Genomic DNA, 114,242 nt, shown 5'->3' with positions numbered 1-114,242 from the left:
TGCCGGAATTCCTCAGCGAGAGCGGTCTGCTGTACAACTCGGCCTTCGGCCTGATCCTCATCAACGTGGCGTTCCAGCAGGGCTTCTGCGTCTTCGTGCTGAGCAACTACATGAAGTCGATCCCGGAGGAGATGTACGAGGCGGCGCTGGTCGACGGCGCCGGCCTGTGGACCCGGTTCTGGAAGCTCACCGTGCCGCTGTGCCGCCCCGCGCTGGCAGCCCTCGCCACCTTGCTGACCACCTGGATCTACAACGACTTCTTCTGGGCGATCACCCTGATGTCGTCGGGTGACAAACGACCGGTCACCTCCGCACTGGCCAACCTGCAGGGCCAGTTCGTCAGCGATCAGAACCTGATCGCGGCCGCGGCACTGATCGCGGCCGTGCCCACCCTGGTGGTCTACGTCCTGCTGCAGAAGCAGTTCATCGCGGGCCTGTCCCTGGGATCGAGCAAGGGCTGAGCGCAGCACCGCAAGTGCTCCCCGAAAGACGGCCGGTCACCCGGCCGTCGGTCCGTCAGCGGGCGTTCGGCGCCGCGTGGACGCGCTCGCCGCCGACATAGGTCAGTGCCACGGTGGTGTCACCGATGGCCTCCGGCGGGCCGTCGAAGGGATCACGGTCCAGGACCACCAGGTCGGCCAGCGCGCCGACGCGGATCGTGCCCGTGTCGTCCAGGTGGTTCACGTAGGCGGAACCCGCTGTGTACGCCGTCAGCGCGGTGCCCAGGTCGAGACGCTGCCCGGGCAGGAAGGCCGGGCGGTCCTCGCCGTGGCCGACGCGGTTGACCGCGACATGGATGCCCTGCATCGGGTCGGGGCTGCTCACCGGCCAGTCGCTGCCGGCCGCCAGCGTGGCACCGGCCCGCAGCAGGTCGCCGAACGGGTACTGCCAGGAGGCCAGTTCACCTCCCAGGAACGGGATGGTGAGCTCGTCCATCTGCGGTTCGTGGGTGGCCCAGAGCGGCTGCAGGTTGGCGACCGCGCCGAGGCGGGCGAAGCGCGGGACGTCGTCGGGGTGGACCACCTGCAGATGGGCGAGGTGGTGCCGGTTGTCGCGGCGGCCGTTGGCGGCGAGGGCCGCCTCGACGGCGTCCAGCGCCTCGCGCACGGCGCGGTCGCCCAACGCGTGGAAGTGGACCTGGAAGCCCAGGGCGTCCAGCTCCACGACATGGTCGCGCAGCGCCGCCGGGTCGACGAAGCTGAGGCCGCTGTTGGCGGTGGCGCAGCCGCAGGAGTCCAGATAGGGCGCCGTCATCGCGGCCGTGAAGTTCTCGGTGATGCCGTCCAGCATGATCTTCACCGAATCGGCCCTGAAGCGCCCGGCACGCAGCTGCTCGCGACGCTCGACCAGCTCGGCGATCTGCTCCGCGCCGCGTGAGCGGTCCCACCACAGGGCGCCGTTGACGCGGGCGGTGAGACGGCCGTCGGCGGCGGCGGTGAAGTAGGCGTCGGAGGGGTCGGGCTGACCGTTGAAGACGCCGAGGATGGCGTCCTGCCAACTGGTGATGCCGAGGCCGTGCAGCACCTGCTGGGCGCGGAGCAGTCCGGCGAGGCGGTCGGCCGCGGTGGTCTTCGGGACCAGGCGCGCGACGAGCCCGGTCGCCCCCTCCTGCAGCATGCCGCCGGGGGCGCCGTCGGCCTCGCGCTCGATCCGGCCGTCGGAGGGGTCGGCGCTGTCGGCGGTGAGCCCGGCGAGCTCCAGGGCGCGGGTGTTGGCCCACGCACCGTGATGGTCGCGGTTGAAGAGGAACACCGGCCGGTCGGCGACGACGGCGTCGATGAGGTGGCGGGTCGGCACCCCGCCCTCGAAACTCTCCAGGGACCAGCCGCTGCCGGTGATCCATTCTCGCTCCGGGTACGCCTCGGCGTAGGCCGCGATCCGGCGCTGGTACTCGGCAAGGCTGGTGGTGCCCGTCAGATCGCACTCGCCCAGCTCGACGCCCGCGTAGACCGCGTGGACGTGGGCGTCCTGGAAACCGGGGATCAGCAGCCGCCCGGCGAGGTCCACCACCTCGGTCTTCGGACCGACCAGTTCGCGCACTTCGTCGTGCCCGACGGCGACGATGCGCCCGCCGCGGACGGCCACGGTCGTGGCGCGGCTGCGGGCCGGATCCGTGGTGAGGGCGGGGCCGCCGGTGAAGACGAGGTCTGCGGCGTGGGTCATGGACTGCTCCATATGTCGTTTCGGTGGGGCGGAGGGCGTCAGGTCGTCGGGTGGGTGGTTCAGATGGTCGCGGAGGTTGGGACGGTGGTGGGCTCGGCGGAGAGCAGGTCCGCCGCGCCGGCATCGGTGGCCTGGCCGGCGGCGAAGTAGGGCGACTTGCGGCCCCACTTGGCCCAGCCGGCGACCAGCAGCCCGGAGAGGATCATCAGCACCGGCATCTGCAGCAGGAACCAGCCGTTGTCCGCCCGCAGTGCGAAGTGGTCGGCTGAGGTGGCGTACCCCCAGCACATGTACCCGGCGAGGGCGAACAGGACCAGTGCGCTGAGCACCGGCAGCACGACCGCCCGCACGCCCTCCCAGAGGGTGTTGCGCAGCAGCCCGCGGAAGCGCACGGCGGCGGCGACGGCGGTCAGACCGTAGGAGAGCGCGACGACGATGCCGATGGCACTGACCGAGGCGCTGATCAGCTCGCTGACCTTCGGGATGACCAGGGAGAGCGCCGCGACCACGGCGGCGATCGCACCGAGGAGCAGCGTTCCCGCCGCGGGCGTCCCGTACTTCGGGTGGATGCGGGTCCAGACCGGGCCGACGGTGCGGTCGCGGCCCATGGCGAACAGCCCGCGCACCGTGGGGATCACTCCGGCCTGCAGCGAGGCCACGGCGGAGAAGGTCAGCGCGACCAGGGGCAGTGCCGCGAGCGGCTGGTGGGCCAGCTGGTTGCCGAAGTAGGTCAGCCCCTGCGCACCGTTGTCGACGAGCTGGCCGGAGGAGAGGACCCGCTGGAAGGCCACCGCGCCGAGAAGGAACAGACCGAGCATGGTGAACACCGTGATCAGGCCGCTGCGGGAGGCGTCACGCGGGTCGCGCACCTCCTCGCTGACGCTGAAGGCGGCGTCGAAGCCCCAGTAGCAGAACACCGCCACCACCATGCCCTGGGCCAGCGCGGCGAGCGAGGGGATCGTGAAGGGGTTGAACCAGTCGAGGCTGAACGGCTGGGTGCCGGCGAAGAGGCCGTACCCGCAGAAGCCCAGCAGCACCAAGTACTCGAAGCCCAGGAGATAGCGCTGCAAGCGCGCGGCGACGTCGGCCCCGGTGACGGCGGCGAGCGTGGCGGCCACCAGCACCGTCATCCCGAGCAGCGTCGATTGCAGCGTGCTGTCGGGATTCAGGGTCAGTCCGGCCAGGCGGTGCAGTCCCGCCTGGCCGGCGAGCTGGATCAGGGCCGATCCGGTCACGGTCGTGGTGTAGGCGAGGAAGACGACGGTTCCGACGACGTTCACCCAGCCGGAGAGGAACCCCAGCCAGGGGCTGACCGAGCGGCCGACCCAGACGTAGCTGTTGCCGCAGTTGGGCTCGACCCGGTTGAGCCGGGAGTAGGCCGCGGCGATCCCCAGGATCGGCAGGAAGGCGAGCAGCATGATGATCGGCAGATGCAAGCCGACGATCCCGGTGAGCAGCCCCATCCCGAGGCCGATGCTGGTGGTCGCGGCGGTGGTGGACGCGGCGATGACCACGCCGTCCAGTACGCCGAGCGACCGTCTCATGTCTGTTGCCATCGGGCCACCGCTTCGCTCGGGACTGGGTTGGAGCGACATGCAATCCTGCGGGCTCTTAACACGTCAATGGTGTTGACATAAGCTCCGGCCATGACCGACCGGCAGATCCCCGGGACCGCGCGGCCGCGCCGCCGCCCCACGAAGCAGGGCACGGTGCTGTCCGAAGCACTGATCGTCGAGACCGCGCTGCGGCTGATCCGCCAGCACGGATCGGCCGCGCTGACCGTACGGCGGCTGGGCGCGGCACTGGGCGCGGACCCCAGCGCGCTCTACCGGTACTTCCGCAACACCGACGACCTGCTGCTCGCCGTCGCCGACGAGCTGATCGGCCAGGCCTTCGCCGGCTGGGCCCCGGTCGGCGACTGGCGCGCCGACCTGCGCGAACTGGGCCTGCGGATCCACTCCGCCTATCTCGAGCACCCGCAGGCCGCGATGCTGGCGGCCTACCGGGTCACCGGACGGCCGCACGAGGCCTTCGCCATCGAGTCGATCCTGGGCGTACTGCGCCGCGGCGGTTTCCCGGACCCCGAGGCGGTCCGGATGTACCACACCTTCGTCGACACAGGCCTGGCCTACGCGGCCCTGGACGCCGCCAGCGCCGCGCTCCCGCCGCAGGCCCGGGAGGCCGAGCGGCAGGTCTGGGAGCGGACCTACGCCTCCCTGCCGAGCACCACCCACCCCCACATCGCCGCCACCACGCGCCTGCTGCAGGCCGAAATGGGCCGCAGCGCCTACACCAAAACCCTGGACCTCGTCCTGGACGCGGCAGCGGCCCGCCTCGACACCCTGACGACCGGCAGGCCGTCACCGCCTCTCGCTAGCATGGAACGATGACCACATCTCATGTCCTGACCTGGGCGGTCAGCGAGAGCGACGGTTACGAGACAGCGTGGATCGAGGTCGACGACACCTCACTGCGGGCACGTGGCCGCGTGGTCGGCACAGTGCCCGAGCCCTACTGGATCACGTACGAACTCGACACCACGGAAGACTTCGTGACCCGCCGACTGCGGGCCACCTCCGAAATGGCGAGCAGGACCGTCGAGTTGGACCTGCGTCGCACCCAGGACGGACGATGGACGGTGAACGGTGAACCGGCGCCCGACCTGGGCAGCGCGCTCGACTGCGACCTCGGCCTGTCCCCGCTGACCAACACCATGCCGGTGCTGCGCCATGCCCTGCACCGCGTCCCGGGCGAGCAGGACTTCCTGATGGCCTGGATCCGCGTCCCGGACCTCACGGTCCAGCCCAACCGACAGACCTACACCCACCTCGGCGCGAACCGCGTGCGCTACGCCTCGGGCACGTACCGGGCGGATCTCACTCTGGACGCCGACGGTCTCGTCGTCACGTACCCGGGTTTGGCTCAGCGCAGGTGAGTGCCTCCTGCTCCGCCGACCGCCCTGGATCGCAGGAGATCGCCGATGCGTTCGGCCGGGGCCGTACCGGCCCCGGCCGAACGCATCGGTGCGAGCGCCCCGCACGGTGCGTCAGCGACGCATCAGCACAGGACGCGAAGCGCCCCGGGCTGAACCCTTGCCGTCATGGGGAGGATGTTATCGACCTCGCCGTCCGCGCCGTAGGGGATCTCGCGGTCCGCCACGATGCGGACTTCCTTGCCACGGAGGACCTCGATCTCGGGGCGGTTGATGTGCGCGCCGGTCTTCAGTTCGTTCATGATGGTGAAGAAGAGGCGCTTGGGCGCTTCGCGGATGATGACGACGTCCAGCAGCCCATCGTCGAGGCTCGCGTCCGGGGCGATGAGGCGGCCGAAGCCGTAGTAGGCGGAGTTGGCCGCCACGACCGTGTAGCCGCGTCGCTCGCGGGAGACGCCGTCCACGGTGATGCTGAAGTCGGCAGCCCACCAGGTGGCCACCGCGCGCAGGCCGCCCGCGTAGTAGGAGGCGGAACCCCGCAGGAGGCGTGAGGTGTTGGCGTGACGGTTGGCCAGCGCGTCGACGCCCGCGTAGACGCTGCCCAGGACGACGGTTCTGGTGTGGGCCGCCGACTCGACCGCGATCGTGTCGATGCGGCGCGGTGTGCCCTTCAGGAGCAGTTTGGCCAGCGCCGGGGGCTCGTTGGGAAGACCGAGGGCTCGTGCGAAGTCGTTTCCGCGGCCGGCGGGGACGATTCCGAGGACGGCGTCGGTGCCGCTGAGGGCGCCGCCGACGCAGCCCACTATTCCGTCGCCGCCGACGGCGAGGACGATGTGCCCCTGCTCGGCTGCCTTCAGCGCGATTTCCCGCGCGTGTTCCAAGCTGTGGCTGTACTGCGTGTCGAGCTGCGCTCCCGCTTGCCGGAGCAGGCGGGCCAGCGGGAGCAGGGCTGCTGTTCCGGTGGCGCCCCCGGCGGTGGGGTTGACGACCGCTGTGAACTGTCGCATGAGAGTGCCTCCGAAAGGCATGAGTGACCAGTCAGCGGATGGGAAGCAGGATGCCGGGGTTGAGGATGCCCGCGGGGTCGAGGGCCGCCTTGACGGCCTGCAGGACGTGCACCCCGAGCGGGCCGATCTCCTGGGTGTACCAGTCGCGATGATCGGTCCCCACGCCGTGGTGGTGAGTGATGGTGCCGCCGGCCGTGAGGATGGCGTCGTTGGCGGCGCGCTTGGCCGGTGCCCAGTGGGCGACCGGATCCTCGCCCTGGGCCGAGACCACGGTGAAGTAGAGGGACGCGCCGGTCTCGTAGACGTGGGAGATGTGGCACATGACGAGCGGCGGGGTTCCCGCCGCGGTCAGGGTGTCGTTGAGCGCCTTGCGCACGGCTTCGTAGAGGGCCGGGATGCGGGACCAGAAGGCCGCGGTCTCCAGGGTCTCGGCGAACGCACCCGCGTCGAGCAGCGAGTCGCGGAGGTAGGGCGCGGAGTAGCGGCCATGGGCCCACTTCTCGCCGGCCGCGTCCACGAGTTCGCCTCCGCAGGAGCGCAGGACGGCGGCTGCCTGGGCGCGCCTGTTCTCCGTGTCCTCGGCGGTGCCCTCGTACCCGGCGACGGCCATGACGCCGGCGGGCTGGGGGGCGGCCGGCTGTCCGCCGATGCTGTCCGGCTGAGCCAGTCCGACCAGCGTCTCCGTCTCGTCCGAGAGGCGCAGCACGGTGGGCAGCGGGCCGTCCTGGGCGAGTCGGCGCAGTGCGGTTGCGCCCGCCTCGAAGGTGGCGAATCTCCAGCCCTCGTACACCTTGACCACGGGGACCGGTCGGATGCGTACGGTCACCGAGGTGATGACGCCGAACGCGCCCTCGGAACCCAGGATCAGCTGGCGGAGGTCCGGGCCGGCGGCGGACCGGGGCGCACGGCCCACTTCCAGGGTGCCTTCAGGCGTGGCCACCGTCAGGCCCAGCACCATCTCGTCGAACCGGCCGTAGCCGGCCGACGCCTGCCCGCTGGAGCGGGCCGCGGCGAATCCACCGATGGTCGCCCACTCGTAGGACTGCGGGAAATGCCCCAGGGTGAAGCCGTGTGCGGCGAGCAGTGCCTCCGCCTGCGGTGCGCGGAGCCCGGACTGCAGGGTCGCGGTGCGGGAGACCTCGTCGACGGAGACCAGGCTGTCCAGGCGGCGCAGGTCCAGCGCGACGAAGGGGCCCGGTCCGGTGGGAGCAAGTCCACCGACCACCGATGTGCCGCCGCCGAAGGGGACCACCGCCACGCCGTGCTCGGCGCAGACCCGCAGAACGTCGAGGACGTCCTGGTGGGATCCCGGCAGCAGCACGGCATCCGGTAGGTCGTCGACCTCGCCGGCGCGGATCCGCAGGAGGTCGGGGGTGGACTTGCCACGGGTGTGCCGGATCCGGGTCTCCGCGTCGGTCCGCAGCTGGGCCGGGTCGCCGAGGCAGTCGGCGAGAGCCCGGCGGGCCTCGGCACCGAGGCCGGACTCCGGCACGACGATGTCGCCGAGCACGGTTGCCTCGGCGCTTCGGGGCTTGACGCCGAGCAGGTCTCGCAGCAGGCCGAGCGCTGAGTCGGGCAGCGGTGCCGCCTTGGCCGGGTCGCCCCAGCCACTCCACAACATGTCCACCATCAGTGCTTCCTTACCGATCGGATCCGCGGGCGCTGTGTTCCTCGGCCCCCGCTGGCATTACACTGTGACAGATGACGCCCATTCGTCACAAGCACTCGGACAGCAGCGCTGTACTCGACGCGGCACGCGACTGCGTTCTGGCCGTCGGCGTTCGCCGGACCACCCTGACCGACGTGGCCCGGCGTGCCGGGGTCTCGCGTATGACGCTGTACCGCAAGTGGCCGGACGTACGGACACTCGTGGGCGACCTGATGACCCGCGAGTGGGTCGCCGTCGCAACGGACGCCCTGCCCGGGCACGACCCCTCGGCTCCCACCCTCGTGCGGCTGGTCGACGGCCTGACGGCCGGCGTACGGGCGTTCCGCGCCCATCCGCTCTTCCACAAGATCATCGACGTCGATCCCGAACTGCTGCTCCCGTATGTGCTCGACCGCCGGGGGGCCAGTCAGGACGCACTGCTGGAGCTCCTCGTCGCGGCCCTGCGGGAAGGGCACGCCGACGGATCGGTCCGTGCGGACCACCCGGTCCGGCAGGCCCGTTCCCTGCTGCTCATCGCCCAGGCCTTCACGCTTTCGTTGCGCACGATGTCCGACGAGACCGACCCCGACCTGACCGCGGCAGCTTTCGACGATGAACTGCGGACGATCCTGGAGAGGACCCTCACGCCATGAGCTCCCACCCGCTGCCCCGTCCGGCCCGAGCCTCCTCCTCCCTGAACGCCGGGCGCCGGTCCCGGGAACTGGCCGAGGTCGCCGACGGCATGAAAGTCGACGTCCTGGTCGTCGGGCTCGGTGCGACCGGCGCCGGCGTCGCCCTCGACGCAGCGTCCCGCGGCCTGTCGGTGGCCGCGATCGACGCCCACGACCTCGCTTTCGGGACATCCCGGTGGAGCTCGAAGCTGATCCACGGCGGCCTGCGCTACCTCGCCTCCGGCCAGCTGGACGTGGCCTACGAAAGCGCGGTCGAGCGGGGGGTGCTGATGGAGCGCACCGCCCCGCACCTCGTCCATGCCCAGCCCTTCGTTCTGCCGCTGACACCGTTGGTCACACGGCAGCAGGCCGCACTGACCTGGGCCGGATTCAGAGCGGGTGACCTGCTCCGCGCATCGGCCGGCACCTCCCGCCGCGCCCTGCCCGCCCCCCGCCATCTGTCCGCGGTGGAGACCCGGCATCTCGCCCCCGCTCTGCGCCAGTCCGGGCTGCGGGGCGGACTCCTGTCCTGGGACGGCCAACTGAGCGACGACGCCCGGTTGGTGACCGCTCTCGCCCGCACCGCCGCGACCCGCGGCGCAAGGATCCTGACCCGTGTCCGTGCGCTGGAGCTCACCGGCGCCGGAGCCAGGGTGCGGGACGAACTGACCGGTGAGGAAACGCAGATACGGGCCCGCGCCGTGATCAACGCGGCAGGAGTATGGGCAGGCGGTCTCGTCGAGGAGGTACGACTGCGCCCGTCCCGCGGAACCCATCTCGTGCTGCGATCCCAGGACCTCGGCATGATGACCGCCGGGATGCACATCCCGATTCCCGGCGAGAGCAACCGCTTCGCCCTCGTGCTGCCGCAGGGCGACGGACGCGTCTACGTCGGACTGACCGACGAGCCCATCGAGGGACCGGTCCCGGATGTCCCGGACGTGCCCGAGACGGACGTCGGCTTCCTGCTCGACGTCCTGGGATCAGCTCTCGAGGTGTCCCTCGACCGTACGCATGTCGTGGGCGCGTTCGCCGGCCTGCGTCCGCTGCTCGACATCACCACCTCGGAGCCGGGCTCCCACGGACCGGATCGCACCGCCGACATCTCCCGCCGACACGCGGTGCTGACCTCGCCCCAGGGCGTCACGACGATCGTCGGCGGCAAGCTCACCACGTACCGGCGGATGGCCCAGGACGCGGTGGACGCCGCCGTCACCACCCGCCGCCTCGCCGCCGGACCGTGCCGCACCGCATCCATTCCGCTGGTCGGAGCGGCGCCGCCGCGAACCCTGACGACGCTCGACGCCCCCGCCCGCCTGATCGAGCGCTACGGAATCGAGGCACCGGCGGTCCACGCCCTGGGCGCCGCTGAACCCGAACTCCGCACCCCCGTCGCCCCCGGCCACACCGTCACAGCAGCCGAGTTGGTCTGGGCGGTGCTCCACGAAGGAGCACTGGACGCGTCCGACCTCCTGGATCGCCGTACTCGCACCGGCCTGGTTCCTGCCGACCGGGAGGCGGCCGTGGGCGCGGCGAACGAAGCACTCGCCAGGGGCAACGCGTCGGATCGGCTCTCCACCTGAGGGTCGGTCACCACGGGCCTGGGCGTGGACTCACGCGCAGGCGTCGTGGACGGGCGAGCACGCGGGGGATGCGTCCGGCCAATTCGTGGCGACTACTATGAGGTACCAGTCGATCACACAAGGTAATGGAGGCGGCGTGATGCTGGGTCTGGTTCCTGGAGCGAAAGCCGAGTCAGGGATGCGCAGCCTGGGGCTCGATGAGATCACCTCGCGGCCCACGGCTCTCAAGTGCATGGGCCGCAGCTACAGTGCCGCACGGTCCGACGGTGCGGTGGTCATCCAGGACGTCACCGACATCACGCGTCCGCTCCCTCTGGGTAGAGCCGAACCCCGCTCGGGAAATCTGTGGAGCGTCCGCACTCCCCGGGGCCTGTTGGCCGCCTGCACCGATGAGACCCTGCACGCGATCGCGGCGCTGAGGGAAGCCAACTGGCCGCCCCGTGACCCCTGTCCGCAAGGGGGTCGGGGGTCGGGAACCGTCTAGCGGAGGCTGTGTTCTGCAGCCTCAGCCCGTGCTGTCCGCGCGGTCCGCTCAGTGCGCGCGGTGTCAGTGCGGGCGGTGTCAGTGCGCGCAGAGTCAGTGCGCGCGGTGAAGGAAGGCGTCCACGAGCCGGTCGGTGAAGGCGCGGTCGATCGGTTCGCCGGCCACCAGGAAGCGGTAGTAGACGGGGCCCACGATTTGGTCCGTCTCGGCTGCGACGTCCAGGCCGGCGGGCAGGTCGCCGCGGTCCACGGCGCGGTCCAGGGGGAGGCGGTCGCGGCGGCGCTGTTCGTCCAGGTACCGGCCCTGGAGGTCGGCGGCGAAGACCGGGTCGAGTTGTGCCTGGGCCATCAGTGCCTTGAGGACGGCTCCGGAATCGGACCGGCTGAGGAAAGCGGCGAGCCAGCTCAGGTGGTCGCGCAGATCGCGGGCGACGTCGCCGTGGTCCGGCGGGGCGGGTTCCTCGGTCACGTCCTGGAGGAAAGCCTCCATGAGGATGTCGGTCTTGGTGTTCCACCAGCGGTAGATCGTCTGCTTGGCCACGCCGGCACGCGCCGCGATGCCTTCCACCGTGACGCCCGCGAACCCCTTCTCGGCGAGCAGGTCGTCGACCGCTTCCAGTACCGACTGCCGGGCCTTCGCGCTCCTCCCGTGACGGTTCCCGTGGTGGCCCCGGCCCGCGGTGCCGACGGAGCTGTCCGGTGCGGCGCCCTTTGCAACTCGGCCCGCCAGGTCATTGCCCGTCAGGTCACTGCCCGCCACGCCACTGCTCGTCACGACGGTGTCCTCCTCGGCGGTGCTCTCCTCGGCGGTTTCTGCCGAACCTGCTGTGCCGCCTGTGCTTTGCCCCAGGATAGACCTCGCCCTAGACGCAACGCAACGGTGCGTCTAGCCTAGAACCATGACGCACACCAGCACCCTTACCGACCCCCGTGTCGAGGCCGCCCTGCGCCGGATGTTCGCGGAGGCGGCGCAGGACGACGCGACCGTGGCCCGCATCATGGCCGGGCGGCACGGCGACCGCGGATGGCCGACACCGCAGGAGCACGCCGACGCCGTGGCCGAGGTCTACATGCCGATCTCCGCAGCGGGTGGCCAACTGCTCTACAACCTGGTCAGGGCGATCCGGCCGGCCACCGTCGTCGAGTTCGGCATGTCCTTCGGGATCTCCACGCTGTACTTGGCGGCCGCAGTCCGGGACAACGGCACCGGGCGCGTCGTCACCACGGAACTGAGCGAGGCCAAGATCGCGGCAGCTCGCCTCACCTTCTCCGGGACCGGCCTGGAGGACGTGGTGACCGTGCTGGAGGGCGACGCCCGCGACACCCTCGGCCGGCTCGGCGTCCCCGCCGACTTCGTCCTGCTCGACGGCTGGAAGGACCTCTGTCTTCCCGTACTGGGGCTACTGGAACCGCACTTGAAGCCCGGCACCCTCGTCGTGGCCGATGACGTCGACCTGCCCGCCCTGGGCCCGTACCTGGAGTACGTGCGCACGCCGGCGAACGGCTACCAGAGCGTGACCTTCCCCGTCGAGGACGGCATGGAGATCAGCTGCCGCCTCTGAACGGCGGTTGAGCGGACAACCACCGGGCCGATAGCCGCCGGCGGTACCCCGCTGTCATCATCACGTCCCACGGGACGGATCATGGTCCCGGCCAACGGAATCCGCCGAACCGGGCCCCGTACAGGCCGAACCCGGCCCCTGCACAGGCCGACCCGGGCCCCGTACAGGCCGACCCGCTCACCGGGTGATCGCGGCGCTCACCCGTTCCGCCGCGATCCCGCGGTGGGCCGATCCCGAGAGGAGGAGACCGAGGATGTGTGCCGCCTGCGGAATCTCCACCCACATATCCGAGCGGGAAGCGACCGCGCCCGACGCGGAGCTCGCCGTACCGTCGCTTGCAGCACCATCGGTCGCGGCACCACCACCCCCGGCGAACACGTCCCGCCGGTTCGCCGCCCTGCGCAACCGTGACTGCCGGCCCTACCTCCTCGGCTCGATGCTGGCGATGATGGCCGACAACATCGAACACGTCATCACGTACTGGGTGCTCTGGCAGACGTTCCACTCACCGGCGCTGACCGGCTTTCAGGTGATCAGCCACTGGGTGCCGTTCCTGCTGCTCTCGATGTGGTTCGGCTCGCTGGCCGACCGCTACGACTGCCGCCGCGTCATCCAGGTGGCCCAGGTGGTCTTCATGGGCGTCTCCGCCGCCTGGGGAATCCTGTTCCTCACCGGCACGCTGCACATGTGGGAGGCGTGCGTGCTGCTCGTCCTGCACGGCCTGGCCGGATCACTGTGGGGTCCGGGCGAGCAGTTGATGCTCCACGACTTCGTCGGCCCGTCGGAACTGCCCAGTGCGGTGCGCCTGAACGCGACGTTCCGCAGCCTGGGTGTGCTGTTCGGGCCGGTGATCGGGTCGGCGTTGCTGCTGGGGCTCGGCCCGACCGCCGGCATCTTCGCCAACATCGCCTTCTACCTGCCGCTCACGCTCTTCCTCTTCCGCACCAAGTTCACCGGCCACACCCGGGACCGGCACAGCCGCCCCCGGGTCGGAGCCCTCGAATCACTGCGTGTACTCCGGGAAGTCGGATCCAACCCCACCCTGGTCAGCATGATCATCCTGGCCGGCCTGGGCTCGTTCTTCGTCGGCTCGTCCATACAGTCCTCAATGCCGATCTTCGCCCACGACCTGGGGGCCGGCGGCGCGGGCACCGCCTACGGTGTCCTGCTCTTCGCCAACGGCGCCGGCGGCGTCATCGGCGGCATCGTGCTGGAAGCCACCGGCTGGGTCAGGCCCCGTGTGGCCGCCGCCGTCCTCAGCACCGTCCTCTACAGCGTGACCAGCATCCTCTTCGCGCTCACCACCAGCTACCCCCTCGCCCTGGCGCTCCTGTTGGTCGGCGGCGTCGCCAACCTCGCCTCGATGTCGATCGGCCAGACCGTCGTTCAACTGCTCGCACCGGCCGCCGACCGCGGCCGGGTCCTCGGCGTCTACGGCATGTCCGCGAACGGCCTGCGCGCCGGCAGCGGCTTCACCGTCGGCCTCCTGGGCGCCGTCATCGGCGTCCGCACGTCACTGGCGTACAGCGCCACCGCACTGTGCCTCGGCACAGCCGCCGCCGGACTCCACGCACTGCGCGCACCGCGCAGATCGGGTGGACGCGCTACCGCGCACGAGGACCACAGCGAGACCGCGCCACGTCCGTGACGTCTCTCGGTGTTTCATCCTTGATTCCACCGTTTTCGCCGCCAGACTGAGGCCATCGGACAGCCGAGCGCGACGACGACCAAGAGGTGCCCATGGCCCTGTTCACCTGGATTCGGGCCGCGTGGCGAAGGGGGTGGCTGCCCGGCGCGGTGGTTCTCCTGCTCCTGCTCATCGTCGCGGTGCTCCAGCTGGACAGTGCTCTCGGGAGGATCGAGGCGCCCGGCTATCCGGCGGCCACCTTGGGCTCGCAATTCCGGATCGACACCCTGTCCGGAGACGTACGCAACGACCGGCGGACGGCCTGGTGCGTGTGGACCCAGGACATCCCGAACGCGGAGGACGCCGCCACCGCCCGCGCAGCGAACGGCGATCCGGGTCCGTTCGACCGGGTGAGCGAGTGCGTGAAGGCCTTCGAGAACGCCTCGGCGCACGACCACATCAAGGCGGGTCCCTTCGGTGCCAAGGCCCGGCTGCTGATGCGGACGTATGTCGTCCTGGACCTTTGCCTGGTTGCTCTGTACACGTTCTTGTTCGTCCGGGTCATGTCGTATCTGCGGCGGATCCCGCCCTCTGTCGCCGATGCGAACGTCTCGACGGCCACCGCACTGGAAAGGGCCACCGCCCGTCCATGGCTGTGGGTGCTGGTGGCGCTACTGGTGGGATCGGAACTCGTCGAGGACGCCTGTCAGTTCGCGCTGTCCCTCAAGTCGTTGACCCCATACCGTATCGATCTCCTCAACGACATCGCGGGCTTCGCGGCGATCGTCAAGTGGGCGGCCGTCTTCCTGGCGGTGCTGCTCCTGGCGATGTTGACCGTCCACAGCAGGGTCTGCCGGGGCTGGTATCGCTGGAAGGACGTGGTCCCGGTCCGCCTCCAGTTGGCCGTCACGGCCGTCCTGCTGATCCTGTTGACCGGGGCGGGCACCGACCAGGTGCAGGACGCCCTGCTCGGCCTGCTGGATCACTGTGGCACCGCGGTGTGGACTCCGGTGGCCGTACTCGTCTTCTCGCTGCTGCTCTGGCGCAGCGTGCACCGCACTGTCCTGACCGATGACGAGGGCCGGCCGCCCGTGCGCCAGCTGACCATCCTGGTCCTTGCCTTCGCCCTGGCCTGTCTGGGCTTGCTCCTGGGGGCGAGTTGGCACAGGCTGTGGGCCCCGGCAGCCCTGCTCGGGTTGGTCTTCGTCCTGTCTCTGCTGGCGGGTGCGAGGCTGCGGCGGCCCAGCGGCGGTGAGCCCGGGCTCACCGCCGCGAGAGCGGACGCGGACGACCGGGCCGGGATCCCCGAAGGCGAACGGCGGGACGCACTGCGGCGAACGGCCCGCCGCGTTGCTGCACTACCGTTCGTCGTTCTCGGGGTGTTCGCCGTTCGGGCGGCCGTGGCCACCGCGGTGGTCGGCCCGCGCCGCTCTGCCGCGATCGCGCTGATCGTGGTCGGCGCGGGGAGCGTCGTGCTCGGCATCGCGATGCCGAGCATCCTGAACGGGTTCGAGGGCGGAAACCAAGGCTGGGCCCAACCGCCTGACGCGGGCAACGGCCGGTCAGGACTGTACTTCCTGCTCGCTGGAGGGTGCGCGGTCTTCGCGGTGGTGTGCCTCTCCACGCTGACCTGGGGACGGAGCGGGTTCCTGCCCTCCCATGTCGGACCCCTCGCGGTCGTGACACTCTTCCTGAGTCTCGCGCTGGTCGTGCTGAACGAAATGCAGCGCTGGGCGGAGCTGAACACGCCGGTGGCCGGGTTCCGGGCCCTCGGCCTGTCCCGCACTCCGGCCTTCACCCTCCTCCTCGCCTGGTTCGTGCTCGCCGCAGTCCTCGACACGACGGGCAACCACGATGTGCGGGTGAGAGAAAGCAGGGCCCCGCTGGCCCCCTCGCGGGAATTGGCCGGACAGTTCGAGAAGTGGCTGGCCGCCAACTGCGCGAACGCCCCGCAGGCAGGCCGTCTGCCGCTGGTGGTCGTTGCCGCGTCCGGCGGCGGCATCCGCGCCGCGTACTGGACGAGCGGGGTTCTGGACAAGCTGTTCCCGCCGACGCCGGTCGAGCCGCCCAAGGGCTCCGGGTGCGCCCGGACGGACGGCCGCGCGCCGGTGTTCGCGGTCAGCGGCATCTCCGGCGGAAGCCTCGGCGCGGTCTCCTGGCTGTCCCGCCCCCGGAAGGCCGACCCCCACAGTCACGAGCGGGTCTTCGGCACCGACCACCTCTCCGGGGCGCTGGCCTGGATGACGTTCGTGGACCTGCCGCGCTCGTTCATCGGATTCCCCGGCAAGGACCGGGCTGCCGTGATGGAGGAGTCCTGGGAGCGCAGCCAGGGGGAGCTGGCAGGCTCCTTCTACGCCACCTGGCAGCAGCCGGGGACCGCCTGGACCCCGCTCGCCCTCCTCAACGGCACGGCCGTCGAGAGCGGTTGCCGGGTCCTCACGGCCCCCGTCCAGCTGGGGGCCTTCGACCGGCCGATCGGTCCGACCTCCTGCACCCGGCGCCCTGAGGAAACCAGCTCCAGCGACCTGAGTCCCGGCGAGCGGAACGATGGCGGGCCCACCCTCATCGATGTCCGAGGTGGATTCCTCTGCGCCCCGCAGGAGATCAACCGCTCCACCGCGGCGATGCTGTCGGCACGCTTTCCGTACATCACTCCTTCCGGCCGGCTCACCGCCGGAAAATGTGGGACGGATGCCTCGATGTCGGTGGTCGACGGCGGCTACGTGGAGGGCACCGGCAGCCTGACGGCCATCGACCTCCATCAGGAGCTCAAGGAGCTGGTGGACTGCGGCAACGCGATGGTGTACCACCAGAGGAAGCCCGCTGCCTGCCCGTTGAGCGCACCGCCGGCCCACAAGGTCAGGCTGGTGTTCGTACAGATCGACAACGGCTACAACAGCGTGGCCGCAACGGCGGCGCCCGGACGCCCCCATGAGTTGTCGGTCCCTGTCCAGAGCCTGCGGCAGGCCGCCGCCACCAAGGACGCGAACGCCCGCCAGCGTGTCTACGAGGCCTTCGGCTGCCGCAACTACCTGCGCTTCGCGAATGTCCGGGGCCCCGGAGCCCAGGCTCCGCTCGGATGGGTGATGTCCTTGACCGCCCGTGCGGACCTCGACCGGCAGCTGAAGACCGTGGCGGATTCCGGAGGGGGTGCGCACACGCTGGCGGGACGCCTCCGGGCAGCGGATGCCCGCTGCCCGGAGGGTGATTGAGAGGCGGCTTCGACGATGTCGCAGGGTCGCAGTGCCGGGCCGCGCGGTGGGAGCCGGTCAGGCGGGGACCAAGGCGGACCAGCGGATCCGGGTGGCGCACAGGGAGACCAGTGCCGCTGAGACCGCGATGGCGCCCATGCCCCACGTCAGACTGCTGCCGCTCGCGATGAAGCCGATCACGGGCGGTCCGGCCAGCAGGCCGATCGTCCCCATCGCGGCGACCAGGGCCAACGCGTCCGGCCCCTGCCGGGCCGCGGCGACGTAGACGCACGGTGTGACGGCCGCGACGCCCAGGCCCACGCAGGCGAACCCCAGGAGCGCGGGGAGCACACCGCCGGCCAGCAGGGCGACCGCCAGGCCGGCGCCCGCAAGTGCGCTGCCGGCCACGACGATCCGTCCGTCGCCCCAGCGGGCGCGCCAGCCGTCGGCGAAGATCCGGGCGAGCACCATCATTCCGGAGACCACGGCGATCCCCAGCGGTGTCACCTTCGGTCCCGCCTCGGCGATGTCCTTCAGGTAGAGGGAGGACCAGTCGTTCATCGCACCTTCGGTCACGGTGCCGAACACCATGGCGAGGCCCATCCAGATGGTCACCCGGGTCGGCAGGACCAGCCGGCGCTTCGGCTGCTCCTCTTGCTCCGACGCGGAGTCCGCCGCCTGCTCCGCCGCCTTCTCCGGCGTGGCGTCCGGCTGCTGGTCCTGCGGCAGCAGCCCGGACTGCGTCAGGCCCACCGCGAGCAGCAACAGCAGGGCGGCCGCCGTGAAGTGCACCGCCAAGGACGAGGTGAACAGGTTCACGCCGACGGCGAGCAGCGCCGCGGAGAGCGAGCCCGCGCTGAACGTGGCATGGAACCTGGCCATCACGGTCCGCCCGTACTGGACTTCGAGCGCGGCTCCCTGCGCGTTCATCGCGACGTTGAGGAAGCCCACCGCCACGCCGTCGAGGCAGATGACCAGCAGGGTGACCGGGTAGTTCGGCGTCACGGCCAGGACCAGCAGGATCAGGCCCAGGGCGAGGGCGGACAGCAGCGACACCAGCCGGGAGCCCAGCCGCTTCATCGCCGGCGGAACCAGCGGGAACGAGATCACCGCCCCCGCACCACCTGCCATCAGCAGCAGGCCGACCTGCGCCGCGCTCAGGTCGAGGTCCGTCTTCAGCGCGGGCAGCCGTGAGACCCAGGTGGCGTACTGGAACCCGAGAAAGAGGAACAGCGCCGCGATGGCCAACTGCGCTCTGCGGAAGGGGTCGTGCATGCGAATCATGAGTGAATCAGCCTACTTCGTCCGACGATGGTGATCCGCGCGGCGGATCCGCTGGGTACTTCTGTCCCGGTCCTGGGCGCGCTCTACAGCGCTTTGGACATGTAGACGGCCTCCGTGCCGTAGCTCTCGGGGAGGCCGACCTCCGCGTGGGCGGCGTAGCCGAGGCGACGCCAGAGGACATGGCTGCGCTGGACGGCCACCATGGAGATCCGGTCGAATCCCTGCGACCGCGCCTCCTGCTCGATCTGGCGCACGAAGTGCGGTGACAGGCCCCTGGCGCGGAGCGCCTCGGTGATCACGAAGTCGTGCGCGTGCAGATTCGCCGACTTGTGGTCGGATGCTTCTGCCGACGTGAGGTCCGGGCACTGGCCCGGCGGGTAGGGGAGGGCCAGCAGATAGCCCCCGAACTGCCCGTCGTGCTCCAGTACGAAGCAGGTGGCGGGTGATACGCGGCCCCTGGACCGCAGCACCTCCCGTCCTTCGGACAGACCGCTCTCGGCGTAGGCGCGCGCTTCCAGCGCCACGACCTCGTCCCAGTCGGTGTCTGCCAGCCGGCGGAGGCGGATGGTGTCGTCGGCCACTCGTCAGGCCCTTCCGATGGATGGACCGTTGGATGGAGCGATGGCCCTGCTCGCCGCCACCAGTGGACGCCACGCGTCGATCAACAGCGCGAAGTGCTCCATGTCGATCTGGGCCCGGTCGAGCAGGTCCTGCCGCAGCGGCATCAGATGATCGGCGAACTCGGCGTACCTGCCGCCGAGTTGACGGTAGCGGCGGTCGATGACATCCAGCCGCCGGATGTTCTCCGCACGGTCCTCGCTGGTGGATCGCCGCACGAAGCCGGCGATCGTGTCGGCCCGCACATGGTGCTGCGGGTCGAGCAGTGCCGGACCGGCTTCCTCGAGGTCGAAGTAGACGGGATGGAGGTAGAGCATCGACAGCAGGAACTTCACGAACCGCATCTGGTAGGCGGTGAATCCGCTGCCGGTCCGCCGCTCCGCGGTGTAGAAGTTGACGATGTGGCGGTTGTGCACGACCGCGGGCAGCGGGGCGTGGCGGACGACGTGCAGCAGGAAGTAGTCACTGCCGATGGTGTCGGTCGCGGGCGGCAGCGGGACGCGCTCGTACAGCTCGCGGTCGAAGCCGATGTTGCACATGTCCAACCGCCAGATGTCCGGGACGTCCAGCACCGACCGGTCGACGCTGAACGGCTCGGTGCCGGCGCCGATGAACGACTCCTGGACCAGGCCCTGAACCTCCTCCGCCGGCCACTCGGGCGGCGCCCACAGGCTGACCACGTCGTGGTAGATCCCGGGGTCGGCCTCCTTGATCTCGCTGACGTCGACCGACAGTTCGCCCACGAACGAGCCACCGACCATCGATACCGGCTTCCGGCCGTGCACCGGGTCCAGAGTGTTCTCGGTGACGCCGTCGGCCGCGTCGGTTCCCGTTCTCCCGAGTGAGAGCAGCTCGTGGTGGACCGGGAAGACCGGCTTGCCGTCCAGGGACTGGTAGCCGCTGTCCGAGTCCCGGCGGTGGATCGACTCGCAGCCGAGTGCGGCGGCGAGCAGGAAGGCCCGGTTGGTGCAGGCTCCGTAGGAGACGGCGTCCGGCAGCATCAGGTCGAGCAGCAGCTCGGGTTCGGCATGACCGGAGCGCTCGATCACCTCCCGCAGGAAGTCACGCTGCCGCCCCTCGTCGAGGTGGTGCACGATCACGTTCGGCACCGCGGGGAGCTCGTCGACGGCCTTGGCGTGATCGGCGAACGTCGAGACCTCGGAGGAGTCGAGGATCAGCAGGTGGACCTCGACGCCGAACTCCCCGGCGGCGTAGGCGGCCTCCTCGCCGACGTCGGCGATGGCCGGGGTGCAGGCCCGGTTGGTGGGAAGGGTCAGGCAGATCCTGCGCAGAGCGGTACGACGACTCACTGTGCGGACTCCGCTCCGTGCCGGGCGGTTCCGTGACCTGAGGTTCCGTGCCCTGAGGTTTCGCGATCTGACGTTGCGTGCCCGGAGGTTCCGTGCCAGGAGGTGAGGCCCAGCAGCTTCTCTCCGAGTTCGTTGAGTTCGGCGGCCTTGTACCGGAGCGACTCGTGCGTGACGGCGTCGCCGACCAGGGTTCCGTTCCAGTCCGGAGTGCTGAGGGTCTCCCAGGAGCTGATCCGGGAGCGGCGTATCTGCTCGCTCTCCTCCAGGGCGGGCATCATCGAGACGTACTGGACCGCCCGGACGCCGCGTTCTGAGGTGTTGCGGGCGACGCCGTGCGCCAGGGCGCCGTTCCAGATCAGCAGGTCGCCGACGGACAACTCCGGTCGGACCACGGGGTATTCGTCCCGGTCGACGGCGGGCCGGATCGGATCGCGGCCGGCCGGCTGGCCGAGCTTCCACTCGTCGAACCGGCGGAACAGCTCGGGGTTGCACTGGAAGCCGCCGTGGTCCGGCTGGGTGTCGGTGAGCGCGATGATGCCCTGGACCCGCTGCGGTATGACACCGAGCGTGCTGTCGATGTCCCAGTGGAGTTCGATGTCGAAGCCCTCTTCGGTGGGTTCGATGAGCGCGCGGTCGCGGTTCTTGATGTTGGGCGGGTTGAGGTTGAGACGGTCGAGGGTGACCCAGAGCTCCTCGCAGTCCCACACGTCGGCGAAGGCGTCGTAGACGCGCTGGGTCTGCCGGCTGTCCCAGATCAGCTGGTGGTGGTACGCCTCGACGAAGCCGTAGACGTGCAGATGGCGGTCCAGCTCGTCACGGTAGGGCCGCTGCTCGTACCAGCTGTCCGGACGGTGCGGGTCGAGGCCCTGGAAGTCCCAGGCGAAGTCCAGCAGGCGGCCGGCGGACTCGGCGGGGATCGCCTCCTTGACCACGACATACCCGTAGGTCCGCCAGAAGGCGAAGTCCGCTTCGGAGAGCACGCGCAGGGGCTGCTCCTTACGGAGGTCCCTGAGCGGGGTCGGCGCCAGGTACGTCTCACCGTCCGCACTGAAATACGGGCGGCGGGAGGCGGCTCGGTGAAGATGCTGATCGGGGGCGGGCATGTATGAACTCCAGAAACCGGGTGGGTCAGGTGGGTGTAGGGCACGCGCACTCCGCGCCGGTGACGGCGAACAGTGCGAGCGTGCCCGCGGGGGATCAGGCCGGCGGACTCGCCTCGTCGTCCGTCACCGCGGACTCGCCTCGTCATCCCTCGCCGCGGGTCTTTCGGGCTCACCGGACGTCCAACCGCACGGCAGCGGATCGAAGCCGTTGAACCCCTGGGTCATGTAACTGGTCGCGTAGGCGCCGCTGGAGAGGATCCACACCGGATCTCCGGAGGCGACCGCCCTCGGCACCTGGACACGACTGTGTTCCTGGGCGTAGGCGTCGTCGCTGTCACAGCTGGGGCCCGCGACGACGGCCGGAACGTACTCCCCGTCCGGGTGGGACGGAAAGACCAGCCGGTACTGCAGCTCGTCCATCTCGTAGAGGCCGTTGAACTTCCCGCAGTTCAGGTAGAGCCAGTACTCGCGGCCGCCGTCGAGCTGCCGGCGCGACGTCAGGCGCAGGACGTGCGCCTTGATCGCGCCCTGGTCGGCGACCAGGTAGCGGCCCGGCTCCATGACGAAGTCCAGCTCGGAGCCCGAGATCTCCCGCAGCCGCTGCATGCCCTCCCGGATCACCACGAACATCTTGTCCAGCGGCGGGTCGAGCGGGTTGCCCCGCCGGTCCAGATAGCCGAGGGCGGGCAGGCCGCCGCCGAGGTTGACGTGGTCCAGCACGATGCCGCTCTGCCGCAGGCTCACCAGCAGGTCGCCGAGGTGATCGAAGGCTTCCCGCCAGGCGCCGGACGTCATCTGCTGCGAGCCGACGTGCACCGACAGGCCGGCCGGCGTCAGGCCGGCCGCCCGCGCGGCTTCCAGGACGAGCACCGCATCGTCGGCTGAGCAACCGAACTTCCGGCTGAGCCCCCAGAGCGCACCCTCCCCGGTGGTGGCCAGCCGGCAGAACACCCGGGCGCCGGGAGCGTGGGCTGCGATTGCGGCAACGTCCTCCAGGCTGTCCGTGGCGAAGTCCCTGACACCCAGGCGGTACGCCTCCGCGATGTTCCGGTCGGACTTGACGGTGTTGCCGTAGTGGATCCGACCCGGCGGCAGGCCGGTCCTGACCGCCTGGGCGATCTCGTTGGGGCTCGCGGCGTCGAAGCCGGCACCCTGGGCCACCAGATGGGCCAACACCTCGTCGACGGGGCACGCCTTCATGGCGAACCGGATGTCGACACCCGGCAGTTCCTCGGTCAGGGACCTGTACCGCTCGCCGATCCCGGCGAGGTCGTAGATGATCCGGTCCTCGGACGCGGTGGCGAGGGCGGCACGCAGAGCTGCGCTGATCGGGGCCGGTCCCGTGCTGCTCATCGCTGCACCCGGCCGATGCCCGTGGCTCCGGTGCTCGTGGCTCCGGCCGTCCGGGCCGGTGGTCCAGCCCCTCGGATTCCGCTCGCCGCCAGGACGCGACATGCTCTCGTTCCCTGCGGAGGCAGACACCTGCGCAAGGTCCCGGACCGCCGCCTGGACGGCTTTCTTGGGGCAAGTGCGCGCGATGCCCTGCGGGAGGGGTGGAGGTGGTATCGGTCGGACTCGGTCATGCGGTCCTTCCAGGCTCGGATCTTCGGTGGCGGGGCGGATCGAGGGCACAGCGAATCCAGGATTGGCTGCCGACAGGCAGCTCGCTGCGGGCGTGTTGGTTTCACTACCTTCATGGGCCCGCGGAGCTCATGGCGGTCGGAGGGCGGCGGACCGCACCCCTCGCGAGGATGAACACGCGCACGGACCCTGGGCACAACATTGGACTAGACCAGCTTGGGGAGTCAACCCTTTCCAGTCGACAACTCGCCTCCACGGACGCCAATCCGCATTTAACTCGCGGGCGCTGGCCGAGACTTGACGCTGCGTTATGTCTGCTGGTCAGTCGGTTAGCACGATGGGTGTCATCCAGGCGTTACCGCCCCACCCGATCCTGCTGCGGATCGGTCGCCGCTTCGGGCGGGGTCGGCCGTGGACGGGCCGATCGGGACCGGTTCTCGCCGCACGGCTGAGCTCCTCCGACGCCGGCGGCGCGGCCGGCCAGGCAAGTCCGGAGATATTTCACCATGTCGCTTTGGTGCACCCCGCGAACCCCTAATGTCCTCAATGGAGCGGGAAGTGGAAAATTCCGCGAGGGGGCTGAGTGGACACGACCTTACTGATCACGCTGGGCGCCGGTGGCGGATCGCTGCGCGGCCTGGTCGACGCGTACAGCCAGACGATCGCCTGGCAGACCGCGCGCCGCGAGCAGCGCAAGGCCTCTTCCGAACTCAGCCCCGATCCGGTCCTCGACCCGACGCCCGAGGTCGTGCCACGCCCCCTGCCCCGTTTCGCCGAGTACTTCGACCCGGTGCCCGATGCGGTCGCGATCGCCTGTCACATGGTGCTGGGCGCCGCCTGCGCCGCGATGTTCGGGCTGACGGGGCAGATCACCGGCGCCTACGCGGCGGTCGCGGTCGGGCTCTCCGCCCCCGCCCTGCTGACGCAGTTGGGCCAGGTGCAGAGCGTCAACGACGCGGTCGCCGGGCCGCAGCGGACGGCCCTTGAGCCGGATCGTCCACAGCTGGCCGGTGTCCCGGACGAGGGACCGCGGCAGGAGCGCACTCCTTGACGGCCGAGGGAAGCAGGGGAAGTACCGGCAAGCGCACGGCCGCCGCCGTGTTGGGCCGGAACCACCGGGGCGCCGCCACGGCAGGGCCCCGGCCGCACGGCGGCTACAGCGTCGTCCGTCGTTGCGTCGCCGCGATCCTGGGGATGTCGCTGCCCCTTGCGGAACCCGCACGGCAGCTTCCTGCGCCAGCCGCGGTCCGGGGCCGGGGCCGGGTCCGGGTCGGGCCGGAGGCCACGGGCCGCGACATCTTGCCCACCGTGGTCCTGGCCCCGGGTCCCGCGCACAGGCGTCCCGGTCGTCGGTCCGTCGTCGTGATGCTGGCAAGTGTCGCCACCGCGGCCTGCGTCGCGGTCGGCTTGTCCCTGTCGCCCATCGGCGACTCCGCCCCCCGGGACCCCGAGGACTCCTACCGGCTTCACCAGCAGCTGCCGGCATCGATCCAGGCCAGAGGCTTCATCGTGGTCGGAGTGGATCCCGCACAGCCTCCGTTCGCCTTCACCTCGCAGGGCAGGCTCGTCGGCTTCGACACCGATCTCGCCCAGCTCCTCGGCGCGCAGCTCAGAGTGTCGTTCCGGTTCCTGCAGGCCCCTTCTGCCCAGCTGATCTCCGGGGTCACCGAGGGGCGATACGACGTCGTCATGACGAAGGGCGCCACTGAAGAGCGTCGCAAGTCCGTCACCTTCGTCAATTACCTCAGCTTCGGGTCGTCGATCAGTGTGCCCAAGGACAACCCCCGGAACGTCAGGTCACTCTCTACAGCGTGCGGCAATATTGCCGTCATCGGCGGCAGCACCGGCGCGGAACTCCTCCGGAACAACCGCCCGTCCTGCGCCACGCTCATGCAGTTCGCCGACGCCTCGGCGGCCCTGGCGGCTGTGCACGAAGGCAGGGCGGACGCCGCGATCACCGACTTCCCGTCGGCCGCCCACGCCGCCAAGGGCCCCGGCAGCACGACCGAGATCGCCGGCGAGCAGCTCGCCGTCGGCCCTGCCGGCATGGCGGTCCGACTGAGAGATACCGAGCTCAGCAACACTCTGCTGGACGCCCTTGTCGTCGTCTACAACAACGGGAGCTACTCCAGATTGCTCGAGAAATGGGGCTTGGAGGACGCTTTCCTGACCCCCACGCTGTAAGCCGTGCCGGCTGAATCCAGGAGACCCACGGGACGGCTCTGTCCGCCGACCTGTCGACCCGTCGGCCAGTCCTTCGTCAGGTGGAGCGGCTGCCGGGGATCTTCCACCACAGGAGCCAGGCGCCGGTGCCGTAGAGCAGCAGGTTGATCACCATCTCGCTCGGGACCTCGCTCAAGCCGGTTTCTGTCTCGCCGTGGAACAGCGCCGGCACGACAACTTGCTTGACGGCGAAGTAAAGGGCCAGATCGAACAGGACGAAGACCAGCCAGGCCACTGCCGGGTGCCACCGGGGCCGGGGCACCGCGTTGATGAGCGAGAACGCGCCGGTGATCGCCAGAACCGTGGGCAGGAACTCCGACGGCACCGTGTCGAGATAGTTCCACGGCAGTACGGAGCCGATGGCCCACAACAGCGCCATGCAGCCGATGAAACGCAGCACCACCGCCCCGAAGGGGCTGACCGCCGAGCCTGCCCGGGCCCCGGTCGGTGCTCCGGCGGCGGCCGTCGGCTGGAAGTGGAGGCCAGGGCCGGCGGGCCGCAAGGACTGGGCCGGCGGCCGGCCGCCGACCGACGGTGCGTGGGACGGCTGCGGAGGGAGCCACGCCCCGGCGGGCGCAGGCGCCGCCGAAGACACGACCGCGGTCGGTGTCGGTGTCGGGATCGGAGCAAGCACGGCTGCTCCCGTTCGTGCCACCTCGTCGAGCGCGGAAAGCGCCTGCTCGGCCGTGGGACGGCGGGCCGGGTCCTTCGTCATCAGCGCGGCAAGCAGCGGCTGCAGCGCGCCCGCTCGCACCGGCGGGCGCGGTTCCTTGGTGACGACGGCTATGACGAGCGCACTGAAGGTGTCCCCGTGGAACGCCGGCGCGCCCTCGACGGCGCTGTAGAGCGTCGCGCCCAGCGACCACAGGTCACCTGCGGGGGCCGGCGGCTTGCCTTCCAGTTGCTCGGGGGACATGTAGGCCGGGGTGCCGATGACCGCGCCGGTGCGGGTGAGGGCTGTGGTCGCGTCGGCCATGTGCGCGATGCCGAAGTCGGTGATGATCACCCTGTCGCCCATCAACAGAACGTTGTCCGGCTTGAGGTCACGATGGATGATGCCCGCCGCGTGGGCCAGTTGGAGCGCCTTCAGCATCGCCGCGCCGATCTCGGCGACCCGCTGAACCGGCAGCGCGCCGTCCTGGGCGATCAGCGCCCCCAGCGACGTACCGGTGACGAGTTCCATGACGATGACGGGCGCGCCCTCGTGCTCGACCACGTCGTGCACGGTGATGATCCCGGGGTGGTTGAGCCTCGCCGCGGCGCGCGCCTCGCGCGCCACGCGCTGGAGGAAGTGGTCGCGCTCCCCACTGGTGAGGCCCTGCGGGAGCAGCACCTCCTTCACTGCCACGTCCCGCTCGAGAGCCTTGTCCCGCCCCCGCCACACCCGGCCCATACCGCCCTGACCGATCAGCTCGACAAGCTGGTACCGGCCCCCGATCAGCGCCCCGCTCACTGCTTCCACGGGAAGCCACCCTAGCGGGATCCCCCACCGGGCAAAGGTGCTTTCGATCACCGCTGACGATGCCCCGGGCCCGGTGCTCGATACGCCCGCAGCAGTTGCGACGCACGGCTGAATCTCTGGTCCGCCAACTCCCCGGTGTTCTGGGAGTACGTGGACGAGGGTGAGAAGCGGGACGATGCCGCGACCGAGGGGATCGGCCTGTAAGCGGCCGGAGAAGCCCGGGCGGGATATCCCGCTCGCCTTGCTGTTGGCCGTCTGAGCATGCGGTACGACACAGGCGACCGCAGCCCAGGGGGCTGGGTGCGGTCGCCTTTCGACGGTACGGCCCTCAGCCCAGGACCCGCCAGGGCTCCCTGCCGTCCTTGTCGGGACCAGATCGTGCCACCGCTGCACGGTCGAACTGCTCGTACGCCTCCTGCAGATACTCGGCCGACAGATGGGATCCACCTGCCAGAGACTCGAAGCTCTGACCGTGGGCGAGCGCCTTCTCGACCGCTTCGTGCAGGTTGATCTGGGCACGCCGGTTGGCCTCGGCCAGGTTCGCGATCAGGTCCACCCAGCGGCCGTCGCGCAGGCTGGCGGCCGCATGGTCGGTGATCATGCCAGCGGCCATGGCCAGGTCGGCATCCAGCAACTTCAGGTCCTCGGGAAGGGGCTTCTTCTTGCCGGAAGTCTTGGTGAGCCACCGCTCTTGGCGACCGGTCATCTCGGCTGTGTGGTCGAGTTGGCTGCGGCGTAGGTGCACCTCGGCCAAGCCGTCCGGGAGCGAAAGGACACGTCGGTCGTGCCGAAATGGTGGCTCCAGCCTGCCGCTGCCAGCCGTGTGCCCACATCGAGCGCGGCCAGCGTGCTGTTGCCGTAGTAGAGGTAGGCGTCGGGCCCCTCGGTGTAGGCGGCGGCGAGCGCGGTGGTGAACCCGGCGACGATCTCGGTCGGGGTGCTGTCCTGGTAGGTGACCAACCAGCGCGGCATCGCGAAGGGATCAGAGAACGCCGTGATCTTCCACAGGGCGTCATCATCGCCTTCGGGCAGGTAACTCAGGCGGACGGTTTGGTCCGGGGCGTTGACATACACGTTGCCCAGATCATCGTGATTCAGCTTCCAACCCAGGTCGAGCAGGGGCCGCAAGGCGGGACCACCAGTGAACGTCGATCCGGCGAGGTAGCGGGGGGTGACGTGGTACTCGCGCCACCGCTCAGAGTCCTGCTGATCGGACATGACATCTCCGTAAAGGACGTGGTCAGTGGCGGCGTGACGGTGCGGGCAGGGGCAGACTCGCGGCGGCGGCCGATGCTGCGAGTTCGGCCACACGGGGCCCTGGGGCGTTCGGGGTGCGAGCTAGGTGTGCAACTGCCGGAGCTTGGTTACACCGGGGCCTGAGTCTTCTGCTTGAGGCGTTCGTAGGGTGTCTGGCCGCCGAGGGCGCCGTGGGGGCGGTGGTAGTTGTAGTAGTCCTCCCGCTCTCGCAGCTTGTCGTTGAAGACGCCTGTGTCGTCGATGACGACGCCGTCGAGCATTCGGTAGAACTCCTCGGCGTCGATGCGGTGGGAGCGTTCGACCTTGCCGTTGAGGTGGGGTGATGCGGGTTTGATGTAGCTGTGGGCGATGCCTTTATCGAGGGCGTTCCAGTGGAAGGCGGACTGGAACTCTGCGCCGTTGTCGGTCTGGATGACCTCGACGCGGAACGGCAGGCGCTCGAGGACGTAGTCGAGGAACTGGACGGCGGTCTTCTGGTCGCACCGTGGGTAGATACGCAGGACCCGCAGCCGGGTGCAGTCATCGATGGCGGTGAACTGGTAGAACTTCGCCCGGCGCCGCCGTTTCGGAAGAGTCCCGGTTACCGGCGCTGTGGCCGGGGCCTGCTCAGGGAGGCCGAGCGGTTCGATGAACTTCACGTCGATCTGGACTCGGTTGCCGGGTAGCTGCTTCGCGTATCGGGTGTAGCGCTTGTCGTGCCGTTTGTAGCGTTGGGAGGCCGGCAGCCGGCTCATCCCGAGCTTCTTGAGGATGCGGTAGACGGCTGAGCAGGCGATATCGACGTCGTGGTAGCGCTTGAGGTACATCTTGATCTTCATCGGACCGAAGTGGTAATGCTGCCGCAAGTAGACGATCTTGTTGACGACGTCGGCCTCGGTGGCGTGAGGGCAGTGGTGCGGTTTGCTGGAGCGGTCGCGCAGGCCGTTGAGACCTTCGTCCTGGTAGCGGCGCTGCCACTTGTAGAAGCAGGAGCGGCTGATGCCGTAGTAGCGGCAGGTCAGCGCAACGTTTCCTGTGACTTCTTCGGCGTGTCGCAGGACCGCCAGGCGGTGCTGAGCTTGGCGGTCCTGCTGCTGTTGCGGTGAAGGGGGCATGGCAGATCTCCGTCAAGGTCGGAGACCCATGTGTAACCAACGTCCGGCAGTTTTATAGCTAGGGCGGATGACCGGCGCGGGTCGGGTGCCTCTTCGACGGGTTGGACATCGACGCACGGCAGGTGCCGTTCGGGGATCTCACCCCTGGTGCGTTCGACCGGGTCTGCGCTGGTGAGGGCCACTACGGCTGCCCGCACCAGGTGCAGGGGGGGTGGCGCTGGTGAAGCTGGCATGCCAGCTCTCAGGGTTTGCCTGGTCGAGGCCGCCGTACATCGCCCACTGGGCAGGTTCGGCTCCTTCGAGCTCGGCGTATGCGTCGAGGTGGTTCTTGCGCAGGACGAAGGCCGCGTGTTCGTCCGGGAGGTCTGGTACAGGTGCCGGGCGGCGTCTGTGGTCTCCCATCCACGGACGGCCAGCACGCGGGCGGGGCTGTTCGGGGACTGGTAGTGAGTGCCGCCGGACAGGAAGTCCCGATGACGACTGGGCAGTCCCTTGGCGAGGGCGGTAGCGAAGGCGGCAGTGATCTCGGCTGGGGTATTGCGGCTGAAGGTTGCTGACCAGAGCGGCATGCCGAACGGCTCGCGGTACTTCACGGCCTTCCACTCGCGATAACTGCCCTCCGGCAGGCGGGCGATCTGGGCGTGCTGGCGTGGGCTGGTGAACATTCGGCCGCTGTCGGTGGCTGCTGTGGCCCAACGGTGCGCGGACAAGGTCTCGTAGATCTGTGCGGTGTCCCCGCGACCGGCGAGGTAGACGGGGCAGACCCGCAGAACGGCGTCGGGCGCGAGATCGCCCAGAGCGGACGCGGCCGTGGCACCCAACTCGCCGAGAAGGGTGCTCGGGTCCAGACCATCATGAAGGTCCTCGGCCACAAGAGCCCCGGCATGTCGATGACCTACACGCACATCTCCGACCCCACCGTCCTGGCCGACTACCAGGCCGTGCTCCAGCCCGGCGCCACCATCGCCGGCCCCCTCGCCGACACCCTGCGTTCCGGGCAACTCGACCAGGACGCGCTGGACTGGCTCAAGACCAACTTTTACAAGACTGAACTCGAGCTTGGACGCTGCCTTCGCTTGCCCCAGGAGGGCCCTTGCGAGTGCGACCTCTACCTCAGCTGCGCGAAGTTCGTCACCACACCCCAGTATGCGACACGCCTGCGTGAACGCCTCTGCGTCGAGCGGCAACTGATCACGGACGCAACGGACCGCGGATGGGAGCGGGAGATTGATCGCCACCAGCGCGTCGCCGACCGCATCACCAGCCTCCTCGACGACCTCGGCGAACCACACGACTGACCAGTGCGACTGAGAAAAACACTGGTCGAGCGGCTTCGCCCAGGACAGGATGCGGCTATGCGTTACCCCAACGAGGACCCCGAGCTGCTCGCTCTTGTCCACCGCTACGTCAGGCCAAACCGGCGCTACCTCAAACTCGGCGGCCCTCTCACGCGCATGACCGAGCCTGAACGCACCAAGTTCACACGGGAGCTCGGCGAAGCCGCCGGCGATATCACGCCCCGCGAGCTGACCATCCTGCTTGAAGGCACGTGGCGCGAACGCAAAACCGCCGCCTGGCTCATCGCCGTCGCCCGCAGAACTGAGTTCCGCGAACGCCTCGGCGAAATGCTGCTCGCCAGCGAGGTCTGCTTCGCAGGCTCGGCCTACTGCGTCACCTTCGCCACGTTCGCGACTCCCGCCGACGCGGATCTGCTGGCTGCCTACCTCGATCGCTACCTGCGACGCCCCGACCTCTACTACGACCAGCCGACCGCCATGGGCGCGCTCCTCCACCTCGACGCCAAGCTCCGTGCCGACCAAGCAGCCCGGTTCCTGACCGCGGACGGCCTCTGGCATCAGTGGATCGACGGACCGCCCCGCAAGGAGCACCACGGCACGCCAGATAGCTATCGCGAGAACATCAGCCAGCTCTGCGTCTTCGCCGATGAGAGCGCCGAGCACCGCCTGGAAAGGAACCGATGACGTCGTCCTCAGAGGGATGACACCTGATCGAGGGAACCCACCGCCCCACAACTCAAGGTTGTGCCGTCGATGACACCGCTGGCGAGGTCGGCCAGGAGCTGGCGGAACTGGGGGCGAATGACGATCCAGTCGATCGTGCCGTCCTCCCGCACGACCTTGCGCTTCTTGAAGGCCGAGGTGTCGTTCTCCTTGTAGACCTTCGCGAATTTCCCCCAACGCAGATGGCCGCGTGTGTCGGCGGCGTCCTCGCTCTGGCGGTCGACGCCCGCCTCCAGGCCGAACCGGTCCGAGGAGATGCGAAGGTACGCGCCGGGGCGCTTGGGCACGTACGCGGACAACTGGTCGTACAGGTTGAGGGTGACGCTACCCTTGCAGGCCTGCGAGGGAATCTCGAAGTCGTCCCAGGGGAACAATGTGGATATAGCGGTTCGGCTCCGGGTGCTCGTGTCGTTCCGACACCGGGCACTTTCCGTCGAACACAGGGGCTTGGCCGCGCCGTGATCCAGGGTTGAGGTTCACGGCTGCGTTGTATGGATACTGGCTGGCATGCGCATCGACCTTGATCCTGCAGTCGTGGACCGGACCGCCTTCTACAAGCTCCTGACCTCGGTGGTTGTGCCTCGGCCGATCGCTTGGGTGTCGACCGTCAGCCCGGACGGCCTGACCGACAATCTCGCGCCGCACAGCTTCTTCACCGTGGCCTGTGTCAGTCCGCCGATCGTGCAGTTCACGTCGGTCGGGCGGAAGGACTCGTTGCGCAATATCGAGGGGACGGGGGAGTTCGTTGTGAACTTTGCGCCGGAGCATCTCTTCGAGCAGATCAATGCGACGGCGACGGACTTTCCGGCCGGGGTGAGTGAGTTCGATGCGGTGGGGATCGCTCGGGAGCCGAGTCTGCGGGTGAAGCCGCCGCGGGTGGCGGCGTCGCCGGTGGCGTTGGAGTGCGAGATGCACAGCATGCTGCGGATGGGGGACTCGACGGTGGTGTTCGGGCGGGTCGTGCATGCGGCGGTGTCCGAGGCGGTGCTGGTCGACGGTCATCCTGAGGTGCGGAAGCTGCAGCCGTTGTCGCGGTTGGGGAAGGACGAGTGGGGTGCGCTCGGGGAGATCCTGGAGATCTCCCGGATCCGGTTCGAGGACTGGCCAGGTGCCTGCGGCTGAGCGTGCGTCACATGGATCGCCCGTAGCCCGGTTGGGCTGACGCGGTTGCCTCCCATGGGTGACTGCTGTCGCAGATCCCACAGATGCGTGGTGGGATCAAACGACAGTCGGATTTCCTGATGATGGAGTCGCGTCGATGACGATCCGCACACGACACGGGGCACTGGCCATGGCCGCCGCTCTGCTCGGAACCGTTGCTGTCAGTGCCTGTGGCGGTGCTGCCGGGCCGCAGGCCGGGCCGGTATCGAAGGGGGATGTCGGGCAGGCGGGCTCGTCCGGTGCCGCGTCGCAGCTCAAGGGGTTCACGCTTGTCGCCTCCGGGGACGTCCTGCCCCATGCGGTGATCATCCGTCAGGCGCAGAAGGATGCCGGAGGACACGGCTACGACTTCCACAAGATGCTCGCGGGCGTGAAGCCGGTGGTCAGCACGGCAGATTTGGCGGTCTGTCATATGGAGACCGTGTACGGCGGGAAGGACGGTCCCTTCACCGGCTATCCGACGTTCAAGTCGCCGCCGCAGGTCGCCCAGGCGCTCAAGGACACCGGGTACGACTCCTGCTCCACGGCCTCCAACCACACGCTGGACGACGGTGCGGACGGGGTCCGGCACGCCGGATCGGCCCGTACCGCCGCCGAGGCCGGCAAGCCGGCGCTGCTGAAGGCGGGGAGTGCCACCGTCGCGCAGCTCGCCTATACCTACGACACCAACGGGTTCCCGCAGCCCGAGGGTCACCCGTGGGCGGTCAATCTCATCGATCCCGACCGGATCATCGCCGACGCGCGGGCCGCCCGGAAGGCCGGGGCGGACGTGGTGCTGGTGAGTCTGCACTGGGGAACCGAGTGGCAGGACGATCCGGACGAGATGCAGCTGACCGTCGCCAAGCAGCTCACCGCGGCGCGGACCGGCGGGCGCCCGGACATCGATCTGATCCTGGGCACCCATGCCCACATTCCGCAGGCGTACGAGAAGGTCAACGGCACCTGGGTCGTCTACGGGATGGGCGACCAGGTCGCCGGGGAGATGTTCAACTACGACGACAAGCAGGACCCGCGCGGCAACATGGGGTCCATCGCCCGGTTCACCTTCGCCCCGCCCGCGACGGCCGGACAGCGGTGGACCGTGCGCAAGGCAGAGTTCATTCCGCAACTGATGGACCTCGGAGCGCCGTACCGCGTCGTGACCCTCAATGACGTGCTGCGCCAGAACCCGCACCGCGCCGACTACCTCAGGGCTCGTGATCACATCCGCACCATGGTCCTGAGCCGTGGCGGTGCCGCCGCCGGGCTCACCATGGTCCCCTGACTGCGTCTCGGGAGTCTGGGGCCAGTAGCCAGTAGCCAATAGCCAGGGGATCAGGAGACGGCGATCCCGGCGGCGCGGGCCAGCAGGTGGGCGGTCCGCGTTCCGGCATCGACGGCGTGAGCGCCCGTACTGGGCAGGCAGCGCTGGTGTTCCACGCTGTACTCGGTCAGGACGATGCCGGCGTGGTCGGTCGCGAGCTCTTCGAGCGGCGCCGGCCAGCCGCGTTCCTCCAGCGCGTCGCGCAGCTCACGTGACTGCTCGATGTCCGTGATCGGATCGGTGGTGCCGTGCACCAGGTGGACCGGAATCGGCGGCACCGGGTCACCGGCCCGGGATGCGTCCTCGATCGGGACGGTGCCCGTGGTCGGCGCCGCGGAGCGGTACCCGCCGGCGATGCCCACGACGGCTCGCGGCCGCCAGCCGTCGAGCGCGGCGGGGTTGAGGGCGACGCCCAGTACGGCGTTGGCGCCCAGCGACCAGCCCGCCAGAACCATCCGCTCCGCGTCCCCGCCGAAGCGGGCCGCGTTCTCGCGCACGAACGCCACCGATTCGGCCAACTGCGTCCGGCCGCCGTCAGGAGCGTCGGGACGCCAGTCCGGTACGAAGGTGACGACTCCGAGCCGCGCGGCGCTCCGGGCGAGCGGCGCGAGCACGTCCCGTTCATCGGGGCCGCGACCGTGCCAGAGCAGCACCACGGGTGCAGCCGACGACGAGGGCGCGGGACAGTGGACATCCATGCGCCGGCCACTGGTCCCGTAGCCGAGCTCGGTCACCACATCAACGTCCGCCGTCACGGCGCTACCCCCGCATCGTCACATCACTGGCTACGAACCCCATGATCCGTTCCTGTCGGCCCACGGTACCTGGAACCGCCGTTACCCGACTCACGTCGAAGGGATACGCCGCCGGGGCGTGGTCATGGAGGAACCGTCATGCGCAGCCGTGCCGCTCTTGTCAGTTCAGCTCTGTTGTTAGGTGTGTCTCTCACGGTCGCGGGGTGTGGCGCCGAGGGGGTGCGGACGGCGTCGGACGCGCCCGCCGGCAAGGACGTGCTGGTGACCGAGGGCGCCGGGCGTCCGGACGGAGCGGGCGCGCGGAGGGCGGCCGAAGTGGCCAAGGCTTGGGCGGGATCGGCGGCGGAACGCGCGTGGCGCGAGGGATACCGACCGCTCGACCGGGCGGAGTGGCTTCCGCCGGACGCGTTCCGCAGCGGGGAGGACAAGGCCGCGTTCGCCAGCGGGCACCTCGACCTCGCCACGCAGCTCCCGGCGTCCGGGCCCGATGGCCCGGAGGGAACGGTGACGTGGCCGGACGGATCGTCGGCGAAGCGACCGTTGTTGTCGGCGCGTCAGGTATTCGACGGGATCGTGCGGAACAAGTCGGCGTGTCAGGGAGCGGATTGCAACGGGCGGCTGCGGGTGACCGGAGTCAAGGCGGCCACCCGAACGCTGGCGACGAGTCGCGGCCGGGCCACCCTCCCCGTCTGGGAGTTCACGATCGAGGGCTACGCTCAGCCGTTCGCCTATCCGGCCGTGGCCCCCGATCAGCCGCCGCGGTCGGACCGTCCAGCGCCTCGCATCGACGGTGTGAGCTCGGCGGGGGGCTGGAACGGACTCTCGTCCGACGGCCTCGTCCTCAACGTCGGGGTGTCGCACGGGTCGTGCGTGAAGGCCCTGCCCGGCCAGGTGTACGAGACGAAGGACGTCGTCGTCCTCATCGGCCGTGTCGGGCAGTTGCCCAAGGGCACGATGTGCAACGCGGATCTGCGAGTGACGCCCGTGCAGTTCCGCTTGTCGCGCCCACTGGGCACCCGGACCGTGCTCGACGCCGTGACCGGGGACCCCATGGTGCTGATGACGCCAGGGGCGGTGGCCCGGTAGTCGGCCTTGCGAACGGCCGGTGCCGCGGGGAGCACGGCTGAGCAAATAGGCAGAGGCTTCTCTGCAGATATCCCTTTGCAGAGAAGCCTCTGCAACCTATGATTGCGGCCATGGCCGATGAATCCGCACGTCCATCGCACCCGTCCGAGGCCGCGCCCGAGTCCGGGTCCCCTTCCGAATCCGCGTCCGATCCGGAGAAGACCGTCCGGCACATCGACGCCCGCAGCCTTCGCGGGCTCGCGCATCCGCTGCGCATGCGGATGCTCGAACTGCTGAACCTCGACGGGCCCGCCACGTCGACCGGGCTCGCCGAACGGCTGGGTGAGAACACCGGCACCGTCAGCTGGCATCTGCGTCAGCTCGCCGAGCACGGTTTCATCGAGGAGGTGGTGGGGCGGGGCACCAAGCGCGAGCGCTGGTGGCAGGCGGTCAAGGAGCGGCGCACGCTCGACACCACGCAGTTCCGCTACGACCCCGACACCCGGGGCGCGCTCTCCGTCTACATGCACGAACTGATCCAGCAGACGTTCTCCCGGGTCGCCGACTACCTCGCCGACGACTGGGAGGGCCCATGGCAGGGCATCGGCACGCTCGTCGACCGGTCCGATCTGCGGCTGACGCCTGCTCAGCTGTCCGTGCTCAACGCGGAGTTGATGTCCGTCATCGACCGGCACACCCCGGCTCCCGACGCGGAGCGCGGCGAGGACGCGCTGCCCGTCATCGTTCAGCTCCAGTCGTTCCCCCGCAAGGAGCGTGGCGGCGCATGAACCAGGGCACGGACAACGGTCTGCGCGAAAACAGGCGCTCCGACGAAGACACGCGCCCGGACGACGAGCTTCATTCGGACGGCACCACGCGCTCCGACGACGGCATACGCGGTGGGCTGCTGCGCCGGCACCGCGACTTCCGGCTGCTGTGGTGCGGTGAGACGGCCGGCAAGTTCGGCGCGTCCGTCACCGGAGTGACGATGCCACTCGTCGCCGTCACCACGCTGCACGCAACCACCTTCCAGGTCGGCGTGCTGACAGCCGCCACCTGGCTTCCATGGCTGATCATCGGCCTTCCCGTCGGCGTCTGGGTGGACCGGATGCGGCGCCGCCCGATCATGCTCATAGCGGCGGCGGTCTCCCTGCTCCTCTACCTCAGCATCCCGGTCGCCGCATGGTCCGGTGCGCTGAGCATCGGGCTGCTGCTCGCCGTCGCCCTGCTGACGGGTACGGCCGTGGTCTTCTTCCAGACCGCCTACACGGCCTACCTTCCCAGCATCCTGGCGCCGGCCGACCAACCCGAAGGCAACGCCAAGCTGCACGGGAGTGCGTCGGCCGCGCAGATCGCGGGTCTCGGATCCGGCGGTCTGATCGCCCAGTTGGCGGGCGCGGTCAACGGGATGTTCGCCAACGCCGCGACGTTTCTCGTCTCGCTGCTCTGCCTGTCGGGCATCCGGCACCGCGAACCGCGCCCCGTCAGGACCGAACGTCCGCCCAGGGCGCTGCTCAAGGAGGTCGGGGAGGGGCTTCGGCTGGCCACCCGCGATCCCTGGATCCGCAGCCTGACGCTCTTCGGAGCGACCTCCAACCTCGCGCTGATGGGCTTCCAGTCGATCCTGGTGGTCTTCCTGGTGCGGGAGGTCGGCGTGGGCTCCGGTACGGTCGGCGCGCTGATCGCGGCCGCCGGCAGCGGTGGGGTCGCCGGTGCGTTCGCCGCCCGCCGGGTCGCCGCCCGTGTCGGTACGGCGCGCGCCACGCTGCTGTTCGAGCTGGGGTTCGCGGTGTTCGCGCTGCTCATCCCGCTCACCGTCGGCGGTGCGGGGGTGCTGCTCTACGTGGCGGGCGGCTTCTGCGTCTCCGCCGGGGTGGTGGCGGGCAATGTCATCAAAGCGGGCTTCCAGCAGAGCTATTGCCCGCCGGAGCTGCTCGGCCGACTCACCGCTAGCACGTCGTTCATCAACTTCGGTACGATCCCGCTGGGGGCGCTGCTCGGCGGCACGCTGGGTACCGTACTCGGCCTCCGTGCCGCCATGTGGATCACGACGGCAGGGGTCCCGCTCGCCGGTCTGATCCTGGTCTTCTCGCCGGTGCGCAGTACCCGCGACCTGCCGACTTCACCGCTGTCCGGCACCCGATCCGCCGCGCTCCCGCACTGATCCGCCCCGTGGTTCGTCAGGCGTCGGCACGGCTGTCGTAGGACTCGCGCGCCGCGTCGACCGCCTCGATGTGCTGCTCGGCCCAGTCCTTCACCGCGCGCATCACGGGCAGCAGAGTCTCACCGAGTGGTGTCAGTTCGTAGTCGACGCGGATCGGCACGGTCGGCGTGACGGTCCGGCTGACGAGACCGTCGCGTTCGAGGGCGCGCAGCGTCTGGGTGAGCATCTTCTGGCTGACGCCCGCGACACGGCGCGCGAGATCGCCGTACCGCATCGGGCCGTCGGCGAGTGCGCTGAGCAGCAGGCTGACCCACTTGTCGCTGATGCGGTCGAGCAGCCGCCGCGCCGGGCAGGTGGCGAGGTAGGCGTCGTACTCCTGCCGGGCCTCGGCCCGGACCTCGGCGGCGGTTCGTGTCGGCATGGTGCGTCCCTCAGGGTGCGTTGGGCACTCACAAGTGCGTACTTCCTGAAGGAGAGTAGCTCTCTCTAGGTTGGTGATAGAGGCCCTGCGCGGGCCGTTTCCTCGTCATTGATCTACGGAGGTTCGCCGTGCGCGCACTGATCGCCCGATTTACCGACGGCTCCGACGGCTCCGATGGTTCCGGCGGTTCCGGTGGCTCTCACGGGACGCTTGAGGTCGTCGACGCGCCGGTGCCAAAGGTCGGCGCCGGGCAGCTGCGGATCGCGGTCGAGGCCGCCGCCGTCAATCCCGTCGATCTCCTCGTGTCGGCCGGGGCGCCGGTCGCCGCCGGGCTCGTCGGTGCCCGGCCGACCTTCGGCCTCGGCTGGGACGTTGCCGGGACGGTCGACGCCGTGGGCCCCGGCGTGACGGCGTTCGCGCCCGGCGACCGGGTCATCGGACTCCAGGACCGGCTGGACGTCCGCACCGGCGCCCAGGCGGAGTTCGTCGTCCTCGACGCGGACGCCGTCGCCTCCGCTCCCGCCGGGATTCCGCCCGAGGCCGCGGCGACCCTGCCGCTCAACGCACTGACCGCGGATCTGGCGCTCGACGTGCTCGGCGCGCTCGGTCTGACATCCGGCGGAACACTGCTGGTCACCGGGGCGGCCGGGGCCCTGGGCGGGTACGCCGTCGAGTTGGCGGCACTCCGGGGGCTGCGGGTCGTCGCGGTCGCGGGTGCGGCGGACGAATTCTCGGTCCGGGCGCTGGGGGCCGCGTACTTCGCCGAACGGGGACCAGAACTGGCCGACCGGGTCAGGGAGTTGGTACCGGGCGGGGCCGACGCCGCACTGGACGCGGCGATGCTGCGGGCCGATGCCCTGGACGCGGTGCGTGGCGGCGGCGCGTTCGCCTCCGTCAACGCGGGCGCCGCGCCGGTGCCTCTGCGCGGAATCAATGTCCGCGACGTATGGGTGCGGGCGGACGGCGCGCGGCTCGCCGAACTGGCCCGGCTCGCGGAGACGGGCGCGCTCACCCCGCGCGTCGCGGGGGTGCTGCCGCTGGAGCGCGCGGCCGAGGCGCACGCGCGGATGTCGGAGGGCGGAGTACGGGGCCGGTGGGTGCTGGTGCCGTAGGGCGCGCGGCGACGTCCGCTCTCCACCCTTTCGTGTTCCGCCCTCCCGTCAGTACTTCAGGACCGCCCACACCAGCGCGCCGGCGACGGCCGCGGCGTAGCAGCCCGCTGCCGTGACGACCGCCCGGTACCGGGCGGTCGGACTCCAGGAAGTCAGCGACAACAGCCAGGCCAGCGCCGGGAGAACCAGGATGGCGTGCAGGCTGACGCCGTGCAGCGGCTTGACGGACGCGGTGCTGCGGTAGCCGGCTGCCTGGTGGCCGGTGCGGGTCAGGACGACGCCGCGCGCGATCATCGCCGCGCCCGACAGGAGTCCGATGAGCAGGATGGCGAAACCGGTGCGCAGCGCGAGCGGCATACCGGTCGGCCCCTCGGGGCGTCGGGTGAACGAGACGACCGCGAACGCGGAGAGGATGACGACGAGCAGCGCGCCGCCGACGGCGAGGGACATGGACACCGAGGTGTTGAAAGGTGACTTCATGTTGAAGTGCGACGGCACGCCGCGCCACGCCTGGAGCGTGATGCCGCCGACCTCCAGTACGCAGTCGGCCGCGAACAGGGTGAGCAGCACGGCGCGGGTGCGTGCGGCCATCCGCAGATACGACGTCACGCAGGTGATCGCGATCAGCGTCAGACCGAAGGAGAGCCCGAAGGTGAAGGGCTTCCGCCAGGAGACCGGCCCCTCCCACGGACCCCCGTCGACGGCGAACACCCCCAGGTGCACCAGCCCGGAGACGATGAGAACGGCGCCGGTCACGTAACAGAGCCGTTCGCTCCTCCTCGCCACCCGCCACCCTTCTCCCCGCCGCATCGCGGGCGGCGCTCCGGTCGCTCCCGGCGGGTTCGTGCGCGTCGCAGGGTCGGGCTGGGGCACTGCCGCTCGAGCGTGCATGGGACAACTCCTGGCGGAACGTGGGAGGGGGCCGGGTGGGCCGGAGGCCGGGTGAGCTGGGAGACAGGGCGAGCCGGGAGACAGGGCGCGATGTCAGAAGCGGACCGTGGACTCCGTGCGGCGGCTCATCCGCAGTACGGAGACGGCGCCGGCTATGACGATGCCCAGCAGAGCGGCGAGCTGCACCACCGTCGAGGCGATGAGGAGGCCGTTGCCCGACCCGAGGTGATCGCCCGTGTTCGGCGTCGTGAACGATCCGATGCCGATGAACAGGCCGACGGCCGTCGCGATCGCGGCGGTCCAGAGGCGCGGACGCCAGGCCAGCAGCCCGGCCGCGACCACCGGAATGACGGCGCCGGGCGGCACGACCGGGTAGTCCGCGCCCGCTGCTATCTGTACGGGAATCGACGCCGCCATCAGGACCAGCAGGGCGAGGGTGATCTTGACGGGTCCGCGATGGGTTTCCATACCCCAAGAATCCCGAGCGGCCGTCCGGGTGTCGTCGTCCGGCCGAAGGCACCCGATCTACGCCCGGGGGAGTAGTGGGGGCGGACCAGGACAGGGTGGACCCAAGACAGGGTGCACCAAGACAGACCGGATCAAGGCAGGGTGGACCGTGGCCTTTCCATGGGTCCGACGGTCCGACGGTTCAGATGGATGGGCTGGGCGGATGGACGGGAAATGGATGGCCGGGAGCGCTGGTTACGCGGCGTTCGCGCGTTCGGCGCGGCGCGCCGTCAGATAGGCGTCCCGGAGGCGGGCGAGTTCCGTGAGTTCGGCGGGTGTCCAGGATCGGTCGCCGTGCGCCTGGACATAGGCGCGCAGTCGATCATTCGCATGGGTCGAGAGTGTGCCGCGCATGCGATAAGACTATGGGTCCTCAGCGGCGATCGGAATCCAGCTGCCAGGAACGGCATATGCGACCTCGGAACGGCGCGGCATTCCGGGCCCGGCCGGAACCCTCGTACGCTGACAAGGTGATCGAGGCAATGGTGTTCGATATCGGCGAGACTCTCATCAGTGATACCCGGTACTGGGAGTCATGGGCCGACTGGCTCGGAATTCCGCGGCATACGATGTCCGCCCTGGTCGGCGCCGTTGTGTCCCAAGGCCGCGACAACGCGGACGCGTTGCGGCTCATTCGTCCCGGGCTCGATCTCCCGGCCGCCCACGCTGCCCGCCGGACCGCTGGCCGCGGCGAGTTCCTCGACGAATCCGATCTCTACCCGGATGTGCGTCCGGCGCTGGGCGGGTTGCGGAAGCTCGGCATCCGGGTGCTGGTCGCGGGTAACCAATCGGCGTGCGCCGGTGAGCTGTTGCGCGGTCTGGACCTGCCTGCCGACGTGATCGCGACGTCCGAGGAGTGGGGTGTCGCCAAGCCCAGCCCGGAATTCTTCGCCCGGGTCGTCGAGTTGGCGCAGGCCGAGCCGCACGAGATCGTCTATGTCGGGGACCATCCGGCCAACGACGTCTTCCCGGCGAAGCACGCCGGACTGCGGGTCGCGCATCTGCGGCGCGGGCCGTGGGGACATCTGTGGGCGGACGATCCGGAGACGGTCCGGGTGGCCGACTGGCGCATCGGTTCCCTGACCGATCTGAGTTCGATCGTCTCGACCTGGAACGTCTCTGCCTAGAACCTGCAACCGACCCCTGGCCCAACATTCCAGTTAACACCACGGCGGCTGCGAGGGAACGATATTCGCCGGAGGGCGGGAAATCGATGCCGTCGATCTGGGATTGTGCAGCGGGACCTTCTGGGCAGGATCTGTGGGTGGCGCGTTAATTCGTGGAGTGGTGATCGCCGGATCCGGTGCACCGTTCGAATTTCTGTCGCGCACAAGTACGTATGTTCGGCTCGTAGTTCGTAGGAGCGAGATGGCAGCAGCGCAGTGGAATCGGCTGATGGACCACGTCATGGCGGTCCCGGAGCGGACCTACGAAGGTTGGAACAGTCGCGACGGCTGGGACAACCACACCGAATTCGGGGTGGAGTTCGGCGAGGACGGGTACTCCTGGTGCGTCATGTGGGAATGGGACATGTACCACGACATGGGGCTCGACGCGATCGTGCCCAAGGTCGACAACGTCTCGGCCTTCACCGCCTGGGCGCAGCAGCGCGGCCAGTGGAGCGAGTATCCGAGCATCGGTGCCTGGGTGAACCTCGGCAACGGCGCCCACACCGAGATCGTGACGGGCTTCGACGCCGTCAACATCCGCACCAAGGGCGGTAACTCGATCAAGGAGGGTGCCGCCGACAACGGGCAGGGCAACGGTGTCTGGTCGCACACCACCGCCCGCCGTTCGTCCCGCGTCGTCGGGTACTTCGCCCCGCGTTTCCCGGACGGCGTGTGCCCGCCCACCGCCGACCCCAGCGATCACCGCGGCGGCAAGGCCGTCGCCTCGTACCACTGGACACCACCGTCGACACCGGGAGCGCCCGCGTTTCCCGGGCGGCAGTACTTCGTACTGGGGGCGAGCAGCGACTACGCCCTGCAGCTGCAGACGTGGCTGCAGCGCGGCGACTGGGGGCCGCCGTACAAGGTCGGCCCCAGCCGCACCATGTCCCAGCTGGACCTGATCAAGGTCAAGGCGCTGCAGCAGCACTACCTCTCCGTCCTGGGCCCGGCCGACGGGCTCACCGGTCCCAGGACGTGGCAGTACGCGTACGAGGTCGCCTACGGCCTCCGGGCGAAGTGATCCGAGCGTTCTCGGTGGAGGCGGCTGTGCGGGACGAGGTCGGATAATGTGCGAGGTGAGAGTGCCGGACCCAGTCGTTCAGCGATGCGGAGACGCAGCCACCGTGCCGGCGGCCGCGGTCGGCACCGCCGCTGCGTACCAGGAGACCGAGCACGTTGTCTGAGAACCGCGAACGTACACAGGCCGAGCCGGAGCCCGGTTCGGGGCCGGAGGCCGGCCCCGGTGGCGGGCCGGCCGCTCTGCGCGCCGACTGCGGGAGCTGCTTCGCGCTGTGCTGCGTCGTGCCGGCGTTCTCCGCCTCCGTCGACTTCGCGATCAACAAGAACGCCGGCCAGGCCTGCCCCAACCTGCAGCAGGACTTCCGCTGCGGCATGCACACCCGCCTCAGGGACAAGGGCTTCCGGGGCTGCACCGTCTACGACTGCTTCGGCGCCGGGCAGAAGGTCTCGCAGGTCACCTTCGGTGGCCAGGACTGGCGGCAGGCACCGCGCACGGCGAAGCAGATGTTCCAGGTCTTCCCCGTCATGCGGGATCTGCATGAGCTGCTCTGGTACCTGACCGAGGCGCTGACGCTGCGGCCGGCCCGCTCGCTGCACGCGGAGCTCGGGGCCGCGCTGGAGGAGACCGAACGCCTCACCCGGTACAACCCCGAGCTCCTCGTGGAGCTGGACGTTCCGGCCCACCGCAGCGACGTGAACGCCCTGCTGCTGCGGGCCAGCGAACTCGTGCGTGCCGAGGTCCGGGGCAAGAAGAAGGACCGCAGAGGAGCCGACCTCATCGGCGCCCGGCTCAAGGGCGCCGACCTGAGGGGCGCCAACCTGCGCGGGGCGTATCTCATCGGGGCCGACCTCTCGGGCGCCGATCTGCGGACGGCCGACGTGATCGGCGCCGACTTCCGGGACGCGGACCTGCGCGGCGCCGACCTCACCGGGGCCATCTTCCTCATCCAGTCCCAACTGGACGCGGCGCGCGGGGACGCCGGAACGAAGCTGCCGCCCGCGCTCAGCCACCCGGAACGCTGGTAGGCCCCACGCCGCACTGCCTGCCTCGGACGAGGCTCAGGCCCGTCCTATCCGGTCACGTCGAGAGCGGTGCCGTAGAGCCGGTCGACCTTGAGCCGGATGACGAGCCGCTGCTCCGCTACGAGCTGTGCGAGGAACGGCCCCTCGTCCGCCGGACGGGCCGAGGCCGGCAGCATGGCGAGCAGCTCGCGCCCGACGGCATCGCCCGCCTCGGTCGTGATCTCCGAGACCTCGGCCTCGCCCTCCGCGACGGCGAACGACCAGTGGTCCTCGCTGGAGACGTGCAGCGCGGCCCGTGAATCGTTCCTGAGCTGGCGCACCTTGACGCGGTCGGCGGTGGTCGAGAAGCGGACGATCTGGGACTCGGGATCCCAGTGGTAGAGCATGGTCGTCAGATGCGGGTGCCCGCTGCGCTTGTTGGTGGCCAGGACCCCGAACTGATGCGTGGCGAGCAGCGCGGAGAGCGCGTCGTCCGCCAGGACCCGGGGGCCCGGGCCGCTCTTCTCGTCGGTCATGTGGACTCCCCAACTTCCGGCGTACGGAGGCTCGTGATCGGAGAAGGTCCTGCGGTCCTCGTGGTCCAGACCTCCCATGGCCAGCTCAACGAGCGGCACCCGTCAAGGATGTGCCGGATCTGCGGGGCCCGTCAAAGGGGCCGGCGCCGGGTGCGCCTTCCGTCCTATTTCTCCTCTCCGTCCTGTCCGCCGAGGACGGAGGTGGGATCGCCGGTGTACCAGAGGTTGTCGATGTGGGGTGTGTTGACGCCCGCGGGCTGTCCCATCGCGTAGGCCCCGCAGACAGAAGCCGCCCACACCGGCTGGCGGTGTGGGCGGCGGGACGGTCGTCGGGTGCGGGGCGGCCGGTGGACGGCGGCCCGGCAGGAGGGTCAGTCGCTACGCGGCTTTCCGGTAATGGGCGCGCTGCGCTGCCAGGAACGCGGACCGCAGGCGTTCGAGCTCGGCGAGCTCGGCCGGGGTCCAGGCACGGGAACCGTGCGCGTGAAGGTAGGCGCGGAGGGCGTCGTTCGCCTCGGCCACAGGTGTTGCATGCATACCGATCAGGTTACGGTGCGCCGGTGGCCGCTCCGACCAATCCAGCAGGAATTGCGTGTGCGAATGGTCACGCTGCGGAAGGTCGCCCGGTCGGAGCGGCGCCCCGCGGCCGGTGGCCCGGGCCGGGGCCCGTGCGGCGCGGACCTCACGGATCCGGTTACTCGAACGCGGCGGCCTTGACGTCCAGCACACCGGCTCCCACCAGTGCGAAGAGCACGACGCCGAGCACGACGCGGTAGATCACGAAGGGCATGAAGCTCTTGGTGGAGATGTACCGCATGAACCAGGCGATGACGGCGTATCCGACGCCGAACGCGATGACGGTGGCGAGGATCGTCGGTCCCCAGGAGAGATGTGAGTCACCACCGACGTCCTTGAGCTCGAAGACCCCGGACGCCAGGACCGCGGGGATGGCGAGCAGGAAGGAGTACCGGGCCGCGGCCTCGCGGGTGTAGCCGAGGAAGAGGCCGCCGCTGATGGTGGCGCCGGAGCGGGAGACGCCCGGGATCAGGGCCATCGCCTGGCAGAGGCCGTAGACCAGGCCGTCGCGGGTGGTGAGGTCGCGCAGCGTCTTGCGGGGCGGTGCGGCGCGGTGCCGACCGCCCTGGTCGGCGGGGCCGCCGCGGGCGGCGAGGCGGTCGGTGACGCCGAGGACCAGGCCCATGACGATCAGGTCGTCGGGCGGTGGAGAGCGGTGCCGGGACGTCGGTCCGCGTGGGACACGTTCGCCGGTGCCGGAACGTCGGTCCGTGCTGAAGCGTCAGCCGGTGCCGGAACAGCTGGAACGGCTGGGACGGCAGCCTGTGCTGGACATCGGCCGGTGCAGGAAGGTCAGGCGGCCGACCTGGAGCTCTGGGTACGGCGGGCCCGGACGGCGACCAGGACGGCACCCAGGCCGGTCACCGCGATGAACCCCATGGCCAGCAGGAAGGCCGGTGAGGTCGGTGACGACGCGCGGCTGCCCGCTATGACGTAGGCGGCCGTGTTGGGGATACTGCCGATCGCGGTGGCGAGCAGGAACGGGCCCAGGCGCATGTGCGAGACGGCCGCCGAGTAGTTGGCGGCGGCGAAGGGCACACCGGGGAAGAGTCGGATCGCGAGCATGCTGCGGAAGCCGTGCCGGCTCAACTGCCGGTCCACCGAGGTGATCAGGCGCCCGCGCAGCAGGGGTCTGAGCGCGTCGCGGCCGAGCACCCGGCCCAGACAGAAGGACAGCCCGGCGCCCAGTACGGTGCCGGCCAGTGAGGAGAGCAGCCCGGCCTGCGTCCCGAACAGCGCGCCGGCCGCGACGTTGAGCAGCGGGCGGGGCACGAAGGCGAACGCGCACACCCCGTACGCGGCCGCGAAGAGCACCACCGCGCCGCCGCCCGACAGCTGGGGCCAGCCGTCCATGACCAGGTGCTGCGGCTGCCAGACCAGCACGGCCGTGGCCGCACCCGTCAGCAGCGCGACCAGCAGGGCCAGCCGCGCCCACGGCGAGAGCAGCGCACGGGTGCACCGTACGGCGGGGCCGTCGGACGTCGGGAGGCGGTCGAGCATCCAGGGAGCCTAACCGAGACCGGTGAACGTGCGGAGCGAGCGGGGGTCCCCGCAGGGTTCCCGCACGGTCCCGCACCGTCCCCGCAGGGTTCCCGCACCGTCCCCGCAGGCGGAAAACCGTTCGACGCCGGGCCGCCGGGTGACGGATCATCAACGCCATGAACCGGTATGCCTTCGCAGATACGTCCGCAGTCGCGGACGCGCTGGAGGCTGCCCTCGCTTCATTCCTCGACGGCGCCCGAAGCTGACCCTCCCCGGACATTCCGGCGGACCCCGCAGGGGGAGGGTCGGTCCGGCCCAGGGGGTCCCCGCGTTCCCGTGCGCGATCACCACGTCATCCGGTCACCAGGCCAGGCCGCCCGGCCGAGCCACCCGACCATGCCGTCGTGCCGCCGCGCGCAGAATTCCGAGGAAGAAGCGAACCAACCATGTCCAAGACGGCATACGTGCGCACCAAGCCGCACCTCAACATCGGCACGATGGGCCACGTCGACCACGGCAAGACGACGCTGACGGCCGCGATCACCAAGGTGCTCGCCGACCGGGGGACCGGCACCTTCGTACCGTTCGACCGGATCGACCGGGCGCCGGAGGAGGCCGCCCGCGGGATCACGATCACCATCTCGCACGTCGAGTACGAGACCGCCACCCGGCACTACGCGCACGTCGACATGCCCGGGCACGCCGACTACGTGAAGAACATGATCACCGGTGCGGCGCAGCTCGACGGGGCGATCCTGGTCGTCTCGGCGCTCGACGGCGTCATGCCGCAGACCGCCGAGCACGTACTGCTCGCCCGGCAGGTGGGGGTCGAGCACATCGTCGTGGCCCTCAACAAGGCCGACGCCGGTGACCCCGAGCTGACCGACCTGGTCGAGCTGGAGGTGCGCGACCTGCTCAGCGCGCACGGATATCCGGGGGAGTCGGCCGCGGTGGTGCGGGTGTCGGGGCTGCGGGCGCTGGAGGGCGACCCGCGGTGGACGGCGGCGGTCGGTGAGTTGCTGGACGCCGTCGACACCCAGGTGCCGATGCCGGTGCGCTACACCGACGCGCCGTTCCTGCTCTCGGTGGAGAACGTGCTGACCATCACCGGTCGGGGCACGGTCGTCACGGGCGCCGTCGAGCGGGGGACCGTGCGGGTCGGCGACCGCGTCGAGGTGCTCGGCGCGGACACGGCCTCGGTCGTGACCGGTCTGGAGACCTTCGGCAAGCCGATGGAGTCCGCGCAGGCGGGCGACAACGTGGCGCTGCTGCTGCGCGGGGTGCAGCGGGACGTCGTGCGGCGTGGCCACATCGTGGCGGCGCCGGGCAGCGTGACGCAGAGCACGCGCTTCACCGCGCGGGTGTACGTGGTGCCGGCCGCCGAGGGTGGGCGCCGTACCCCGGTCTCTACCGGCTACCGGCCGCAGTTCTACATCCGCACCGCGGACGTGGTCGGCGACGTGGACCTCGGTGTTGCCGGGATGGCGCTGCCGGGCGACACCGCCGAGATGACGGTGGAGCTGGGCAGGCCCGTACCGCTCGAGGTCGGGCTCGGCTTCGCGATCCGCGAGGGCGGCCGGACGGTCGGCGCGGGGACCGTTACCGCCATCGACGGCTAACCGGTAACGGTCGCCGGAGCCGTCCCGATCCGTGTCCCCCGCACCATCCGGTGCGGGGGACACGGCCCGTCGTCTGTTCGTCGCGTGACGCACACGGCACACTGCTCCTCACACCTGTTCCCGGGAGCGCATCGGCCGCGGCCCGTGGCGAGAGGATCCTGGGCATGAAGGGCACAGCGCTCGTACTGGGCAGCGGCGGACTGACCGGCGTCGGGTGGGAGATCGGCATGATCGCCGGTCTCGCGGCGGCCGGGGTGGATCTCGGCACGGCCGATCTGGTGGTCGGCACCTCCGCCGGATCCATCGTCGGGGCGCAGCTCACCTCCGGCCGGCTCGGGGTCGAGGAGCTGTACGAGCGCCAACTCGTCGATCCGCGGGGGGAGACCGTCGCCCGGATAAGCCGCCGGCTCATCTCCCGGTACGTCTGGGCCGCGGCGCGCTCGCACGACGTCCAGGGCTACCTCCTGCGCATGGGCCACATCGCGCGTACCGCCCGCACCGCCCCCGAGTCGGAGCGGCGGGCCGCCATCGCCGGGCGGCTGGTCTCGCACGACTGGCCGGAACAGCGGCTGCTGGTCACCGCGGTCGACGCGGAGAACGGCGAGTTCACCGTCTTCGACAGTGCCGCGGGCATCGGGGTCGTCGACGCGGTGAGCGCGAGCTGCGCCGTGCCCGGCGTCTGGCCGCCGATCACCGCGGGAGGGCGGCGCTGGATCGACGGCGGCGTGCGGTCCAGCGCCAACGCCGATCTCGCGGCGGGCTACGAGCGGGTGGTGGTCCTCGCGCCGGTGGCCCGTGGCGGCGGCCCCGTCCCGGCGCCCCGGACGCAGACCGCCGAGCTGACGGCGGCCGGCGCCCAGGTGGTGCTGATCACCCCGGACCAGGCGTCGCGGACCGCGTTCGGACGCAACGTGCTCGATCCGGCGCGGCGGGCCGGCGCCGCGCGGGCCGGCCGCGCCCAGAGCGCCGCGCACGCCGAGCAGGTCCGCGCCGTGTGGTGCGGCTGACCTGTCCGGCTTGGGACAATGACGCGGTGGATCCAGAACCGATACCGGTGACCCGTGCCGTGGACTTCGGCACCGCCAAGCTGCTGCCCGATGTGGACCGGGCGCGGGCCTGGCTGCTCACCGTGGACGGCGCGCCCCAGTCGTACGTGGACCTCGACGACCCGGTGTACCTGGAGTTCGAGTACGTGCGTCGGCTCGCCCACGCCGTGGACGCGGTCTTCGACGAGGGCCGGCCGCTGGACGTGGTGCATCTCGGCGGGGGTGCGCTGACCCTGCCGCGCCGGCTGTCCGTGACCCGTCCCGGATCGCGGCAGGACGTGGTGGAGGCCGACCGGGGACTCGTGGCGCTGGTGTCGGAACATCTGCCGCTGGACGATCCGGCGGTCGTCGTGCACACCGACGACGCGCGCGGCTGGCTCGAGCGGGCGGCGCCGGACAGCGCCGATGTCCTGGTGGCGGACGTGTTCGGCGGCTCGCGGGTGCCGGCGCATCTGACGTCGGTGGAGTTCCTGCGGTCGGCCGCGTCCGTGGTGCGTGCGGAGGGCGGCCTGTATCTGGCCAACCTCGCCGACGCCGCGCCGTTCGCGTTCCTCGGTTCGCAGATCGCCACCGTGCGCGAGGTCTTCGAGCACTTCTGCGTGATCGCGGAGCCGGGGATGCTGCGCGGCCGGCGCTTCGGCAACGCGGTGCTGCTCGGTTCGCACGGCCCGCTCTCGCTGGACCGGCTCGCCCGGCTGGCGGCGGCCGACGCGTTTCCCGCCCGGGTGGTCGACGGGAAGGCCCTGGCCCGGCTCGCGGCCGGGGCGTCCCCGGTCTACGACGCCACGGCGGTGCCGTCGCCAGAGCCGCCGGACGGCGCCTTCACCGTCGGCTGAGCCGGTTCGGCGGGCTGTTCCGGCGCAGTCCCGGTGACGGCTGCGGGCTCGCGGCGGGTCAGCCGGCGGACCTCGGGCAGGAGGAGCACCGCGGCGGTGAGCAGCACGATGAGACCGGAACACCCCCACAGGGCGGCGGAGCGGCCGACCGCGTTCATGACGGGTCCGGCGAGCGCCGTGGCGACCGGGATCATCGCGACCGAGCCGAACCAGTCGTACGAGGAGACCCGCGACAGTTTGTCGCCGGGGATCTCCTGGTGCAGGGCGAGCATCCAGCCGACGGCGAAGACCTCGATCGCGACGCCGGTCACGAACATCAGCGCCGCCAGCCCGGCGGCGGGCACCACCAGGGCCAGGGCGGCGGGCGGCAGTGCCATCGGGAAGACGGCGAGCGTGCCGGCCAGCAGCATGCGGCGCGGCTTCCAGCGCATCATCAGCACACCGCCGCTCACCGTGCCCGCGCCGAACGCCGCCAGTGCCAGGCCCCAGGGGCCTGCGCCGCCCAGCCGTTCGTTCGAGACGAGCGGCCCGTAGACCGCCTCGGAGGCGGTGAAGACGGCGTTGACGACGGAGAACTGCAGGACGATGCCCCACAGCCAGCGCCGTGAGGCGAACTCCCGCCAGCCGTCGCGCAGATCGCGCAGCATGCCCCCGCCGGCCTCGGCGCGCAGGTTCGCGGTGCCGGTGAGGAACGAGCGCAGCGCCGCCGCGACCGCGAAGGCCGCCGCGTCGACGGCGAGGACCCAGCCGGGGCCGATGGCGGCGACCAGGGCGCCGCCGAGCGCCGCGCCGCCGATGTTCGCGCCGTTCATGCCCACCCGGAAGACCGAGAACGCCTTGTTGGCGTGGGCCGGGTCGACGGTCGCCAGCAGCATGCCCTCGGAGGCGGGGGCGAAGAACGCGTGCGCGGTGCCGCCGACCGCGGTGAGCGCGGCCATCTGCCACAGCTGCGCGTGCCCCGAGATGATCAGGGTGGCGAAGACCGCCTGGGAGGCGGAGTTGAGCACGTTGGCCGCGACCATCACCTGGTTGCGGGGCAGCCGGTCGGCCAGCGCTCCGCCGATGAGCAGGAAGACCACCAGCGGGAGGGTGCGTGCGGCGGCCACGAGGCCGACGTCGGTGGCGCTGCCGCCGGACTCGATGACCGCGAAGGCGGCCGCTATCAGGGCCCCGGAGTTGCCGAGGCTGGTGATGATCGACGCCGCGGTGAGCAGCCGGAAGTCGCGCCCGGCCCAGGAGGGCAGTCGGGGCGGGCGGCCGGGGGACCGGAGCGCGGCGTCGGGAGTCACCCGGCGACTATCGCGGCCCGTCCGCCGCGGTGCCACCGGATTTCGGCGGTGGGCCCGCCCGGCCCACCGCCGTCGGCGGTCACTTCTTCTTCAGCTCGCGGATGCTGCCCATGATGGTGGTGATGGTCGCGTCCGGCAGGCCGTCGGTGACGCCCGCGCCCCGGTCGGCGTACAGCACCCACACGGTCAGGGCCTTGGTGGAGTCCACCCAGGCGACCGTGTAGACGACACCGTCGGACGTGCACTTGTTCTTCTTGGGCACGTTCTTCGCGGTGGCGGAGGAGGAGAAGCCCGTGATGCCGTGCGAGTTGCTGAACGGCTTGGCGGCCGTCTTGGCGACGGTGACCTTGCCATCCTCCTGGTATCCCCAGTACGCCCACGACTCGGCCTGGACCTCGGCGGCCTCCTGGACGCTCTTGGCGCCGTTGGCGCCCTTGGTCCCGACCGCGGCGCGCTCGTCCTTGTCGCACCAATTCTCTTTGTAGAAGGCGGGCGCGCCCATGGTGACGGCGGGCTTGCCCTTGTCCTCGAAGCCGATGAGGGTGCCCTCGCTGGCCAGCGTCCAGTTCGCCGGCACGTCGAAGGCGACGTTGCGTTCGGTGCGCCGGACGACCTGCCAGCCCGGGACCACGGGCTTGATCTCGACGGCGTTCGGATCGCCGCGCGAGTCGTCGCCGGTCCCGCCGGTGCCCGCCGCCGTGGTGTTCGAGGGGGTCGGGGTCGGCGTGGCGCTCTGCGAGACGCTCGGGCTCTTGCCCGGGTCGGCGGCGGTGTCCTTCTTGTCGTCCCCCGACAGGTAGACGCCGCCGATGACCACGGCCGCGATCACCGCCACGGCGGCGATGATCGACACGGCGATCGTCATGTTCTTGCGGTTGCCGGGCTGTGGGCCGCCGGGGCCGGGGCTGCCGGGCATGGTGGGCGGTCCCCACTGCGGCGGCGGGCCGGGCGGCTGTCCGGGCTGCTGGTACTGCCCCTGCGGCGGCTGTTGCTGCGGCGGCTGCTGCGGGTAGCCGTAGCCGGGTGTCTGGTACGGGGACGGCGTCTGGTAGGGCGACGGCGCCTGGTACGGCGGTTGCTGATTCGGGTCCTGCGGGTACTGCCCCTGTGGGTTCTGCTGTGGGTACTGCTGTCCCCCGGGCTGCTGCTCTCCTGGCCACATGGCCAGAAACACTAGGGGGTGAGGGCTTCCGGTTCCACGCCGCCCCTCGTTACTGGTCAGTAATTTCTGCTGACAGGCCCACGGATGCCCTGGGCAGGGTTGCTACTCGCTGGTAACATCCAGGCATGTCCGAGACCCTGCCTTCGACCGGCGAACTGCTTGCGGCCACTGTGCCCATGGTCCGCACCCTGAACCTGCAGTTCGGGGAGACCAGCGCGGAGCGTGCCGTCGTCACGCTGCCCGACCAGCCCGACTTCCACAACCACGTCGGCGGCCCGCACGCCGGCGCCATGTTCACCCTGGCCGAGTCCGCCAGTGGCGCGATCGTCCTGAGCGCCTTCGGCGACCAGCTCTCCCGCGCCGTGCCGCTCGCGGTCCGCGCGGAGATCGCGTACGCGAAGCTCGCGATGGGCCCGGTCACGGCCACCGCCGAGCTCGGCCGCCCCGTCGCGGACGTCGTCGCCGAACTCGACGCGGGCGAGCGCCCGGAGTTCCCCGTCCGCGTCACGATCCGCCGTGAGGACGGCGCGGTCACCGGCGAGATGAGCATCATCTGGACGCTGCGCCTCAACCGCTGATCCACCCGGGCGGCCATGTCCGCCGCACGTTTCCCAGGGCGCGGCCGGTCCATCCGGTCGCGCCCTGAGTGCGTCATCCGGGCCGCCGGCGGACCTCGGGTGGGTCTTGTCACCTCCCTCCACTCTCGCTTATCGAACAAAGATTCGATCTGTGGTTTATGGTGAAGAGGCAGGTCCGAGGGTCGGACCGGGGGCAGGGGGCACATGAGCGGCAGGAGGCGTGTATGTCGTTTACGCACCTCCACACCGCGAGCGGTTTCTCCCTCCGCTACGGGGCCAGCCACCCCGGGGCCCTCGCCGAGCGCGCCGCGTGGCACGCGATGGACGCCCTCGCACTGACCGACCGGGACACTGTCGCGGGCCTCGTACGGTTCGCGGCGGCATGCACCGCGGGCGGTGTGCGCCCGGTCTTCGGCGTGGACCTCGCGGTCGAATCCGCCCCTCCCCTTTCCGTCCCCGGCTCGGCTCCCGGGACGGCCCCGGCCCGGCGGCGCACCCCGGTGCGCGGTGGCGCGTACATCGACGAGTCGGCGCCCCGGATCGTCCTGCTGGCGCGGAACGCGGCCGGCTGGGCCGCGCTGTGCCGGCTGGTCAGCGCCGCGCATGCGGGCGGCGACCGCCCGCTGCTGCGCTGGGCGGACCTTGAACGGCAGTCGGCCGACGGTCTGACGGTGCTGCTGGGACCGGCCTCCGAGCCGGTAAGGGCACTGTCCGCGGGCCACCCGGACATCGCGGAGCGACTGCTCGCCCCGTGGCGCGAGCGGTTCGGCGAGGACCTGCGGCTCGAGGCCGTGGACCACGGGATCCCCGGCGCGGGACCCGGATCCCTGCGGCTCGCCGCCCACACGGTGGGGCTGGCCGACCGGCTGGGCATCCCCGCCGTCGTCACCAACGCGGTCCGCTACGCGGATCCCGCGCAGCACCGGGTGGCCGATGTACTGGACGCGGCCCGGCTGCTGCGGCCGATCGACCGCCGCCGGCTGGACTCGGGACAGCGCTGGCTGAAGAGCCCGCAGGACATGGCGCGGGTCGCGGAACGGATCGCCGGGGCCGCCGGGCGCGGGCGCGGTGGCGCCGCCCGGCTGCTGGCGGTGACGCGGGAGACGGCGGACGCGTGCCGGATCGACCCGAAGGGCGATCTGGGCATGGGCAGGCCGCACTTCCCGGAACCCGAGCTGGCCGGGGCGACCGCGGCGACGGCCGGCCGGGTGCTGCGCGAGCGCGCCGAGGCCGGCCTGGCCCAGCGTGGCCTGGAGCACGCGCCGGACGCCCGGCGCCGGCTGGACGCGGAACTGACGATCATCGGCACACTCGGTTTCGAGACGTATTTCCTGACCGCCGCCGCCGTGGTCTCCGACGCCCGGGACCTGGGGATCAGGGTCGCGGCCCGGGGCAGCGGCGCCGGGTCGATGGTCAACTACGCGCTGGGCATCTCCCACGTCGACCCGCTCGAACACCATCTGGTCTTCGAACGGTTTATGTCGCTGCGCCGCAACTCCCTGCCGGACATCGACCTCGACACCGAGTCGGCCCGCCGGCTCGACGTCTACCGCGCGGTGATCGGCCGCTTCGGCCCCGCGCGGATCGCGACCGTCGCGATGCCGGAGACGTACCGCGCCCGGCACGCGATCCGGGACACCGGGGCCGCGCTGTCCCTGCCGCCGTGGGAGATCGACCGGCTGGCGAAGTCGTTCCCGCACATCCGGGCCCGCGATGTGCGGGCGGCGCTGGCCGAACTGCCGGAACTGCGGGAGGTCGCCGCCCACGCGGACCGGTACGGCCCGCTGTGGGAGCTGGTCGAGGCGCTGGACGGGCTGCCGCGCGGGGTGGCGATGCACCCGTGCGGCGTCCTGCTGTCGAACGCGTCCCTGCTGGACCGCACCCCGGTGGTGCCGACCAGCGGTGAGGCGCTCCCGATGAGCCAGTTCGACAAGGAGGACGTCGAGGCGATGGGCCTGCTGAAGCTCGACATCCTCGGCGTGCGCATGTGGTCGGCGATGGCGCACGCCACGGCCGAGATCCGGCGGGCCACCGGCCGGGACATCGACCTGGAGGACCGCGCCCAGGTGCCGCCGGACGACCCGGCGGCGTTCGAGCTGATCCGCGCCTCGGACACCCTCGGCATGTTCCAGCTCGAATCGCCCGGCCAGCGTGACCTGCTGGCCAGACTGCAGCCGACCACCGTCGACGACATCGTCGCCGACATCAGCCTGTTCCGTCCCGGACCGGTCGCCGGGGGCATGCCGGAGCAGTACATCGCCGCCCGGCACAGCACCCGGCCGCCGCGGTATCCGCACCAGGATCTGGAGCCGGTGCTCCGGGACACCTTCGGGGTGACGATCTGGCACGAGCAGATCATCGGCATCATCGCCGTGCTGACCCGCTGCGAGCCCGATCTGGCGGAGGAGGCGCGGCGCTGTCTGGCCGACCCCGTCCGGCGGCCGAAGGTGCGGAAGTGGTTCCACCGCGAAGCGGCGGCGCACGGCTACGCGCCGGCGGTGCTGGCCGAGGTCTGGGGGATCCTGGAGGCGTTCGGCGCCTACGGTTTCGCGCGCGCCCACGCCGCCGCGTTCGCCGTTCCGGCGCTGCAGTCGGCGTGGCTGAAGGCGCACTTCGCGGCGGCGCTCTACGCCGGGCTGCTGGAACACGATCCGGGGATGTGGCCGAAGCGGGTGATCCTGGCGGACGCGCGCCGGCATGGCGTGCCGATCCTGCCGCTGGATGTGAACGCGTCGCGCTCCGCCTATGTAATCGAACTGAAGTCTGATAAGTGGGGGGTGCGGCTCGCCCTCTCCGAAGTAGGCGGCATGTCGGAGGCCGAGGCCGGGCGGATCGAGGCCGGGCAGCCCTACTCCTCACCGGCGGACCTGTGGGAGCGGGCGAGGCCGTCCCGTCCGGTGCTGGAACGTCTCGTCCAGGTCGGAGCGCTCGACGCGCTGGCCGCCGGGCCCACCCGCCGCGACCTGCTGCTCCAGGTCTCCGAACTGCACCGGCAGGGACGCGCCGACGTACCCGGGGGACAGCTCGCGCTCGCCGCTCAGGAGTCCGCGGTCCCGGCCGGCCTGCCCGACATGAACGCCGGCGAGCGGACCGGCGCCGAACTGGAGGTGCTGGGCATGGACACCACCCAGCATCTGATGGAGCACCACCACGCGCTGCTGGAGGAACTGGACACGACACCGGCCCGGCGGCTGCACGAGGTGCGGCACGGCGAGACCGTGCTCGTCGCGGGCATCAGGGCCTCCACCCAGACACCGCCGATCGCGTCCGGGAAACGGATCATCTTCGTGACGCTCGACGACGGGTCGGGCCTCGTGGACCTGGCGTTCTTCGAGGACAGCCACCAGCAGGCCGCGCACACGGTGTTCCACTCCGGTCTGCTGCTGGTCCGCGGCACCCTCCAGCGGCGGGGGAAACGCGCCTTCGGCGTCGTCGGCTCCGCCGCCTGGGACCTCGCGGAACTCGCGGACCTCCACCAGGACGGCGGCCTCGTGGCGGTCGCGGCCCGCCTCGCGGAGCCATCGGCCCATCCGACGACCGCACCGGCGACTGATGCCACCGCCGGGTCGACCGCGGACCCGGCGGTACGCCCCGGCGCGGCCGCAGCCGATCCGGTCGGCGGCCGGCGCATCCGGCACGAGACCGGCGCCGAGTTGCACCCCTGGGCCGACCTCCAGCCGCCCGGCGACCGCACCACCCCCAGCAGAAAGCTGTGGCACTCCAGCCAGGGGAGCGCCGGATGAGCGAGCACTCAGCGGATCACGCGTCCGGTCACCCAGCGGATCGGGCGGCCCGCCCCGCGCCGCACATCCTCTATGTCCACCTTCACGCGGCCGCCGGTTCCGTGCCGCACGAGGACGTCTACGAGATGCTCCTCGACCTGCTCCGCGGCATCACCCCGGTCGTCCAGGCGCTGCCTCCGGACGCGGCCCTCGCCGATGTCCGCAGCGCGCTGCGGTACTTCGACCGGGACGCCGCCGGCCTCGCCCATCTCATCCGGGTGCGGGCCCTGGCCCTGCACGGCGTCGACTCCACGATCGGCGTCGGACCCAACCCGCTGCTGGCCCGGATGGCCGCCGCGGACGGCCCCGCCCGCGCGGTCCGGGTGCTGAGCGGTGACCGGCCGGCCGTCGAGGAGTTCCTGCGGAACAAGCCGGCCGCCGCGCTGGACGGCATCGGACCCGCCTCCGCGAAAACCCTGGCCGGCTACGGACTGGACACCGTCGGACGCATCGCCGCCACCCCGCTGGGCACCCTGCAGCGCGCACTGGGCGCGACCGCGGGCCGGCGGCTGTACGACAGGGCACGCGGTATCGACCCGACCCCGGTCGTCCGGGGCGCCCCCGCCCGCTCCATCGGCGGTGAGCGGCGCTTCGGACAGGACGAGCTGGATCCGGTGCGGCACCGCCGGGCGCTGCTGTCGCTCACCGAGGAACTCGGCGCCCGGCTGCGCACCGAACGCCAGGCGGCCCGCTCCCTGACCCTCACCGTCCGCTACGCCGACCGTTCGACGACGACCCGCACCCGGACCCTGCACGAGTCGTCGGGGCACAGCGCGGCGCTGCGGACCACCGCCTACCAGCTCTATGACGCGCTCGGCCTGCAGCGGGCCCGGGTCCGTACTCTTTCGCTGCGTGCCGACGGCCTGCTGGCGGAGGAGCTGACCGCCCGGCAGCTGAGCCTGGAACCGGGCGACGACAAGTCCCGGCTGATCGAGGCCGCCGCCGACCGCGCCCGTGCCCGTTTCGGCCCCGCCGCCGTCCGGCCCGCCGGTACCGCGCACCCGGCGCCCCGTCGCGCATGATGGAGGACATGGATATTCGTGACGACCGGGCGGTGGGCCGCCTGGGGGCATGGGCCGGGGACGAACTGATCGGCCGGATCAACTATTTCGTGCTGGAGGACGACGGGACCGGTGGCGGGAGCGCGCTGGTCGCCGTGCACACGGTGGTCGAGCCGGGGCACCAGGGGGAGGGCATCGCGGGCGCGCTCGCCGGGGCGCTGTACGAGCTGGCCGCCGCGGAGGGCCGGGACGTCGTACCGCTGTGCCCGTATGTGGCGGCCTGGTCCGTCAAGCACTCCGACCTGGCCCCGGAGCCGGATCCCGCGCTGGCGGGCCGCGCGAAGGAGCGGCTCATGGCCGACCCCGACCTGTGGTGAGAGCGGGCGGGGGAGCGGTCCGCCGGCCGTACTGGCGTGCGGAACGGTTCGGTTAGGCTTCACTGACGTGGGCCATGGCACACGGTCCGGATGGTGTCCAGGGGAGGACTCGGCAGTGCACGTGCAGGAATGGATCGAGACGATTCCGCCGCTCGCCGTCTACCTGGTGGTGGGGCTGGTCATCGGGATCGAGAGCCTGGGCATCCCGCTCCCCGGCGAGATCGTCCTCGTCACCGCGTCACTGATGGCCTCGCAGGGCACGATCAACCCGTGGATCGTCGGCGCCTGCGCGATCGCGGGCGCGGTGATCGGTGACTCCATCGGCTATTCGATCGGCCGCAAGGGCGGCAAACCGCTGCTGGACAAGCTCGGCCGGAAGTTCCCCAAACACTTCTCACCCGGCCATGTCGCCACCGCCGAGCGGTCGTTCGAGCGCTGGGGCATGTGGGCGGTCTTCGTCGGCCGCTTCGTCGCGCTGCTGCGGATCTTCGCCGGCCCGCTGGCGGGCGTCCTGAAGATGCCGTACTGGAAGTTCCTCATCGCGAACGCCCTCGGCGGCGTCGTCTGGGCGGGCGGCACCACCGCCGTCATCTACAACGTCGGCGTGGTGGCGGAACCGTGGATCAAGCGGTTCGGCTACTTCGGACTGGCGGCGGCCGTGCTGTTCGGGATCGGCTCGTTCCTCTTCGTCCAGCGGCGTGCCAAGGCCCACACCCCGGCGGCGACGCCGGAGGCGGACGCAGCGGCGACGCCGGGAACGCCGGTGGAAGGCGCGGCCGAAGCCGTGGTGGCCCCCACCGGCGAGTGATCACGCGAGTGACCCGGCGGACCGGGCCCATGGCTGCTCAGGCCTTGTCGGCCGGCGCTTCTTCGCCCGGTCCTTCCGCGGCCGGTTCGAAGGCCGCCCGGTGGGCGCGGGACAGCTCGACATAACCCGCGGCGTTGAGCAGCACGGACTCCCGCTCCTCCGCGGTCAGCTCACGCCGGACCTTGGCCGGGACCCCGGCCACCAGCGACCCCGGCGGTACCCGCATCCCCTGCGGTACGAGCGCGGCCGCGGCGACCAGCGAGCCGGTCCCGATGTGCGCGCCGTTCAGGACGGTGGCGCCCATGCCGATCAGTACGTCGTCCTCGACGGTGCAGCCGTGCAGCACCGCGTTGTGCCCCACCGAGACCCGCTCGCCGACCACGACGGGGAACCCGGGGTCCGCGTGCACCGAGCAGTTGTCCTGGATGTTGCTGTCGGCGCCGATGCTGATCGACTCGCAGTCGCCGCGCAGGACCGCGTGGTACCAGGCGCTGGAGCCGGCCGCCATCGTGACGTCGCCGACGACGACCGAGGTGGGCGCGGTGAACGCCGCCGGATCCACCTGGGGCTTGCGCCCCGCCACATCGGCTATCAGTGCCCGCTCCGCCATGGAATCCGCCCTCGCGTCCGCGCCTTGGCTGTCGAGCAGCACCGTATACGACGGGTCGGTCCCGGCGGCGGGTCGGTAGGTGCATAAGGCATCGAAGCAGCACAGGGACTGTTTTCGGTCAGAGGTGCGATTCCTGGCGCGTTGCCGGTGATCGTCCGGCCCCGGCCGTGCGGGGACTGTCGGATCCTCTTGTCGCAGGGCCCCAACGCGCATAGTTCATCCCGAGGTTGCCCGGATCTGACGGAAGATTTGCTGATTTGGTGGAGGTAGTGCAAAAGATTCGACCGAAAGTGTTCTTTGCGCTTTGACTGTTGACGGCGTTTGCGGTGAAGGTCTGGCACATGTCCCCTTTACCCCGAACCGCGTCGAGCGGTCCGCTGCGCATGCGCGACTTCCGTCTGCTGCTCGCCGGCGCCGCGGCCGGCCAGGTCGGTGCCCAGGTCACCCTGGTCGCGCTGCCCCTGGTGGCGGTCCTCGAACTCAAGGCGCCCGCGTTCCAGGTGGGGCTGCTCACCGCCGCGGAGACCGCCGCGTTCCTGCTGATCGGCCTGCCCGCAGGGGCGCTGGTCGACCGGATGCGCAAGCGGTCGCTGATGATCCGCGCCGACATGGTGCGGGCGCTCGCCATGGCGAGTGTCCCGCTGGCCGCGGTCGCCGACGTCCTGACGATGGTGCAGCTGTACATCGTCGCCCTGGTCACCGGCGCGGCGACGGTCTTCTTCGATGTGGCCGACCAGAGCTATCTGCCCGAACTCCTGCCCAGGGAGCAGCTGATGGCGGCCAACGGAGCACTGGAGACGGTCCGCTCCTCCGCCCAGGTCACCGGTCCCGGCCTCGGCGGCGGGCTGGTGCAGCTCGTCGGGGCGCATCTGGCGATCGGGGCTGACGCGATCGGCTACGTCGTCTCGGCACTGTTCCTGTCGCGCATCGACAAGCCGGAGAGCAAGCCGGAACCGGTGCCGGGCGCGTCACTGCGCAAGGAGATCGGTGAGGGACTGCGCTTCGTGCTCGGCCACCGGCTGCTGCGCGTCATCGCGACCAGCACCGGCCTCAGCAACTTCTTCACGGCGATGCTGATGGCCACTCAGACCATCTTCCTGGTACGGGTGATCGGCCTGCAGCCGGCCGCCATCGGTCTGATGCTCTCCGCGTCCGCCGCCGGCGGGCTCGCCGGTGCGCTCTGCGCCGGCAGGCTCGCCGCGAGGCTCGGCCAAGCCCGCATCATCTGGCTGTCCGCCCTGGTGACCGGCCCGTTCGCGCTGCTGTGGCCGCTGTCCGGCCGGGGAGCCGCCGCCGTCCTGTTCGCCGTCGGTTCCGGTGCGGTCTCCTTCGGCGCGGTCGTCTACAACGTCGCCCAGGTGAGCTTCCGTCAGACGCTCTGCCCGCCACGGCTCCTGGGCCGGATGAACGCCACGCTGCGTTTCCTGGTGTGGGGCACGCTGCCACTCGGGGCCCTGGTGGGCGGAGCCGTGGCCGACGGCTTCGGGGCGCGCGCCGCCCTGTGGGTCTGCGCGGTCGGCTTCCTCGTCGTACCGCTGCGGCTGCTGCTGTCCCCGCTGCGCCGGATGCGTGATCTGCCGGCCGCTCCGGACGACCTCGAGGACGCCGTCGCGGGTGGCTCCGGCGGTTCGGGCGGCCGTACCGAGTCCGCTTCCGTCAGCTGACCCGGCCGGGCGTCCGGCCGGACCCGAGCTCCATCGCCCGGCCCTGCCACGCCGCGGCCCCTCCACGCCCGAAACGTCCACGTCCCGAACCGCCCTGCCACGTCAGAGAGGATCACGTGCCCCGAACCATCACGGGCCAGTACCTGGCCCGCTACCAGCGCATTGCCGCCGACGACGGCGGTACCTCCCTCCTGCCCGTCACCGGAGCCCAGCGGCGCTTCGTGCTCGTGCGCTCCATGGACCCCTCGGGACGGGCCGACATCGTCCCGATGTTCTTCGCCTTCCCGAGCGGAACGGTGGATCCGGTGCGGCTGCGCGCGGCCGCGAACCGGCTCGCCGCCCTGCACCCTGTGCTGCGTGCCCGCCCGGACGTGCTGCGCGGCACCCCCGTGCTCCGTCTGACGGACCCCGACGTACCGGTGGAACACGTCGTCCGCGCCCCCGGCGAGGACGCGGCCGCCGCGCTGCGCCGGGTCCTGGCCGGCTGGACCGGGCAGGGCTCGCCGCTGCGGCTGTATCTGGTCCAGGACGGGCCGGGCGCAGGGGACGAGGTGCTCGCCGTCGTCCTGGACCACACCGCGTGCGACGGTCAGTCCCTCACACGCATCGTCGAGGAACTGACCGCCGCCTACCGTGACGAGCCGGGATCCGCGGGAACTGAGCCCGCCGAAGCGGCCGCGGAACTCGCCGCCTACCGCGAGGCGGTCCAGCTGCAGCTCGATGCCGAGCAGCGCGCGGGGTCCGCCGCCGCGCTGGAGTACTGGGGCGACCGGCTGCGTGTGGTGCACGAACGGGCCCCGCAGCTCCCGCCGCGGACACCCGCCCCCGGCACCCTGCCCACCGGTGCTGCCGAACTGCGGCTGCCCGCACCCGCTTCCGGCGTACCGTTCCCCGCCCTGCTCGACGCCTGCCGGGCCACGGCCCGGGTGCTGTACGGGCCCGGCCATGTGCCGCCGATCGGCTACCCGTGGGGCGGCCGCCCGGCCGGCGCACCGCCGGTGCTCGGCTGCTTCCTCAACACCGTGGTCTTCCCGGCCGCGACGGTCGACGTCCCGCACGCCCCGGACGAGACGGCCACCCAGTGGTGGGACGACCTGGACCGGGCCGACACCCCCTTCGACGAAGTGGTGCACGCCGCCCGCTCGGCCGGTTCCCAGTGGTCCGGCCGGCTGGACGGACTGCTGACGGTGGACGACGCCCGGCGCCGTCCCGCGTTGCGGCTCGGCGGGGTGGAGGGCCGTGAGGTCCACATCGACGGCCGGCAGGTGCGCGCCCCGTTCGCGGTCTCCGTCACCCACGGATCCGAACTCCACATCCGGATGGTGTGGGACCGCACGGTGCTCGACGACGCCGCGGCCCAGGACGGGTTCGCCGCCTTCCGCGACTCGGTACGCGCCCCCGTCCGGGCCGACGTCCCCGTCGGCTGACCCACGGCCACAGCCACGGCCACAGCAGCACTCGCCTCCGCGGCAGCCGCAGCCGGAGCGGCGCGCCACGTCACGCGGTCCCACCCGTCACGCCGTAGGGCTGCGACGCCTTGAGGACGCCCTGAACCAGGACGCCCCGAACCAGTACGCCCCGAACCAGCACGCCCTGAACCAGCACGCCCTGAACCAGCACGCCCTGAACCAGCACGCCCTGAACCAGTACGGCCGGCCCGCGTGATCCGCGGACCGGCCGGTGAACCGCGGGCGGAAGCACGACCGTGCCTCCGCCCCCACCCGAAGACCCCGACCCGACAACCCCAGGGATCGCCGATGCTCCCCCTCTCTCCGTCGCAGGAGATCGTCTGGCTGCACGAACAAGTGCAGCCCGGCAGCCGCGCCTACAACTTCACCGCCTCCCTCGACCTGTGGGGCACGCTGGACACCGAGGCGCTGCGCCGCGGACTGGCCGCGGCCCTCGACCGCCACCCCGGACTGCGGCTGGAACTCGTGGCGGTCCCCGGCGCGATGCCCGTGCAGCGCGACGCCGACCTCTGCGAGCCGCGGCTGCGCACCGTGGACCTGACCGGGGAGGCTGACCCGGAGGCCGCGTTCGCGCGGCTGCTCCGCACGGAGGCGGAGACCCCGCTCGACACCTACGAGGCGCCGCTGCTGCGCTGGACGCTGGCCCGGCTCGCCGACGACCAGCACCGGCTCATCCATGTCGAGCACCACCTGATCCACGACGGGCACTCCTTCGCGATCCTGCTGGGCGACGTCTTCACCGTCTACCGCGCCCACGTCCTCGGTGAGCCGACCGCCCTGCCGCCCGCCACGTCCTACGTCGACCATGTGCGCTCCCTCGACGCGGACGACGACCGGGCTGCGGCGGAGCGGCGGTCGAGCCTGGAGTACTGGGCGGCCGAACTGCGCGACGCCTCCTTCGACATGCCGCTGCCCGGTCTGGCCCGGCCCGGCGCCCGGCGCCGGCACCACGGCGGGCAGCTGCGCCAGTCGATCGGCGCGGACCTGACGGAACGGCTGCGCGCACACACCCTGGAGCGCGGGCTGACCCCGTTCTCCACGCTGCTCGGGCTCTTCGCCGAACTGCTGCGCCGGCACAGCGGCCGCGAACAGATGGTCGTCGGCACCGCCGTCGGCAACCGCCCACGCGGCTTCGAGAACGCCGTGGGCATGTTCGTCAACACGATTCCGCTGCGGCTGCGCCTGGACCCGGCGGCCCCGGCCGAGGACGCCATGGACGAGGTGACCGACACCCTCTTCCGTGCCCTGCCGCACCAGGAGGTGCCGGTCCAGGAGCTGACGCGCGCGCTGGGCCTGCACACCTCGGGCGCGGACAACCCGCTGTTCAGCGTCATGTTCAGCGCGCACGACGCCGCACTGCCGGAGATCGACGTGCCTGGTCTGGACGTCACGCTCTTCGAGGGATTCAACACCGGCACCACCCGCTTCGACCTCGACGTCGTGCTGCTCCCGGACGACCGGCGCGGAGTGAGCCCCCGGCACGGCGCGCGCGGCATGACCATGGTCTGGGACTACGACGCCGACCTCTTCGGCGAGGACACCGCGAAGCTGCTCACCGAGCGCTTCCTGGACCTGCTGCGCGCCTATCTCGACGATCCCGGCACCGTGCTCGCGGACCTCGCGCTCCCGGCACCCGCTGTCGTACCGGTGCCGGTCGGGCCCGCCGCGTCCCCCGGCCGGGATCCGCTCGACCCGGCCGCCGCCCACGACCCGTCGCTGCCCGCGCTGCTGATCGGCGCCCGCCGGCTGACCTACGGGGACCTCGACGAGCAGGTCGCCGCCGTCGCGCGGCGGATGCTGGCGGCGGGCGTGACGGCCGGCCGGCCGGTCGCCGTCGTGCTGCCGCGCGGCGCCGACTCGGTGGTGGCCCTGCTGGCCTGTCTGCGGACCGGCGCGGTGTACTGCCCGCTCTCCCCGTCCGACCCGGAATCCCGGCTGGAACTGCTGCTGAACCGGCTGGGTCCCGCGCTCGTGCTCACCTCCGCCGCCGCCGGGGTGACGCTGCCCGCCGGCCTCCCGGTGACCGCGCTCGACGCCGGCTCCTACCCGGCCGCGCGCCCGGCCGCAGTGGTGCCCGATGCGGCGTACATCATCCACACCTCCGGATCCACCGGCATCCCCAAGCCCGTGGCCGTGGGCAGGGCCGCGCTGGAGAACCATCTGACCGGTGCCGCCGACCGGTTCGCGCTGGCGGCCGGTGACCGGGTGCTGCTCTTCGCCCAGCCCTCGTTCGACGTGGCCCTCGAAGAGGTCCTTCCGTCGCTGTACGCCGGCGCCTGCCTGGTCGTACCGGAGCGGGAAGTGCCCACCGGGGCGGAGCTGGCCGAGCTGCTGGCGGCCGCCCGGGTCACCGTCGCCAACCTGCCCACCAGCTACTTCCTCGCCACGCGTGAGGAGTTGCGGCCCGCGCTGCGCGACCGCCGCTGGGCGCCGCGGCTGCTGGTGCTCGGCGGTGAGCGCATCCCGGCCGACGCGATGCGCTCGTTCCTGGCCGACACCGACGCCGCCGTACTCAACGTCTACGGCGTGACCGAGGCGGCGATCAGCTCCACCGTGCACGAGATCACCCGCGAGAACCTGGCGGACGGCGCCGAGATCCCCCTCGGCACCGAACTGCCCGGCGAGCGGATCCACGTCCTGGACACGGCACTCCGTCCGCTGCCGGCCGGCGCGGTCGGTGAACTGGCCATCGCCGGAGCAGGCCTCGCCGAGGGCTACGTCGGCAACCCGGAAGCGACCGCGGCACGGTTCATGACGATCCCGGCGCTGGGCGGCGAGCGGGTCTATCTCACCGGCGACCTCGGCTACCGGGGCCTCGACGGGCTGCTGCACTTCCTCGGACGGCGGGACAACCAGATCAAACTGCGCGGCTACCGCATCGAGTTGGAGGAGGTGGAGGCCGCCGCCTCCGCCGTGCTCGGCGGCCGGTCCTGCGCCGTCGTCCTCGATCGTGAGGCGGCCGGTGGACCCCGGCTGGTCGGCTTCCTGGAGAGCGCCGACGAACGGGAGCCGTGGGACGAGCAGGCGCTGCACATCGAGCTGAGCCACCGGCTGCCGGGCGCGCTCGTCCCCGGCCGCTGGGCGCGGCTGGACACCATGCCGAAGCTGGCCGGCGGCAAGCCCGACCGGGTCGCCCTGGCCCGGCTGGCCGCCGCGCTGGAGCCCACGGCTCCGGCGGACGAGGCCGCCCCTGACCTGGACCCGGCCGCGTTCGCCGCCGACCCGGCGCTGGAGCTGCTCGCCGAGGGATGGAGCGAGGTGCTGGGCCACCGCCGGTTCACCGCGTCCTCGCACTTCTTCCAGATCGGCGGGCACTCCGTGCTCGCCGCGCATCTGGCGGCCTGGCTGGAACCGCGGCTCGGTGAACGGCCGCCACTGCGGCTGCTGTTCCGCAACCCGGTCCTGGCCGACCAGGCCCGCGCCCTGGGTCTGCTCACCCCCTCGCCCGTCGCCGCGTCCGCCGCCGCATCCACGCCGAAGGAGTCGTGATGACGAACACCCTGATCACCGACATGACCACCGACACGCTGACCGCCCGGCCGAGCGTGGCCCACGGCGCGGCTCTCCCCGCGACCGCCGCCTCCGGCGTGCTCTCCCGCTACGAGGACTGGGTACGCCGCTCCCCGCAGGCGCCCGCAGTGGTCGACGGCGGCCACACCTGGAGCTACCGGCAGCTGGACGAGGCGGCCGATGAACTCGTCCGCGCACTCGACGGCCGGGTGCGTCCCGGCGACATCGTCGGGGTCTGCCTCGACCGTTCGGCCGCGCTGGCCGTCACCGCGGTCGCGCTGGCCCGGCTCGGCGCGGTGTATCTGCCGCTGGGACCCCGCCCCGGAGAGCGCCGCATCGGCGCGGTCACCGAGGACGTCGCGGTGGTCTGCCTGATGGGCGACCCCGCCGTACTGCCGGCCGGCCACCGGGCCGCCGAGCGGATCGAACTGCCGCTGCCCGTCGAGGGGACGAACGCCGCGGCCACGGTCGTCGCCGCCTTCGCCCCGCCCGCGGCCGCCGCCCGCCCGGCACCGCCGGAGGCGTTCTACGCCGTCCTGACCTCCGGTTCCACCGGCCGCCCGAAGGCGCTCGCGGTGGCGGAGCCCGCCCTGGCCACCCTGCTGGACTGGTACCGCGCCGAGACCGGCCTGGCCCCCGGGGACCGTCAGTCCCTGCTGATCGGCGTCGCGTTCGACCCGCATGTACTGGAGCTGTGGGCCGGACTGACCTCGGGTGCCGCGCTGGTGCCCGCTCCCGACGCGGTCCGCTGGGACCCGGCCGAGCTCACGGACTGGTGGCGCGACGCCGGGGTGACCGTCTGCGTCGCGGCCACCCCCATGGCGGAGCCGGTGCTGGACCGGCCCTGGCCGCGGGGTCTGCGGCTGCGTCATCTCGTCGTCGGCGGCGACCGGATGCGCCGCCGGCCCGGCCCGGACGTGACCGCCACCGTTCACAACGCCTACGGGCCGGCCGAGGCCACCGTCATCACCACCACGCACGCCATGCGGGCCACCGACGCCGAGCCGGACGACGCGGCCGCGCCGCCGATCGGCTCCCCGCTCCCCGGCACCACGGTGGTCGTCGCGGGCCAGGACGGTCGCATCGCCGCCCGCGGTGAGACGGGTGAACTGCTCATCGGCGGCGCCTGTCTGGCGATCGGCTATCTGGACCCGGAGCTCACCGCCCGGCGCTTCACCGCCCCGCCCGAAGGGCTGGACGCACCGGGCGCGGACCGTTTCTACCGCACCGGGGACCGGGTGCGGATGCTGGACGACGGGCAGTTGGAGTTCCTCGGCCGGCTCGACGACCAGGTGAAGATCAGCGGTGTGCGGATCGAACCGGCCGAGGTGGAGGCCGCGTTCGAGCAGGACCCGGCGGTGCGCAGCGCGGTCGTGACCGCGCCTCGCTCCGCCGACGGCCGCACCCGGCTGGTGGTGTTCGTCCTGCCGTCGGCCGGCGCCGCCCCGACCACGGACGCCCTGCTGTCTGCGGTCCGGGTCTGGCTGCCCGAACAGGCGGTCCCCTCGACCGTACGGATCGTCGAGGCCTTCCCGCTGGACGCCAACGGAAAGGTGGACCGCGCCGCGCTGCTCGCCGGTGAGACGGCCGAGGCCGCCGCGGGCGCCGCGACCTCCGGCAGCGCCCTTCCGGACGGCACCGCGACGGACAGCGAACAGCTCGTCCTGCGGGTGGTCCGCGACCTGCTCGACCGGCCGGACGCCGCGCTGGAGGACAACTTCACCTCGGTGGGCGGCACATCGATCATCGCGGCCCGGCTGCTGGCCGCCATCGAGCGCGAGACGGGCACGAGGCTGCGCGCTCCCGAGGTGCTGCGCCAGCCGGACCTCCGCGCGGTGGCCGCCGTACTCGACAAGCGCCGTGCGACCGCGTCACCGGCGGTGGTCTGAGATGACGCCCTCCTCCCCGCGGATCCCCGACACCCGGAAGATCCCCGACACCCGGGAGATCTCCGACGTCCGGGAGATCTCCGACGACCGGAAGGACAACCCCGTGACCGCCCTGCCCGCCCTGGTGGCCCGGCACGCCGAACGGACCCCGCACGCCCTGGCGGTGGTCGACGGCGACACCACACTGACGTACCGGCAGCTCGTGACCTCCGCCCGATGTCTGGCCGCGCACCTGCACGCCTACGGGGTGCGCCCCGGTGACCGGGTGGCGCTGCTGATGCCGCGCTCGGCCCGCACCCTGGTCACCCAGCTCGCGCTGTGGTGGGTGGGCGCGGCCTGCGTACCGCTCGACCCGGCGCACCCGCGCCCCCGTATCGAGGCGATGCTCGCCGACTCCGGGACGACCCTGACCGTCGGCGACAGCAAGCTGCTGGCATCGGCGGCCGGCACCGGAGTGACCCTGGCGCTGCCCGAGGACCCGCTGTTGTCCGGCGAGGAGATACCCGCCGCCGACACCGGCCCGGACGCGACGGCGCTCGTCCTGTTCACCTCGGGTTCCACCGGCCTGCCCAAGGGTGTGACCGTCACGCACGGCGGCATCGCCGAACTGGTCGCCGACCCGCGGTACGTGACCGTCACCGCGCGGGACCGGGTGCTGTTCCACTCGCCGACGACGTTCGACGCCTCGACCTTCGAGGTGTGGGCGGCTCTCGCCAACGGCGCCTCCGTCGTGGTGTGCACCACCGAGCGGCCGTCGTTCGAGGACCTCGCGCAGCACGTCGAGCGGTACGGCGTGACCGTCGCGTTCTTCACCACCGCGCTGTTCCACCAGCTCGCAGCCCGCCGCTCCCGGCTGTTCTCGGTGCTCCGCACCGTCGTCGTGGGCGGTGAGGCGATGGCCGCCCAGCAGGCCCGCGCGGTGCTGCGCGCGTTCCCCTGGCTGGAGCTGGTCAACGGCTACGGTCCGACCGAGACGACGACGTTCGCCACCACCCATCGCGTCACCGACGCGGACTGCGACGGCCCGGTGCCGATCGGCCGCCCGTGCGCGGGCGCCACGGCCCATGTGCTGGACGCGGCGGGCCGGCCGGTCGCGGACGGGGAACGCGGTGAGCTGTGGATCGGCGGCAGCCGGCTCGCGAACGGCTACGCGGGACGACCGGAACTGACCGCCGAGCGGTTCGTGGAGCACGCGTCGCTGGGCCGGCTCTACCGCACGGGCGATCTGGTCTCGTGCCGTCAGGACGGCGTGCTGGACTTCCACGGCCGCGCCGACGACCAGGTCAAGGTGCGCGGCTTCCGGATCGAACCGGGCGAGATCGAGCACCTGCTGCGCGAGCAGCCGGAGGTGGACGACGCCGCCGTCACCGTACGGCGGCCCGCCGAGGACGACGCCCGGCTGGCCGCGTTCGTGGTGGCGGCGCCCGGCCCGGTGCCCCGCGCCGAGACCCTGCGGACCCGGCTCGCCGAACAGCTGCCCGCGCACCTCGTCCCGGACGAGCTGACCTTCGTGGAACGGCTCCCGCTGACGGTGTCCGGCAAGGTCGACCGCCGAGCCCTCGCCGACCTGCGCGGCGTCACCGTCACCGAGGACCGTGCGGAGCCGCTGACCCCGCTCCAGCAGGCCGTCGCCGATGTGTGGAGCCATGCGCTGGGCTGCGAAGTGGCCCGGGCGGACGCCGACTTCATCGCCTACGGCGGCCACTCCCTCCTCGCGCTGATCGTCACGGACGACCTGCGCGAGGAACTGGGAGTGACGCTGTCGCTGCCCGACTTCTTCGCCGCACCCACCGTGGCCGGCCACGCCGCGCTCGTCGAACGCGCCCTGCTGGCCAACCACAGCGATCTCCACCCCGACGCGCCGGAGGACACCGATGGCCACTGACACCCACCCCAGTTCGGCCGCCCTGCAGGAGGAGTTGCTGCGCCGGGCCCGCGCCCGGAAGAACGCCCGCCCGGCCGACCCGGCGCCCGCCACCACCCGTGACCAGGGGCCCACACCGCTGTCCCACGCCCAGCGCCGCATGTGGCTGATGGACCGGCTCGGCCAGGGCGGCTCGCTGTACAGCGTGCCGTTCGCCACCCGGCTGCGCGGACCGCTCGATCTGGCCGCCCTGGGCAGCGCGCTGACCACGCTCGTCCAGCGCCACGACATCCTGCGCACGCGCTACGGGCAGCACGGCGACGAGCCGTACCAGGAGACGCTTCCCGTACCGGACGCGATCGTCGTGCCGGTGATCGACGCCGTCGGTGACGGCCTGGCCGCCCTGACCGAGGAGGCGCGCCGCCCCTTCGACCTCGCGGCCGGTCCCCTGCCGCGCGCCCTGGCGCTGCGCCACGGGCCGCAGGACCACACCGTGTTGCTGACGTTCCATCACATCAGCATCGACGGAGGGTCGTTGGAGACCGTCGCCGCCGAACTGGCCGAGCTGTACGCGGCGGCCACCGGTGGGATCCCGTGCGAGCTGACACGGCCGCCGCAGTACGCCGACTTCGCGGTCCGCGAGCACGCGGCGGCCGGCCGGCTCGACGAAGGGCTCGCGCACTGGACGCGCCGGCTGTCGGGTGCCGTCCCACTGCGGCTGCCCCGCCCCGCGCGGCCCGCGGCCGACCTGACCGAGCGGCCCGCCGCCGTGCGCAACGTGCCGCTGGACGAGCGGGTGCTGCCCGCTCTGCGCGAGCTGGGTCTGGGGCATCGGGCCACGCTGTTCACCGTGGCCTTTACTGCCGCCTTCGCCGCACTGCACCGCTTCACCGGCGAGGACGACCTGGTGATCGGCTGCGCCGGCACCCACCGCGAGGGCTCGGCCATGCGCGGCCTCGTCGGGCTGTGCGTCAACACCCTGCCCATCCGGGTGGATCTGTCCGGCGACCCGGAGTTCGGGACGCTGGTGGACCGGGTGCGGGACGCGCTGCTGGAGGCACAGCAGTACCGTGACGTGCCGTTCGACCTGGTCCTGGAGCGGCTCGGCGCCGCCGCCCGGGACGCCGACGGCACACCGCTGGTCCGGGTCACCGCCGATGTGCTGGGCGAGCCCACCGCGCTCCGGCTGCCCGGTCTGGCCGCGGAACCGGTCGACGTGGCGCTCGGCGAGGCCAAGTTCGACCTGTCGTTCGGCCTGTCCGACACCGACCGTCCCACCGGCCTGGTCCAGTACGGCCGGGCCGCCCTCGGCGATGCGGCGGGCGAGCGGCTGGCGGACGACTTCGCCGGACTGCTGGCCGCGGTCGCCGCCGACCCGGAGCTCCGGCTGTCCCGGCTGCCCGGCCGGCCGCCGGTTCTCCCGGCCGCCGAAACCCCGCCCACTGACGGCCATCCGGCCGAAGTGCTGCTGCGCGCCCACCCGTTGGTGGCCGACGCCGCTGTGCCGGACCCGGCCGGCGGACCGCTGCTGGCGTACGCCGTCCTGCGCGGGACCGGCGGGCCCTCGCCCGTCGAACTCCGCTCGTATCTGCGGGCCGGTCTCGGCCGTGAACTCGTCCCGGCGGCGGTGACCCTGCTGGACGCGATGCCCCGCACCGCCGACGGCACCCTGGACACGGCCCGGCTGCCCGGCGCCCCGGCTGCCCCCGTACCGAGCGGCGTTCGCGCCGAAGCGGTGACGGTGGCGTTCACGGCGCTGCTGGGCCGCGCCCCTGGCCCTGACGACGACTTCTTCGTACTCGGCGGCCACTCGCTGATCGCCGTACAGCTCGCCGAGCGGCTGCGCACCGGACTCAAGCTGCCGCTGACCGGCCTGGACGTGATGGAGCACCGCACTCCGCGAGCGATCGCGGCGCTGCTGGACGCGCGGGAGACGGAACGGGAACGGCTGGCCGCCGCGACCGGCGCACCGGCGGCCCGCGCCCGGCGGACCCGTGAGGGTACGGTCCTGGTGACCGGCGGCACCGGTGGTGTCGGCGCCTTCGTCCTGCGCGAACTGGCCGCCCGGGGAAGGCCGGTGCTGGCGCTGTCCCGGCCGGAGTCGGCGCACCTGGTCGCGGGGGAGGGCGTGGAGGTCGTCGAGGGCGATCTGACCGACCTGGACGGGCTGCGCGCCGCCGTCGGAAGGGCGGACGCGGTGATCCACGCCGCCTGCACCTTCACCCGTCCCGAGGTGGACGTGGCGGCGATGGCCGCGATGGTGGGGGCCTGGAACCGGGGCCCGTTCGTCTTCGTCAGCAGCGTGGACGCCTACGGCCGGCCCACCGGCCCGCGGGTGGCCGAGGAATCGGCGCCCGCACAGCCGCTGAGCGCGTACGGGCAGGCGAAGCTCGACTGCGAGCAGCTGCTCATGCGGGCGGCGGGCACCGACGGCCGGGGCGGGGCGAGCGTCGTGCGCTCGCCCATCGTCTGGGGTCCGCACGACCGGTTGCGCGACCAGCTGCGCTGGGGCGCGACCGGGCTGCTCTACCAGGCGGCCCTCGCCGGGGAACCGATCGACCTGCCGCGGCCCGGCACCGCCGGCCACGACTGGTACGGCGCCCCGTGGGTGCACGCCGCCGCCCTGGCGCGCGCGGTCACCGACTGCCTGGCCACCCCGGTGCACGGTGTGGCCAACGCGGTGAGCGGACATGTCGGCTGGCCCGAGCTGGCCGCAGAGCTGAAACGGCTCCTCGGCAGCGACAGCGAGATCCGGCTCGTCGACCGGGTGCACCCCGACCTCGACCACCGCTGGCACTACGGGTCCGGCCGGCTGGCCACCGCGCTGGACGAGCGGCCCGGCGAGGACCGGAGCTCCGTACTCGCCGCGATGACCGGCTCCGCCGGGCGCTGAGATCCGGGGGAGCCGCGGCGGTCCGCCCGGCTCCCCCCGTACGGCCGGATCCCCTCTTTACATCCGGCCTCACATCCAGGACTTCACCGGCGGGCGGCACCGTATACGGTGATCCCGTGCCGAAGAACGAGAACGTGTTCTCCTCCTGGGCGGCCTGGCGCCGCCGCACCGCCTCGCGCCTGGTCCACCGCGGATGGCGGTGGGTGCAGAACGCGGGCGCGGTGACCGCGCAGCGCCCCGGTCCCTACCGCTTCCGCAGCTTCGGCACGGGCTCGCGGCTGGCGTTCCCGCTGGGCACGGTGTTCGGCGAGCAGTGGATCGAGATCGGGGAGCACTGCGTGGTGGGCGAGCAGGTGACCCTCACCGCCGGCATGATGCCGGACCTGGACCTCGGCCCCGACCCGGTCCTGCGGCTCGGCAACGGCGTGGTGCTCGGCCGCGGCAGCCACGTGGTGGCCTCGGCGCCGGTGGTCTTCGGCGACAACATCTTCGCCGGGCCCTATGTGTACGTCACCAGCGACAACCACTCCTACGACGACCCCCACGAACCGGTCGGCAAGCAGTGGCCGCGCTCGGCGCCCGTCGAGATCGGGTCCGGCAGCTGGCTCGGCACGGGAGCGGTGATCCTGCCCGGGGCCCGGCTGGGCCGCAATGTGGTGGTCGCGGCCGGCGCGGTGGTGCGCGGTGACGTGCCCGATCACGCGGTGGTCGCGGGCGCTCCCGCCAGGATCGTCCGCCGCTGGGACCCCGAGGCCGGCTGGCAGCCGCCGCTGCGGACACCGCCGCCGGTGCCGATACCCGAGGGGATCACCCCCGAGCAGCTGATGGCGCTGGCCGGCGTCGAGGACGGGCCGAAGACGCTCGACGGCCGGGCCGACCGGGCGCCGGATCCGGCGGTTTGAGGCCCGCTCGCGGCCCGGCTATCCCGCCGCGAGCAGGATCGTCCCGGCCATCGCGAGTCCCGCGCCCGCGGCCTGGATCGCGAGCAGCCGTTCCTTGAGGAAGCCCCGGGCGGCGAGCGCCGTCACCACCGGGTAGAGCGAGGCGAGTACCGCGGCGACGGTGACCGGGCCGTGCTGGGCGGCCAGCGAGTACGTGCCGTTCGCCGCGACGTCCGCGAGGCCGACCAGGGTGAGCGCCGGCATGGCGGACCACACCACGGCCATGCCGCCCTCCGGTGCGGCGGCCGGGTCACGCCGGACGGCCACGGCCAGCGCGGCGCCGCCGACCAGCGAGTTGCAGACCCGCTGGACGAAGAGCGCCAGGAACAGTCCGGTGAGCGTCGAGGACGCCTCGGCGATGAGCGCGAACACCGAGCCGAAGCCGAAGGCGGCGACGAGGGTGAGCAGCACCGTCTGCCGCTGCACGGGCGCGCCGCGCAGCTGCGGGCCGCCGGCCAGGACGACGCCGACGACGGCCACCGCGATCCCGCCGTACTGCAGCAGTCCAGGGCGTTCGCCGAGCGTCAGTCCGACGCCGAGCGGTATCACGACGCCGACGGTGGCCAGCGGGGAGACCACGCCCATCGGGCCCTGGGCGAGGGCCTTGTAGAAGCAGATCATCGCGACAGGACCGACGACGCCGGCGGCGACGGCGTACCAGAGCTGCGGGCCGATCTCGCTCCACGCCCCGGTCGCCACGACGATGACGCCGAGGACGAGCGCGGCGGCGATCTGCGAGGCGACGACCACGACCAGCGCCGGCAGCCGGCGGGTGAGCAGCCCGCCGCCGAAGTCGGCGAGCCCCCAGAGCAGGCTGGTGGCGAGCGCGAGAACCGCTGTCATGGGACTTCCCCCGCAGTACAGTGTGATGAACGTGTTGGTACAGCACACCGTAGTGCACTCAAGTGAACTCTGTCATTCATAATATTGGACGGAAGCGTGCCGGACCTCGAAATCGTCGCCCAGTCGCTCGCCCGCAACGTCAAACGGCTGCGGCTGGAGCGCGGATACAGCCTGGACGCGCTCGCCGCCCGCGCGGGCGTCAGCCGGGGCATGATCATTCAGATCGAGCAGGCCAGGACCAACCCCAGCATCGGCACCGTGGTGCGGATCGCCGACGCCGTCGGCATCAGCATCGCCAACCTCCTGGACTACGCCGACAGCCCCCAGGTCCGGCTGGTCCCGGCCGACCGCGCCGTACCGCTGTGGAGCACCCCGGCCGGCAGCTACGGCACGCTCCAGGCCGGCACCGAGGCGCCCGGCCCGCTGGAACTGTGGTCCTGGCGGCTCATGCCCGGCGAGGGTCACGACTCCGACGCCCACCCGCCCGGCAGCGCCGAACTGATCCGGGTGGACGCGGGCGAGCTGACGCTCGTCGTCGAAGGCCAGGAGTACCGCGTCCCCTCCGGGACCACCGCGAGCTTCGACGCCCATGTGCCGCACGGCTACCACAACGCGGGTGCGGTCCCGGCCGAGATGACGCTCGCGATCGCCGTCCCGCCGCCCCGGTAGCGCCTGTTACGTTTCCCGGTATGCGCGCACCGATCGGCAATTTCGACGAAGCCCACCCCGCCACCGAACGGCTCGACCTGCTCCCGGCTCCGGTGGCCGCCGCGGTGACCGCCGACATGCTCCATGTCGACACCGACCCCGAGAAGGCCGACACCGCCGTCTTCGTCGAGACCTACGGCGCCGACCTCGTGGACGCCTCGGCGAACTGCGTGGTCGTCGCGGGCAAGCGCGGCCAGGACGTCACGCTCGCCGCGTGCCTGGTGCTCTCCACGACCCGCGTCGACGTCAACGGCGTGGTCCGGCGCCATCTCGGCGCCCGCAAGGCCTCGTTCGCCCCCATGGACGCCGCGACCGGCGCCACCGGCATGGAGTACGGCGGCATCACCCCCGTCGGCCTGCCCGGCGACTGGCCGCTGCTCATCGACGCGGCCGTCGTCGACGCCCCGTACCTGGTGATCGGCAGCGGCGCCCGGCGCGGCAAGCTGATCGTGCCGGGCAAGGTACTCGCCGCACTGCCGGGCGCCGTCGTCCTGGAGGGCCTCGGTATCTGATCGGCTGCGGTCAGCGCCGGTCCGGCGGCCCGTCGGACCGGTCCTCGTCCGCCGGGTGCAGGGACCGGTGCAGCCGCCGGCCCGCCCGCACCACGATCACCCCGGCGCCCACCGCGACCACGGCCGCCAGCACCTCACCCCACCAGTGGTCGGGCAGCACACCGAGCAGCAGCGCGAAGACCCCGAAGGCCAGCACGAAGCCGAGCACCGGCAGGGCGTAGAACCATAGGTCGGCGTAGGTCTTCTCATCGAGCCCGAAGGGCGGCGGAGGCTTGCGGTCCTTGCTCACCCCGCCACCGTAGGCGCCGTGACCCGGTATCGCGCGTCAGCCGAGGCGGGGAATCTCGATCGCCGGGCAGCGGTCCATGACCATCTCCGCGCCGGCCCCCCGCGTCCGCTCGAACGCGGCCTCGTCGATCACCCCGAGCTGGAACCACACGGCCTTCGCGCCGGCCGCCACCGCCTCGTCGGCGACCGCGCCCGCCAGCTCGGAGTTGACGAAGACGTCGACCACGTCGACCGGGAACGGAATGTCGGCGAGCGAGGCGTACCCCTGCTCGCCGTGCACGGTCTCGGCCTTGGGGTGGACGGGAACGATCCGCTTGCCGAAGCGCTGGAGCACCCGCGCGACCCCGTAGGCGGCCCGTGCCTCGTTGTTCGACAGACCGACCACCGCCCAGGTGTCACCCAGCCCGGTCAGGATCTTCCGTACCGTCGCAGCATCGCCGTACACGTCGTCCTCCAGAGGGTGTCCCGCTCGTCGTGCCTGGTCAACGAGCGACCGGCCCGGCCCATTCCCGGCCGGCGGCATAGGGTGGCCGGATGGTGGACCGGTATCTGACGGTAGGGCGCGAGGGCGTGCACGAGAGCGAGATCAAGCGCTCGCGCTTCCTGTGCGCGCTGGCGCCCGCGGGCAGCGAGCAGGCCGCGCAGGCGTTCATCCAGAAGATCCGCAAGGAGCACCCGAGCGCGACCCACAACTGCTTCGCCTACGTCATCGGCGCCGAGGGCCGCATCCACAAGGCCGGCGACGACGGCGAACCCGGCGGAACCGCGGGCACCCCCATGCTGCAGGTGCTGCTGCGCCGCGAGGTGCGCGATGTCGTCGCCGTCGTCACCCGCTACTACGGCGGGGTCCAGCTCGGCGCGGGCGGGCTGGTACGCGCCTACGGCGGCGCCGTGTCCGCCGCGCTCGACGAACTGGGCACCGTCGAACGGCAGCGCCTCGCGCTGCTGACGGTCGCGGCCGACCACCAGCGGGCGGGCAAGCTGGAGAACGACCTGCGGTCGGCCGGGCGCACGGTGCGCGGCGTGCGGTACGGCGCCGATGTGCGCATCGACATCGCGCTGCCGGAGTCCGAGGTGGCGGCGTTCCGCTCCTGGGTCGCCGACAGCACCTCCGGTGCCGCCACGGTGGAGGCCGGCGGCACCGAATTCGTCGACGTCCAGGCCCGGTAGATCTGGTCCGGGAACCGTCAGCCCAGTTCGAGGCTGGTGACGCCGTACATCCCGGCCTGATCGGTCTCCGGCAGCGGACCGGTGTACATCCGGGCGGTCTCGAAGGACGGCGCCAGGCCGAGCCGTTCCATCAGGTGCACCGCCGGCTTGTTGATGTCGGGCACGTCGATCGACACCGGCTCGCCCGGCACGGTCGCCGCCAGCGCGCCGACCAGCGCGCCCGCCACCTCCGGCGAGTCCGCGTGGACCGGACCGATGCGCGAGGCCTCGCGGCACGCGCGCAGCACGGCGAGCCCCTGCAGCTCCCCGTCGCGCACCGCGGCCAGCGGGGTGCGCTGGGCCGCGGCGATCCAGGTGGCCAGGAAACTGTCGCGCGGCGCCGGGAAGAAACGGCGGTCGTAGGCGGCGAGTTGATCGAAGGGCAGGGTGCGGGCGTCGACCAGGGTGACGCCCGCCGGCGCCGGGGTGTCCGCGGCCGGAGTGCCTTCGTAGCGGATGTTGTTCCAGGCGGAGCGGAATCCGGACTTGCGGTAGTTCTCCTGCTGGGCAATCACCCCGTCGAGCCCGACGTTGCGCCCGGCGAGCCGCGCCATGCCGGCGCGCCAGAGCTGGATGCCATAACCCTGGCCGCGCAGCGACGGCTGGGTGATGTAGAAGCCGAGGAAGCCGAAATCGGTGCCGTACCGGACGACCGAGACACAGGCGACCGGTTCGCCGTCGAGGCGGCCGATCAGGAAACCGTGCGGATCGGCCGCGAAGAAGGCGGAGCCGTCGGTGCGGCCCGGGTTCCAGCCCTCCGCGGCGGCCCAGTCCGCCATCAGCCCGATGTCGGCGGCGCTCGCGGCCGTGATCTCGAATGTCGGCACTTCTCACTCCAAGGGCGTCGGCGGCGGGGCGCGTTCGGAAGTAGTCCGCCCCTGGCGTGATCGTTTCGTAACGGACCGGAGCACGGCAATACCGCCCGCCGTCCGGCCCCGGAACCGATGACAAACCGAGGTCCGTGATGGATGGGGGGCGTCCGGGCGCTAGCGTGGTCGGTGCCGACAGCGGGACCCCACGCTGATTCGGTGCGGGTACCGGGGTGGAGGAGCGATAAACGTGCAGGTCGGAGCACCCCAGTGAGACTTCTGCACACTTCCGACTGGCATCTGGGACGTTCGTTCCACCGTGAGAGCCTGCTCGCCGCCCAGGCGGCCTTCCTCGACCATCTCGTCAGCACGGTCCGCGCCGAGGCCGTCGACGTGGTGCTCGTCGCCGGGGACATCTACGACCGGGCGGTGCCGCCGCTGTCCGCCGTCGAGCTCTTCGACGACGCCCTGCACCGGCTCGCCGACCTCGGCGTCCCGACGGTGATGATCTCCGGGAACCACGATTCGGCCCGGCGGCTGGGCGTCGGCGCAGGCCTCATGGGCCGCGCCGGCATCCACCTGCGCACCGACCCGGCGGGCTGCGCGATCCCCGTCGTCCTGCCGGGCGCCGCCGGTGACACCGTGCTGTACGGGCTGCCCTACCTCGAACCTGCGCTGGTCCGTGCGGAATTCGACGCCGAGCGGGCCGACCACACCGCCGTGCTGGGCGCGGCCATGGACCGGGTGCGCGCCGATCTCGCCACCCGCCCGGCCGGTACCCGCTCGGTGGTGCTGGCGCACGCCTTCGTCACCGGAGGCGCGCCGAGCGACAGCGAGCGCGACATCACGGCGGGCGGGGTGGAGGCCGTGCCCGCCGAGATCTTCGCGGGCGTCGACTATGTGGCGCTCGGCCATCTGCACGGCTGCCAGACGATCACCGAACGGGTCCGGTACTCCGGCTCGCCGCTGGCGTACTCCTTCTCCGAGGAGCGGCACCGCAAGAGCATGTGGCTGGTCGACCTCGACCAGGACGGCGCCGTGACCGCCGAGCGCGTCGACTGCCCGGTGCCGCGCCCGATCGCCCGGATCCGCGGCCACCTGGACGACCTGCTCGCCGATCCGGCGCTGGAGCGGCACGAGGACGCCTGGGTCGAGGCCACCCTCACCGACGCGCTGCGCCCGCCGGAACCGATGGCGGCCCTGGCCAAGCGCTTCCCGCACGTGCTCAGCCTCGCCTTCGACCCCGAGAAATCCGGCGCCGACCCGGCGGTCTCCTACGCCCAGCGGCTGCGCGGCCGCACCGACCAGCAGATCGCCGAGGACTTCGTGGCCCACGTCCGGGGCTCGGGCCCCGACGGGCGGGAACGGACGGTACTGCGCGAGGCCCTGGACGCGGTACGCGCGCACCACGCAAGGACGGAAACGTAAGCAATGCGGCTGCACCGGCTCGACCTCACCGCCTTCGGCCCCTTCGCGGGCACCGAGAGCGTCGACTTCGACGAACTGTCCTCGGCCGGACTGTTCCTCCTGCACGGCGCGACCGGGGCGGGGAAGACCTCCATCCTCGACGGCGTCTGCTTCGCCCTGTACGGCGAGGTCCCCGGCAGCCGGCCGGCCAACCGGCTGCGCAGCGACCACGCCGACGCCGCCCTCGGCACCGAGGTGGTGCTCGAACTGCACGTCGGCGGAAGGCACTTGGAGATCACCCGGCGGCCCGAGCAGCAGCGCCCGAAGAAGCGCGGCTCCGGGACGACCCAGGAGAAGGCCGTCACGTTGCTGCGGGAGCGCAGCGACGGCGAGTGGCGCGCGCTCTCCAAGTCCCACCAGGAGATCGGTGAGGAACTCAAGCAGCTGATCGGGATGAGCCGGGAGCAGTTCTGCCAGGTGGTGCTGCTGCCGCAGGGCGAGTTCGCCAACTTCCTGCGGGCCACCGCCGCCGAACGCGGCGCCCTGCTGGGCCGGCTCTTCGACACCCGTCGCTTCAAGGCCGTCGAGGAGTGGCTCAAGGAGCGCCGCCGCGCCGCCGAACAGCGGATCCAGACCGGCGACCAGGAGCTGGACAACCTCGCCGGACGCCTCGCCCAGGCGGCGGGACCGGGGGCCGAGCCGCTGGACGACTGGCTGCCCGAGGACGTTCCGGCGCGCGCACCGGCGGTCCACTCCGACCTGGCCGCGCCCATCCTGCAGTGGGCGGCCGTACTGCGCTCCACCGCGCGCGAGCGCCACGCCATCGCGGTGAGCGCGCTGGAGCTGGCCGAACAGGCGCACCTCCGGGCCCGCGACGAGGCCGCCGCCGTCCAGGAGCTGTACGGGCTGCAGCAGCGCCACGCCGCCGCCCGCCGCCGGGCCGACGGCATCGCCGGGGCCCGGTCGGAACGTGATGAACAGCGCGCCCGGCTGGAGCGGGCGCACCGCGCCTCCGGCGTCGAATCGGCCCTGGAACTGCGGGAGAAGGCCGCCACACAGCACCAGCAGGCGCTCGCCGCCCGGTGCAGTGCGCGGGCGGAGCTCCCCGCCGACCTCGCCGAGGCGGCCGCCGAACAGCTCACCGCGACCGCCAACCAGCTGCGCGAGGAGCTCGGATCGCTCACCGAGGCGGGGGAGCTGGAGCGGCGCGCCGCGGAACTGGCCGTCCGCCGCGACCGGTTGGAGGCCGAGGCGCGCGGCGACGGCGAGGCCGTACAGGAGACCGACGGCTGGCTGGAGGGCTGGGAGCCGGAACGGCTGCGTCTGCAGCGGCGCGTCGACGACGCCCAGGCCGCCGCGGCCCGCGCCGGAACGCTGGACGCCGAACGCGACCAGGCCCGCCGCCGCCTCGACGCGGCCCGGGAGCGTGACCGTTACGCCCACGCCCTGACCGTGGCCGAGGACCGGCACCGCGCCGCCCGGGACCGGGCTGCCGACACCCGCGAGGCCTGGCAGGACGCCCGCGAAGGGCGGATCTCCGGTATCGCCGCGGAACTGGCCGCCGCCCTGGTGCCCGGCGAGAACTGCCGGGTGTGCGGCTCCGCCGAGCACCCCGAGCCGGCCCGTCCCTCCGACCGGCAGGTCACCCGCGAGGACGAGGACGCCGCCTACGCCGCCTACCAGAGCGCGTCCGCCGCGCAGAGCGCCGTGCAGGACGAGCTGAGCCGCGCGCGGGCCGGGCGGGACGCCGCCCTGGCGGCGGCCGGCGACACCCCGGTGGACGAACTGGCCGCCGCGTACACCGCGTTGGACGGCGAATACGTGCTCGCGGTGCGCGCCGCCGCCGACACCCACGCCGCCCGTGAGGCGCTCGGCGAGGCCGAACGGGAACGCGACCGCAGGACCGCGGAGCGGCACGAGGCGCTGAGCCGGGCCGCTGCGCGGACCTCGCGGCGCGAGGAGCTCGACGAGCAGTACGAGCGGATCGCCGAGCAGCTGTCGCGGGCGCGCGGCGGCTTCGCGACCGTGGCCGCCCGCAGATCGCAACTGGCCCGGCGCGTCGATCTGCTGACCACGGCGGCGCAGGCTGTCGACCGGGAGCACGACGGGGCCCAGCGGCTGAAGGAGGCCGACGCGGCACTGTCCGACGCGGCGTTCCGCGCCGGGTTCGACACCCCCGCCGACGCGGCCCGCGCGCTCTCCGCGCCCGACCGGCGGCTGCGGCTGGAGCACCTCGTGGCGCAGTGGCGCGACGAGGAGGCCGCCGTCACCGCCGATCTGGCGGCGCCCGGACTCGCGGCCGCCGCCGCACTGCCGGCCGCCGATCCCGCGCGGGCGCGGGCGGCCGTCGACGCCACGACCGCCCGGCTGCGGGAGGCGGCCGCCGCGCACGCCGCCGCGCAGACGCGCGGCGCCGACCTCGACCGGCTGGGGGCGCAGGCCGCCGCGAAGGCCGCTGAACTCGCCCCGGCCCGCGCCGAGTACGCCCGGATCCGGCGGCTGGCGGACCTGTCGGCCGGCACCTCCACCGAGAACCAGCTGAAGATGGAACTGGAGACCTACGTGCTGGCCGCCCGGCTGGAACAGGTCGCCGCGGCGGCCAGCGTCCGGCTGCAGCGCATGTCGTCGGGGCGCTACACCCTCGTCCACAGCGACGCCAGGAGCGCGGGCCGCTCCCGGTCCGGGCTGGGCCTGATGGCCGTCGACGCCTGGACGGGCACCGAGCGCGACACCGCGACCCTGTCGGGGGGCGAGACCTTCTCCGCCTCCCTGGCGCTGGCGCTCGGCCTCGCGGACGTCGTCACCGACGAGGCGGGCGGCACCCGGCTGGACACCCTCTTCATCGACGAGGGCTTCGGCAGCCTCGACGAGCAGACCCTGGACGAGGTGCTGGACGTCCTGGACGCGCTGCGGGAACGGGACCGCGCCGTCGGTATCGTCAGCCACGTCGCCGATCTGCGGCAGCGCATCCCCGCCCAGCTGCGCGTCGTCAAGGGACAGTCGGGCTCCACGGTCGCCCAGGGGCCGTCCGGGCGCGGCACCGCTCGCGGCGCCGTCACCCCCGTCACAACGTGAGCGGGCGGCGGGACAGCGGCGAGGAGTAGACGATGCTGGTGGTGACCGATCCGAGGCCTGAGATCCGGCCGGCGGTCTCCTCCAGATGCCGCATCGAGCGGGCCGCCACCTTCATGACGAAGCAGTCGTCGCCCGTGACGTGGTGCGCCTCCAGGATCTCCGGCGTCGACGCCAGCAGGTCGTGGAACGGCTTGTAGTTGCCGGTCGGATAGCGCAGCCGCACCAGGGCCAGGATGGGCAGACCGACCCGGTCGTGGTCGATGACCGCCGAATAACCGGTGATCACCCCGGACTCCTCCAGCCGGCGGACCCGCTCGGTCACCGCGCTGGGCGACATCGCGACCGCCCGCGCCAGCTCGGCGTAACTGGCCCGGCCGTCGCGCTGCAGGGCTTCCAGGATGCGCCAGTCGGTGGCGTCGAGGGATTCACTGGTCATGACCGATGAATAGCAGGGGAAATCCCGGCCGTGCAAGAAAACCACCGGGGAATCTCACTTCACGGTCCCGCCCGGGTTCCGTAGATTTCCAGCCATGACACAGCTGATCGTTTCCGAGAACCCCGTCCTCCGCGTCCCCCCGGCCGCCCCCGCCGACGCGGCCGCCTACTTCGCCGCCGGCCTCGCCTTCCACGCCGACGTCTCCGACGTCGCGGCCGGTCTGCAGGCCGAGCACCCCGGATTCGTGGTCGTCGACTCCCGCAGCACCGAATCCTGGGACCAGGGCCACGTACCGGGCGCCGTCCATCTTCCGACCGCCCAGATCCCGCAGCTCGCCGCGGAGTTCCTGGACCGCTCGGTCCCGGTCGTCGTGTACTGCTGGGGCCCCGGCTGCAACGGCGCGACCCGCGCCGCCCACGCCCTGGCAACCCTCGGCTACCGGGTCAAGGAGATGCTCGGCGGCATGGAGTACTGGATCCGCGAGGGCTACGCCTTCGAGACCTTCGAGGGCGAAGCCCGCCACGAAGCGGACCCCCTCACCGCCCCGACCGGCGCCGACACCTGCGGCTGCTGACCGGCCGTGCGGCGATCGCCGGACGTGTCGGGGTCGTCGCTGCGGACGTGCGCAGGATGGGGCCGGTCAGACCGCCGGGCCGACCAGTTCGAATGCGTGCAGGTTCCCGTGGTCCGCCACGCGAGTGAAACCCGCTCGTTCCAGGACCCGTTGGGACGGGATGTTGTCCGGTTCGGTGGTCGCGAGGAGGACGCGGACGCCGGGGCGGGTGAGGGCCCATTCCGCGAGGGCCAGCAGGGCGTCGGTGGCCCAGCCGGCGCCGCGGGCGGAGATCGAGAGGTCGTAGCCGATCTCGGCGACGCCGTCGGTGGGCGGGCCGTGGAAGCCGATGCCGCCGATCGCCATGCCGTCCTCGGACCGCTGGATCGCGAACACTCCCCAGCCGGGCTGGAACACTCCGGCCGCGTCCGCCTGGACCGTCATCCCGGCGGCGCTCGTCGTGCCCTCGCCGGGTATGCCGTCGATCCAGACGAGCTCGGCGGGCTTGCCCTCGGCCAGCTGTGCGCAGTCGGCGGGCAGCTGTTCGCGCAGGGTCACCCGGCCGGATTCGAGCACCTGTCGGCCGTCATGATGGGAGGTGCGCAGGGTCATGGATCGGGACCGTCCTGTCGGAGAAGGCAAAGGATCTGCAGAGTATCCCTCGGGGCCCTCGGACGGAGGTGAGTTTTCCGGCCAGAGCCCCAGGGTCCGCGTCCGGCGGCAGATCGCTGACCTGGCCGTCCCCGACCTCGATCACCCGCCACTGCCCGTCGGCCCGCAGTGCGAGGTCGGTGGTGACGAAGCGGCAGCCGAGGGCGGCCACCAGCGGCTGTACCCGGTCCAGTGCCGGCCGTGGGCGGAGTTGCGGGGTGTCGGGGTGTGCGGTGACGAGGACCGGTTGCGCGTCCAGCCACCACACCCGTGCCTCACCGGTGTCCGTGAACTGCTCGAAGGCCCGGACGACGACTCCGCCCGCGAGGAAGTCGCCCTGCCGCTCGACGAAGCAGGCGGTGACGGCCGCGAGCCGCTCGGTGTCCGCGAGGTCGGGGACGTAACAGGCCTCGTCCCACTCGTGCTTGCGGGACTTGACGAAGTCCTTCACGATGCCGGGGCCGCCGCCCAGTGGTGCGGTGAGGGCGGCCAGCGCCGCCGTGTCCGGCGGCCGGCCGGCGTCGACGGGCAGCCAGACGCTGCGCGGCGTCAGCTCCTCGAACGTGCCGTACCAACCGGGCAGTTCATGCGCGGCGCGAAAGCGGTCCGGTTCCGTCAGCAGGGTGCAGCCGCGTGCGTCGAGCGCCTGCGCCAGGTTGCTGTAGTGGTCCCCGGGGATCATCCAGCCGCGGTACCACGCGGGTCCGGTGCCCCGCGGGACCCGGGCGACGGCAGCCGCCGGATCTCCGGCGAGCAGCGCGTCATGGTCGAGCAGCGCGACGGTCAGACCCAGTTCCCGCGCGGCCCGCGCCTCGGGTGCGAAGTGGGCGTCCGGTCGCCGCGGATTCAGCGGATCCGCGCAGAAGATGATGGTGGCCCCCATACGGGCAGCCTAGACCGGCCGTGGACGGCCACATCCGGCGGCGCCCGAGGCAGCTCCGTGCGGACGGCTGCGGAGGAGATCCGCCGCCGCCCGCACGGAAACGTTTGCGAGGCCGGGGCCCCGCCGTGTTCCTACAGGGCCGAGAGCTCGGTGACCAGGTCGTCGAGGCCCAGGGAGCCCTGGGAGAGGGCGGCCATGTGCCAGGCCTTGGCGTCGAAGGCGTCGCCGTGGGCCTTGCGGGCGGCCTCGCGGCCGGTCAGCCAGGCGCGCTCACCGAGCTTGTAGCCGATGGCCTGGCCGGGCATGCCCAGGTAGCGGATCAGCTCGCTGTCGACGAAGTCGGCGGGGCGGCCGCTGTGCAGACCGAAGAACTCCCGGCCCAGCTCCGGCGTCCAGCGCTCGCCGGGGTGGAACGGGGAGTGGGCGGGGATCTCCAGCTCCAGGTGCATACCGATGTCGACGATGATGCGGGTCGAGCGCATCATCTGCGCGTCGAGGTAGCCCAGCCGGCGCTCGGGGTCGGTGAGGAAGCCCAGCTCGTCCATGAGGCGCTCGGCGTACAGCGCCCAGCCCTCGCAGTTCGCGCTGACCAGACCGACGGTCGCCTGGTAGCGGGAGAGGGATTCCGCGACGTGCGTCCACTGGGCGAGCTGCAGGTGATGGCCGGGAACGCCCTCGTGGTACCAGGTGGAGACCAGGTCGTAGACGGGGAAGCTGGTCTGGCCCATCGTCGGCAGCCAGGTCGTGCCCGGGCGGGAGAAATCCTCCGACGGCTGCAGGTAATAAGGGGCCGCGGCGCCGCCGGGCGGGGCGATCCGAGACTCGACGCGCTTGACGCGGTCGGCCAGCTCGAAGTGCGTGCCGTCCAGAGCCTCGATGGCCTCGTCCATCAGCGACTGGAGCCAGGTCCTGACCTCCTCGACGCCCTCGATGCGGGTGCCGTGCTCCTCCAGGTGGGCCAGGGCCTCCCAAGGGGTCGCCGCGCCCGGCAGGATCTTCTCGGCCTCGGTCTTCATCTCCTCGTGGATGCGGTGGTACTCGGACCAGCCGTACGCGTAGGCCTCGTCGAGATCGAGGTCGGTGCCGTTCCAGTACCGCGACCAGCGGGCGTAGCGCTCGCGGCCGACGGTCTCCGGCGCGCCCTCGACGCTCGGGGCGTAGGTGTCGCGCAGCCAGTCGCGCAGCGCCACGAGGGCTTCGGTGGCCCCGGCGGCGGCAGCGTCGAGCTCACCGCGCAGCTCCTCGGGGCCCGGCGCGGCAATCGTCCCGAAGTAGCTGCTGTCGGTGCCGATCCAGCCGGTCAGCTGGCCGATGACGGTCGTCACCTGGAGGGGGCCGGCCGGGAGCTTGCGGTCGAGGCCTCCGGCGAGCGAGGCGCGGTAGCCCTCCAGTGCGGCCGGGACGGCGCGCAGCCGGGCGGCGATCGCGGTCCAGTCCTCCGTGGTCTCGGCGGGGGTGACGCTGAAGACCTCGCGCATCGAGTGCAGCGGCGAGTGGATGTTGCTGACCGCGCGCAGCCCTTCCGCGGCCTCGTGCACGGCGAGTTCGGCGTTGAGCCGCTCGCGCAGCAGCCGGGCGCAGCGCCGCTCCGCGTCGGTGTCCGCGCCCGGCTGCGCCTCGGCCTGGGTCAGCAGGTCCAGCGTGGTGCGGGCGAGGTCGGCGACGGCGCTCGTCCCGGCGGGGGAGTAGTCGGGCAGAAAGGAATTGCTCTGCGCGATGCCGAGGTAGGTACCCATGATCGGGTCGAGTTCGATGAGGTGGTCGACGTACGCGTCGGCCACCTGGCGGGGCAGCGGGCTGCTGGTATTCGTGGACATACGGCCATCCTCGTACGAACGGGCCCGCCGCGTCATCATTCTTCTTGGCTACGTACCTGTCGGCGGGCGGCCGCGCTGCCGGCGCCGCCGTCCAGAGCCCGCGGCCCGGCGGTCAGGCGCCCGGGACGGGCGGCAGCAGGGGGCCGCAGTCCCACTGCTGGAAGATCAGCCGGGTCTCCACCCGGGCGACCTCGCGGCGCGAGGTGAACTCGTCGATCACCAGCCGCTGCAGATCGGACGTACCGGTCACCGCGACATGGACGAGGTAGTCGTCGGGGCCGGTGAGGTGGAACAGCGCCCGCGTCTCGGGGAGGGCGCGGATCCGGGCCACGAACGGGCTGATCAGCTCCCTGCGGTGCGGCCGTACCTGCACCGACAGCAGCGCCTCGAGGCCGCGTCCGAGCTTGGCGGGATCCAGTCGCAGTTCATGGCCGAGGATCACTCCGGTACGGCGCAGCCGTGCCACGCGGTCCAGACAGGTGGACGGGGCGACGCCGACCGCCGTCGCGAGATCGCGGTTGGTGGTCCGGGAATCGTTCTGCAGGACCCGGAGAATCTCGAGATCGATCGGATCCAAAGTGACGGAATCGGTCATCGGCCGAACGTAGCACGGGATGCGGTCACCGATGGGCGCCGATTGTTCAGGCTCTGGGCATGGAACAACACACTGTGGCACCGCCTCGTTCTCTGGCCACCGAAGCGGTGCACGCCGGCCGCGAGGACCTCGCCGGGCTCGGCGTGCACGCCGTACCCCTGGATCTGTCGACCACGTACCCGTCGTACGACAGCCGGGGCGAGGCCGCCCGGCTCGATGTGTTCGCCGCCACCGGCGCCCGGCTGGAGGGCCCGCCCGTCTACGGCCGGCTGGACAATCCGACCGTCAGCCGCTTCGAGACCGCCCTGGCCCGGCTCGAAGGCACCGACGACGCGGTCGCCTTCGCCAGTGGCATGGCCGCCCTGACCGCCTGCCTGCTGGCGCGCGGCTCCCTGGGCCTGCGGCACGTCGTCGCGGTCCGCCCGCTGTACGGGTGCAGTGACCATCTGCTGTCCGGCGGGCTGCTGGGCACCGAGGTGACCTGGGTGGACCCGGCGGGCATCGCCGAAGCGATCCGGCCCGACACCGGGCTGGTCCTGGTCGAGACCCCCGCCAACCCGACCCTCGCCGAACTGGACCTGCGGGCGATAGCGCACGCCTGCGGAACGGTGCCGCTGCTCGCGGACAACACCTTCGCGACGCCGGTGCTGCAGCGCCCCGCCGAGCTCGGCGCGAGCATCGTGCTGCACAGCGCGACCAAGTACCTCGGCGGTCACGGCGATGTGCTCGGCGGGGTGGTGGCCTGCGACGAGGAGTTCGCCCGGCTGCTGCGCAAGGTCCGGTTCGCCACCGGCGGCGTCCTGCACCCGCTGGCCGGCTATCTGCTGCTGCGCGGGCTGTCGACGCTGCCGGTACGGATGCGCGCCGCCTCGCAGAGCGCCGAAGTGCTCGCCGGGCGGCTGGCCGCCGACCCGCGGGTGGCGGCGGTGCACTACCCGCGGATCGGCGGCGCCATGGTCGCGTTCGAGGTGCACGGCGACCCGCACGAGGTGATCGCCGCGGTCCGGCTGATCACCCCGGCGGTCAGCCTCGGCAGTGTCGACACCCTCATCCAGCACCCGGCCTCGATCAGCCACCGCGTCGTCGACGAGCGGGACCGCCGGGCGGCGGGCGTCAGTGACCGGCTGCTGCGGATGTCGGTCGGCCTGGAGGACGTCGAGGACCTGTGGCGCGACCTCGACGGCGCGCTGCGGGCCTCGGTCCTCGCCGAGTCGGTCAGTTCCGGCTCGTGACCTTCGGCGAGGACGGCACGCCCGACGGTGTCAGCGTCGCGGTGATCACCAGCGTGCCGTCCTCGACCTGGTAGTCCAGCGGGAGTCCCAGATCGCGCATGGTCGCCACCATGCCGGTGTTGTTCGCCTGCGTCACGGCGTAGACGCTGCCCCGGCCCGCCTCGACGGCGTGGCCGACGAGCTTGCGCAGCAGTTCCGCGCCGATGCCGCGGCGCTGCCAGTCGTCCTCGACCAGCAGGGCGACCTCGTTCTCGTCGCCGTCCCACAGCAGGTGCGCCAGCGCGACCAGCCGGCCCGACGCCGTCTCGACGGCCAGCGTCCGGCCGAAGCGCGGGCTGAGCAGGTGCTTCAGATAGCGGTCCGCGTCGGGGACCGGGCCGTGATAGCGCTGCGCGAGCGTCTCCGGGGAGCAGCGGTCGTGCATGGCGCGGGCCGCGGGCAGGTCCTCGGGGCCGGCCCGGCGGATCGTGATCTCGTTGCCCTCCGGCAGCGTCAGCACGTCCTTGCTCTCCGGCATCCGGACGCCCAGCCGCGAGTCGAGTTCCACCAGGGCCCGCGCCCTGGCGAACTCGGTCGGGGTGAACGGCAGGTATGCCCGCTCGACGGTGATCGTGCCGCCGGACGGGTCGCGCAGCGTCATCACGGTCTCGGTCAGGGAGTCCTCCGGTGCCGGGGTGCCGTCCTTCGCGGCCGGGACCGAGCGGATCGTGCACCGGCCGAAGAGCTGGCGCAGGGCGAGCGGCAGCTCCGCGGCGTCCAGGGCGGTGCGGGTGGCGAGCGTGAGCATCCTGGTGGGGGTGTCCACCAGGTCGTGGGCGTCGGCCCGCTCCGTCCAGGTGTCGCGTCCGCCGGCCGCCCCGACGACCTGGGACAGCGCGAGGGCCGGTACCGATCCAGGTGCCCGGAGCAGGAACTCGTCGACCGTGCCGTCGGCCAGCGGGTGGGTCTGCAGCGTCAGGATGTCGACGCCGGCGTCGGCCAGCGCCATGCACACCGAGCCCAGGCTGCCGGGGGTGTCGCGCACCGTGGTGCGCAGCCGCCACAGCGTCGCCGGGCCCGGTTCGTCGGCCCGGTCCGCCGGAGCCGGTCCGGGGGGCGCATGACTGTGGCGGCGTGCCCACCATGTGTGGAATCCGGCCGTCGCCAGCAGTGCGACGGCCGAGGCGGCCAGCAGGACGGGCCCCTCCGGACCGTGCACCACCACATTGGACACCAGGTCCGCGGTGGCCACCGCGGTGAAGAGGGCGGCGAGTTCCACCAGGTCGCGCCGCCAGTGGTGGCGGTGGGCGCGGGAGGGGCGTGGGTTCGACGGAGTCAGCTGAGGCATGAGAACACCATGTCGAACATGTGTTGCGTGATCACGAACGTTCTATGACCGGTGGGTTAAGGGTGATTCCTGGTGGTTAATTTGCGCTTTCAACGGTTTTGCCGCCTGCCGGGCGGTGTCCCGCGACCGGCAGACGGCAAAACCGCGGACGCGGCGGGCCGGGTGCCCTACTGGCCGACGCGGCCGGGCTGCAGCACCTTGGTGAACAGCACCGTGCCGTCCTGCTCACGCAGCCGCACCGTCAGCTCGCCCGACTGCCCGTCGATGTCGACCTGACCGAAGAACTGGTACCCCTCGGCGGGCGAGACGTTGGCGCGCTCGGGCGCCTTGACGAAGACCCGCTCGGGACCGAAGGTGCCGTCCAGTGCGCTGGCCGGGAACGCGCCGGCGTTCAGTGGGCCGGAGACGAACTCCCAGAACGGCGCGAAGTCCGTGAACGCCGCGCGGGACGGCTGGTAGTGCTGCGCGGACGTGTGGTGCACATCGGCCGTCAGCCACACCGTGCCGGTGATCCGCCGGTGCTTGACGAACCGCAGCAGCTCGGCGATCTGCAACTCACGTCCGAGCGGGGCACCCGGATCGCCCTGCGCGACCGCCTCGATGTTCGGCTTGCCCTCCGTGGTGTCCGGCACCACCAGGCCCAGCGGCATGTCGGCGGCGATCACCTTCCACACCGCGCGGGACCGGGACAGCTCCCGCTTCAGCCACTCCAGCTGCGCCCGCCCGAGGATGCCCTGCTCGTCCTGCGTCTGGGTGTCGGGGGAGTTGGCGTTGCGGTAGGTGCGCATGTCCAGCACGAAGACGTCCAGCAGCGGGCCGTGGTGCTGCACCCGCTGGACGCGCCCGTCGGCGTTCGGCCGCAGCGTCGAGATCGGGAAGTACTCGGAGAACGCGCGACGGGAGCGGGCCGCCAGCACGTCCACGCTCTTCTGGGCGTACCGCGCGTCGTCCATGATCTCGCCCGGGTACCAGTTGTTGCGCACCTCGTGGTCGTCCCACTGGATGACCGAGGGCACCCGGGCGTTGAAGGCGCGCAGCTTGTCGTCGAGCAGGTTGTAGCGGAAGGCGCCGCGGAACTCCGCGAGCGTCTCGGCGACCTTGGACTTCTCCGGGGTGGTGAGGTTGCGGTAGACCCGGCCGTCGGGCAGCGCCGCGGTGGGCGCGATCGGGCCGTCGGCGTAGATGTTGTCCCCGCTGCACAGGAAGAAGTCCGGGTCGAGCCGGCCCATCGCCTCGTAGATGCGGTAGCCGCCGATGTCCGGGTTGATGCCCCAGCCCTGCCCGGCGAGGTCTCCCGACCACAGGAAGCGCACATCGTCGCGGCGCCGTGCCGACGGGGTGCGGAAGGTGCCGTCCATGGGTGCGCCGGTACGCCGGTGGCCGTCCGGATCGGCCAGCAGCACCCGGTAATGGATCTGTTCGCCGGACGGCAGCCCACGCAGCGAGGTCGTGCCGGTGAAGTCGGTGTCAGGACCCAGCAGCGGGCCCTGCCAGCGGCGCGCGTCGCGGAAGGTGCCGCTGACCGACGTCTCCACGACCATCCGGGCCGGCCGGTCCGCCCGTACCCACACCAGACCGGACGTGGCCGTGACATCGCCGCTCTGCACACCCCACGGCGCGGCCGGCCGTCCCGACAGGGCCAGCGCGGGCGCCGCCGTCACGGCGGGAACGAGCAGCGCTCCTGCCGCGGCCAGGCCGCCGCCGAGGACCGTCCGGCGGTCCACCCCGGTGGCCGAAGGCCGCGACTGCGGCGAACCCTGTTCCCGGTGTGCTGTGTTCGGCATCTGCGACATGTGCGACTCCTGCTGCTCGGCTGCCCCTGCGTCGTCCCCGTTCCTACTGGTCCCGGATGCCGTCCGGTCGAACGGCCGGTGAACACGGCGCCCGGGGCGGACCGGACCGCGCACCGAAACCCATGGTCAACACCGGGGCAGCGCCCTACGATGGCCGGAATTCATCCCCTGTACGGCTGAGACGATGACTGCTGATCACATACCGCACACCTTCCAGGTCGATCTCCGCGGACTGGTGGACCTGCTCTCCCACCACCTCTACTCCAGCCCCAAGGTCTACCTGCGGGAACTGCTGCAGAACGCCGTTGACGCGATCACGGCGCGTCGTGCCGAACAGCCGGACGCGCCCGCTCGGGTGCGGCTGTACGCCGGGGAGGGCCGGCTGCGGGTCGAGGACAGCGGCATCGGTCTCACCGAGAGCGACGTCCACACCCTGCTGGCCACCATCGGCCGCAGCTCCAAGCGCGACGGCCTGGAGTCGGCGCGCGCCGAATTCCTCGGCCAGTTCGGCATCGGACTGCTCGCGTGCTTCGTCGTCGCCGGGGAGATCCGCGTCGTCAGCCGTTCCGCCCGCACCCCCGACGCCCCGCCGGTGGAGTGGACGGCCCGCGACGACGGCTCCTACACCGTCCGCACCCTGCCGTCGGACGCGCGCACCGAACCCGGCACCACGGTGTACCTCAGCGCCCGGCCCGGAGCCGCCGAGTGGCTGGAACCCGCCCGCGTCATCGCCCTCGCCCGGGACTTCGGCTCGCTGCTGCCCTACGACGTCCGCGTCGGGGACGAACCGGTCACCGATCTGCCCGCGGTGTGGGAACGCCCGCACTCCAGCCCGGCCGCCCGGCGGATCGCGCTGGCCCGGCACTGCCACGAGCAGTTCGGCTTCAACCCGCTGGACGCCATCGACCTGGACGTGCCGCTCGCCGGCGTCCGCGGTGTCGCCTACGTGCTGCCGGAGGCCGTCAGCCCCGCCCGGCGCGCGGGCCACCGCGTCCACCTCAAGGGCATGCTGCTCACCGAACGGGCGGACGACCTGCTGCCGGACTGGGCGTTCTTCGTCCGGTGCGTCATCGACACCGACAGCCTGCGCCCCACCGCGTCCCGCGAGAGCCTGTACGCCGACGAGACCCTGGCCGCCGTCCGCGACGCCCTCGGCGGACGCATCCGCGAGTGGCTGACCGCGCTCGCCGCGGGAGACCCCGAACAGCTCGGGCAGTTCCTGTCCGTGCACCACCTCGGGGTGAAGTCGCTGGCCCGGCACGACCCGGAGATGTTCGGCGTCATGCTGCCGTGGCTGCCGTTCGAGACCACCGACGGACGGCTGTCGCTCGAGGAGTTCGCCCGGCGCCACCCGGTCGTGCACTTCACCCGCACCGTCGAGGAGTACCGGCAGGTCGCGCCCATCGCGTCGGCCCAGGGCATCGGGGTTGTCAACGGCGGCTACACCTACGACGCCGACCTCGTCGAACTGCTGCCGCGGGTACGGCCGGGCACCGCCGTCGCGGAACTCGACGCCGACACCGTCACCGCACACCTGGACGCCGTCGACCCCGCGGAGGAGCTCGCGCTGGCCGGGTTCCTCACCGCTGCGCGCACCCGGCTCGACGCCCTGGGCTGCGACGTCGTGCTGCGCACCTTCCACCCGCTGACCGTCCCCGCCCTGCACCTCGACGACCGCGCCGCCCGGTTCGAACGCGCCCGCGCCGAGGAGGAGACCCAGGCAGACGGGCTGTGGGCCGGCATCCTGGGCTCGCTGCGCGGCTCCGCGCCACGTGCCCGGCTCGTCCTCAACCACCACAACCCGCTGGTCCGCCGGATCAGCGCCCTCGACGACCCCGAACTCGCCGGCACCGCCACCGAGGCGCTGTACGGACAGGCCCTGATGCTGGCCCAGCGCCCGCTGCGCCCGGCCGACTCGGCACTGATCAACCGTGCGTTCCTGGACCTGCTGCAGTGGGCCACGCACCCCGAAGGCCAGGAGGAGAGCCGATGACGGCGGCCGTCCACGAGATCCACCGGGCGCTGGAGGAGAACCGCTCCGCCCGCAACGGCACCGTGCGCAACGCCCGCGCCGAGGAACTGGTGGCGCTCGCCGAGACCACCGGCGACCGGCCGCTGCTGCTGGACGCGCTCTTCGATCTCGTCAGCGCCTACGAGTACAGCACCGAGCGCGCCAAGATGTTCGTGCCGTTCTCCCGACTGCTGCGGATGTGGGACGAGCACCCGGAGGACTTCGGCGAGCGCGCCGTCCACCAGCTGCACTGGCGCTTCAAATGGGTGAGCACCGGCATGATCGGCTACTCCGACATCCCGCTGGAGCCCATCCGACGGTGGCTGGTGGAGATGGGCCGCCGCTACGCCCTGGGCGGCTACTCGCAGCGGCCCGTACACGCCGCCGAGTACAGCCTGGCCCGGCACACCGGCGACACGGCCACAGCCATCCGCTCGCTGGCCGCCTGGACCGCCGCCGACCGCGACATCATGAGCGACTGCCGGGCCTGCGAACTCAACGACGAGGGCGAGTGGCACGCCGACCGGGGCGAGGACGAACGCGCCGTCGCCGCCTGGGCGCCGGTGCTGGCGGGCGAGCACAGCTGCCAGGAGGAACCACACCGCATCCTGTCGCTGTCCCTGCTGCCCCTGGTCCGGCTCGGGCGCACCGACGAGGCCCGCGGGAACCATCTGCGCGGCTACCGGCTGGCCCGGGGCAACGAGAGCCTGCTGCCCTCCATCGGCAGGCACATCGAGTTCTGCGCACTGACCGGCAACGAGGCACGCGGCCTGGAGATCCTCGCCGAACACACCGCGCACCTGGAGGGCGACGGAACGCCCCTGTCCCGGCTGCACTTCCTGGGAGCCGCCGCCGTCCTGCTGCGCCGGCTCACCGCGCTCGGCCACGGCGACCGTCCCGTCCCCGCGCCCGGGGCGACGACGCGCACCGCGGCCGAACTCCTCACCCGCACCGAAGCCGCCATCGCCGGCCTCGCCCGCGGCTTCGACGAGCGCAACGGCACGGACACCGTCAGCACCTGGGTGGCGGAACGCCTCGCCGGCACCCCGCTGCTCGACCGGCTGCCGCTCGGGGTGCGCGCCGCGCGCCTGCCGGAAACGGCACCGGCCGCGGCGCCCGCAGTGCCGTCCGCAGACGCTGCCGCGGACCGGAGTGACGACCTCACGGAGCTGATCGCCCGCGCCCGCGAGCTCAGCAGGGAGCAGCGCGAGGCTGCCCACGCGGCGTGGGCCGCGGTCGGCCGCGCCGCCGACCGCACCGGGACCCCGCTGGACCCGATGGCCCACGCCGAAGTCGCCGACCACGCCGGCATGGACAGCCTCGACGACCCGCCGGCCGCGCTCGCGCTGCTGACCGCGGCCGCGGCGGACTTCGAGGCGGCCGGGGAGTACGGGGAAGCCGCCGCGTGCCGCGGCCGCGCCGCCTACGCCATGGCGCTCGCCGGAACCGTGCGGCCCGCCCTCGCCGCGGCCGACGCCGCCTGCGAACAGCTCAGGGAGCTGCACGCCAAGGAGCGGGCCACCACCCGCCAGCTCACCGGCGCGCTCCTGTTGCGCGCCCGGATCAGGCTGGGAACGGTCGGACAGGCCGCCGACCCCCAGGCGGCCGCGGCCGCCGTGGAGGCCGAGGTCTCCGACATCCTGGTCCTGGCCGAGGCCCACCGTGACGAGGACCGCGTCCTCGGCCGGATCGCCGACGCGACCTGCCTGCTCGGCCGGCTCGTCGCCGGCCGCGGCGATGTCCGGGGCGCGGCCGAGGCGTTCACCCGGGCCTCCGCACTGCACCAGGAGGCCGGACGCCCCTGGCTCGCCGTCGAGGGCGAGGCGATGCTCTCCGAGCTCGCCCTGAACCACGGCGATCCGCACACCGCCGCCCGCGCGGCCCGCTCCGCGCTCGACCTCGGCACCGAGTTCCTCACCCCCGCGCACCACGCCCATCTGCACACCGTCCTCGCCCAGGCGCTCGCCGACACCGGCCAGGACGACGAGGCCGCCGACCACGCGCTGGAAGGCGCGCACTGGGCCGACGAGGCGGGGGACGGCGACGACACCGGCGGCTGGGCCCGGCTCGTGCTCGGTGGGGCGCTGAACCGCCTCGGCCGCGCCGCCGAAGCGGCCGCCGTCCTGGAGACCGCGCTGCCCGACCTGCGCGCGGCGCACCACGAGGGCCGGGTCGTTCAGGCCCGGTGGTGGCTGGGCGAATGCCTGCTGCAGCTGGACGAACCCCGCGCGGCCGCCGAGCAGTTCCTGCTCGCCGCGGAGATCGCCAAGGACTGGGAGGAACAGCAGGACCACGCGAATCTCGCCCACCTCGCCGCCGACGCCCTCAACCGCGCCGGGCTCGACGACCAGGCCGTCCAGGCGTACGAGCGCGCGGAACAGCTGTGGCGCGCCCTCGGGCGGACCCCGTTGGTGGTGCGCGCACTGCGCGCCCGCGCGTGGATCGAGCTGCGCGAGGGCCGGCCGGGGCTGCCCGCCGCCCGCCGGGCGATGGAGTCCGCCGCAGAGACCGCCGCCGCTGCGCTCGCCGCGGCCACCGACGAGCACGAGCGGGACATGCTGCGGGCCGACCTCGCCGACACCCACCTCCAGACCGGCCAACTCCTGGCCCGCGGCTGCCCCGCCGAACCCGGGGACACGGACACCGACGGCTCCGCCCGCGCGGCCTACGAGGAGGCACTCGTGCACACCGGGCGGGCCGCCGCGACCTACGGGTCCCGCGACGGCCGCTCCGCCGCACAGCTGGTCGCGGCCTGGATCGAGGCCGACCTCGGCCGGCCCGACGCCGCCGCGGACCGGGCGCGGGCGGTGCTCGCCGACTACGGCGACGAGGAGGGCGAGACGGCCGAACGGCGGCGTGCCGAAGCCGGGTCCGTCCTCGACCGCACGAAGCAGCCGGACGCGGATCCCGCTCCCTGATCCCTTGGGCCCGGGGCCGATCGCGCGGATGATCAACGGCCCGGTAGGTTCCTCGATATCGGGTCGCCGCGGGTGGCGGCCCCAGGGCAGGGGGTTTCATGGCAGCCAACGGCACGGCACACGTCCGCATCGCGCGGCCGTCGAAGGATCTGGCGGCGGCCGAACGCTTCTGGATCGGCGGTCTCGGCCTCGATGTGCTCTACCGCCATGAAGGGGACGGCACCCCCGGCGACCACTCCCTGCTGATGGCCGGCTGGCCGGACGCGGCCTGGCACCTGGAGCTGGTGCACGACCCCGGACAGCCGGTCGAGCCCCGGCCGACGGCCGAGGACCTGCTCGTCGTCTACCTCGACGGCGAGGTCTCGGCCGACCTCCTCGCCCGCCTGCTGGAGCACGGCGGCACCCGCGTGCCCGCGCACAACCCGTACTGGGACCAGTGGGGCGTCACGATCGAGGACGCGGACGGCTACCGCCTGGTCCTGTCGACCCGCCAGTGGTCCAACTCCTGACGCGCACGGCCGTGCGCTAGACCGAGGTGAGCTGCGCCGCCGGTTCCTCGCGGAGGGCCGGTGGCGCGGCCGCCGGCGGGACGAGTACCGCTTCCGGCACGGGCATCGGGGCGACCTCGATATCGGTCACCACCAGTTCGGTGCCGCCCAGTTCTGGCACGGCCCCCGCAGGGGCGCCGGCCGCGCCCGCGACAGCCGCCGCGGCCGCGCCGCCGCGCCGACGGACGGTGCCCGGCAGCAGGACGCGGCCGCCGCTGTGCAGTGCGACCGCGGTGAGCGGCACGGCGGTGGCGAACAGCACGCAGGCCAGTACGGCGCCCATGACCGGGTAGCCGGCATGACCGGCGAGCAGCGTCCCGGCCAGCGGTCCGCACGCGACGCCGAGGTTGGAGGCGGAACCGGCCAGCACGGCCCAGCGGCCCTGCCCGTCGAGTGAGGCGGCCAGGCCGATCAGGTAGGAGAGCACCACGGGGTAGACGGTGTTCCAGAGCACCTCGCCGGTCGCGAACGGCACGGCTCCGCCGGCCGAGGCGCTCACCGCGACACAGGTGGCGATGACCGCGGTGCCCACACCGATCGGGACGGCGCGGCCGAGCCGGGAGCCGAGCGCGCCCGCCGCGCCGACCCCGGCCAGACCGCCACCGAGGGCGACGGCGAAGACCAGGCCGAGCGCGGCCTCGGAGAGTCCGGCCCGGTCGAGGCCGATGCGTCCGCTCACGCCCCACAGGGCGTTCTGCGCCATCGACCAGCACAGCATGGCGACGGCCAGCACGGCGCCGGCGCGGCGGTGCGGCAGCCGGGCCGGGACGCCGGCGTCGGGGCGCGGTGACGCCACCCGGTCCGGTGCGGCCGGCAGCCGCCCGGCCGCGGGCAGCGCCAGCGCGGCGGCGCAGGCGATGGCGGCGAACGGCAGCGCGTGGCCGCCACCGAGTCGCGGCAGCACCAGGTACAGCGCGCCGGCCGTCGCCGAGGTGGTCAACAGGCCCAGTACCGAGGCGCGGTGCGGGTCCTGGCGGGCGGCGATCCCGACGGCGGCGACCGCGGTCGCCGTCCCGGAGCCGAAGCCGCCGATGACGCAGCCGGCGACCACCAGCGGAACGTGGGACGTGCCGGCGGCGAGGGCGAAGCCCGCCACCATGAGCAGCAGGCCGGCGCGGGCGAGGCGGACGGGCCCCAGGCGGTCCACGCGGGAGGCGAGGGTCAGTCCGGCACCGGCCGACGAGAGCAGCAGTGCGCTGCCGACAGCGCCCGCATGGGCGCTGCTCAGGCCGAGGCCACCGGGGGAGGAACCGAGGTGCCCGACGATGGTGGGCAGCAGATAGGCGGCGAGATACCCGGCGGCGAAGACCGCGACCAGGGGCAGGACCGCCGCGCGGGGGCGCGGAGGCATGGGCGTACCTCTCAACAGGACGAAGGCCAAAAGGGGGTGGAGCGCCTATCGACCGACAGGAACGCGCTGCGTCATATCTATCAAGTGGGACGACTGCGACAGAGGGGGGTATCGAGAAGTTAAACCTGCCGTTGCCGATTCGAGATCAAAGCCCCCCGGCCAGCAGGGCGACCGACCGTTCGATGTCCGCCGGCGACAGGTGCGCGTACCCCATGACGAGGCGCACCCGGCCGTCGTCCGCACCGCCGCCGCGCACGGTGTAGTCGGACAGCGGCCGTACCGCGACACCCGCCGCCGCGGCCGCCGCCAGGAAGCGCGGCTCGGGTCCGTAGCGCGCGGGCAGGGCCGCGATCACATGCAGTCCGGCCGCGATGCCGCTGACCCGCGCCCCGGGGAAGTGCCGTTCCAGCGCCTCGGCCAGGGTGTTGCGGCGGATGCGGTACAGGCGCTGGCAGCGCCGCAACTGCCGGTCGTAGTGGCCGCCGGAGATGAACTCCGCCAGGACGGCCTGCTCGGTCACCGGATTGCCGAGGTCCATCGTCCGCTTGCGTGCCGCGACCTCGGCCGCGAGCTCCGCCGGTGCGACCAGCCAGCCCAGCCGCAGTCCGGGAGCCAGCGATTTGCTGACGGATCCGGTGTAGGCGACCCGGCCGGGGGCCAGGCCCTGGAGGGCGCCGACGGGCGCCCGGTCGTAGCGGAAGTCCCCGTCGTAGTCGTCCTCGATCAGCAGTCCGCCGCTCTCCCGGGCCCAGTCGGCGAGTTCACCGCGCCGCCGGGCCGTGTACGCCACCCCCGAAGGGAACTGGTGGGCCGGGGTGACCACGGCCGCCCGCACCCCGGTGGCGGCCAGCGCCGCCGGGTCCAGGCCGTCACAGTCCACCGGCACCGGCACTGCCGCCAGCCCCGCCGCCGCGAACAGCGCCGTGTGTTCGGGGCTGCCCGGATCCTCCACCGCCACCCGGCGCTCCCCGCGGTCCCGCAGGACCAGGCCGATCAGGGTGTGCGCCTGCGCCACCCCGGAGCACACCACGACCCGGTCCGGTTCCACCGCGACCCCACGGCGGCGGGCCAGCAGATCGGTGAGCGCGGCCCGCAGTTCGGGCAGCCCGCGGGGATCGGGGTAGCCGAACGCCCGGTGCGGCAGCCGCGTCAGCACCCTGCGGTGGGCGGCCGACCAGGCGGCGCGCGGGAAGAGCGACAGATCCGGCAGCCCCGGCCGGAAGTCCGTGGGGCCGCCCCGGTCGTCCGCCGCGAACGGTCCGGGGGCGGGCGCCACGGGACCCGCGCACGCACTGGTCACCCACGTCCCGGAGCCCTGCCGGCCGCTCAGATACCCCTCCGCGGTCAGCTGCGTGTACGCGTCCGTCACCAGCCCGCGCGACACCCGCAGATCGGCGGCCAGCTCCCGGCTCGACGGCAGTTGGGTGCCGGGCGTCAGCCGGCCCGACCGCACCGCGTCGCGCAGCGCCCCCTGCAGCGCGCGGCCACGGCTGCGCGCCGGGGCGGCCGCCGAAGGGAGCAGCAGCTCCCAGGCGGCGGTCCCGCCCGCTCCGTCACCGTCGCCGTCGTCGGAAGTGGTCCTCGAAGCTGCCATGGGATTGGACCTTAATCCGGACCGGTTCTCTTCATAGCGTCATCGCATGAACTCATTCCAGCGCCGTGGAGCGCTCCTGGCCGCCCTCGCCTGTGTCCTGGTCGGCGGCTCCTTCACCGCCAACGGCGCACTCGTCGACTACCCGCACGCCGGAGGCCAGGCGCTGCGGTACGGCATCGCCTTCGTACTGCTCGCCCTGCTCACGCTCAGAAGCACCAGTGACACGGCCGTCCGGCTGCGTGCGCTCACCGGGCGGCAGTGGCTGCGGCTCGCGGTGCTCGCCGCGACCGGCATGGTCGGCTTCAACCTCGCGGTGCTCGCCGCCGAGGGCAGCGCGGAACCCGCGGTGCCCGGCGTCCTGGTGGGCTGCGCGCCGATCGTCGTGGCGGTACTCGTGCCGCTGCTGGCCGGCCGGCGTCCCTCCCGCGCGGTGCTGGCCGGTGCGCTGCTCGTCGCGGGCGGGGCCTTCGCCGTCCAGGGATGGGGCGGCTCGGACACGGCCGGGCTGGTGTGGTCGGTGGCGGCGCTGGCCGGGGAGGTCGCCTTCGCGGTGGTCGCCGCACCGCTGGTCGGACCGCTGGGTCCACGACTGCTGTCGACCTGCGTCTGCGGCTTCGCCGCCGTCGAGGCCGGACTCCTCGGACTGCTGCTCGACGGGCGGGCCGCGCTGCGGCTGCCCGACACGGGCGAGGCGGTGGCGCTGGGCTGGCAGGCCGTCGTGGCGACCGTCATCGGCTTCATCTGCTGGTACGCCGGGATGCAGCGGATCGGCGCCGAACGCGCCACGCTCTTCTCCGGGCTGATCCCGGTCTCCGCGGCGCTGACCGCGCCGCTGGTCGGCGTGGGCACCTTCGGGCCGGGGCGGCTGGCGGGCAGCCTGCTGGTCGCGGCGGGTGTCGCGGTGGGCTCCGGAATGCTCGCCCGGCGCGCGCCGGGGGAACGGACCGGAGCCCTGACGGGCGGGGCGGCAGAGGCCCGGACGGCGGTCAGCGCGAGCCGTCGAGGATGACCCGGGCCACCAGTTCCGGGTCGTCGTTCATCGGCACATGGCCGCAGCCGGGCAGCCGGATCAGCCGGGCGCCGGGGATGGTGCGCTTGGCACGGATCCCCTGGCGACGCAGCAGGACGCGGTCCTGGGTGCCCCAGGCGATGGTCACCGGGACATCGGGGATGTCGTCGCTGAAGACGACGCCGGCCCGGCCCGCCGCCAGCGTGGCCTCGAATCCGGCGGCCTCCCGCATGGCACGCGTCTCGGCCACCACGGCCTCCGGCGAGCGCTGTCCGGGGCGGGAGTAGATCGCGCTGGTGAGCGCGGCGCGGCCGGCCGTGCTGCGGGCCATCCGCTGCACGGTGGTCGGCGGCAGCAGCAGGGCGCCGCGCCGCATCGCCCCCAGCACCGTGAAGGCGTAGCGCCGTTCCGACTCGGTCCAGAATCCGGCCGGGGACAGCGCCGTCACACTGCGCACCAGCCGCTCGCGGCCCAGGTGCAGGGCGACGAGCCCGCCGAGGGAGTTGCCCGCCACATGCGGGCGGTCGAGCCCGAGCGCGGTGAAGAAGGCGTCGAGCGCGGCGACGGCCGTCGGCAGGTCGCTGGGGACCGACGCGTGCTGAGCGGGGGACTGGCCGAAGCCGGGCAGGTCCACGGCGATGACGTCCCGCTCGGCGGCGAGCAGACCGGCCACCGGGTCCCATGCCTGCAGGTGGTGCCCGATGCCGTGCAGCAGCACCAGCGGCTCTCCCTCGCCGCGGCGCTCGTAGGCGACGAGAACGGGCGGGAGACCGGCGGGGGAGACCTCGACGAGGGAGGCGGTTCGGGGCATGGAGCGCTCCTGACCGTTGATAGACATGACGTCAGGAAGGGTATCGGGGAAGCCCGGGAACTCCTATGGGGCACCGTGAGTTCACTGGATACGGGCCGGTGTTCGCTGCCGGCCCGGCCAGCAGCCCCGACCGGGCGCCCCCGTCTCGGTCGGGGCCCCTCCCTCCCCGGTGGAGGGCGGGACAGCGGTCAACCGGCCCGCTGCAGTGTGACGTTGAAGTCGGCGTGCCCCAGGGCGCCCATGGCCTTCACCCACAGCAGCAGATAGGCCTCGGTACCGCGTGCCGACGTGATGCCGCCGAGGTCCACGACCCGCTCGCGCGGCCAGCCGAACTCCGCCAGCAGCGCGGCCGTCTGATCCTTCGCCGCCGCGTCCTCCCCGCTCAGGAACAGCACATGCTCACCCGGCACCCGCGAAGGATCCACCATCACCGCCGAGTTGACCGTGTTGAGCGTCTTCACCACCCGGGCCTCCGGAAACGCCCGCTGGATCCGCTCGCCCAGACTGTCCGAACCCACCGGGTCCAGGACCACTTCGCCGTCCGCGAACGCCAGCGGATTGGCGACGTCGACCAGCAGCTTCCCCGCGAGGTTCGCCGCACCCGCCGCCTCCAGTGCCTGCAGCGACACCATGCCCCCGGTGGCGTTGACGACGACCTCGCCGAAGGCCGCCGCATCCGCGAACGTCCCGTTGTGCCCACCGGGACCGGCCTCCTGCGCCCAGGCCAGCGCCGCCGCGTTGTCCTTCGTACGCGAGCCCAGCGTCACCTCGTGGCCCAGCGCGACGAGCTTGCCCGCGAGCGTCCGGCCGACCTCGCCCGTACCCAGTACCGCGTAACGCATCCGGTTCCCCTTCGTTCCCGCACCGGCCGCCACCGCTGTGGCGGCCCGGCCTCATTGTGGCTCCGCCCCCGCCGCCCCGCCTGGACATCGGCACGGCCGGTCGGGTGGTATCTGATGCGTGGGGAGCCGACGCTCCGTGACCGGCCGGCGCCCCTGTGGCGCGGCATCAACATCGCGTGAACGTCATGCGTACGAGGCGTCCCTGGTCAGGGACCGGAACGATGATTGGTCTTGACCAAGGGGGAGGCCCGCCCTATCGTCGCCTTAGTAGTGCAAGGACCTTTAATAAATAGGGGTTCCGAAACAAGGCTGAACAAGGCCCGCACAGGGCCCCAGCGATTGTGAGGACAGGGTGGGGACCACGCAGCTCGAGGCGACGCAGGAGGTTCAGGAGCCGAAGTACTGGCACCTGAAGACCGTGCTCAATGACGCGCTCGACTCCGAGTTCTCGGTGGGCGAGATCCTGCCCAACGAGCGTGACCTCGCCGCCCGTTTCGGTGTCGCGCGGGCCACGCTCCGCCAGGCCCTGGAGCAGCTCGAGCTGGAAGGCCGGCTGCAGCGCCGCCGTGGTGTCGGCACCACCGTCGCCCCGCCCCGCATGGGTGTGGCCGTCGGTCCGACGGACAACGCCTGGCCCGGTATCGGCAACGACACCTGGCGCACGGTCGGCTGTGCCGAGGCCGTCGCCCCGGCCGCCGTCGCCCGTCTCTTCGACAGCGCCGGCGGGGTCCCGGTGCACACCATCCGGCGCGAACGCGTCATGAACGGCCAGCCGGTCGCCACCGAACTGCTCTACGTTCCCGCCGAGTCGGTCCCCGGACTGCCCGGTCTGCTGACCCCGGCGAGCCACGCGCCCGCCGTGCTGCGGGAGCTGCAGCGGCTGGACCTGGAGGGCGAGGACCGCGCCGTGGAGCTGGGCTCGGCCCGAGCCGAGGACGCCAAGCAGCTCGACCGGCTGCCCGGTGCCCCGGTCCTCGTCGTCACCACGCGTTACTTCGCGGCCGGCCAGGTCGCCGCCGTCGCGATCTCCACCTACCGCGCGGACACCTGCCGGCTCACCTTCGGTGACACCGGCACCGTGGAGGTCACCCCCCACGAGGAGCAGGAGCGCCGCCAGGCGTCCTGAGCACACATCGTCGTACGCACATGAGCACCGGAACCCTGGGGGTTCCGGTGCTCATGTGCTGTCGGTCGGGAGGGTGCTTTCGGCTCAGCGCCGGGGGAGTGAGGTCTGCTCGACGGCGAACAACTGCTCCTCGACGTGGTCCAGCGCCAGCCGCAGCGCCCCGGTCGCGATGGCCTCCTGGCCCAGCGCCGACAGCGTCACCTCGGGCGGCCGCAGACAGTAGCGCGCCAGCTGGTCGCGCAGCGGCTCCAGGACGCCGTCCAGGCCCGCCGCCCAGCCGCCGATCACGACCAGCTCGGGGTCGAGAGCGAGCACCAGGGCCGCCACATCGTGCACCAGCCGCCGCAGATACCGGTCCACGGCCTCCTTGGCCTGCACATCGCCGCCCTTGGCGAGCGCGAAGACCCGGGCGACAGCCGACTCGTCCAGCGGGTGCAGCGGCGTCCCGGTGGTCGACAGCAGATGCTCCGGTGTCACCTCCTGCCCCAGCAGGTGCAGCGCCCCGATCTCGCCCGCCGCACCGCCGAAGCCGCGGTGCAGCCGGCCGCCGATCAGCGAACCGGCACCCGGGCTCAGCCCGGCCAGCACGAAGACCATGTCGTCGGTCCCCATGCCGACGCCCTTCCAGTGCTCGGCGACGGCCGCGACATTCGCGTCGTTCTCCACCAGCACCGGACAGCGGAACGACCGCTGCAGCCGCTCGCCGAGCGGCAGACCCGTCCAGCCCGGCAGCGCCGTGCTCAACCGCACCGCGCCGTCGGCCTCGACGATGCCGGGGCTGCCGACCCCGACCGCCCAAAGCGTGCTGCGCGCCACCCCGCACTTGCGCAGCAGCTCGGCGACAGTGCCGCGGACCCGGTCCAGCCGGTCGTCCGCGGAAGCCGCCTCCGCCACGTCATGGCCCAGCGAGCCCAGCAGCTGGCCGCTGAGGTCGGACAGCACCGCACGCACCTGGTGCGCGCCGATCTCGATGCCCAGCAGATGGCCCGCCTCGGCGTGGAACCGGAAGCGGCGGGCCGGCCGGCCCTGCTTGCGGGCGTCACCGGGCTCGGCCGGGGCCTCCACCACCAGCCGGGACTCCGTCAGCCCCTCGATGACGCCCTCGACGGTCGGCCGGGAGAGGCCGGTGCTGTGCACCAGCTCGGTGAGAGTGGGGGTCTGGGACCCGCGCAGCGCGTGGAGGACCACCGCGGAATTGATCCGTCGCAGCAGGGATGGATCCCCGCCGGTGAGCCGCCCCAACGTATGTCCTCCCAGCCAGCGCGTGTATGTGGGCGGATCGTACCTGGCCAGCGGCCGCGCGGCGAGTGCCGTTGCAGCCGGCGCCGCGCCGGTCGCCGCCGGAGCATCTCCGGAGCCTCCCCAAGTCCCTAGCGGGCGCCCGGATCCGGGTCGTCGGCGGCCGCGCGCAGCCGTCCGAACTCCTCCGCCATGGCCGCGGCCGTCCAGTGGGCGTTGAGGCCGCTGGGGTTCGGCAGCGCCCAGATCCGGGTCCTGCCGATGGTCCGCTCCTGCGGACCGATCCGGGCGTCCTTCTCGCCGAAGGCCACCCGGTAGGCGGTGATACCGGCCACCGCCAGCCACGCCGGCTCCAGCAGCCGCACCTTGGCGTCGAGGATCCGGCCGCCCTCCACCATCTCCGCGGCGCTCAGCTCGTCGGCCCGCGCCGTGGCCCGCGCCGCGACATTGGTGATGCCGAGCCCGTACGAGAGCAGCTCCCGCTGCTCGGCGGGGAGGAGCAGCCGGGGAGTGAAGCCCGAGGCGTACAGCACCGGCCAGAACCGGTTGCCCGGCCGGGCGAAGTGATGGCCGGTCGCCGCGGACAGCAGCCCCGGATTGATCCCGCAGAACAGCACACGCAGGCCGCCCGCGACCACATCCTCGATGGTGCGGTCGCGGGCGGCTTCGAGTTCCTCCGGCGTCAGAGGATCGCTCCGGGCGCGTAAGCGGCCGCCTTCGGGTGCCGCTCGGCGACCTCGGCGATCCGCTGCACGACGGCCGCGACCTGTCCGGCGGCGGCACCGGTGAACGACAGCCGGTCGGCCATCAGCGCGTCCAGCTGCGCCCGGTCCAGCGGCATCCGCTCGTCCTCGGCGAGCCGGTCCAGCAGCTCGTTGCGCTCGGCGCCCTTCTCACGCATCGCGAGCGCGGAGGCCACCGCGTGCTCCTTGATGACCTCGTGCGCGATCTCGCGCCCCACACCCGCGCGCACCGCGCCCATCAGCACCTTCGTGGTGGCCAGGAACGGCAGGTAGCGGTCCAGCTCACGGGCGATGACAGCCGGGAAGGCGCCGAACTCGTCCAGCACCGTCAGGAACGTCTCCAGCAGACCGTCGAAGGCGAAGAACGCGTCCGGCAGCGCGACCCGGCGCACCACCGAGCAGGACACGTCGCCCTCGTTCCACTGGTCGCCCGCCAGCTCGCCGACCATCGAGGCGTAGCCGCGCAGGATCACCGCGAGGCCGTTGACGCGCTCGCAGGATCGGGTGTTCATCTTGTGCGGCATCGCGGACGAGCCGACCTGACCGGGCTTGAAGCCCTCGGTGACCAGCTCGTGCCCGGCCATCAGCCGGATCGTCTTGGCCAGCGACGAGGGGGCCGCGGCCAGCTGCACCAGCGCGGTCACCGCGTCGTAGTCCAGCGAGCGCGGGTAGACCTGGCCGACGGAGGTGAAGGCCCGCGAGAAGCCCAGGTGACCGGCGATCCGGTCCTCCAGCTCGGCGAGCTTGGCGGTGTCGCCGCCCAGCAGGTCCAGCATGTCCTGCGAGGTGCCGACCGGGCCCTTGATACCGCGCAGCGGGTAGCGGCCCAGCAGGTCCTCGACCCGCTCGAAGGCCACCAGCAGCTCGTCCGCGGTCGTCGCGAAGCGCTTGCCCAGGGTGGTGGTCTGCGCGGCGACATTGTGCGAACGGCCGGCCATGACCAGCTCGGCGTACTCGGCCGCGAGCTTCCCCAGCCGGGTCAGCACCGCGACCGTGCGGTCGCGGACGTGCTCCAGCGACAGCCGGATCTGCAGCTGCTCGACGTTCTCGGTGAGGTCGCGCGACGTCATGCCCTTGTGGACCTGCTCGTGCCCGGCGAGAGCGTTGAACTCCTCGATGCGGGCCTTCACATCGTGCCGGGTGATCTTCTCGCGCTCGGCGATGGAGGCGAGGTCGACCTGCTCCAGCACCCGCTCGTAATCGGCGAGCGCCTGCTCGGGCACCTCGATACCGAGGTCCTTCTGCGCCCGCAGGACGGCGAGCCACAGACGGCGCTCCAGCACCACCTTCTGCTCGGGGGACCACAAGGTGGCGAGCTCCGCGGAGGCGTAGCGGCCGGCCAGGACGTTCGGGATACGAGGCTTAGCAGTCACGTGCAGAGAGTCTACTGCGCGTCGGCGCAGGCCAGCGCCCCGGCCGGATCGGCCGCAGGAAGACCGTGTCGGCGCTGGTCAGCCCTGGTCGCCCGGGTACGGGAGCAGCTCGCCGCGCTTGGGCGGCATACCGTCGCCCGAGGAGCGGCCGGTCAGCCGCCGGCCGATCCACGGCACCAGGTGCTCGCGCGTGAAGCGCAGGTCGGCGCCGCGCCGCGTCACCCAGCCCGGCGGCACGGCGGGCGGCAGCAGCTCCGTCCAGTCCGACTCCGGCTCGTGGCCGAGCGCCTGCCAGACCGCCTCCGCCACCCGGCGGTGGCCCTCGGCGTTCAGATGCAGCCGGTCGTCGGCCCACATCTGCGGATCGCCGAGCACCCCCGACCCGTAGAGGTCGACCACGATCGCGCCGTGCCGTTCCGCGAGGGCGTCGAGGAACGCGAAGAGCTGCTCCATACGCGGCAGGAAGCGGGCCGCGACGGGTCCCCGGCGGATCGGGCTGCGCATGAGGACGAGCTGCCCGCAGTCGGGCGCCAGCTTCTCGACGGACTGCTCCAGCAGCGCGCAGACCGCGTCGACGTCGCACTTGGGCCGCAAGGTGTCGTTGAGCCCGCCGACCAGCGTGACGAGGTCGGGGCGCATCGCGGCGGCGGTGTCCACCTGCTCGTCCGCGATCTGCCGGATGAGCTTGCCCCGCACCGCGAGGTTGGCGTACCGGAAACCGGGGGCACGGGCGGCGAGGCGCCCGGCGACCAGGTCGGCCCATCCCCGGTACGAACCGTCCGGGAGGGCGTCGGACATTCCCTCGGTGAAGGAGTCGCCGACCGCGACAAAACTGGTGTACGTGGCATTCATCTGCATGGCGCGGGCGATCCTACCCGCCACCGGGCGGTGTCCGCTGCGCGACCGATGATGATCAATAATTCGATCGCACGAACCAGCGATACCGGTCACGCTGCATCAGACACCCCATGACCCGACCAGGAGCAGCCGTGACCGACCTCGAAACCCTCGTCAAGCCCGAAGACCTCGTCGCGGCCATCGAGTCGGGACACGTCTCGCGCAAGCAGCACCCCGAACTGCCCCTCTCGATCTACACCTACACGCGCACCTGCCAGTACGAGCGCGCCTGGAACGCCGTCACCACCCGCTGCCGCGGTCTGGTGGCCGACGACGAGACCGGTGCGATCGTGGCGTGGCCGTTCGAGAAGATCTTCAACGTCGGGGAGCACGGGCTCGGGCTGCCGTACGCGCCGGCACTGCCCGTCGAGCCGTTCGAGGTGTACGACAAGGTCGACGGATCGCTCGGCATCGTCTTCCACTACGACGAGCGCTGGCACGTCGCCTCCAAGGGCTCGTTCACGTCGGAACAGGCCACCTGGGCGACGCGGCGGCTGCGGGCCGCCGACACCGGCGCGCTCGACCCGCGGAGCACCTACCTCGTCGAGATCCTGTACCCGGAGAACCGCATCGTCGTGAACTACGGCGAGCGGCGCGACCTCGTGCTGCTCGCGGCGTACGCGCACGACGGCACCGAGCGCGTCCTCGGCGAGGCCGCGGTGGAGTGGCGGCCGATCGGCTCCGTGGTCCGTAGCTGGCCCGCGCCCGAGCTGGCCCGGCTGCTCGAGATGACGGCCGACAACATCCGGATCGACGGTCAGGAGGTCACCGGAACGGACGCCGAGGGATACGTCCTGCGGTTCGCCTCCGGGGTGCGGACGAAGGCCAAGACCGCGGACTACGTGCGGCTGCACAAGGTCATCACCGGTGTCACCGAACGGGACATCTGGCGCAGCCTCGGCATCCAGCGGTTCGCCGACCGCGACCCCAAGCGGCTCACCCAGATCCTCGGCTGCCGGCCGCAGGAACTGGCCGCCTACGCGGCGAGCGGCACCGGTCCGCTCGACGCGCTGCTGGAACAGGTCCCGGACGAGTTCGACGCCTGGGTGCGCGGCATCGTGGAAGGTCTCGAGGCACAGGCCGAAGCGCTGGCCGCGAGCGCCCGGGAGGAGTTCGCGGCCCTCGCGCCGCTCGGCCACGACCGGGCCGCGTTCGCCCGCGCCATCCAGCGGATCAGCGACCGGACGGTGCGCGGCACCATGTTCCAGCTGCTCGACGGACAGAACGTCGATCTACAGTTCTGGCGGGCGATCAAGCCTGGCCCCTCCGACCCTTTCGCGAACGACGAAGAAGGCTGAACCCGATGCCCACCGTGCACGTCATGACCGGTCTGCCCGCCTCCGGGAAGACCACCGCCGCCCGCAAGCTGTGCGCCGACTCCGAAGGCCGCGTCCGGCGTGTCAACCTCGACGACCTGCGGGTCATGCTCGGTGACGGCGGCAGCGGCGGCGGCCGGCAGTGGTCGCACGAGCACGAGCAGACCGTCCTCGCCATCCAGGACGCCGCCGTGCGGGAGACGGTCGCCGCCGGTTTCGACGTCGTCGTCGACAACACCCATCTGACCCCGAACATCCCCAAGCGGCTCAAGGCCGCCGTCGGCGGCCTGGCGGTCTTCGTCGTGCACGACTTCACCGATGTGCCGATCGAGGAGTGCCTGCGCCGCGACGCGGCCCGCGCCAACCCCGTGGGTGAGGAGATCATCCGCATCCTGGCCGACAAGCACGCCAAGTCCACCCGAGGCGGCTGGCGGCTCACCGACGCCTGGATGAACGACACACCCGCCGTCCAGCTCTACACCGCGGACACGACCCTGCCCGACGCGGTGATGTGCGACATCGACGGCACCCTCGCGATCAACCAGAACCGCAACCCGTACGACTTCAGCCGCTGCGAGCAGGACGGCCTGAACACCTCGGTGCGCGACGCCCTCGTCGCCTTCCAGAAGGCGAACGGCGACCGGATCGTGCTGCTGTCCGGCCGCGGTGAGGAGTTCCGCGCCCAGACCGAGGCCTGGATCGCGGCACACGACGTGCCCTGCGACGAGCTGTGGATGCGGCACGCCGGTGACACGCGCCGCGACGACATCGTCAAGGCCGAGCTGTTCGACGCGCACGTCCGCGACCGCTACAACGTGCGCGTCAGCCTGGACGACCGCGACCGGGTCGTGGCGATCTGGCGCCGGATGGGCCTGCCGACCTGGCAGGTCAACTACGGGAGTTTCTGAGCCAGGGGCTCGGTGGCCGGCAGGCGGCTGAACCGGACGCCCGCGTCCTCCAGCGGGCCGTGCCGCAGCATCAGGATGTCGCGCGGGTAGTTCTGGTACAGCCGCCAGGGCGCGGTCGGGCCCTGCTTGGGCAGCGCGGCTGCGCTGCGCCGCACATAGCCGGACCGCAGGTCGATGAGGGGCTCCAGGGGCAGCGACGGCTCCGGGGCCAGCGGGGTGCAGGCCCGGTATCCGTGCGCGGCCATGTGGTTGAGCAACCGGCACACGTACTGGCTGACCAGGTCGCACTTGAGCGTCCAGGAGGCGTTGGTGTAGCCGAGGGCGAGGGCGAAGTTCGGTACGCCGGAGAGCATCATGCCCTTGTACGCGACGGTTCCGGCGAGGTCGATCTCCGTGCCGTCGACGGCCAGTGTCATGCCGCCGATGGCCAGCAGGTTGAGTCCGGTCGCGGTGACGACGACGTCCGCGTCGAGCTCGGCGCCGGACTCCAGGCGCAGGCCGTTCTCGGTGAAGGTCTCGATGCGGTCCGTCACGATCGACGCCCGGCCGTCGCTGACGGCCTTGAACAGGTCGCCGTCCGGGACGAGGCACAGTCGCTGGTCCCACGGGTTGTAGCGCGGGGCGAAGTGCGTGTCGATGTCGTAGCCGAGCGGGAGCTGCTTCCGTACGCCCTTGCGCAGTACGGCCTTGAGCAGCCGGGGCGCACGGCGGCTGAGCTGGAAGCTCAGGGTGGCCAGCAGGACGTTCTTCCATTTGATGGCCGGGTGGGCGGCCTTCGCGGGGAGCAGCCGGCGCAGCCGGTCGGCGAGGGCGTCGCGGGACGGCATGGACAGCACATAGCTCGGTGAGCGCTGCAGCATCGTCACGTGCCCGGCCGTGGTCGCCATCGACGGCACGAGGGTGACGGCGGTGGCGCCGCTGCCGATGACCACGACGCGCTTGCCCGCGTAGTCGAGATCCGCCGGCCAGTGCTGGGGGTGCACGATCGTGCCGGTGAAGTCCCCGGTGCCGGGGAAGTCCGGTGTGTAGCCCTGGTCGTAGCGGTAGTAGCCGGAGCAGACGAACAGGAACGCGCACGTCATCCGGACCGTGTCGCCGGTGCCGGTGCGGAGGACGTGCACGGTCCACAGCGCCTGTTCCGAGGACCATTCCGCGCGCACCGCGCGGTGGCGGAAGCGGATCGCGCCGTCCACTCCGTGCTCGCGGGCGGTGTCGCGGACGTACTCGCGGATCGCGTCCCCGTCGGCGATCGCCTTGGCGCCGGTCCAGGGCCGGAACGTGTACCCCAGCGTCTGCATGTCGGAGTCCGACCGGACGCCGGGGTAGCGGAACAGGTCCCAGGTGCCACCGATCGCCTCGCGGGCCTCCAGGATCGCGAACGTCCTGTTCGGGGTCTCCCGCCGGAGATGGCAGGCGGCGCCGATCCCGGACAGGCCGGCACCGACGATCAGCACGTCGACGTGTTCCGCGGGCGCGTCGTCACCGATCGGGGGGTTCACGCACCCGGCTCCGAGCGGGAGAGCGCCGCCGCGGGGAGGGACGGCTTCGGCCGGCGTGGTTCGCGGACGCCGGCGGGCGGCGGACCGCCGGGACCGCCGCCGCCCGGCCGCACCCGGCGCCGGAACCGTCGCAGCAGGGCCACCAGCGGAATGATCGGCAGGGCGAGCAAGAGCCATGGGTTCCTGGTCATCTGCTTCATCTGCATACTCCGACACTCCGCTCACCGCCCGGCGTGCGCCATAGCCCTTACAGGCTAAGGGACGCCGCTCCCGCTGAGCCGGCCGTCGCTGTGGCACTGTGAGTGGCGCCGCAGACGACCGGAAGTCCGACGACCGGAGGCCCGACGACCCGTGACCACGATTATTTGGATCACCGAGGGCGCTTGGCAGGCGACCGTGGACGCCGCCCGCTCACACGTTCCGGACACGGCCGAACTCACCCTGCTCCATGTCACCGGTGACGACGTCGAGGCCGCCGCGCACGGCGCGTTCGCCGGTCTGCTCGGCCGCGGTCACCGCGAGCGCGATCCGGGCGACTATCTGGAGGCGCTGTCCGCGACGGCCGGCGCCGAACTCCTGGAAGCGGCGGCCGACCGGCTCGGCCGGCCCGCGGCCCGGCTGCAGGTCCACGGGCGCATCGCTCGGGAGGTGGTCCGGGCGGCGGAGGGCGCCGAACTGCTGATCTGTGCGCGGGACGGCGACCTCCACCGGCTGGGGCCGCGCAGTCTGGGGCGCGACGGCCGTTTCGTCGTCGACCACGCGCCCTGTCCCGTCCTGCTGGTGTGGCCCGAACCCGCCCCCGGTCTCGGCTCGATCCCGCCCCCGCCGACCGGCCCCCCGCCGCCGCATCCGCACCACGGTCCGGAGCACCACGGGGCGTGAGCGTGTCTGTGCGGTAGGGCGGTGGCGTCACGCGGAGGAGATCACGCCGATCCCGTTCGGCACCGGGCGTTCGGGCACGCCGGACGGATGGTTCCGCACCGTGCTGTGCGCGGCGCCCGGGGGCCGGGTGACGAGGGTGGACGAGCCGCCTCCGTCGAGATCGACGGCGCCGTCGGCTCCGAGGGCGCGCAGCAGGCGGGCCAGTTCGCCGAGGGTCAGTCCGTCGTCGTGCTCGGCGCCGCTGTCCAGGGCCAGCAGGTACAACCGGCGGCCTTGGCCGCTGAAGCCGGCGGCGGTCCGGGTGGCGGCGGCGGTCTCGTCGAGGCCGTCGAGCGGGACGCCGCCGCGCAGCACCGGATACCCGCCGATCGCGAAGGCCAACGGGACGCTTCCGGTGGCCCGGAGGCGGTGCCGGACGGGTACGGGGTCACCGATCCGCAGCCGGCGCAGTGCGCGGGCGCCGGCCTCGCGCCCCACCAGGACGACCGACCCGCGCGGGACGACGCCTTCGCCCAGGGTGGCCGAGGCCGAGGTGACGCGACCGTGGTGCACCGTCACTTCGTAGGGGTCGGTGCCGCAGGCGGCGGCGCGAACGTCGTTGGTTCCGCAGCTGGCCCGTGCGCGAGAGGCGGGTCCCCAGGCGGAGGTGTACGCACCGATGCCATCCACGGGCAGTGCGTACTGGTTGAAGCCGGCGAGCTCCCAGGTCCCGGCCGGGGTGACGACGGCGCCCCGCAGCCGCAGCCGGTCCAGCCGGGCAGCCCCGTCGGCTCCGATGCCCAGCACGTCCTCGTCGGTGGCTCCCGGCACCAGCGCGGGCCCGTAGCGCTGGCCGTCCGGAACAGCGGCCTTGAGCGGTCGTCCGTCCGCGACGGCCGGGCCTACGGTGGAACCGGTCGGCCGCACGCCCGGATGCTCGACCTCGGTGATGTCGAAGAAGTCGCCGTTGACGGCGGCGACCGCGCCGCGCGCGTCGGCCAGCCGGGACACCGGTGCCCGGATGCCGGTCACCGCGCCACTCGTGCCGGGCCGCAGCAGCTCGATCTTCACGCGCGCGTCGTCCAGATCGACCGTCAGGAGGTGGCCGTGCGCGGTTCCGTGGGACGCGGTCACCGAGAACGTCTCGTACCGCACGCCGGGCGCCAGATGTGCCGCGTTCGAGAGCCGCAGGCCCGGATCGGCGTCGGCGCTCCCCGGCGCCGCCACGACGAGCAGGGCGCTCCAGACGGCGGTCACCACGACCGCCGTACGTAAGCGGCGCCCGGGCCGGGAGTGACCGCGGGAGCCGGATGGACCGGCGGGCAGGCGCGAGGTGGCGCGGAGCATGGGCCGGACCTTTCTTGCCTGTGCGACGACGCGTGTGTGCTGACACGTGCTCGGTGACACGTGCGGTGACGTGCCGCGGTGACAGCGGCCGTTGCCGCCTGGGGGAGTGGCCACCGCAGCCGGTCGGGCGGAGGACGGCGGACCGCTCGGTCCTTCTTCCCGGTCAGGGCCACCGGCAGCCGCGTACGCCGTTCCGTTCCCGCTGTTGGCGTAGCGCACCCGACCGTCCTGCCGTGCCGGACATGCCGAAGGGACCGGCGGACGGGGGCCCAACCCCTGTCCGCCGGTCCCTTCGTGGAGCTCCGGCCGCGCCGGTGGCGCGCTGCCTCCCGGGCGCTAGTCGATCGTGATCGGGCCGTCGGTCGGCTTGTCCCGGCCGGTGTCCTTCT

The 114,242-nt window shown here is 72.1% G+C and carries 100 protein-coding genes and 1 pseudogene (1 of these 101 running past the window's edge); 51 read left to right on the top strand and 50 right to left on the bottom strand.

The annotated features are described in order from the left end of the window. Window positions 1-461: the 3' portion of a carbohydrate ABC transporter permease gene (locus C6N31_RS22745; RefSeq protein ID WP_138355497.1), read on the top strand. 454 nt of this gene lie to the left of the window's left edge; 461 of the gene's 915 nt are visible here — the last part of the coding sequence; its start codon lies off the left edge, out of view; the stop codon is at window positions 459-461. 55 nt (window positions 462-516) lie between these two features. Here the strand turns inward: C6N31_RS22745 and C6N31_RS22740 are convergent, their stop codons facing one another. Continuing rightward, window positions 517-2,163, bottom strand: coding sequence for an amidohydrolase (locus C6N31_RS22740; RefSeq protein ID WP_198358059.1), 1,647 nt, complete (start codon window positions 2,161-2,163; stop codon window positions 517-519). A gap of 59 nt (window positions 2,164-2,222) precedes the next feature. Further along, on the bottom strand, window positions 2,223-3,707 hold the full coding sequence (locus C6N31_RS22735; RefSeq protein WP_198358058.1) for an APC family permease: 1,485 nt from the start codon (window positions 3,705-3,707) through the stop codon (window positions 2,223-2,225). 102 nt (window positions 3,708-3,809) lie between these two features. Here C6N31_RS22735 and C6N31_RS22730 point away from each other — a divergent pair, with 102 nt between their 5' ends. Next, on the top strand, window positions 3,810-4,553 hold the full coding sequence (locus C6N31_RS22730) for a TetR/AcrR family transcriptional regulator (RefSeq protein WP_138355494.1): 744 nt from the start codon (window positions 3,810-3,812) through the stop codon (window positions 4,551-4,553). Beyond that, the gene (locus tag C6N31_RS22725; RefSeq protein WP_198358057.1) at window positions 4,550-5,098 is read left to right on the top strand and encodes a putative glycolipid-binding domain-containing protein; all 549 of its coding nucleotides are present in this window, start codon (window positions 4,550-4,552) and stop codon (window positions 5,096-5,098) included. The genes C6N31_RS22730 and C6N31_RS22725 overlap by 4 nt, the downstream gene beginning before the upstream one ends. A 122-nt stretch (window positions 5,099-5,220) precedes the next feature. Here C6N31_RS22725 and C6N31_RS22720 read toward each other — a convergent pair whose 3' ends face one another. Both C6N31_RS22720 and C6N31_RS22715 read right to left on the bottom strand, forming a co-directional pair. Beyond that, complete coding sequence (locus tag C6N31_RS22720; RefSeq protein ID WP_198358056.1) at window positions 5,221-6,102, bottom strand: YegS/Rv2252/BmrU family lipid kinase; 882 nt, start codon at window positions 6,100-6,102, stop codon at window positions 5,221-5,223. A gap of 31 nt (window positions 6,103-6,133) precedes the next feature. Further along, entirely contained in the window at window positions 6,134-7,729 is a 1,596-nt protein-coding gene (locus C6N31_RS22715; protein WP_198358070.1) for an FAD-binding oxidoreductase, read from the bottom strand. A gap of 74 nt (window positions 7,730-7,803) precedes the next feature. On the opposite strand from C6N31_RS22715, the gene C6N31_RS22710 reads away from it, so the two are divergent. Further along, on the top strand, window positions 7,804-8,403 hold the full coding sequence (locus C6N31_RS22710; protein ID WP_138355491.1) for a TetR/AcrR family transcriptional regulator: 600 nt from the start codon (window positions 7,804-7,806) through the stop codon (window positions 8,401-8,403). Continuing rightward, window positions 8,400-10,004, top strand: a complete 1,605-nt coding sequence (locus C6N31_RS22705) for a glycerol-3-phosphate dehydrogenase/oxidase (protein WP_198358055.1) — start codon at window positions 8,400-8,402, stop codon at window positions 10,002-10,004. The genes C6N31_RS22710 and C6N31_RS22705 overlap by 4 nt, the downstream gene beginning before the upstream one ends. Before the next feature lie 577 nt (window positions 10,005-10,581). Here the strand turns inward: C6N31_RS22705 and C6N31_RS22700 are convergent. After that, window positions 10,582-11,262 (bottom strand): TetR/AcrR family transcriptional regulator, encoded by a 681-nt coding sequence (locus C6N31_RS22700; protein WP_307811528.1) that lies wholly within the window; start codon window positions 11,260-11,262, stop codon window positions 10,582-10,584. Window positions 11,263-11,386: 124 nt separating this feature from the next. Here C6N31_RS22700 and C6N31_RS22695 point away from each other — a divergent pair, with 124 nt between their 5' ends. From C6N31_RS22695 to C6N31_RS22685, 3 genes are all read left to right on the top strand, one after another. Continuing rightward, a complete protein-coding gene (locus tag C6N31_RS22695; protein WP_138355489.1) occupies window positions 11,387-12,049 on the top strand; it encodes an O-methyltransferase in 663 nt (220 codons plus the stop codon). A 253-nt stretch (window positions 12,050-12,302) separates the two neighbouring features. After that, window positions 12,303-13,697: an MFS transporter gene (locus C6N31_RS22690; RefSeq protein ID WP_138355488.1), complete on the top strand. Its 1,395-nt coding sequence runs from the start codon at window positions 12,303-12,305 to the stop codon at window positions 13,695-13,697. Window positions 13,698-13,789: 92 nt separating this feature from the next. After that, complete coding sequence (locus tag C6N31_RS22685; protein ID WP_138355487.1) at window positions 13,790-16,888, top strand: hypothetical protein; 3,099 nt, start codon at window positions 13,790-13,792, stop codon at window positions 16,886-16,888. Window positions 16,889-16,945: 57 nt separating this feature from the next. On the opposite strand, the gene C6N31_RS22680 is transcribed toward C6N31_RS22685, so the two are convergent. The 5 genes from C6N31_RS22680 to C6N31_RS22660 form a co-directional block, all read right to left on the bottom strand. Then, window positions 16,946-18,151, bottom strand: coding sequence for an MFS transporter (locus C6N31_RS22680; RefSeq protein ID WP_138355486.1), 1,206 nt, complete (start codon window positions 18,149-18,151; stop codon window positions 16,946-16,948). 83 nt (window positions 18,152-18,234) lie between these two features. Next, window positions 18,235-18,732 carry a GNAT family N-acetyltransferase gene (locus C6N31_RS22675; protein ID WP_138355485.1) on the bottom strand — a complete coding sequence of 166 codons (498 nt, stop codon included), beginning with the start codon at window positions 18,730-18,732 and terminating at the stop codon, window positions 18,235-18,237. Between the two features lie 3 nt (window positions 18,733-18,735). Then, entirely contained in the window at window positions 18,736-20,061 is a 1,326-nt protein-coding gene (locus C6N31_RS22670; protein WP_138355522.1) for a DUF6271 family protein, read from the bottom strand. A 14-nt stretch (window positions 20,062-20,075) separates the two neighbouring features. Continuing rightward, complete coding sequence (locus tag C6N31_RS22665; protein WP_138355484.1) at window positions 20,076-21,182, bottom strand: phytanoyl-CoA dioxygenase family protein; 1,107 nt, start codon at window positions 21,180-21,182, stop codon at window positions 20,076-20,078. Window positions 21,183-21,305: 123 nt separating this feature from the next. Further along, window positions 21,306-22,535 carry a type III PLP-dependent enzyme domain-containing protein gene (locus C6N31_RS22660; protein WP_138355483.1) on the bottom strand — a complete coding sequence of 410 codons (1,230 nt, stop codon included), beginning with the start codon at window positions 22,533-22,535 and terminating at the stop codon, window positions 21,306-21,308. A gap of 811 nt (window positions 22,536-23,346) precedes the next feature. Between C6N31_RS22660 and C6N31_RS22655 the strand changes: the two genes are divergently transcribed. Next, window positions 23,347-23,814, top strand: coding sequence for a hypothetical protein (locus tag C6N31_RS22655; protein ID WP_138355482.1), 468 nt, complete (start codon window positions 23,347-23,349; stop codon window positions 23,812-23,814). A 314-nt stretch (window positions 23,815-24,128) separates the two neighbouring features. Beyond that, window positions 24,129-24,947, top strand: coding sequence for a substrate-binding periplasmic protein (locus tag C6N31_RS22650; RefSeq protein WP_187144762.1), 819 nt, complete (start codon window positions 24,129-24,131; stop codon window positions 24,945-24,947). Between the two features lie 76 nt (window positions 24,948-25,023). Here C6N31_RS22650 and C6N31_RS22645 read toward each other — a convergent pair whose 3' ends face one another. The 5 genes from C6N31_RS22645 to C6N31_RS22625 all read right to left on the bottom strand — a co-directional run bounded on the left by C6N31_RS22645 (window position 25,024) and on the right by C6N31_RS22625 (window position 29,671). Beyond that, the gene (locus tag C6N31_RS22645; RefSeq protein WP_198358054.1) at window positions 25,024-26,448 is read right to left on the bottom strand and encodes a serine/threonine-protein kinase; all 1,425 of its coding nucleotides are present in this window, start codon (window positions 26,446-26,448) and stop codon (window positions 25,024-25,026) included. Between the two features lie 328 nt (window positions 26,449-26,776). Beyond that, a complete protein-coding gene (locus tag C6N31_RS22640) occupies window positions 26,777-27,154 on the bottom strand; it encodes a hypothetical protein (RefSeq protein ID WP_138355479.1) in 378 nt (125 codons plus the stop codon). Continuing rightward, window positions 27,151-27,666 (bottom strand): SPDY domain-containing protein, encoded by a 516-nt coding sequence (locus C6N31_RS22635; RefSeq protein ID WP_138355478.1) that lies wholly within the window; start codon window positions 27,664-27,666, stop codon window positions 27,151-27,153. Before C6N31_RS22635 ends, C6N31_RS22640 begins: the two co-directional genes overlap by 4 nt. Window positions 27,667-27,812: 146 nt before the next feature. Further along, complete coding sequence (locus tag C6N31_RS22630) at window positions 27,813-28,799, bottom strand: IS481 family transposase (protein WP_198358053.1); 987 nt, start codon at window positions 28,797-28,799, stop codon at window positions 27,813-27,815. Beyond that, complete coding sequence (locus C6N31_RS22625; protein WP_198358052.1) at window positions 28,703-29,671, bottom strand: SPDY domain-containing protein; 969 nt, start codon at window positions 29,669-29,671, stop codon at window positions 28,703-28,705. Before C6N31_RS22625 ends, C6N31_RS22630 begins: the two co-directional genes overlap by 97 nt. Before the next feature lie 12 nt (window positions 29,672-29,683). Between C6N31_RS22625 and C6N31_RS22620 the strand changes: the two genes are divergently transcribed. Beyond that, window positions 29,684-30,097: a hypothetical protein gene (locus tag C6N31_RS22620; RefSeq protein WP_138355475.1), complete on the top strand. Its 414-nt coding sequence runs from the start codon at window positions 29,684-29,686 to the stop codon at window positions 30,095-30,097. Window positions 30,098-30,154: 57 nt separating this feature from the next. Continuing rightward, complete coding sequence (locus tag C6N31_RS22615) at window positions 30,155-30,781, top strand: DUF6000 family protein (protein ID WP_138355474.1); 627 nt, start codon at window positions 30,155-30,157, stop codon at window positions 30,779-30,781. An 8-nt stretch (window positions 30,782-30,789) separates the two neighbouring features. On the opposite strand, the gene C6N31_RS22610 is transcribed toward C6N31_RS22615, so the two are convergent. Continuing rightward, window positions 30,790-31,194 carry a recombinase family protein gene (locus tag C6N31_RS22610; RefSeq protein ID WP_138355473.1) on the bottom strand — a complete coding sequence of 135 codons (405 nt, stop codon included), beginning with the start codon at window positions 31,192-31,194 and terminating at the stop codon, window positions 30,790-30,792. 133 nt (window positions 31,195-31,327) lie between these two features. Here C6N31_RS22610 and C6N31_RS22605 point away from each other — a divergent pair, with 133 nt between their 5' ends. After that, a complete protein-coding gene (locus C6N31_RS22605; RefSeq protein ID WP_198358051.1) occupies window positions 31,328-31,942 on the top strand; it encodes a flavin reductase family protein in 615 nt (204 codons plus the stop codon). A gap of 136 nt (window positions 31,943-32,078) precedes the next feature. Further along, the gene (locus C6N31_RS22600; protein ID WP_198358050.1) at window positions 32,079-33,245 is read left to right on the top strand and encodes a CapA family protein; all 1,167 of its coding nucleotides are present in this window, start codon (window positions 32,079-32,081) and stop codon (window positions 33,243-33,245) included. Window positions 33,246-33,295: 50 nt separating this feature from the next. On the opposite strand, the gene C6N31_RS22595 is transcribed toward C6N31_RS22600, so the two are convergent. After that, a complete protein-coding gene (locus C6N31_RS22595) occupies window positions 33,296-34,039 on the bottom strand; it encodes an alpha/beta hydrolase (RefSeq protein WP_269286423.1) in 744 nt (247 codons plus the stop codon). Window positions 34,040-34,222: 183 nt separating this feature from the next. On the opposite strand from C6N31_RS22595, the gene C6N31_RS22590 reads away from it, so the two are divergent. From C6N31_RS22590 to C6N31_RS22580, 3 genes are all read left to right on the top strand, one after another. Beyond that, window positions 34,223-35,125 (top strand): hypothetical protein, encoded by a 903-nt coding sequence (locus tag C6N31_RS22590; protein WP_198358049.1) that lies wholly within the window; start codon window positions 34,223-34,225, stop codon window positions 35,123-35,125. Window positions 35,126-35,235: 110 nt separating this feature from the next. Then, a complete protein-coding gene (locus C6N31_RS22585; RefSeq protein WP_198358048.1) occupies window positions 35,236-35,892 on the top strand; it encodes an ArsR/SmtB family transcription factor in 657 nt (218 codons plus the stop codon). Continuing rightward, window positions 35,889-37,268 (top strand): MFS transporter, encoded by a 1,380-nt coding sequence (locus tag C6N31_RS22580; protein ID WP_138355468.1) that lies wholly within the window; start codon window positions 35,889-35,891, stop codon window positions 37,266-37,268. Before C6N31_RS22585 ends, C6N31_RS22580 begins: the two co-directional genes overlap by 4 nt. A gap of 16 nt (window positions 37,269-37,284) precedes the next feature. On the opposite strand, the gene C6N31_RS22575 is transcribed toward C6N31_RS22580, so the two are convergent. Further along, entirely contained in the window at window positions 37,285-37,689 is a 405-nt protein-coding gene (locus tag C6N31_RS22575) for a winged helix-turn-helix transcriptional regulator (protein ID WP_138355467.1), read from the bottom strand. Between the two features lie 137 nt (window positions 37,690-37,826). Between C6N31_RS22575 and C6N31_RS22570 the strand changes: the two genes are divergently transcribed. Continuing rightward, window positions 37,827-38,801 carry an NADP-dependent oxidoreductase gene (locus C6N31_RS22570; RefSeq protein WP_232485523.1) on the top strand — a complete coding sequence of 325 codons (975 nt, stop codon included), beginning with the start codon at window positions 37,827-37,829 and terminating at the stop codon, window positions 38,799-38,801. 48 nt (window positions 38,802-38,849) lie between these two features. Here C6N31_RS22570 and C6N31_RS22565 read toward each other — a convergent pair whose 3' ends face one another. The 3 genes from C6N31_RS22565 to C6N31_RS22555 form a co-directional block, all read right to left on the bottom strand. Further along, the gene (locus C6N31_RS22565; RefSeq protein ID WP_138355519.1) at window positions 38,850-39,611 is read right to left on the bottom strand and encodes a hypothetical protein; all 762 of its coding nucleotides are present in this window, start codon (window positions 39,609-39,611) and stop codon (window positions 38,850-38,852) included. A gap of 174 nt (window positions 39,612-39,785) precedes the next feature. Further along, window positions 39,786-40,160, bottom strand: a complete 375-nt coding sequence (locus tag C6N31_RS22560; RefSeq protein WP_138355466.1) for a hypothetical protein — start codon at window positions 40,158-40,160, stop codon at window positions 39,786-39,788. A gap of 234 nt (window positions 40,161-40,394) precedes the next feature. Further along, window positions 40,395-40,553 carry a hypothetical protein gene (locus C6N31_RS22555; RefSeq protein ID WP_164297396.1) on the bottom strand — a complete coding sequence of 53 codons (159 nt, stop codon included), beginning with the start codon at window positions 40,551-40,553 and terminating at the stop codon, window positions 40,395-40,397. Between the two features lie 116 nt (window positions 40,554-40,669). On the opposite strand from C6N31_RS22555, the gene C6N31_RS22550 reads away from it, so the two are divergent. The 3 genes from C6N31_RS22550 (at window position 40,670) to C6N31_RS22540 (ending at window position 43,414) form a co-directional block, all read left to right on the top strand. Beyond that, on the top strand, window positions 40,670-41,326 hold the full coding sequence (locus C6N31_RS22550; RefSeq protein ID WP_244809000.1) for an HAD family hydrolase: 657 nt from the start codon (window positions 40,670-40,672) through the stop codon (window positions 41,324-41,326). 241 nt (window positions 41,327-41,567) lie between these two features. Next, window positions 41,568-42,389 (top strand): hypothetical protein, encoded by an 822-nt coding sequence (locus C6N31_RS22545; protein WP_138355465.1) that lies wholly within the window; start codon window positions 41,568-41,570, stop codon window positions 42,387-42,389. A gap of 155 nt (window positions 42,390-42,544) precedes the next feature. Further along, window positions 42,545-43,414 carry a pentapeptide repeat-containing protein gene (locus C6N31_RS22540; protein WP_138355464.1) on the top strand — a complete coding sequence of 290 codons (870 nt, stop codon included), beginning with the start codon at window positions 42,545-42,547 and terminating at the stop codon, window positions 43,412-43,414. 44 nt (window positions 43,415-43,458) lie between these two features. On the opposite strand, the gene C6N31_RS22535 is transcribed toward C6N31_RS22540, so the two are convergent. From C6N31_RS22535 to C6N31_RS22520, 4 genes and pseudogenes are all read right to left on the bottom strand, one after another. After that, window positions 43,459-43,926 carry a PPOX class F420-dependent oxidoreductase gene (locus C6N31_RS22535; protein ID WP_138355517.1) on the bottom strand — a complete coding sequence of 156 codons (468 nt, stop codon included), beginning with the start codon at window positions 43,924-43,926 and terminating at the stop codon, window positions 43,459-43,461. 378 nt (window positions 43,927-44,304) lie between these two features. Continuing rightward, a complete protein-coding gene (locus C6N31_RS22530; protein ID WP_187144761.1) occupies window positions 44,305-44,463 on the bottom strand; it encodes a hypothetical protein in 159 nt (52 codons plus the stop codon). A gap of 157 nt (window positions 44,464-44,620) precedes the next feature. Next, window positions 44,621-45,136: pseudogene (locus C6N31_RS22525) on the bottom strand (undecaprenyl-diphosphate phosphatase); the annotation flags it as partial. Between the two features lie 158 nt (window positions 45,137-45,294). Beyond that, a complete protein-coding gene (locus tag C6N31_RS22520) occupies window positions 45,295-46,002 on the bottom strand; it encodes a TVP38/TMEM64 family protein (protein ID WP_138355462.1) in 708 nt (235 codons plus the stop codon). A 428-nt stretch (window positions 46,003-46,430) separates the two neighbouring features. Here C6N31_RS22520 and tuf point away from each other — a divergent pair, with 428 nt between their 5' ends. From tuf to C6N31_RS22505, 3 genes are all read left to right on the top strand, one after another. After that, a complete protein-coding gene (tuf, locus tag C6N31_RS22515; RefSeq protein WP_138355461.1) occupies window positions 46,431-47,603 on the top strand; it encodes an elongation factor Tu in 1,173 nt (390 codons plus the stop codon). 164 nt (window positions 47,604-47,767) lie between these two features. Then, a complete protein-coding gene (locus C6N31_RS22510) occupies window positions 47,768-48,610 on the top strand; it encodes a patatin-like phospholipase family protein (protein ID WP_138355460.1) in 843 nt (280 codons plus the stop codon). Window positions 48,611-48,636: 26 nt separating this feature from the next. Further along, window positions 48,637-49,485: a spermidine synthase gene (locus C6N31_RS22505; protein WP_307811527.1), complete on the top strand. Its 849-nt coding sequence runs from the start codon at window positions 48,637-48,639 to the stop codon at window positions 49,483-49,485. Here the strand turns inward: C6N31_RS22505 and C6N31_RS22500 are convergent. Both C6N31_RS22500 and C6N31_RS22495 read right to left on the bottom strand, forming a co-directional pair. After that, entirely contained in the window at window positions 49,425-50,774 is a 1,350-nt protein-coding gene (locus C6N31_RS22500; RefSeq protein WP_244808999.1) for an MFS transporter, read from the bottom strand. The genes C6N31_RS22505 and C6N31_RS22500 overlap by 61 nt on opposite strands. Before the next feature lie 79 nt (window positions 50,775-50,853). After that, entirely contained in the window at window positions 50,854-51,936 is a 1,083-nt protein-coding gene (locus C6N31_RS22495; RefSeq protein ID WP_198358047.1) for a DUF8017 domain-containing protein, read from the bottom strand. A gap of 125 nt (window positions 51,937-52,061) precedes the next feature. Between C6N31_RS22495 and C6N31_RS22490 the strand changes: the two genes are divergently transcribed. From C6N31_RS22490 to C6N31_RS22470, 5 genes are all read left to right on the top strand, one after another. Beyond that, window positions 52,062-52,514: a DUF4442 domain-containing protein gene (locus tag C6N31_RS22490; RefSeq protein ID WP_138355457.1), complete on the top strand. Its 453-nt coding sequence runs from the start codon at window positions 52,062-52,064 to the stop codon at window positions 52,512-52,514. 224 nt (window positions 52,515-52,738) lie between these two features. Next, complete coding sequence (locus C6N31_RS22485) at window positions 52,739-56,257, top strand: DNA polymerase III subunit alpha (protein WP_198358046.1); 3,519 nt, start codon at window positions 52,739-52,741, stop codon at window positions 56,255-56,257. Then, the gene (locus C6N31_RS22480; RefSeq protein ID WP_138355455.1) at window positions 56,254-57,318 is read left to right on the top strand and encodes a DNA polymerase Y family protein; all 1,065 of its coding nucleotides are present in this window, start codon (window positions 56,254-56,256) and stop codon (window positions 57,316-57,318) included. The genes C6N31_RS22485 and C6N31_RS22480 overlap by 4 nt, the downstream gene beginning before the upstream one ends. Before the next feature lie 8 nt (window positions 57,319-57,326). Beyond that, window positions 57,327-57,674 carry a GNAT family N-acetyltransferase gene (locus tag C6N31_RS22475; protein WP_381587581.1) on the top strand — a complete coding sequence of 116 codons (348 nt, stop codon included), beginning with the start codon at window positions 57,327-57,329 and terminating at the stop codon, window positions 57,672-57,674. Window positions 57,675-57,789: 115 nt separating this feature from the next. Then, window positions 57,790-58,482 (top strand): DedA family protein, encoded by a 693-nt coding sequence (locus tag C6N31_RS22470; protein WP_138355454.1) that lies wholly within the window; start codon window positions 57,790-57,792, stop codon window positions 58,480-58,482. Window positions 58,483-58,519: 37 nt separating this feature from the next. Here C6N31_RS22470 and C6N31_RS22465 read toward each other — a convergent pair whose 3' ends face one another. Beyond that, window positions 58,520-59,092: a gamma carbonic anhydrase family protein gene (locus C6N31_RS22465; RefSeq protein WP_138355453.1), complete on the bottom strand. Its 573-nt coding sequence runs from the start codon at window positions 59,090-59,092 to the stop codon at window positions 58,520-58,522. Between the two features lie 341 nt (window positions 59,093-59,433). Here C6N31_RS22465 and C6N31_RS22460 point away from each other — a divergent pair, with 341 nt between their 5' ends. The 7 genes from C6N31_RS22460 (at window position 59,434) to C6N31_RS22430 (ending at window position 73,283) form a co-directional block, all read left to right on the top strand. After that, window positions 59,434-60,756, top strand: a complete 1,323-nt coding sequence (locus C6N31_RS22460) for an MFS transporter (RefSeq protein ID WP_198358045.1) — start codon at window positions 59,434-59,436, stop codon at window positions 60,754-60,756. Between the two features lie 116 nt (window positions 60,757-60,872). Next, on the top strand, window positions 60,873-62,183 hold the full coding sequence (locus C6N31_RS22455) for a condensation domain-containing protein (RefSeq protein WP_198358044.1): 1,311 nt from the start codon (window positions 60,873-60,875) through the stop codon (window positions 62,181-62,183). Window positions 62,184-62,513: 330 nt separating this feature from the next. Next, window positions 62,514-65,714 (top strand): non-ribosomal peptide synthetase, encoded by a 3,201-nt coding sequence (locus tag C6N31_RS22450; RefSeq protein ID WP_198358043.1) that lies wholly within the window; start codon window positions 62,514-62,516, stop codon window positions 65,712-65,714. Continuing rightward, window positions 65,714-67,624: a non-ribosomal peptide synthetase gene (locus tag C6N31_RS22445; RefSeq protein ID WP_232485510.1), complete on the top strand. Its 1,911-nt coding sequence runs from the start codon at window positions 65,714-65,716 to the stop codon at window positions 67,622-67,624. The genes C6N31_RS22450 and C6N31_RS22445 overlap by 1 nt, the downstream gene beginning before the upstream one ends. 1 nt (window position 67,625) lies before the next feature. Beyond that, window positions 67,626-69,509 carry a non-ribosomal peptide synthetase gene (locus C6N31_RS22440; protein ID WP_138357235.1) on the top strand — a complete coding sequence of 628 codons (1,884 nt, stop codon included), beginning with the start codon at window positions 67,626-67,628 and terminating at the stop codon, window positions 69,507-69,509. Then, window positions 69,499-72,381: a condensation domain-containing protein gene (locus C6N31_RS22435; RefSeq protein ID WP_138357234.1), complete on the top strand. Its 2,883-nt coding sequence runs from the start codon at window positions 69,499-69,501 to the stop codon at window positions 72,379-72,381. The genes C6N31_RS22440 and C6N31_RS22435 overlap by 11 nt, the downstream gene beginning before the upstream one ends. A 116-nt stretch (window positions 72,382-72,497) precedes the next feature. Further along, window positions 72,498-73,283, top strand: coding sequence for an acyltransferase (locus C6N31_RS22430; RefSeq protein ID WP_138357233.1), 786 nt, complete (start codon window positions 72,498-72,500; stop codon window positions 73,281-73,283). 18 nt (window positions 73,284-73,301) lie between these two features. Here the strand turns inward: C6N31_RS22430 and C6N31_RS22425 are convergent, their stop codons facing one another. After that, window positions 73,302-74,165 (bottom strand): DMT family transporter, encoded by an 864-nt coding sequence (locus C6N31_RS22425; RefSeq protein WP_138357232.1) that lies wholly within the window; start codon window positions 74,163-74,165, stop codon window positions 73,302-73,304. A gap of 96 nt (window positions 74,166-74,261) precedes the next feature. Between C6N31_RS22425 and C6N31_RS22420 the strand changes: the two genes are divergently transcribed. Continuing rightward, a complete protein-coding gene (locus C6N31_RS22420; protein WP_138357231.1) occupies window positions 74,262-74,834 on the top strand; it encodes an XRE family transcriptional regulator in 573 nt (190 codons plus the stop codon). A gap of 20 nt (window positions 74,835-74,854) precedes the next feature. Then, entirely contained in the window at window positions 74,855-75,385 is a 531-nt protein-coding gene (locus C6N31_RS22415; protein ID WP_138357230.1) for a YbaK/EbsC family protein, read from the top strand. A 10-nt stretch (window positions 75,386-75,395) separates the two neighbouring features. On the opposite strand, the gene C6N31_RS22410 is transcribed toward C6N31_RS22415, so the two are convergent. After that, entirely contained in the window at window positions 75,396-75,674 is a 279-nt protein-coding gene (locus tag C6N31_RS22410; protein WP_138357229.1) for a hypothetical protein, read from the bottom strand. Window positions 75,675-75,710: 36 nt separating this feature from the next. Beyond that, entirely contained in the window at window positions 75,711-76,118 is a 408-nt protein-coding gene (locus C6N31_RS22405; protein WP_198358042.1) for a CoA-binding protein, read from the bottom strand. Between the two features lie 89 nt (window positions 76,119-76,207). On the opposite strand from C6N31_RS22405, the gene C6N31_RS22400 reads away from it, so the two are divergent. Next, window positions 76,208-76,843 (top strand): YigZ family protein, encoded by a 636-nt coding sequence (locus C6N31_RS22400; RefSeq protein WP_138357227.1) that lies wholly within the window; start codon window positions 76,208-76,210, stop codon window positions 76,841-76,843. A gap of 17 nt (window positions 76,844-76,860) precedes the next feature. On the opposite strand, the gene C6N31_RS22395 is transcribed toward C6N31_RS22400, so the two are convergent. Continuing rightward, window positions 76,861-77,709 (bottom strand): GNAT family N-acetyltransferase, encoded by an 849-nt coding sequence (locus tag C6N31_RS22395; protein WP_138357226.1) that lies wholly within the window; start codon window positions 77,707-77,709, stop codon window positions 76,861-76,863. 252 nt (window positions 77,710-77,961) lie between these two features. On the opposite strand from C6N31_RS22395, the gene C6N31_RS22390 reads away from it, so the two are divergent. Continuing rightward, a complete protein-coding gene (locus C6N31_RS22390; protein ID WP_198358041.1) occupies window positions 77,962-79,119 on the top strand; it encodes an exonuclease SbcCD subunit D in 1,158 nt (385 codons plus the stop codon). Window positions 79,120-79,122: 3 nt separating this feature from the next. After that, window positions 79,123-82,173 (top strand): AAA family ATPase, encoded by a 3,051-nt coding sequence (locus tag C6N31_RS22385; RefSeq protein ID WP_198358040.1) that lies wholly within the window; start codon window positions 79,123-79,125, stop codon window positions 82,171-82,173. On the opposite strand, the gene C6N31_RS22380 is transcribed toward C6N31_RS22385, so the two are convergent. Then, a complete protein-coding gene (locus C6N31_RS22380; RefSeq protein ID WP_138357223.1) occupies window positions 82,163-82,609 on the bottom strand; it encodes an Lrp/AsnC family transcriptional regulator in 447 nt (148 codons plus the stop codon). The two genes, C6N31_RS22385 and C6N31_RS22380, sit on opposite strands and share 11 nt — an antisense overlap. A gap of 94 nt (window positions 82,610-82,703) precedes the next feature. Here C6N31_RS22380 and C6N31_RS22375 point away from each other — a divergent pair, with 94 nt between their 5' ends. Then, a complete protein-coding gene (locus tag C6N31_RS22375; protein WP_187144759.1) occupies window positions 82,704-83,183 on the top strand; it encodes a rhodanese-like domain-containing protein in 480 nt (159 codons plus the stop codon). Window positions 83,184-83,249: 66 nt separating this feature from the next. On the opposite strand, the gene C6N31_RS22370 is transcribed toward C6N31_RS22375, so the two are convergent. The 4 genes from C6N31_RS22370 to C6N31_RS22355 all read right to left on the bottom strand — a co-directional run bounded on the left by C6N31_RS22370 (window position 83,250) and on the right by C6N31_RS22355 (window position 87,108). Then, the gene (locus C6N31_RS22370) at window positions 83,250-83,774 is read right to left on the bottom strand and encodes a GNAT family N-acetyltransferase (RefSeq protein ID WP_138357222.1); all 525 of its coding nucleotides are present in this window, start codon (window positions 83,772-83,774) and stop codon (window positions 83,250-83,252) included. Further along, entirely contained in the window at window positions 83,749-84,696 is a 948-nt protein-coding gene (locus C6N31_RS22365; RefSeq protein WP_187144758.1) for an ATP-grasp domain-containing protein, read from the bottom strand. Before C6N31_RS22365 ends, C6N31_RS22370 begins: the two co-directional genes overlap by 26 nt. Window positions 84,697-84,827: 131 nt before the next feature. After that, on the bottom strand, window positions 84,828-86,513 hold the full coding sequence (locus C6N31_RS22360) for a DUF885 domain-containing protein (protein WP_138357221.1): 1,686 nt from the start codon (window positions 86,511-86,513) through the stop codon (window positions 84,828-84,830). Between the two features lie 112 nt (window positions 86,514-86,625). Next, window positions 86,626-87,108, bottom strand: a complete 483-nt coding sequence (locus C6N31_RS22355) for an Lrp/AsnC family transcriptional regulator (RefSeq protein WP_138357220.1) — start codon at window positions 87,106-87,108, stop codon at window positions 86,626-86,628. A gap of 59 nt (window positions 87,109-87,167) precedes the next feature. On the opposite strand from C6N31_RS22355, the gene C6N31_RS22350 reads away from it, so the two are divergent. Continuing rightward, on the top strand, window positions 87,168-88,340 hold the full coding sequence (locus C6N31_RS22350) for a trans-sulfuration enzyme family protein (RefSeq protein WP_138357219.1): 1,173 nt from the start codon (window positions 87,168-87,170) through the stop codon (window positions 88,338-88,340). On the opposite strand, the gene C6N31_RS22345 is transcribed toward C6N31_RS22350, so the two are convergent. Beyond that, window positions 88,324-89,667 (bottom strand): GNAT family N-acetyltransferase, encoded by a 1,344-nt coding sequence (locus C6N31_RS22345; RefSeq protein WP_138357218.1) that lies wholly within the window; start codon window positions 89,665-89,667, stop codon window positions 88,324-88,326. The two genes, C6N31_RS22350 and C6N31_RS22345, sit on opposite strands and share 17 nt — an antisense overlap. 167 nt (window positions 89,668-89,834) lie before the next feature. Next, window positions 89,835-91,460: an alkaline phosphatase D family protein gene (locus C6N31_RS22340; RefSeq protein WP_232485509.1), complete on the bottom strand. Its 1,626-nt coding sequence runs from the start codon at window positions 91,458-91,460 to the stop codon at window positions 89,835-89,837. A gap of 184 nt (window positions 91,461-91,644) precedes the next feature. Between C6N31_RS22340 and C6N31_RS22335 the strand changes: the two genes are divergently transcribed. The 3 genes from C6N31_RS22335 (at window position 91,645) to C6N31_RS22325 (ending at window position 96,898) form a co-directional block, all read left to right on the top strand. Continuing rightward, the gene (locus C6N31_RS22335; RefSeq protein WP_198358039.1) at window positions 91,645-93,453 is read left to right on the top strand and encodes an HSP90 family protein; all 1,809 of its coding nucleotides are present in this window, start codon (window positions 91,645-91,647) and stop codon (window positions 93,451-93,453) included. Then, complete coding sequence (locus C6N31_RS22330) at window positions 93,450-96,389, top strand: tetratricopeptide repeat protein (protein ID WP_198358038.1); 2,940 nt, start codon at window positions 93,450-93,452, stop codon at window positions 96,387-96,389. The genes C6N31_RS22335 and C6N31_RS22330 overlap by 4 nt, the downstream gene beginning before the upstream one ends. A 98-nt stretch (window positions 96,390-96,487) precedes the next feature. After that, window positions 96,488-96,898: a VOC family protein gene (locus tag C6N31_RS22325; RefSeq protein WP_138357215.1), complete on the top strand. Its 411-nt coding sequence runs from the start codon at window positions 96,488-96,490 to the stop codon at window positions 96,896-96,898. A 16-nt stretch (window positions 96,899-96,914) separates the two neighbouring features. Here C6N31_RS22325 and C6N31_RS22320 read toward each other — a convergent pair whose 3' ends face one another. After that, complete coding sequence (locus C6N31_RS22320) at window positions 96,915-98,288, bottom strand: MFS transporter (protein ID WP_138357214.1); 1,374 nt, start codon at window positions 98,286-98,288, stop codon at window positions 96,915-96,917. Window positions 98,289-98,433: 145 nt separating this feature from the next. Continuing rightward, a complete protein-coding gene (gene pdxR / locus C6N31_RS22315; protein WP_138357213.1) occupies window positions 98,434-99,882 on the bottom strand; it encodes a MocR-like pyridoxine biosynthesis transcription factor PdxR in 1,449 nt (482 codons plus the stop codon). Between the two features lie 46 nt (window positions 99,883-99,928). On the opposite strand from pdxR, the gene C6N31_RS22310 reads away from it, so the two are divergent. Next, a complete protein-coding gene (locus C6N31_RS22310; protein ID WP_138357212.1) occupies window positions 99,929-100,891 on the top strand; it encodes a DMT family transporter in 963 nt (320 codons plus the stop codon). On the opposite strand, the gene C6N31_RS22305 is transcribed toward C6N31_RS22310, so the two are convergent. Together C6N31_RS22305 and C6N31_RS22300 are read right to left on the bottom strand one after the other, a co-directional pair. Further along, on the bottom strand, window positions 100,869-101,702 hold the full coding sequence (locus C6N31_RS22305) for an alpha/beta fold hydrolase (RefSeq protein ID WP_164299417.1): 834 nt from the start codon (window positions 101,700-101,702) through the stop codon (window positions 100,869-100,871). The two genes, C6N31_RS22310 and C6N31_RS22305, sit on opposite strands and share 23 nt — an antisense overlap. Window positions 101,703-101,890: 188 nt before the next feature. Then, entirely contained in the window at window positions 101,891-102,544 is a 654-nt protein-coding gene (locus C6N31_RS22300; protein WP_138357211.1) for an NADPH-dependent F420 reductase, read from the bottom strand. Window positions 102,545-102,896: 352 nt separating this feature from the next. On the opposite strand from C6N31_RS22300, the gene C6N31_RS22295 reads away from it, so the two are divergent. Beyond that, window positions 102,897-103,670 (top strand): GntR family transcriptional regulator, encoded by a 774-nt coding sequence (locus C6N31_RS22295; protein WP_138357210.1) that lies wholly within the window; start codon window positions 102,897-102,899, stop codon window positions 103,668-103,670. Between the two features lie 84 nt (window positions 103,671-103,754). Here the strand turns inward: C6N31_RS22295 and C6N31_RS22290 are convergent, their stop codons facing one another. The 4 genes from C6N31_RS22290 to C6N31_RS22275 all read right to left on the bottom strand — a co-directional run bounded on the left by C6N31_RS22290 (window position 103,755) and on the right by C6N31_RS22275 (window position 107,883). Beyond that, entirely contained in the window at window positions 103,755-104,912 is a 1,158-nt protein-coding gene (locus C6N31_RS22290; protein WP_138357209.1) for an ROK family protein, read from the bottom strand. Window positions 104,913-105,040: 128 nt separating this feature from the next. After that, a complete protein-coding gene (mug, locus tag C6N31_RS22285) occupies window positions 105,041-105,595 on the bottom strand; it encodes a G/U mismatch-specific DNA glycosylase (protein WP_138357208.1) in 555 nt (184 codons plus the stop codon). Further along, window positions 105,592-107,025 carry an adenylosuccinate lyase gene (gene purB, locus C6N31_RS22280; RefSeq protein WP_138357207.1) on the bottom strand — a complete coding sequence of 478 codons (1,434 nt, stop codon included), beginning with the start codon at window positions 107,023-107,025 and terminating at the stop codon, window positions 105,592-105,594. Before purB ends, mug begins: the two co-directional genes overlap by 4 nt. Window positions 107,026-107,103: 78 nt before the next feature. Next, window positions 107,104-107,883, bottom strand: a complete 780-nt coding sequence (locus tag C6N31_RS22275; RefSeq protein ID WP_198358037.1) for an SGNH/GDSL hydrolase family protein — start codon at window positions 107,881-107,883, stop codon at window positions 107,104-107,106. Window positions 107,884-108,014: 131 nt separating this feature from the next. On the opposite strand from C6N31_RS22275, the gene C6N31_RS22270 reads away from it, so the two are divergent. Continuing rightward, window positions 108,015-109,220 carry an RNA ligase gene (locus C6N31_RS22270; protein ID WP_307811525.1) on the top strand — a complete coding sequence of 402 codons (1,206 nt, stop codon included), beginning with the start codon at window positions 108,015-108,017 and terminating at the stop codon, window positions 109,218-109,220. A 5-nt stretch (window positions 109,221-109,225) separates the two neighbouring features. After that, window positions 109,226-110,146, top strand: coding sequence for a phosphatase domain-containing protein (locus C6N31_RS22265; RefSeq protein ID WP_198358035.1), 921 nt, complete (start codon window positions 109,226-109,228; stop codon window positions 110,144-110,146). On the opposite strand, the gene C6N31_RS22260 is transcribed toward C6N31_RS22265, so the two are convergent. Both C6N31_RS22260 and C6N31_RS44040 read right to left on the bottom strand, forming a co-directional pair. Continuing rightward, window positions 110,131-111,645 carry a flavin-containing monooxygenase gene (locus tag C6N31_RS22260; protein WP_244808996.1) on the bottom strand — a complete coding sequence of 505 codons (1,515 nt, stop codon included), beginning with the start codon at window positions 111,643-111,645 and terminating at the stop codon, window positions 110,131-110,133. The two genes, C6N31_RS22265 and C6N31_RS22260, sit on opposite strands and share 16 nt — an antisense overlap. Next, window positions 111,642-111,836, bottom strand: a complete 195-nt coding sequence (locus tag C6N31_RS44040; RefSeq protein WP_232485508.1) for a hypothetical protein — start codon at window positions 111,834-111,836, stop codon at window positions 111,642-111,644. The genes C6N31_RS22260 and C6N31_RS44040 overlap by 4 nt, the downstream gene beginning before the upstream one ends. 160 nt (window positions 111,837-111,996) lie before the next feature. Here C6N31_RS44040 and C6N31_RS22255 point away from each other — a divergent pair, with 160 nt between their 5' ends. Continuing rightward, window positions 111,997-112,527, top strand: coding sequence for a universal stress protein (locus C6N31_RS22255; RefSeq protein WP_138357202.1), 531 nt, complete (start codon window positions 111,997-111,999; stop codon window positions 112,525-112,527). 27 nt (window positions 112,528-112,554) lie between these two features. On the opposite strand, the gene C6N31_RS22250 is transcribed toward C6N31_RS22255, so the two are convergent. Continuing rightward, the gene (locus C6N31_RS22250) at window positions 112,555-113,763 is read right to left on the bottom strand and encodes a phosphodiester glycosidase family protein (protein WP_244808995.1); all 1,209 of its coding nucleotides are present in this window, start codon (window positions 113,761-113,763) and stop codon (window positions 112,555-112,557) included. Window positions 113,764-114,242 lie beyond the last annotated feature (479 nt).

Origin of the sequence: Streptomyces fildesensis (genome assembly GCF_016107395.1) — a bacterium.
GTDB lineage: Bacteria > Actinomycetota > Actinomycetes > Streptomycetales > Streptomycetaceae > Actinacidiphila > Actinacidiphila fildesensis.
This window is presented reverse-complemented; position numbering and strand designations above follow the sequence as displayed.

Bases quoted from the DNA above. Each gene is read 5' to 3' on its own strand.
- C6N31_RS22740 (WP_198358059.1), bottom strand. From the start codon at position 2,163: ATGACCCACGCCGCAGACCTCGTCTTCACCGGCGGCCCCGCCCTCACC.
- C6N31_RS22735 (WP_198358058.1), bottom strand. From the start codon at position 3,707: ATGAGACGGTCGCTCGGCGTACTGGACGGCGTGGTCATCGCCGCGTCC.
- C6N31_RS22730 (WP_138355494.1), top strand. From the start codon at position 3,810: ATGACCGACCGGCAGATCCCCGGGACCGCGCGGCCGCGCCGCCGCCCC.
- C6N31_RS22725 (WP_198358057.1), top strand. From the start codon at position 4,550: ATGACCACATCTCATGTCCTGACCTGGGCGGTCAGCGAGAGCGACGGT.
- C6N31_RS22720 (WP_198358056.1), bottom strand. From the start codon at position 6,102: ATGCGACAGTTCACAGCGGTCGTCAACCCCACCGCCGGGGGCGCCACC.
- C6N31_RS22710 (WP_138355491.1), top strand. From the start codon at position 7,804: ATGACGCCCATTCGTCACAAGCACTCGGACAGCAGCGCTGTACTCGAC.
- C6N31_RS22705 (WP_198358055.1), top strand. From the start codon at position 8,400: ATGAGCTCCCACCCGCTGCCCCGTCCGGCCCGAGCCTCCTCCTCCCTG.
- C6N31_RS22695 (WP_138355489.1), top strand. From the start codon at position 11,387: ATGACGCACACCAGCACCCTTACCGACCCCCGTGTCGAGGCCGCCCTG.
- C6N31_RS22690 (WP_138355488.1), top strand. From the start codon at position 12,303: ATGTGTGCCGCCTGCGGAATCTCCACCCACATATCCGAGCGGGAAGCG.
- C6N31_RS22685 (WP_138355487.1), top strand. From the start codon at position 13,790: ATGGCCCTGTTCACCTGGATTCGGGCCGCGTGGCGAAGGGGGTGGCTG.
- C6N31_RS22680 (WP_138355486.1), bottom strand. From the start codon at position 18,151: ATGATTCGCATGCACGACCCCTTCCGCAGAGCGCAGTTGGCCATCGCG.
- C6N31_RS22665 (WP_138355484.1), bottom strand. From the start codon at position 21,182: ATGCCCGCCCCCGATCAGCATCTTCACCGAGCCGCCTCCCGCCGCCCG.
- C6N31_RS22660 (WP_138355483.1), bottom strand. From the start codon at position 22,535: ATGAGCAGCACGGGACCGGCCCCGATCAGCGCAGCTCTGCGTGCCGCC.
- C6N31_RS22650 (WP_187144762.1), top strand. From the start codon at position 24,129: ATGCTGGCAAGTGTCGCCACCGCGGCCTGCGTCGCGGTCGGCTTGTCC.
- C6N31_RS22640 (WP_138355479.1), bottom strand. From the start codon at position 27,154: ATGACCGGTCGCCAAGAGCGGTGGCTCACCAAGACTTCCGGCAAGAAG.
- C6N31_RS22635 (WP_138355478.1), bottom strand. From the start codon at position 27,666: ATGTCCGATCAGCAGGACTCTGAGCGGTGGCGCGAGTACCACGTCACC.
- C6N31_RS22630 (WP_198358053.1), bottom strand. From the start codon at position 28,799: ATGCCCCCTTCACCGCAACAGCAGCAGGACCGCCAAGCTCAGCACCGC.
- C6N31_RS22620 (WP_138355475.1), top strand. From the start codon at position 29,684: ATGTCGATGACCTACACGCACATCTCCGACCCCACCGTCCTGGCCGAC.
- C6N31_RS22615 (WP_138355474.1), top strand. From the start codon at position 30,155: ATGCGTTACCCCAACGAGGACCCCGAGCTGCTCGCTCTTGTCCACCGC.
- C6N31_RS22605 (WP_198358051.1), top strand. From the start codon at position 31,328: ATGCGCATCGACCTTGATCCTGCAGTCGTGGACCGGACCGCCTTCTAC.
- C6N31_RS22600 (WP_198358050.1), top strand. From the start codon at position 32,079: ATGACGATCCGCACACGACACGGGGCACTGGCCATGGCCGCCGCTCTG.
- C6N31_RS22585 (WP_198358048.1), top strand. From the start codon at position 35,236: ATGGCCGATGAATCCGCACGTCCATCGCACCCGTCCGAGGCCGCGCCC.
- C6N31_RS22580 (WP_138355468.1), top strand. From the start codon at position 35,889: ATGAACCAGGGCACGGACAACGGTCTGCGCGAAAACAGGCGCTCCGAC.
- C6N31_RS22575 (WP_138355467.1), bottom strand. From the start codon at position 37,689: ATGCCGACACGAACCGCCGCCGAGGTCCGGGCCGAGGCCCGGCAGGAG.
- C6N31_RS22565 (WP_138355519.1), bottom strand. From the start codon at position 39,611: ATGCGGCGGGGAGAAGGGTGGCGGGTGGCGAGGAGGAGCGAACGGCTC.
- C6N31_RS22560 (WP_138355466.1), bottom strand. From the start codon at position 40,160: ATGGAAACCCATCGCGGACCCGTCAAGATCACCCTCGCCCTGCTGGTC.
- C6N31_RS22555 (WP_164297396.1), bottom strand. From the start codon at position 40,553: ATGCGCGGCACACTCTCGACCCATGCGAATGATCGACTGCGCGCCTAT.
- C6N31_RS22545 (WP_138355465.1), top strand. From the start codon at position 41,568: ATGGCAGCAGCGCAGTGGAATCGGCTGATGGACCACGTCATGGCGGTC.
- C6N31_RS22535 (WP_138355517.1), bottom strand. From the start codon at position 43,926: ATGACCGACGAGAAGAGCGGCCCGGGCCCCCGGGTCCTGGCGGACGAC.
- C6N31_RS22530 (WP_187144761.1), bottom strand. From the start codon at position 44,463: ATGCATGCAACACCTGTGGCCGAGGCGAACGACGCCCTCCGCGCCTAC.
- C6N31_RS22520 (WP_138355462.1), bottom strand. From the start codon at position 46,002: ATGCTCGACCGCCTCCCGACGTCCGACGGCCCCGCCGTACGGTGCACC.
- tuf (WP_138355461.1), top strand. From the start codon at position 46,431: ATGTCCAAGACGGCATACGTGCGCACCAAGCCGCACCTCAACATCGGC.
- C6N31_RS22510 (WP_138355460.1), top strand. From the start codon at position 47,768: ATGAAGGGCACAGCGCTCGTACTGGGCAGCGGCGGACTGACCGGCGTC.
- C6N31_RS22495 (WP_198358047.1), bottom strand. From the start codon at position 51,936: ATGTGGCCAGGAGAGCAGCAGCCCGGGGGACAGCAGTACCCACAGCAG.
- C6N31_RS22490 (WP_138355457.1), top strand. From the start codon at position 52,062: ATGTCCGAGACCCTGCCTTCGACCGGCGAACTGCTTGCGGCCACTGTG.
- C6N31_RS22485 (WP_198358046.1), top strand. From the start codon at position 52,739: ATGTCGTTTACGCACCTCCACACCGCGAGCGGTTTCTCCCTCCGCTAC.
- C6N31_RS22480 (WP_138355455.1), top strand. From the start codon at position 56,254: ATGAGCGAGCACTCAGCGGATCACGCGTCCGGTCACCCAGCGGATCGG.
- C6N31_RS22475 (WP_381587581.1), top strand. From the start codon at position 57,327: ATGGATATTCGTGACGACCGGGCGGTGGGCCGCCTGGGGGCATGGGCC.
- C6N31_RS22465 (WP_138355453.1), bottom strand. From the start codon at position 59,092: ATGGCGGAGCGGGCACTGATAGCCGATGTGGCGGGGCGCAAGCCCCAG.
- C6N31_RS22460 (WP_198358045.1), top strand. From the start codon at position 59,434: ATGTCCCCTTTACCCCGAACCGCGTCGAGCGGTCCGCTGCGCATGCGC.
- C6N31_RS22450 (WP_198358043.1), top strand. From the start codon at position 62,514: ATGCTCCCCCTCTCTCCGTCGCAGGAGATCGTCTGGCTGCACGAACAA.
- C6N31_RS22445 (WP_232485510.1), top strand. From the start codon at position 65,714: ATGACGAACACCCTGATCACCGACATGACCACCGACACGCTGACCGCC.
- C6N31_RS22440 (WP_138357235.1), top strand. From the start codon at position 67,626: ATGACGCCCTCCTCCCCGCGGATCCCCGACACCCGGAAGATCCCCGAC.
- C6N31_RS22435 (WP_138357234.1), top strand. From the start codon at position 69,499: ATGGCCACTGACACCCACCCCAGTTCGGCCGCCCTGCAGGAGGAGTTG.
- C6N31_RS22425 (WP_138357232.1), bottom strand. From the start codon at position 74,165: ATGACAGCGGTTCTCGCGCTCGCCACCAGCCTGCTCTGGGGGCTCGCC.
- C6N31_RS22415 (WP_138357230.1), top strand. From the start codon at position 74,855: ATGCGCGCACCGATCGGCAATTTCGACGAAGCCCACCCCGCCACCGAA.
- C6N31_RS22400 (WP_138357227.1), top strand. From the start codon at position 76,208: ATGGTGGACCGGTATCTGACGGTAGGGCGCGAGGGCGTGCACGAGAGC.
- C6N31_RS22385 (WP_198358040.1), top strand. From the start codon at position 79,123: ATGCGGCTGCACCGGCTCGACCTCACCGCCTTCGGCCCCTTCGCGGGC.
- C6N31_RS22380 (WP_138357223.1), bottom strand. From the start codon at position 82,609: ATGACCAGTGAATCCCTCGACGCCACCGACTGGCGCATCCTGGAAGCC.
- C6N31_RS22375 (WP_187144759.1), top strand. From the start codon at position 82,704: ATGACACAGCTGATCGTTTCCGAGAACCCCGTCCTCCGCGTCCCCCCG.
- C6N31_RS22370 (WP_138357222.1), bottom strand. From the start codon at position 83,774: ATGACCCTGCGCACCTCCCATCATGACGGCCGACAGGTGCTCGAATCC.
- C6N31_RS22365 (WP_187144758.1), bottom strand. From the start codon at position 84,696: ATGGGGGCCACCATCATCTTCTGCGCGGATCCGCTGAATCCGCGGCGA.
- C6N31_RS22360 (WP_138357221.1), bottom strand. From the start codon at position 86,513: ATGTCCACGAATACCAGCAGCCCGCTGCCCCGCCAGGTGGCCGACGCG.
- C6N31_RS22355 (WP_138357220.1), bottom strand. From the start codon at position 87,108: ATGACCGATTCCGTCACTTTGGATCCGATCGATCTCGAGATTCTCCGG.
- C6N31_RS22350 (WP_138357219.1), top strand. From the start codon at position 87,168: ATGGAACAACACACTGTGGCACCGCCTCGTTCTCTGGCCACCGAAGCG.
- C6N31_RS22345 (WP_138357218.1), bottom strand. From the start codon at position 89,667: ATGCCTCAGCTGACTCCGTCGAACCCACGCCCCTCCCGCGCCCACCGC.
- C6N31_RS22340 (WP_232485509.1), bottom strand. From the start codon at position 91,460: ATGTCGCAGATGCCGAACACAGCACACCGGGAACAGGGTTCGCCGCAG.
- C6N31_RS22335 (WP_198358039.1), top strand. From the start codon at position 91,645: ATGACTGCTGATCACATACCGCACACCTTCCAGGTCGATCTCCGCGGA.
- C6N31_RS22330 (WP_198358038.1), top strand. From the start codon at position 93,450: ATGACGGCGGCCGTCCACGAGATCCACCGGGCGCTGGAGGAGAACCGC.
- C6N31_RS22325 (WP_138357215.1), top strand. From the start codon at position 96,488: ATGGCAGCCAACGGCACGGCACACGTCCGCATCGCGCGGCCGTCGAAG.
- C6N31_RS22320 (WP_138357214.1), bottom strand. From the start codon at position 98,288: ATGCCTCCGCGCCCCCGCGCGGCGGTCCTGCCCCTGGTCGCGGTCTTC.
- pdxR (WP_138357213.1), bottom strand. From the start codon at position 99,882: ATGGCAGCTTCGAGGACCACTTCCGACGACGGCGACGGTGACGGAGCG.
- C6N31_RS22310 (WP_138357212.1), top strand. From the start codon at position 99,929: ATGAACTCATTCCAGCGCCGTGGAGCGCTCCTGGCCGCCCTCGCCTGT.
- C6N31_RS22305 (WP_164299417.1), bottom strand. From the start codon at position 101,702: ATGCCCCGAACCGCCTCCCTCGTCGAGGTCTCCCCCGCCGGTCTCCCG.
- C6N31_RS22300 (WP_138357211.1), bottom strand. From the start codon at position 102,544: ATGCGTTACGCGGTACTGGGTACGGGCGAGGTCGGCCGGACGCTCGCG.
- C6N31_RS22275 (WP_198358037.1), bottom strand. From the start codon at position 107,883: ATGCAGATGAATGCCACGTACACCAGTTTTGTCGCGGTCGGCGACTCC.
- C6N31_RS22265 (WP_198358035.1), top strand. From the start codon at position 109,226: ATGCCCACCGTGCACGTCATGACCGGTCTGCCCGCCTCCGGGAAGACC.
- C6N31_RS44040 (WP_232485508.1), bottom strand. From the start codon at position 111,836: ATGACCAGGAACCCATGGCTCTTGCTCGCCCTGCCGATCATTCCGCTG.